The organism is Metapseudomonas cellulosilytica, from assembly GCF_049334135.1.
In the GTDB taxonomy this organism is placed as follows: Bacteria; Pseudomonadota; Gammaproteobacteria; order Pseudomonadales; family Pseudomonadaceae; genus Metapseudomonas.
The window spans coordinates 1-115,343 of the sequence record NZ_JBHZGN010000014.1; the positions used below are offsets into that span (position 1 = coordinate 1).

At 62.0% G+C, this 115,343-nt stretch carries 93 protein-coding genes, 3 tRNA genes and 2 pseudogenes (1 of these 98 running past the window's edge); 37 read left to right on the plus strand and 61 right to left on the minus strand.

Annotated features, from left to right (window positions below):
* Positions 1-594: 594 nt before the first annotated feature.
* The 3 genes from ACFW0H_RS18095 to ACFW0H_RS18105 all read right to left on the minus strand — a co-directional run bounded on the left by ACFW0H_RS18095 (position 595) and on the right by ACFW0H_RS18105 (position 842).
* A tRNA-Lys gene (locus ACFW0H_RS18095) sits at positions 595-670 on the minus strand.
* Positions 671-680: 10 nt separating this feature from the next.
* Positions 681-757 (minus strand) — tRNA-Pro (locus ACFW0H_RS18100).
* Positions 758-766: 9 nt separating this feature from the next.
* Positions 767-842 (minus strand) — tRNA-Asn (locus tag ACFW0H_RS18105).
* 208 nt (positions 843-1,050) lie between these two features.
* On the opposite strand from ACFW0H_RS18105, the gene ACFW0H_RS18110 reads away from it, so the two are divergent.
* Complete coding sequence (locus ACFW0H_RS18110) at positions 1,051-3,354, plus strand: DUF1631 domain-containing protein (RefSeq protein ID WP_422915251.1); 2,304 nt, start codon at positions 1,051-1,053, stop codon at positions 3,352-3,354.
* A gap of 19 nt (positions 3,355-3,373) precedes the next feature.
* A complete protein-coding gene (locus ACFW0H_RS18115; protein ID WP_422915252.1) occupies positions 3,374-3,715 on the plus strand; it encodes a PilZ domain-containing protein in 342 nt (113 codons plus the stop codon).
* A 191-nt stretch (positions 3,716-3,906) separates the two neighbouring features.
* Here the strand turns inward: ACFW0H_RS18115 and clpB are convergent, their stop codons facing one another.
* The 3 genes from clpB to rluD form a co-directional block, all read right to left on the minus strand.
* Entirely contained in the window at positions 3,907-6,471 is a 2,565-nt protein-coding gene (gene clpB / locus ACFW0H_RS18120; protein ID WP_422915253.1) for an ATP-dependent chaperone ClpB, read from the minus strand.
* 242 nt (positions 6,472-6,713) lie between these two features.
* Positions 6,714-7,439 (minus strand): peptidoglycan editing factor PgeF, encoded by a 726-nt coding sequence (pgeF, locus tag ACFW0H_RS18125; protein ID WP_422915254.1) that lies wholly within the window; start codon positions 7,437-7,439, stop codon positions 6,714-6,716.
* Positions 7,436-8,410, minus strand: coding sequence for a 23S rRNA pseudouridine(1911/1915/1917) synthase RluD (rluD, locus tag ACFW0H_RS18130; protein ID WP_422915255.1), 975 nt, complete (start codon positions 8,408-8,410; stop codon positions 7,436-7,438). Before rluD ends, pgeF begins: the two co-directional genes overlap by 4 nt.
* A 146-nt stretch (positions 8,411-8,556) precedes the next feature.
* Here rluD and ACFW0H_RS18135 point away from each other — a divergent pair, with 146 nt between their 5' ends.
* A complete protein-coding gene (locus tag ACFW0H_RS18135; protein WP_422915256.1) occupies positions 8,557-9,594 on the plus strand; it encodes an outer membrane protein assembly factor BamD in 1,038 nt (345 codons plus the stop codon).
* 382 nt (positions 9,595-9,976) lie between these two features.
* Here the strand turns inward: ACFW0H_RS18135 and ACFW0H_RS18140 are convergent, their stop codons facing one another.
* Positions 9,977-11,608, minus strand: coding sequence for an NAD+ synthase (locus ACFW0H_RS18140; RefSeq protein ID WP_422915257.1), 1,632 nt, complete (start codon positions 11,606-11,608; stop codon positions 9,977-9,979).
* 172 nt (positions 11,609-11,780) lie between these two features.
* On the opposite strand from ACFW0H_RS18140, the gene ACFW0H_RS18145 reads away from it, so the two are divergent.
* The 3 genes from ACFW0H_RS18145 to ACFW0H_RS18155 are packed head-to-tail and all read left to right on the plus strand — an operon-like array spanning position 11,781 to position 14,948.
* Positions 11,781-12,017 carry a PP0621 family protein gene (locus ACFW0H_RS18145; protein WP_422915379.1) on the plus strand — a complete coding sequence of 79 codons (237 nt, stop codon included), beginning with the start codon at positions 11,781-11,783 and terminating at the stop codon, positions 12,015-12,017.
* Positions 12,007-13,608 carry a sensor histidine kinase gene (locus tag ACFW0H_RS18150; RefSeq protein WP_422915258.1) on the plus strand — a complete coding sequence of 534 codons (1,602 nt, stop codon included), beginning with the start codon at positions 12,007-12,009 and terminating at the stop codon, positions 13,606-13,608. Before ACFW0H_RS18145 ends, ACFW0H_RS18150 begins: the two co-directional genes overlap by 11 nt.
* Before the next feature lie 2 nt (positions 13,609-13,610).
* Positions 13,611-14,948, plus strand: coding sequence for a sigma-54-dependent transcriptional regulator (locus tag ACFW0H_RS18155; protein WP_422915259.1), 1,338 nt, complete (start codon positions 13,611-13,613; stop codon positions 14,946-14,948).
* Positions 14,949-15,444: 496 nt separating this feature from the next.
* On the opposite strand, the gene ACFW0H_RS18160 is transcribed toward ACFW0H_RS18155, so the two are convergent.
* The 13 genes from ACFW0H_RS18160 to ACFW0H_RS18220 form a co-directional block, all read right to left on the minus strand.
* On the minus strand, positions 15,445-15,861 hold the full coding sequence (locus ACFW0H_RS18160; RefSeq protein ID WP_422915260.1) for a type IV pilin protein: 417 nt from the start codon (positions 15,859-15,861) through the stop codon (positions 15,445-15,447).
* On the minus strand, positions 15,858-19,298 hold the full coding sequence (locus ACFW0H_RS18165) for a pilus assembly protein (RefSeq protein WP_422915261.1): 3,441 nt from the start codon (positions 19,296-19,298) through the stop codon (positions 15,858-15,860). Before ACFW0H_RS18165 ends, ACFW0H_RS18160 begins: the two co-directional genes overlap by 4 nt.
* 16 nt (positions 19,299-19,314) lie before the next feature.
* Complete coding sequence (locus tag ACFW0H_RS18170) at positions 19,315-19,827, minus strand: pilus assembly PilX family protein (protein WP_422915262.1); 513 nt, start codon at positions 19,825-19,827, stop codon at positions 19,315-19,317.
* Positions 19,828-19,843: 16 nt separating this feature from the next.
* Positions 19,844-20,875, minus strand: coding sequence for a PilW family protein (locus ACFW0H_RS18175; protein WP_422915263.1), 1,032 nt, complete (start codon positions 20,873-20,875; stop codon positions 19,844-19,846).
* A 10-nt stretch (positions 20,876-20,885) separates the two neighbouring features.
* On the minus strand, positions 20,886-21,323 hold the full coding sequence (pilV, locus tag ACFW0H_RS18180; RefSeq protein WP_422915264.1) for a type IV pilus modification protein PilV: 438 nt from the start codon (positions 21,321-21,323) through the stop codon (positions 20,886-20,888).
* On the minus strand, positions 21,320-21,787 hold the full coding sequence (locus ACFW0H_RS18185) for a GspH/FimT family pseudopilin (RefSeq protein ID WP_422915265.1): 468 nt from the start codon (positions 21,785-21,787) through the stop codon (positions 21,320-21,322). The genes pilV (ACFW0H_RS18180) and ACFW0H_RS18185 overlap by 4 nt, the downstream gene beginning before the upstream one ends.
* Before the next feature lie 278 nt (positions 21,788-22,065).
* On the minus strand, positions 22,066-23,157 hold the full coding sequence (gene thiO / locus ACFW0H_RS18190; protein WP_422915266.1) for a glycine oxidase ThiO: 1,092 nt from the start codon (positions 23,155-23,157) through the stop codon (positions 22,066-22,068).
* Positions 23,158-23,356: 199 nt separating this feature from the next.
* Entirely contained in the window at positions 23,357-23,896 is a 540-nt protein-coding gene (locus ACFW0H_RS18195; protein ID WP_422915267.1) for a GspH/FimT family pseudopilin, read from the minus strand.
* 8 nt (positions 23,897-23,904) lie between these two features.
* On the minus strand, positions 23,905-27,069 hold the full coding sequence (locus ACFW0H_RS18200; protein WP_422915268.1) for a pilus assembly protein: 3,165 nt from the start codon (positions 27,067-27,069) through the stop codon (positions 23,905-23,907).
* 24 nt (positions 27,070-27,093) lie between these two features.
* The gene (locus ACFW0H_RS18205) at positions 27,094-27,576 is read right to left on the minus strand and encodes a PilX N-terminal domain-containing pilus assembly protein (RefSeq protein ID WP_422915269.1); all 483 of its coding nucleotides are present in this window, start codon (positions 27,574-27,576) and stop codon (positions 27,094-27,096) included.
* A complete protein-coding gene (locus tag ACFW0H_RS18210) occupies positions 27,573-28,703 on the minus strand; it encodes a PilW family protein (protein WP_422915270.1) in 1,131 nt (376 codons plus the stop codon). Before ACFW0H_RS18210 ends, ACFW0H_RS18205 begins: the two co-directional genes overlap by 4 nt.
* Positions 28,700-29,248: a type IV pilus modification protein PilV gene (gene pilV / locus ACFW0H_RS18215; RefSeq protein WP_422915271.1), complete on the minus strand. Its 549-nt coding sequence runs from the start codon at positions 29,246-29,248 to the stop codon at positions 28,700-28,702. The genes ACFW0H_RS18210 and pilV (ACFW0H_RS18215) overlap by 4 nt, the downstream gene beginning before the upstream one ends.
* Before the next feature lie 4 nt (positions 29,249-29,252).
* Complete coding sequence (locus tag ACFW0H_RS18220) at positions 29,253-29,594, minus strand: type IV pilin protein (protein ID WP_422915380.1); 342 nt, start codon at positions 29,592-29,594, stop codon at positions 29,253-29,255.
* 484 nt (positions 29,595-30,078) lie between these two features.
* Here ACFW0H_RS18220 and ACFW0H_RS18225 point away from each other — a divergent pair, with 484 nt between their 5' ends.
* Positions 30,079-30,594 carry a GspH/FimT family pseudopilin gene (locus tag ACFW0H_RS18225; protein WP_422915272.1) on the plus strand — a complete coding sequence of 172 codons (516 nt, stop codon included), beginning with the start codon at positions 30,079-30,081 and terminating at the stop codon, positions 30,592-30,594.
* Positions 30,595-30,611: 17 nt separating this feature from the next.
* On the opposite strand, the gene ispH is transcribed toward ACFW0H_RS18225, so the two are convergent.
* From ispH to murJ, 6 genes are all read right to left on the minus strand, one after another.
* Positions 30,612-31,559 carry a 4-hydroxy-3-methylbut-2-enyl diphosphate reductase gene (gene ispH / locus ACFW0H_RS18230; RefSeq protein WP_422915273.1) on the minus strand — a complete coding sequence of 316 codons (948 nt, stop codon included), beginning with the start codon at positions 31,557-31,559 and terminating at the stop codon, positions 30,612-30,614.
* Positions 31,560-31,602: 43 nt separating this feature from the next.
* Positions 31,603-32,040: an FKBP-type peptidyl-prolyl cis-trans isomerase gene (gene fkpB, locus ACFW0H_RS18235; protein WP_422915274.1), complete on the minus strand. Its 438-nt coding sequence runs from the start codon at positions 32,038-32,040 to the stop codon at positions 31,603-31,605.
* Positions 32,033-32,536, minus strand: a complete 504-nt coding sequence (lspA, locus tag ACFW0H_RS18240; RefSeq protein WP_422915275.1) for a signal peptidase II — start codon at positions 32,534-32,536, stop codon at positions 32,033-32,035. Before lspA ends, fkpB begins: the two co-directional genes overlap by 8 nt.
* Entirely contained in the window at positions 32,529-35,363 is a 2,835-nt protein-coding gene (gene ileS, locus ACFW0H_RS18245; protein ID WP_422915276.1) for an isoleucine--tRNA ligase, read from the minus strand. Before ileS ends, lspA begins: the two co-directional genes overlap by 8 nt.
* Positions 35,364-35,378: 15 nt before the next feature.
* Complete coding sequence (gene ribF, locus ACFW0H_RS18250) at positions 35,379-36,317, minus strand: bifunctional riboflavin kinase/FAD synthetase (protein WP_422915277.1); 939 nt, start codon at positions 36,315-36,317, stop codon at positions 35,379-35,381.
* A gap of 109 nt (positions 36,318-36,426) precedes the next feature.
* Positions 36,427-37,962: a murein biosynthesis integral membrane protein MurJ gene (gene murJ / locus ACFW0H_RS18255; protein WP_422915278.1), complete on the minus strand. Its 1,536-nt coding sequence runs from the start codon at positions 37,960-37,962 to the stop codon at positions 36,427-36,429.
* Positions 37,963-38,178: 216 nt separating this feature from the next.
* Between murJ and rpsT the strand changes: the two genes are divergently transcribed.
* On the plus strand, positions 38,179-38,454 hold the full coding sequence (gene rpsT / locus ACFW0H_RS18260; RefSeq protein WP_069082204.1) for a 30S ribosomal protein S20: 276 nt from the start codon (positions 38,179-38,181) through the stop codon (positions 38,452-38,454).
* 105 nt (positions 38,455-38,559) lie between these two features.
* On the opposite strand, the gene ACFW0H_RS18265 is transcribed toward rpsT, so the two are convergent.
* The 5 genes from ACFW0H_RS18265 to rplU form a co-directional block, all read right to left on the minus strand.
* Entirely contained in the window at positions 38,560-39,024 is a 465-nt protein-coding gene (locus ACFW0H_RS18265; RefSeq protein WP_422915279.1) for a CreA family protein, read from the minus strand.
* Between the two features lie 15 nt (positions 39,025-39,039).
* On the minus strand, positions 39,040-40,158 hold the full coding sequence (gene proB, locus ACFW0H_RS18270) for a glutamate 5-kinase (protein WP_422915280.1): 1,119 nt from the start codon (positions 40,156-40,158) through the stop codon (positions 39,040-39,042).
* An 80-nt stretch (positions 40,159-40,238) separates the two neighbouring features.
* Positions 40,239-41,456, minus strand: a complete 1,218-nt coding sequence (gene cgtA / locus ACFW0H_RS18275; RefSeq protein WP_422915281.1) for an Obg family GTPase CgtA — start codon at positions 41,454-41,456, stop codon at positions 40,239-40,241.
* 143 nt (positions 41,457-41,599) lie between these two features.
* Positions 41,600-41,857 (minus strand): 50S ribosomal protein L27, encoded by a 258-nt coding sequence (gene rpmA, locus ACFW0H_RS18280; protein ID WP_422915282.1) that lies wholly within the window; start codon positions 41,855-41,857, stop codon positions 41,600-41,602.
* 24 nt (positions 41,858-41,881) lie between these two features.
* Positions 41,882-42,193, minus strand: a complete 312-nt coding sequence (gene rplU / locus ACFW0H_RS18285; protein ID WP_016490856.1) for a 50S ribosomal protein L21 — start codon at positions 42,191-42,193, stop codon at positions 41,882-41,884.
* 245 nt (positions 42,194-42,438) lie between these two features.
* Between rplU and ACFW0H_RS18290 the strand changes: the two genes are divergently transcribed.
* Together ACFW0H_RS18290 and ACFW0H_RS18295 are read left to right on the plus strand one after the other, a co-directional pair.
* The gene (locus ACFW0H_RS18290; RefSeq protein ID WP_422915283.1) at positions 42,439-43,407 is read left to right on the plus strand and encodes a polyprenyl synthetase family protein; all 969 of its coding nucleotides are present in this window, start codon (positions 42,439-42,441) and stop codon (positions 43,405-43,407) included.
* A gap of 384 nt (positions 43,408-43,791) precedes the next feature.
* Complete coding sequence (locus ACFW0H_RS18295; RefSeq protein WP_422915284.1) at positions 43,792-44,034, plus strand: PA4570 family protein; 243 nt, start codon at positions 43,792-43,794, stop codon at positions 44,032-44,034.
* 139 nt (positions 44,035-44,173) lie between these two features.
* Here ACFW0H_RS18295 and ACFW0H_RS18300 read toward each other — a convergent pair whose 3' ends face one another.
* The 6 genes from ACFW0H_RS18300 to ACFW0H_RS18325 form a co-directional block, all read right to left on the minus strand.
* Positions 44,174-44,791 carry an FKBP-type peptidyl-prolyl cis-trans isomerase gene (locus ACFW0H_RS18300; RefSeq protein ID WP_422915285.1) on the minus strand — a complete coding sequence of 206 codons (618 nt, stop codon included), beginning with the start codon at positions 44,789-44,791 and terminating at the stop codon, positions 44,174-44,176.
* Positions 44,792-44,876: 85 nt separating this feature from the next.
* Entirely contained in the window at positions 44,877-45,182 is a 306-nt protein-coding gene (locus ACFW0H_RS18305) for a DUF6482 family protein (RefSeq protein WP_422915286.1), read from the minus strand.
* A 123-nt stretch (positions 45,183-45,305) separates the two neighbouring features.
* Complete coding sequence (locus ACFW0H_RS18310; RefSeq protein WP_422915287.1) at positions 45,306-45,800, minus strand: TIGR00645 family protein; 495 nt, start codon at positions 45,798-45,800, stop codon at positions 45,306-45,308.
* Between the two features lie 194 nt (positions 45,801-45,994).
* The gene (locus tag ACFW0H_RS18315; protein ID WP_422915288.1) at positions 45,995-46,336 is read right to left on the minus strand and encodes a PA4575 family protein; all 342 of its coding nucleotides are present in this window, start codon (positions 46,334-46,336) and stop codon (positions 45,995-45,997) included.
* A 213-nt stretch (positions 46,337-46,549) separates the two neighbouring features.
* Complete coding sequence (locus tag ACFW0H_RS18320; RefSeq protein WP_422915289.1) at positions 46,550-49,060, minus strand: Lon protease family protein; 2,511 nt, start codon at positions 49,058-49,060, stop codon at positions 46,550-46,552.
* An 89-nt stretch (positions 49,061-49,149) separates the two neighbouring features.
* The gene (locus ACFW0H_RS18325) at positions 49,150-49,473 is read right to left on the minus strand and encodes a TraR/DksA family transcriptional regulator (RefSeq protein ID WP_422915290.1); all 324 of its coding nucleotides are present in this window, start codon (positions 49,471-49,473) and stop codon (positions 49,150-49,152) included.
* A gap of 164 nt (positions 49,474-49,637) precedes the next feature.
* Here ACFW0H_RS18325 and ACFW0H_RS18330 point away from each other — a divergent pair, with 164 nt between their 5' ends.
* From ACFW0H_RS18330 to ACFW0H_RS18345, 4 genes are all read left to right on the plus strand, one after another.
* Positions 49,638-51,491, plus strand: a complete 1,854-nt coding sequence (locus tag ACFW0H_RS18330) for an Lnb N-terminal periplasmic domain-containing protein (protein WP_422915291.1) — start codon at positions 49,638-49,640, stop codon at positions 51,489-51,491.
* A 282-nt stretch (positions 51,492-51,773) separates the two neighbouring features.
* Positions 51,774-52,994: an RtcB family protein gene (locus tag ACFW0H_RS18335; protein WP_422915292.1), complete on the plus strand. Its 1,221-nt coding sequence runs from the start codon at positions 51,774-51,776 to the stop codon at positions 52,992-52,994.
* A 10-nt stretch (positions 52,995-53,004) separates the two neighbouring features.
* The gene (gene rtcA, locus ACFW0H_RS18340; protein ID WP_422915293.1) at positions 53,005-54,030 is read left to right on the plus strand and encodes an RNA 3'-terminal phosphate cyclase; all 1,026 of its coding nucleotides are present in this window, start codon (positions 53,005-53,007) and stop codon (positions 54,028-54,030) included.
* 79 nt (positions 54,031-54,109) lie between these two features.
* A complete protein-coding gene (locus ACFW0H_RS18345; RefSeq protein WP_422915294.1) occupies positions 54,110-54,475 on the plus strand; it encodes a hypothetical protein in 366 nt (121 codons plus the stop codon).
* A 132-nt stretch (positions 54,476-54,607) separates the two neighbouring features.
* Here the strand turns inward: ACFW0H_RS18345 and gdhA are convergent, their stop codons facing one another.
* The 3 genes from gdhA to ettA all read right to left on the minus strand — a co-directional run bounded on the left by gdhA (position 54,608) and on the right by ettA (position 58,554).
* Positions 54,608-55,942, minus strand: a complete 1,335-nt coding sequence (gene gdhA, locus ACFW0H_RS18350) for an NADP-specific glutamate dehydrogenase (RefSeq protein WP_422915295.1) — start codon at positions 55,940-55,942, stop codon at positions 54,608-54,610.
* Positions 55,943-56,292: 350 nt separating this feature from the next.
* Entirely contained in the window at positions 56,293-56,823 is a 531-nt protein-coding gene (locus tag ACFW0H_RS18355; protein WP_422915296.1) for a hypothetical protein, read from the minus strand.
* 63 nt (positions 56,824-56,886) lie between these two features.
* Entirely contained in the window at positions 56,887-58,554 is a 1,668-nt protein-coding gene (gene ettA / locus ACFW0H_RS18360) for an energy-dependent translational throttle protein EttA (protein WP_422915297.1), read from the minus strand.
* A gap of 122 nt (positions 58,555-58,676) precedes the next feature.
* Here ettA and ACFW0H_RS18365 point away from each other — a divergent pair, with 122 nt between their 5' ends.
* From ACFW0H_RS18365 to ACFW0H_RS18380, 4 genes are read left to right on the plus strand one after another with little or no spacing between them, the layout of a single operon-like run.
* Positions 58,677-59,963 carry a tyrosine-type recombinase/integrase gene (locus ACFW0H_RS18365; protein ID WP_422915298.1) on the plus strand — a complete coding sequence of 429 codons (1,287 nt, stop codon included), beginning with the start codon at positions 58,677-58,679 and terminating at the stop codon, positions 59,961-59,963.
* Complete coding sequence (locus tag ACFW0H_RS18370) at positions 59,960-61,504, plus strand: site-specific integrase (RefSeq protein ID WP_422915299.1); 1,545 nt, start codon at positions 59,960-59,962, stop codon at positions 61,502-61,504. The genes ACFW0H_RS18365 and ACFW0H_RS18370 overlap by 4 nt, the downstream gene beginning before the upstream one ends.
* Complete coding sequence (locus ACFW0H_RS18375; protein WP_422915300.1) at positions 61,501-63,648, plus strand: hypothetical protein; 2,148 nt, start codon at positions 61,501-61,503, stop codon at positions 63,646-63,648. Before ACFW0H_RS18370 ends, ACFW0H_RS18375 begins: the two co-directional genes overlap by 4 nt.
* Positions 63,638-64,099 carry a hypothetical protein gene (locus ACFW0H_RS18380; RefSeq protein WP_422915301.1) on the plus strand — a complete coding sequence of 154 codons (462 nt, stop codon included), beginning with the start codon at positions 63,638-63,640 and terminating at the stop codon, positions 64,097-64,099. The genes ACFW0H_RS18375 and ACFW0H_RS18380 overlap by 11 nt, the downstream gene beginning before the upstream one ends.
* Before the next feature lie 432 nt (positions 64,100-64,531).
* Here the strand turns inward: ACFW0H_RS18380 and ACFW0H_RS18385 are convergent, their stop codons facing one another.
* Positions 64,532-65,416: an ImmA/IrrE family metallo-endopeptidase gene (locus ACFW0H_RS18385; RefSeq protein WP_422915302.1), complete on the minus strand. Its 885-nt coding sequence runs from the start codon at positions 65,414-65,416 to the stop codon at positions 64,532-64,534.
* A gap of 8 nt (positions 65,417-65,424) precedes the next feature.
* Positions 65,425-65,742 carry a helix-turn-helix domain-containing protein gene (locus ACFW0H_RS18390; RefSeq protein WP_422915303.1) on the minus strand — a complete coding sequence of 106 codons (318 nt, stop codon included), beginning with the start codon at positions 65,740-65,742 and terminating at the stop codon, positions 65,425-65,427.
* Between the two features lie 145 nt (positions 65,743-65,887).
* On the opposite strand from ACFW0H_RS18390, the gene ACFW0H_RS18395 reads away from it, so the two are divergent.
* Genes ACFW0H_RS18395 through ACFW0H_RS18405 form a run of 3 tightly spaced genes read left to right on the plus strand, consistent with a single transcriptional unit; the run spans position 65,888 to position 68,741 of the window.
* Positions 65,888-66,994 (plus strand): multiubiquitin domain-containing protein, encoded by a 1,107-nt coding sequence (locus ACFW0H_RS18395; protein WP_422915304.1) that lies wholly within the window; start codon positions 65,888-65,890, stop codon positions 66,992-66,994.
* Positions 66,991-68,394: a ThiF family adenylyltransferase gene (locus ACFW0H_RS18400; RefSeq protein ID WP_422915305.1), complete on the plus strand. Its 1,404-nt coding sequence runs from the start codon at positions 66,991-66,993 to the stop codon at positions 68,392-68,394. Before ACFW0H_RS18395 ends, ACFW0H_RS18400 begins: the two co-directional genes overlap by 4 nt.
* Positions 68,391-68,741, plus strand: a complete 351-nt coding sequence (locus tag ACFW0H_RS18405) for a DUF6527 family protein (RefSeq protein ID WP_422915306.1) — start codon at positions 68,391-68,393, stop codon at positions 68,739-68,741. The genes ACFW0H_RS18400 and ACFW0H_RS18405 overlap by 4 nt, the downstream gene beginning before the upstream one ends.
* Before the next feature lie 319 nt (positions 68,742-69,060).
* On the opposite strand, the gene ACFW0H_RS18410 is transcribed toward ACFW0H_RS18405, so the two are convergent.
* From ACFW0H_RS18410 to ACFW0H_RS18430, 4 genes are all read right to left on the minus strand, one after another.
* Entirely contained in the window at positions 69,061-70,623 is a 1,563-nt protein-coding gene (locus ACFW0H_RS18410; RefSeq protein ID WP_422915307.1) for an anti-phage dCTP deaminase, read from the minus strand.
* A 360-nt stretch (positions 70,624-70,983) separates the two neighbouring features.
* The gene (locus tag ACFW0H_RS18420) at positions 70,984-71,244 is read right to left on the minus strand and encodes a BPSL0761 family protein (protein WP_422915308.1); all 261 of its coding nucleotides are present in this window, start codon (positions 71,242-71,244) and stop codon (positions 70,984-70,986) included.
* A 149-nt stretch (positions 71,245-71,393) separates the two neighbouring features.
* A complete protein-coding gene (locus tag ACFW0H_RS18425) occupies positions 71,394-72,794 on the minus strand; it encodes a DEAD/DEAH box helicase (protein WP_422915309.1) in 1,401 nt (466 codons plus the stop codon).
* Positions 72,791-73,381: a hypothetical protein gene (locus ACFW0H_RS18430; protein WP_422915310.1), complete on the minus strand. Its 591-nt coding sequence runs from the start codon at positions 73,379-73,381 to the stop codon at positions 72,791-72,793. The genes ACFW0H_RS18425 and ACFW0H_RS18430 overlap by 4 nt, the downstream gene beginning before the upstream one ends.
* 104 nt (positions 73,382-73,485) lie before the next feature.
* Between ACFW0H_RS18430 and ACFW0H_RS18435 the strand changes: the two genes are divergently transcribed.
* A complete protein-coding gene (locus ACFW0H_RS18435; protein ID WP_422915311.1) occupies positions 73,486-73,707 on the plus strand; it encodes a helix-turn-helix domain-containing protein in 222 nt (73 codons plus the stop codon).
* A gap of 710 nt (positions 73,708-74,417) precedes the next feature.
* On the opposite strand, the gene ACFW0H_RS18440 is transcribed toward ACFW0H_RS18435, so the two are convergent.
* The 8 genes and pseudogenes from ACFW0H_RS18440 to ACFW0H_RS18475 all read right to left on the minus strand — a co-directional run bounded on the left by ACFW0H_RS18440 (position 74,418) and on the right by ACFW0H_RS18475 (position 84,061).
* Positions 74,418-74,672, minus strand: a complete 255-nt coding sequence (locus tag ACFW0H_RS18440) for a 3-hydroxyacyl-CoA dehydrogenase NAD-binding domain-containing protein (protein WP_422915312.1) — start codon at positions 74,670-74,672, stop codon at positions 74,418-74,420.
* A gap of 22 nt (positions 74,673-74,694) precedes the next feature.
* Positions 74,695-75,879 (minus strand): acetyl-CoA C-acyltransferase family protein, encoded by a 1,185-nt coding sequence (locus ACFW0H_RS18445; RefSeq protein WP_422915313.1) that lies wholly within the window; start codon positions 75,877-75,879, stop codon positions 74,695-74,697.
* A gap of 7 nt (positions 75,880-75,886) precedes the next feature.
* Positions 75,887-78,319: an efflux RND transporter permease subunit gene (locus ACFW0H_RS18450; protein WP_422915314.1), complete on the minus strand. Its 2,433-nt coding sequence runs from the start codon at positions 78,317-78,319 to the stop codon at positions 75,887-75,889.
* A gap of 31 nt (positions 78,320-78,350) precedes the next feature.
* Positions 78,351-79,424, minus strand: coding sequence for a WD40/YVTN/BNR-like repeat-containing protein (locus ACFW0H_RS18455; protein ID WP_422915315.1), 1,074 nt, complete (start codon positions 79,422-79,424; stop codon positions 78,351-78,353).
* A gap of 71 nt (positions 79,425-79,495) precedes the next feature.
* Complete coding sequence (locus tag ACFW0H_RS18460) at positions 79,496-80,857, minus strand: DUF1329 domain-containing protein (protein ID WP_422915316.1); 1,362 nt, start codon at positions 80,855-80,857, stop codon at positions 79,496-79,498.
* A gap of 32 nt (positions 80,858-80,889) precedes the next feature.
* Positions 80,890-82,728, minus strand: coding sequence for a DUF1302 domain-containing protein (locus ACFW0H_RS18465; protein ID WP_422915317.1), 1,839 nt, complete (start codon positions 82,726-82,728; stop codon positions 80,890-80,892).
* Positions 82,729-83,085: 357 nt separating this feature from the next.
* Positions 83,086-83,253: pseudogene (locus ACFW0H_RS18470) on the minus strand (acetyl-CoA C-acetyltransferase); the annotation flags it as partial.
* Positions 83,254-83,383: 130 nt separating this feature from the next.
* Positions 83,384-84,061 (minus strand): TetR/AcrR family transcriptional regulator, encoded by a 678-nt coding sequence (locus ACFW0H_RS18475; protein WP_422915318.1) that lies wholly within the window; start codon positions 84,059-84,061, stop codon positions 83,384-83,386.
* Between the two features lie 279 nt (positions 84,062-84,340).
* On the opposite strand from ACFW0H_RS18475, the gene ACFW0H_RS18480 reads away from it, so the two are divergent.
* Together ACFW0H_RS18480 and ACFW0H_RS18485 are read left to right on the plus strand one after the other, a co-directional pair.
* Positions 84,341-85,396, plus strand: coding sequence for an AraC family transcriptional regulator (locus tag ACFW0H_RS18480; protein ID WP_422915319.1), 1,056 nt, complete (start codon positions 84,341-84,343; stop codon positions 85,394-85,396).
* A gap of 412 nt (positions 85,397-85,808) precedes the next feature.
* Entirely contained in the window at positions 85,809-86,933 is a 1,125-nt protein-coding gene (locus ACFW0H_RS18485; RefSeq protein ID WP_422915320.1) for a CaiB/BaiF CoA transferase family protein, read from the plus strand.
* Positions 86,934-86,975: 42 nt separating this feature from the next.
* Here the strand turns inward: ACFW0H_RS18485 and ACFW0H_RS18490 are convergent, their stop codons facing one another.
* A complete protein-coding gene (locus ACFW0H_RS18490; protein WP_422915321.1) occupies positions 86,976-87,527 on the minus strand; it encodes a DUF2889 domain-containing protein in 552 nt (183 codons plus the stop codon).
* Positions 87,528-87,879: 352 nt separating this feature from the next.
* Between ACFW0H_RS18490 and ACFW0H_RS18495 the strand changes: the two genes are divergently transcribed.
* The 7 genes from ACFW0H_RS18495 (at position 87,880) to ACFW0H_RS18525 (ending at position 96,492) form a co-directional block, all read left to right on the plus strand.
* Positions 87,880-88,665, plus strand: coding sequence for an enoyl-CoA hydratase/isomerase family protein (locus ACFW0H_RS18495; protein ID WP_422915322.1), 786 nt, complete (start codon positions 87,880-87,882; stop codon positions 88,663-88,665).
* Positions 88,666-88,710: 45 nt separating this feature from the next.
* Positions 88,711-89,952: a thiolase family protein gene (locus tag ACFW0H_RS18500; RefSeq protein ID WP_422915323.1), complete on the plus strand. Its 1,242-nt coding sequence runs from the start codon at positions 88,711-88,713 to the stop codon at positions 89,950-89,952.
* Positions 89,953-89,983: 31 nt separating this feature from the next.
* Positions 89,984-91,141, plus strand: a complete 1,158-nt coding sequence (locus tag ACFW0H_RS18505) for an acyl-CoA dehydrogenase family protein (protein ID WP_422915324.1) — start codon at positions 89,984-89,986, stop codon at positions 91,139-91,141.
* A 70-nt stretch (positions 91,142-91,211) separates the two neighbouring features.
* A complete protein-coding gene (locus tag ACFW0H_RS18510) occupies positions 91,212-91,988 on the plus strand; it encodes an SDR family NAD(P)-dependent oxidoreductase (protein ID WP_422915325.1) in 777 nt (258 codons plus the stop codon).
* 56 nt (positions 91,989-92,044) lie between these two features.
* The gene (locus ACFW0H_RS18515) at positions 92,045-93,631 is read left to right on the plus strand and encodes a class I adenylate-forming enzyme family protein (protein ID WP_422915326.1); all 1,587 of its coding nucleotides are present in this window, start codon (positions 92,045-92,047) and stop codon (positions 93,629-93,631) included.
* 105 nt (positions 93,632-93,736) lie between these two features.
* Positions 93,737-93,922 (plus strand): hypothetical protein, encoded by a 186-nt coding sequence (locus tag ACFW0H_RS18520; protein ID WP_422915327.1) that lies wholly within the window; start codon positions 93,737-93,739, stop codon positions 93,920-93,922.
* A 590-nt stretch (positions 93,923-94,512) separates the two neighbouring features.
* The gene (locus ACFW0H_RS18525; protein ID WP_422915328.1) at positions 94,513-96,492 is read left to right on the plus strand and encodes an ATP-binding protein; all 1,980 of its coding nucleotides are present in this window, start codon (positions 94,513-94,515) and stop codon (positions 96,490-96,492) included.
* A 32-nt stretch (positions 96,493-96,524) separates the two neighbouring features.
* Here the strand turns inward: ACFW0H_RS18525 and ACFW0H_RS18530 are convergent, their stop codons facing one another.
* Entirely contained in the window at positions 96,525-98,786 is a 2,262-nt protein-coding gene (locus tag ACFW0H_RS18530; RefSeq protein WP_422915329.1) for a KAP family P-loop NTPase fold protein, read from the minus strand.
* Positions 98,787-99,006: 220 nt separating this feature from the next.
* Between ACFW0H_RS18530 and ACFW0H_RS18535 the strand changes: the two are divergent.
* From ACFW0H_RS18535 to glyA, 3 genes and pseudogenes are all read left to right on the plus strand, one after another.
* Positions 99,007-99,363, plus strand: a pseudogene (locus ACFW0H_RS18535) (histone-like nucleoid-structuring protein, MvaT/MvaU family).
* 586 nt (positions 99,364-99,949) lie between these two features.
* Positions 99,950-104,197: a sensor domain-containing protein gene (locus ACFW0H_RS18540; protein WP_422915330.1), complete on the plus strand. Its 4,248-nt coding sequence runs from the start codon at positions 99,950-99,952 to the stop codon at positions 104,195-104,197.
* 261 nt (positions 104,198-104,458) lie between these two features.
* Positions 104,459-105,712: a serine hydroxymethyltransferase gene (glyA, locus tag ACFW0H_RS18545; protein WP_422915331.1), complete on the plus strand. Its 1,254-nt coding sequence runs from the start codon at positions 104,459-104,461 to the stop codon at positions 105,710-105,712.
* A 599-nt stretch (positions 105,713-106,311) separates the two neighbouring features.
* Here glyA and ACFW0H_RS18550 read toward each other — a convergent pair.
* The 4 genes from ACFW0H_RS18550 to ACFW0H_RS18565 all read right to left on the minus strand — a co-directional run bounded on the left by ACFW0H_RS18550 (position 106,312) and on the right by ACFW0H_RS18565 (position 110,526).
* Positions 106,312-107,376, minus strand: a complete 1,065-nt coding sequence (locus ACFW0H_RS18550) for an extracellular solute-binding protein (protein ID WP_422915332.1) — start codon at positions 107,374-107,376, stop codon at positions 106,312-106,314.
* 210 nt (positions 107,377-107,586) lie between these two features.
* Positions 107,587-107,790 (minus strand): YbdD/YjiX family protein, encoded by a 204-nt coding sequence (locus tag ACFW0H_RS18555; RefSeq protein WP_422915333.1) that lies wholly within the window; start codon positions 107,788-107,790, stop codon positions 107,587-107,589.
* Positions 107,791-107,800: 10 nt separating this feature from the next.
* A complete protein-coding gene (locus tag ACFW0H_RS18560; protein ID WP_422915334.1) occupies positions 107,801-109,867 on the minus strand; it encodes a carbon starvation CstA family protein in 2,067 nt (688 codons plus the stop codon).
* A 152-nt stretch (positions 109,868-110,019) separates the two neighbouring features.
* Positions 110,020-110,526 (minus strand): DUF3015 domain-containing protein, encoded by a 507-nt coding sequence (locus ACFW0H_RS18565; RefSeq protein ID WP_422915335.1) that lies wholly within the window; start codon positions 110,524-110,526, stop codon positions 110,020-110,022.
* A gap of 172 nt (positions 110,527-110,698) precedes the next feature.
* Here ACFW0H_RS18565 and ACFW0H_RS18570 point away from each other — a divergent pair, with 172 nt between their 5' ends.
* The 3 genes from ACFW0H_RS18570 to ACFW0H_RS18580 are packed head-to-tail and all read left to right on the plus strand — an operon-like array spanning position 110,699 to position 114,459.
* Positions 110,699-111,880, plus strand: a complete 1,182-nt coding sequence (locus ACFW0H_RS18570; RefSeq protein ID WP_422915336.1) for a DUF3142 domain-containing protein — start codon at positions 110,699-110,701, stop codon at positions 111,878-111,880.
* Positions 111,867-114,038: a hypothetical protein gene (locus ACFW0H_RS18575; RefSeq protein ID WP_422915337.1), complete on the plus strand. Its 2,172-nt coding sequence runs from the start codon at positions 111,867-111,869 to the stop codon at positions 114,036-114,038. The genes ACFW0H_RS18570 and ACFW0H_RS18575 overlap by 14 nt, the downstream gene beginning before the upstream one ends.
* Before the next feature lie 52 nt (positions 114,039-114,090).
* Positions 114,091-114,459 carry a PilZ domain-containing protein gene (locus tag ACFW0H_RS18580; RefSeq protein WP_422915338.1) on the plus strand — a complete coding sequence of 123 codons (369 nt, stop codon included), beginning with the start codon at positions 114,091-114,093 and terminating at the stop codon, positions 114,457-114,459.
* A gap of 198 nt (positions 114,460-114,657) precedes the next feature.
* Here ACFW0H_RS18580 and radA read toward each other — a convergent pair whose 3' ends face one another.
* A protein-coding gene (gene radA, locus ACFW0H_RS18585; RefSeq protein ID WP_422915339.1) for a DNA repair protein RadA crosses the window boundary here: on the minus strand, positions 114,658-115,343 show its 3' portion. It continues 679 nt past the right edge of the window; only the last 686 of its 1,365 coding nucleotides appear in the window; its start codon lies beyond the right edge, outside the window; it ends in the stop codon at positions 114,658-114,660.

Sequence of the window (115,343 nt, forward strand, 5' to 3'; positions counted from 1 at the left end):
GCCTGCTTGGCGAATGAATTCGCCCCTACAGGGTGGTGCCCAGAGGCAGTGCGGCGCCGGCGCGAGTCACCCCTCTCCCTCCGGGAGAGGGGCCGGGGGATGAGGGATATCGTGCCCTGCTCGAACTTCCAGGGGCAGCCCTTCGGCCTGCTTGGCGAATGAATTCGCCCCTACAGGGTGGTGCCCAGTGGCAGTGCGGCGCCGGCGCGCGTCACCCCTCTACCTCTGGGAGAGGGGCCGGGGCGGGCCGCGTTCGGATGAGGGATATCGTGCCCTGCTCGAACTTCCAGGGGCAGCCCTTCGGCCTGCTTGGCGAATGAATTCGCCCCTACAGGGTGGTGCCCAGTGGCAGTGCGGCGCCGGCGCGAGTCACCCCTCTCCCTCCGGGAGAGGGGCCGGGGCGGGCCGCGTTCGGATGAGGGATATCGTGCCCTGCTCGAACTTCCAGGGGCAGACCTTCGGCCTGCTTGGCGAATGAATTCGCCCCTACAGGGGTTAGTGCCGGAGGCAGTGCAGCGGAATGGACAGCCAAAAACAAAAAAGCGGCGAGGCTTTCGCCTTGCCGCTTCTTCGGACCTCTCGCGAGGTCTTGTATGGTGGGTCGTGTAGGATTCGAACCTACGACCAATTGGTTAAAAGCCAACTGCTCTACCGACTGAGCTAACGACCCAAATGTGAGGTGGTCGGGGTAGAGAGATTCGAACTCCCGACATCCTGCTCCCAAAGCAGGCGCGCTACCGGACTGCGCTATACCCCGTCTGGAAGTTGGCTCCGCGACCTGGACTCGAACCAGGGACCCAATGATTAACAGTCATTTGCTCTACCGACTGAGCTATCGCGGAACTTCGGTCTTCCAACTCATCAGCGCTTTCCGTTTTAGTTCGGGATCGCGTTGCTGAGGCGCGCCATTTTACGTATCGCGAACTCGCTGTCAACCCCTAAAAACACGAATTCCGACAATGACTTGCAGATGGCCGTCCAAGTGCTATACCTGAGCCGTGGCGAGAGTGTTGCAGGTCGTGGTCGCGACCTGTCTCCCTAAGGACGTCTATGAGCACACAGGATCGACCCCCACCCCCTCCCGGCCCCGTGACGACCTTGGCCAGCCGCGGTATCCAGCCGCGTTTCAGCGAATTGGTGCAAAGCTGCCGCAAGTTGGTAATGAACCGCCTTGCGGAGCATCTGACCCGTCTTTTCGGCCAGGTCGACGACACCCTCTTCGAATGCGCCGAGAAGGCCGAGAACAATCAGGTCCAGACCCTGTTCTTCGACAGCATGCGGGACATCCGCAAGCAACGTCCGCAAATCGAACGCACCTACCACCAGCGCATCGCCAAGAATTTCGAGGATTTCCTCAGCGGCAAGCTGAAACCCGAGACGAACACCGGCGACCTGAACGCCGACCATCTGCAATTGCTGGACAACGAGGAATACGAGGAGAACCTGCTGGTCACCAACATGGTCAGCCGGGTGAAGGCGCGCTGCGCGCAATCCCTGTTCGCCCTCGACCAGCGCCTCGCGGTGCTCAACGGCGGTCGCAAGCTGGGCGACGACGACAACCCCTTCGGTCCGCAGGCTGTGGCGCTGGCCTTCCGCGAGGCACTGGAGCCCTGCCCGTTTCCGCTGCGGATCAAGACCATCCTTTATATGCTCTTCGACCAGCATGTGATGCTGGGCATGGACAGCCTCTACGAGGCCCTCAACCAGCGGTTGATCCAGGCCGGTGTGCTGCCCAACCTCAAGTACAGCGTGCAGCGCTCCACCAGCGTCCCCCACCCGCAATCCGCTGCCCCCGGGCAAGCACCGCCCGGCCAGTCGCCGCAGCAACCCCAGGCCGGCGCACCGGCTGGCGGACCGCTCGATTTGTCCGCCGCACCGCCCAGTGATCCCGGCCAACTGTTCAGCGGCCTGGCCGCCCTGCTCGGTGAACGCCGCCTGCACCACGGCGACGCGCCGTTGCCCGGCGGCACACCCAGCATCGCCAGCTTCGCTCCACGCGGCGCGACCCGCACCTACAGCGCCGCGGAGCTCCTGGAAGCCCTGAATCGCCTGCAACAGCAGTCCGCCCAGGACCTGGCCAGCAAGCTGCGCCAGCCCCAGCGCGTCGAAGGTCTGAAGGCCGAACTGCAGGAGCAACTGGAAAGCCACAGCCATCTGCCCGGCCAGCAGAAGCTGCCCGACTACGAAGCCGACGTGATCGACCTGGTGGGCATGCTCTTCGACTTCATCCTCGACGATGACAACCTGGCCGACGTCTACAAGACCGCCCTCTCCCACCTGCATACGCCCTATCTGAAGGTCGCCCTGCAGGACAAGGCGCTCTTCACCCAGCACCATCACCCCGCCCGCCGGCTGCTCAACTGCATGGCCCAGTCCGGTGTCCTCTACGCCGGCGAAGGCGAGGAGCGCGGACTGCTGGCGAAGATGCACTGGGTGGTGGAGCGTGTCGTCCACGGTTTCAGCGGCGACCTGCTGCTGTTCGACAGCCTGCTGGACGAGTTCAACGAATACATCGGCACGCTGCGGCACAAGGTGGAGCTGCGCGAACAGCGCGCCGTGGAGGCCGCCAAGGGGCGCGACAAGTTGCTGGGTGCCCGCCAGCAGGCCGTGGACGTGATTGGCCAGTTGCTGGCCGGCCGCGAGCTGCCGGGCATGATCCAGCAATTCCTCGAACTCACCTGGACCGACGTGCTGGTCTTCGTCCTGCTTCGCCATGGCGACCGCAGCAATGAATGGCAGCGTACGGTGGAAGTGGCCGAGCAACTGGCCTGGAGCGGCACTCCGCTGGATGCCGACGGCCGCGCCCGCCTGCAGCAAATGCGCATCCCCATGCTCGAGGACCTGCGCAAGGGGCTGGAATTGCTGGGCGGCTACCACGAGGACGGCATCCGCCGTCTGCTCCAGGATCTGGTGGCCTGCCAGCACGCGGTGCAGTCGCAGCAGCCGCAGGTCGCCGCGCGTATCCAGAGCCCACTGCCGGAAAGCAAGCTGGGCGAGATGCTCGGTGAAGATGCCGAACTGGCGACTTCGCCTCGGCCAGCCACCTTGTCCAGCAGCGCCCAGGCCTTGATGAAGGAACTCACCCAGGTGGAGTTCGGCACCTGGTTCGAATTCATCGACGGCCCGGATGCCCGCCCGCTCAAGCTTTCCTGGTACAGCCCGACCACCCGCAACTACATGTTCGTCGACCACAGCGGCCAGCGTGTGGCGATCGTGCCCATCACCCAGCTGGCCCAGGACATGGAGCAAGGACTGGTACGACTGGTGCCGCCGGAGCGCAGTACGCCCCTGGTGGACCGCGCCATGAGTGCCATCTACCGGGTCTTGCAGCGCTTCACCGGCCGCACCGCCTGACCCTGCCTAGGAGTTCGCCATGGAAGAACGTCGCCAGCACAGCCGCCACGCAACAGAATTGCAGCTTGAGGTCTTCGACCTGCATTCAGGGCAGCGCCTCGGCCGCATCGTCGACCTGTCCATGGACGGTTTCATGCTGCTGGGCGAAACGCCACTGGTCGCCGACTCGGTGTTGGAATGCCGCCTGGTGCCCCTGACCTGGGTCGAGGGCATAGAGGAAGTGCGCCTGGGCGCCGACTGCCTGTGGACGCGAGCGGGCGAGGACGAACGCAACTGCTGGGCGGGATTCCATATCATCGATCTGGCGGAGGATCAGGCGGCAACCCTGGCCACCCTGCTGGAGTTCATTCGCGCGCCGTAAGACAAGCACGCCTATCAATCCCGCCGATGGGGGCTCGGCCGGGCACCGTTGGTGGATGTAAAGAGCGACATCCACCCTACACGAGGCCCCATGGTTTCGTGCAAAAAAGATAGCCCCGCATTGCGGGGCTTTCTTTTCGGCGTAGGAGCGAGCTCTGCTCGCGAGCAGAGCTCGCTCCTACGAGATGGTCGTCAGCTGAAGACGATGTCCTCGCCGTCCACCTTGGCGGTGATGGTCGCACCCGGCGCGAACTGGCCGGCCAGGATCTGCTGGGCCAACGGGTTCTCGATCCAGCGCTGGATCGCCCGCTTCAGCGGACGAGCGCCATAGACCGGGTCGTAACCCACGGCGATCAGCTTGTCCAGGGCATCCGCGCTCAGCTCAAGGCTCAGCTCGCGCTCGGCCAGGCGCTTGCGCAGGCGCTGCAGCTGGATCTGGGCGATGCCGCCGATCTGCTCGCGGCCCAGGGGCTCGAACACCACGACTTCGTCGATCCGGTTGATGAACTCGGGGCGGAAGTGCGCGCTCACCGCATCCATCACCGCAGCGCGCTGGGCCTCGCGGTCGCCCACCAGCTCCTGGATCTGCGAAGAGCCCAGGTTGGAGGTCATCACCACCACCGTGTTGCGGAAGTCCACGGTACGGCCATGGCTGTCGGTCAGGCGGCCGTCTTCCAGCACCTGGAGCAGTACGTTGAACACGTCCGGGTGGGCCTTTTCCACCTCGTCCATCAATACCACCGAGTAGGGTTTGCGGCGCACGGCCTCGGTCAGGTAGCCGCCCTCCTCATAACCGACGTAGCCCGGCGGGGCACCGATCAGGCGAGCCACGGAGTGCTTCTCCATGAACTCGGACATGTCGATGCGCACCAGCGCCTCCTCGGTGTCGAAGAGAAATTCGGCCAGCGCCTTGCACAGTTCGGTCTTGCCCACCCCGGTCGGGCCGAGGAACAGGAAGGACCCACTGGGCCGGTTCGGATCGGCCAGGCCCGCGCGGGAACGGCGCACGGCGTTGGCGACGGCGACCACGGCTTCGTGCTGGCCGATGACCCGCTTGTGCAGGCCTTCTTCCATATTCAGCAGCTTCTCGCGCTCGCCTTCCATCATCTTGGCCACCGGGATGCCGGTCCACTTGGAGACCACTTCGGCGATCTCTTCGTCGGTGACCTTGTTACGCAGCAACTGGTTTTCGGTCTTGCCGTGCTGGTCGACCATCTGCAGGCTGCGCTCGAGGTCCGGAATCACGCCGTACTGCAGCTCGGCCATGCGTTGCAAGTCGCCCTTGCGGCGCGCGGCCTCCATGTCCTGGCGAGCCTGCTCGATTTTCTGCTGGATCTGCGCCGAGCCCTGTACCTCGGCCTTTTCCGACTTCCAGATTTCTTCGAGGTCGGCGTACTCGCGCTCGAGCTTCTGGATGTCTTCTTCCAGCTTGGCCAGGCGCTTCTTCGCCGCCTCGTCCTCTTCCTTCTTCAGCGCCTCGCGCTCGATCTTCAGCTGGATCAGGCGGCGATCCAGGCGGTCCAGGGCCTCGGGCTTGGAGTCGATCTCCATGCGGATGCGGCTGGCGGCTTCGTCGATCAGGTCGATGGCCTTGTCCGGCAGCTGGCGGTCGGTGATGTAGCGGTGCGACAGCTTGGCGGCGGCGATGATGGCGCCGTCGGTGATGGTCACGCCGTGGTGCACCTCATAGCGTTCCTTCAGCCCGCGCAGGATGGCGATGGTGTCCTCTTCGCTCGGCTCGTCCACCAGCACCTTCTGGAAACGGCGCTCCAGCGCGGCGTCCTTCTCGATGTACTGGCGGTACTCGTCCAGGGTGGTGGCGCCGACGCAGTGCAGTTCGCCCCGGGCCAGGGCCGGCTTGAGCATGTTGCCGGCGTCCATGGCGCCTTCGGCCTTGCCGGCGCCGACCATGGTGTGCAGTTCGTCGATGAACAGGATGATCCGGCCTTCCTGCTTGGAGAGTTCGTTGAGCACGCCCTTCAGGCGCTCCTCGAACTCGCCGCGGAACTTGGCGCCGGCGATCAGCGCGCCCATGTCCAGGGCCAGCAGACGCTTGTCCTTGAGGCCGTCCGGCACTTCGCCATTGACGATGCGCTGGGCCAGGCCTTCGGCGATCGCGGTCTTGCCGACGCCGGGCTCGCCGATCAGCACGGGGTTGTTCTTGGTGCGGCGCTGCAGTACCTGGATGGTGCGGCGGATTTCGTCGTCACGGCCGATCACCGGGTCCAGCTTGCCCTCTTCGGCGCGCTTGGTCAGGTCGACGGTGAACTTGTCCAGGGCCTGGCGGGACTCCTCGACATTCGGGTCATTCACCGCCTGGCCGCCACGCAGGTTGGCAACGGCGTTCTCCAGGGCCTTGCGGGTCACGCCCTGGCCGAGCAGCAGCTTGCCGAGACGGGTGCTCTCGTCCATGGCGGCGAGCAGCACCAGCTCACTGGAGATGAACTGGTCGCCCTTCTGCTGGGACAGGCGATCCGCCTGGTTGAGCAGGCGCGCGAGGTCCTGGGACAGGTTCACGTCGCCGGTGGGGTTCTGGATCTTCGGCAGGTGGTCGAGTTCGCGGGTCAGGCCCTGGCGCAGGGCCATCACATCGAAGCCCACCTGCATCAGCAGGGGCTTGATGGAGCCGCCCTGCTGGTCGAGCAGGGCGAGGATCAGGTGTACGGGCTCGATGGCCGGGTGGTCGTGGCCAACCGCCAGGGACTGGGCATCGGAAAGTGCCAGTTGCAGCTTGCTGGTCAAACGGTCGATTCGCATGGGTTCGTCCTTCCTTCAGATAGCGGGCGGCGCGATGACGGCGCCAGATACGAAAACCCGCCGGGATGAAGCTTAGATAAGGACGATTCTGGTGGATTCAACCTTTGTGAAATTGACCGGGGTCATGGGACGGTGACCGGGCGGGATCCTGTAGGGTGGACCACGCTTCACCGGTCCACCATTCGCGGTTCACCCGGGCTCCGCTGGTGGATGTGAAAAGCGACATCCACCCTACGGGGGCGTCAGTCCGCCAGCCAGACCAGGCTGGCGAAACGGCCGGTGCGTGAGGCACGGCGATAGGAATAGAAGCGCGGGTCGCTGACGGTGCAGAGGCCCCCGCCATGGACAGCCGTTACACCACGGGCAGCCAGGCGGATGCGCGCCAGCTGGTAGATATCGGCCATGAACTTGCCGGCATTGGCGCTGGGCTGGAATGCCCGCTCCGCCTCGGCATGACAGGCAATGAAAGCTTCGCGGACCTCGGGGCCCACTTCGAAGGCGGACGGGCCGATGGCCGGCCCCAGCCAGACCAGCACGTCCTCGGGCGGCAGCGCCAGGGCGTCCAGGGTCGCTTCCAGCACGCCATTGGCCAGCCCGCGCCAGCCGGCATGGGCGGCGGCGACCCGGGTGCCGGCGCGGTCGCAGAACAGTGCCGGCAGGCAGTCGGCCGTCAGTACCGCGGCCGCGACGCCGGGCTCGGCGGTCCAGCTGGCGTCGGCTTCGTCCACCTGGACGGGGTTGGCCTGCACCACACGCACGCCGTGCACCTGGCTGAGCCAGGCGGGCCGGCAGCCCAGGGTGTCGGTCAGCGTCTGGCGATTGCGCTCGACGGCCTGCAGGTCGTCGCCGACGTGGCTGCCGAGGTTCAGGCCTTCATAGGGCGGCAGGCTGAAACCACCCTCGCGGGTGGTGACGCAGGCTTTCACCCGCTGCGGCGCGGGCCAGTCGGGCGTCAGCCAGCCGTTCATTGCTCGAAGGACTCGCGGTCCTGGCGCAGCAGGCTGAGCAGCCAGACGAAATCGTCGGGCAGCGGCGATTCCCACTTCATGCGCTCGCCGGTCACCGGGTGATCCAGCTCGAGGAAGCGCGCATGCAGGGCCTGGCGCGGGAACTCCTTGAGGGTCTGCACCAGGGTCGGGCTCGCCGCCGGAGGAATGCGGAAGCGCCCGCCATAGACCGGGTCGCCCACCAGCGGAAAGTTCACATAGGCCATGTGCACGCGGATCTGGTGGGTGCGGCCGGTTTCCAGCTTGACCCGGGTATGGGTGTGCGAGCGGAAGCGTTCCAGCACGCGATAGTGGCTGACCGCCGGCTTGCCACCGGCGACCACGGCCATGCGCTGGCGCTGCTGGCCATGACGGCCGATGGGCGCGTCGACCTTGCCGCCGGAGGTGATCACGCCGACCACTACAGCTTCATATACGCGGCTCACACTGCGGGCCTGCAGTTGCGCCACCAGGCTGGTGTGGGCTTCGAGGGTCTTGGCCACCACCATCAGGCCGGTGGTGTCCTTGTCCAGGCGGTGGACGATGCCCGCCCGCGGCACGTTCTCCAGCCCCGGCACATGGTGCAGCAAGGCGTTCAGCAGGGTGCCGTCGGCATGCCCGGCGGCCGGATGCACCACCAGGCCGGCCGGCTTGTCCAGCACCAGCAACTGTTCGTCCTCGTAGACGATGTTCAGCTCGATGTCCTGGGCCACCCACTCACCCTGGGACTCCTGCTCGGCGTTCAGCTCCAGCAACGCACCGCCATACACGATGTCGCGCGGACGCAGCACGCTGCCGTCGACGGTGAGGAGCCCGTCCTTGATCCAGCCGGAGAGGCGGGACCGGGAGTGCTCGGAAAAAAGTTGTGCAGCGACCTGGTCAAGACGTTGCCCGCCCAGTTCGGACGGCACTTCGGCGCTGAGTTGAATGACTTGCTTGGTATTGGAGGACATGTTCGGGAACGGAGGGGGCGCAGCCTTTGGTTTCGGTTACGCGCTTGTGGTTAAATACCGCGTCTTTGTCCCGGGGTTCCGGGGCGCCCATCATAACAGGACGGCTGCAGCCAAGACAGCCAGCCGTCACAGGGACGCAAGCCGCCATGCAAGTGAAACACCTGCTGCTGATCGCCACTCTCGCCCTCACCGCCGCCTGTTCTTCCAACAAGGAAGTGGTGGACGAGAACCTGAGCGAAGCCGAGCTGTATCAGCAGGCCCAGGCCGACCTGGACAACAGCAGCTACACCCCCGCGATCGCCAAGCTGAAGGCCCTGGAGTCCCGCTATCCGTTCGGCCGCTATGCCGAGCAGGCCCAGCTGGAACTGATCTACGCCTACTACAAGAACGTCGAACCGGAGGCCGCCAAGTCCGCCGCCGAGCGTTTCATCCGCCTGCACCCGCAGCACCCGAACGTCGACTACGCCTACTACCTGAAGGGCCTGGCCTCCTTCGAACAGGACCGCGGCCTGCTCGCGCGCTTCCTGCCGCTGGACATGACCAAGCGCGATCCTGGCGCTGCCCGCGACTCCTACAACGAGTTCGCCCAGCTCACCACCCGCTACCCGAACAGCCGCTATTCCCCGGACGCCAAGCAGCGCATGATCTACCTGCGCAACCTGCTGGCCGCCTATGAAATCCACGTCGCCCACTACTACCTGACCCGTCAGGCCTATGTCGCCGCCGCCAACCGGGGCCGCTATGTGGTGGAAAACTTCCAGGAGACCCCCGCCGTCGGCGACGGCCTGGCCGTGATGGTCGAGTCCTACCAGCGCCTGGGCCTGAATGAGCTGGCCGCCTCCAGCCTGGAAACCCTGAAGCTGAACTACCCGGATCACCCGACCCTGGTGGACGGCCAGTTCGTGCCGCGCGAAGAAGAGGCCGACAACCGCTCCTGGCTGGCCAAGGCCACCCTGGGCCTGATCGAGAGCGAAGCGCCGATGCCCCCGGGCGAAACCCGCGCCGCCCAGGACGTGATCAAGCAGTACGAAGACGCCAAGGAACAGATCCCGGAAGAACTGCTGCCGCAGAACCAGGGCGAAGAGCAGGAGCAGGAGAAGGAGCCGGAGCCGGAACCGCAGTCGAAAGCCAACGACAGCGACCGTTCTTGGTTCAGCTACATGACCTTCGGCCTGTTCGACTGAGCGATGCCGAGATGAAAAAGGGAGGCCCGATGGCCTCCCTTTTTTATTCCAGAACCTGGCGGACCCTTGCGGGAGCGGGCCGGAGTAAGGGAAAGCGTGCCTCGCTCGGACTCTGCAGGGCAGGCCTTCGGCCTGCTTCGCGAATGAATTCGCCCCCACAAGGCGGTACTTTGTCAGCCGTGCAGGGTGGATAGCGCTTTTCTATCCACCAGCGAGGCCACGCAAGACACCGATGGTGGACCGATGAAGCGTGGTCCACCCTACGAACTTCTGGGAGAGGGCCGGGGGAAAGGGAAATGTGCCCCGCTCGGACTCTGCAGGGCAGGCCTTCGGCCTGCTTCGCGAATGAATTCGCCCCCACAAGGCGGCACAAGCAAGCCGGTCAATCCCCCAGCCGCCATCCCGAGGTGATGGGATAACGCCGATCCCGGCCGAAGCCGCGCTGGGTCACCCTCACCCCTGCCGCCGCCTGGCGCCGCTTGTACTCGTTGCGGTCGACCATGTGCAGCACGCGGTTCACCGTGTCCTCGTCGAAGCCCTCGGCGATGATGGCGTTGGCGGACAGGTCATGCTCGATATAGAGCTTTAGAATCTCGTCCAGCAGTGGATAGGGCGGCAGGGAGTCCTCGTCCCGCTGCCCCGGCGACAGTTCGGCCGATGGAGGCCGCTCGATCACCCGGGGCGGAATCACCGGCCCCAGGCTGTTGCGATACTCGGCCAGGCGGAACACCAGGGTCTTGGGCACGTCCTTGAGCACATCGAAGCCGCCGGCCATATCGCCGTAGAGGGTCGCGTAGCCCACCGCCAGTTCGCTCTTGTTCCCGGTGGTCAGCACCAGGCTGCCCTTCTTGTTGGAAACCGCCATCAGCAAGGTGCCGCGGCAGCGCGCCTGCAGGTTCTCCTCGCTGGCGTCATGGGCATGGCCGTCGAAGACCGGCGCCAGCACCTGCTGGAACGCCTCGACCATCGGCGCAATCGGCAGCACCCGGTAGGGGACGCCGAGCAGGCGCGCTTCGGTTTCGGCATCCTCCAGGCTGATCTGTGCCGTGTAGTGGTAGGGCATCATGACGGCCTCGACCCTCTCCGCGCCCAGGGCATCGACCGCCACCGCCAGGGTCAGGGCCGAGTCGATACCGCCGGAAAGCCCCAGCACCACGCCCCTGAAACCGTTCTTCTGCACATAATCGCGTACGCCCACCACCAGCGCCTGATAGACGCTCGCCTCCAGCTCCGGCAGCTCGGCGCAATGGGTCCGCCGTGGCACCCAGCGCCCCTCCTGCAGCTGCAGGTCCACCGGGAACAGGCCTTCGACAAAGGCCGGCGCCCGCTGGGAGATCATGCCTGTGGCATCCATGACGCAACTGCCGCCATCGAACACCAGTTCGTCCTGGCCACCGACCTGGTTGACGTAAATGACCGGTATTTCCCCCTCGGCAACCCGCTCGGCCAGCACCTCCTCGCGCTCCAGTTGCTTGTCCAGGTGGAAGGGCGAGGCATTCAGACTCAGCATCAGTTGCGCGCCGGCGGCGCGGGCCTGGGCCGTGGGCTCGGGGAACCAGATGTCTTCGCAGATGGACAGGGCCACCGGCACACCCTTGATGTCCACCACGCAAGGCTGCCGGCCCGGCTCGAAATAGCGCTTCTCATCGAACACCCGGTAATTGGGCAGGCGCTGCTTGTAGTAGGTCGCCAGCAACTGGCCGTCGGCGATCACCGCGCAGGCGTTGTAGCGCAGCTCGTCTTCCAGCCAGGGATAACCCACCACGAGGTAGATGCCGCGCACCTCGTCACGCAGTCGCTGCAGCCCCCGCTCGATACGGCGCTGCATGCTGGAACGCAGCAGCAGGTCTTCCGGTGGGTAACCGCACAGGGACAGCTCGGGAAAGACAATGACATCCGCTTCCCGGGCCTCGCGGGCGGAGTTCGCTTCCTCGATGATCCGCTCGACATTGCCCTGAACGTCGCCGACGCGGAAATTGAGCTGGGCCATCACGATTCGCAGGCTTTGGCGCATGGCCACCTCCCGGGTGTTGTCCAACGCATCTAATGCGTCTCAACGCCACCATACTCCGCCCCGTCCGCAGCGGGAACCACGGAAGATGCGCCAGCGTGCGGCCCGTCTCTGTGCGCGGACAACCGGCTTGGCTAAACTGCCAGCTTTCCATCAAGAAGAGAGCACCTTCGGCATGTTTCGCCTGCTGTTCTGGATTGCCGTGATCTTCGCCGCCATCTGGCTGTGGCGTCGCTTCAAGACCCCTTCCAAGCCCCGCCCCGCCCCGCGCCAGCAGGAAGACACCCAGCCCATGGTGCGTTGCGCCCAGTGCGGCGTGCACGTCCCCCGAGCCCATGCGCTGTCCCAGGAGAACCGCTGGTACTGCAGCCGAGCCCACCTCGAACAGGACCAGCGCTCTGGTGAGCAATGACGCCCTCCCCGCCCCCAGCGCGCTGAGCGCCCAGGCGCGGCGCATCTTCCGCCTCTACAGCCTGTATCGGCTGGTGATCGGCATGGCCCTGGTGCTGCTGATCTCCAGCGAACTGGACGACCGCCTGCTCGACCTGGCGAGGCCCGAGCTGTTCCAGAACGCCAGTTGGTTCTACCTGGGCCTCAATGCGCTGATCGCCGCGCTGGTCCCGCGCCCACGGAGCATGGTGCAGGTGTTCAGCCTGGCCCTGGTGGACGTGCTGCTGCTGTCCTGCCTGTTCTTCGCGGCCGGCGGCACACCCAGTGGCATCGCCAATCTGGTGGTGGTCTCGGTGGCCATTTCCAACATCCTGCTGCGCGGACGCATCGGCCTGCTGGTGGCGGCGGTGGCAACCATCGCCCTGATCTACCTGACCTTCTACCTCAGCCTCAGCCATCCCCAGGCCAGCAGCCAGTTCGTCCAGGCCGGCGGTTTTGGCGCCCTCTGCTTCGCTGCCGCACTGGTCATCCAGGGGCTGAGCCGACGCCTGCAACTCAGCGAAACCCTCGCCGAACAGCGCGCCGCTGATGTCGCCAACCTGGAGGCGCTGAACGCGCAGATCCTGGAGCGCATGCGCACCGGCATCCTGGTCATCGATCCGCGGCACCAGGTCCTTTTGGCCAACAACGGCGCCCAGGCGCTGCTGGGCCAGAACGAACTGGTGGGGCAGATGCTCGACAGCCAGTGCGCCGAACTGCTCAAAAGCCTCGAACACTGGCTGGCCAACCCCACCTTGCGGCCACAGAGCATCCAGGCCTTCACCAACGGCCCCAAACTGCAGCCCAGCTTCGTCCATATGCAGCGGGGCAACCAGCAGAACACCCTGATCTTCCTCGAAGACATCTCGCAGATCGCCCAACAGGCCCAGCAGCTCAAGCTCGCCTCCCTCGGCCGCCTGACCGCCGGCATCGCCCACGAGATCCGCAACCCCCTGGGCGCCATCAGCCACGCCGCCCAGCTCCTGCAGGAGTCCGAAGAGCTGCAGGGCCCCGACCGGCGCCTGGCACAGATCATCCAGGACCACTCGCGACGCATGAACCTGGTGATCGAGAATGTGCTGCAGCTCTCCCGCCGCCGCCAGTCAGAGCCGCAGTTGCTTGACCTCAAGTACTGGCTGACCCGTTTCGCCAGCGAATTCCGCACCTCGGCCGCTGCCGATCAGACGCTGCACCTGAGCACCCTCGGCAGCACCCTGCAAACCCGCATGGACCCGCACCAGCTGACCCAGGTGCTGACCAACCTGGTGCAGAACGGCATGCGCTACAGCGCCAAGAAGAACAGCCGGGGCCAGGTGTGGCTCAAACTCTTCCGTGATGCCGAAAGCGACCTGCCCGTGCTGGAGGTGGAGGACGACGGCGAGGGCGTGGCGCCCGAACAGGTGCACACTATCTTCGAACCCTTCTTCACCACCGAAAGCAAGGGCACGGGCCTTGGCCTGTACATCTCCCGCGAACTCTGCGAGAGCAACCAGGCGCGCCTCGACTACAAGCCGCGCGAATACGGCGGCAGCTGCTTCCGCATCACCTTTGCCCATCCGCGCAAACTGAGCTGACCATGACCCGACAGAGAGCCCTGATCGTCGACGACGAGCCCGATATCCGCGAACTGCTGGAGATCACCCTGGGGCGGATGAAGCTCGATACCCGCAGCGCCCGCAACCTCAAGGAAGCCCGCGAGTGGCTGGCGCGCGAACCTTTCGACCTGTGCCTGACCGATATGCGCCTGCCCGATGGCAATGGCCTGGAACTGGTGCAGTACATCCAGCAGCGCCACCCCATGACCCCGGTGGCGATGATCACCGCCTATGGCAGCCTCGACACCGCCGTGAACGCGCTCAAGGCCGGCGCCTTCGATTTCGTCACCAAGCCGGTGGACCTTGGTCGCCTGCGCGAACTGGTGAACACCGCCCTGCGCCTGAGTTCACCGGAAGAAGGCGAAGCCCCCGTCGACGGCCGACTGCTGGGCGCATCGCCGCCGATGACCGCCCTGCGCAAGCAGATCCAGAAGCTCGCCCGCAGCCAGGCGCCTGTCTACATCAGCGGCGAATCCGGCAGCGGCAAGGAACTGGTGGCGCGGTTGATCCATGAGCAGGGGCCGCGAGCCGAACGCCCCTTCGTCCCGGTCAACTGCGGCGCGATTCCTTCCGAGCTGATGGAAAGCGAGTTCTTCGGCCACAAGAAAGGCAGCTTCACCGGTGCGGTGGAAGACAAGCAGGGCCTGTTCCAGGCGGCCAACGGCGGCACCCTGTTCCTTGACGAGGTGGCCGACCTGCCGCTGCCGATGCAGGTGAAGCTGTTGCGCGCCATCCAGGAAAAGGCCGTGCGTGCCGTCGGCGGTCAGCAGGAAGTGGTGGTGGACGTGCGCATCCTCAGCGCCACCCACAAGGACCTGGCCGCCGAAGTGGCCGCCGGCCGCTTCCGTCAGGACCTGTACTACCGCCTGAACGTCATCGAGCTCGGCGTGCCGCCACTGCGCGAGCGCCGCGAGGATATCCCCCTGCTGGCCGAAACCATGCTCAAGCGCCTGGCCCAGCAGAGCGGATTGCCGGCCGCCAGCCTCGCCCCTGAGGCCCTGGACAAGCTCAAGTGCTACCGTTTCCCGGGCAACGTGCGCGAGCTGGAAAACATGCTGGAGCGCGCCTACACCCTCTGCGAGGACGACCAGATCCAGGCCCGCGACCTGCGCCTGGCCGAAGCCACAGGCGCGGCCGAGGCGGGCGAGGCCAACCTGGCGCAGATCGACAACCTGGAAGACTACCTGGAGAACATCGAGCGCAAGCTGATCATGCAGGCCCTTGAGGAAACCCGCTGGAACCGCACCGCGGCGGCCCAACGCCTGGGCCTGACCTTCCGCTCCATGCGCTATCGCCTGAAGAAGCTGGGCATCGACTGATACCCGGCCGATCGGAAGGTAGATAGCCATGTGGGATGGGTCGGGCGGCGTTCCGCGAGCTTGCGAAACCCATGGATCAGGGCTGATGGGTATCGCTTCGCTCCACCACATCCTACGAGCCATGTAGGGTGGATAGCGCTTTTCTATCCACCAGCGAGGCCATGCAGGACACCGATGGTGGAAATCCCGAAAGGGATTTCCACCCTACGCGCCGATTGAGCTGGAATCTCCCTACCCTCTGCCGTCTACCAGCACTGGGCCACGGTACGCGTGGCGTTGGCCAGCGTGCGCTCGCCGGTGTGGCTGATCTGGTAGTCGCCGCACGGGTCGTCGGCCATGGTGCCGGCGCGGGTGGCACGCAGCCATGTAGGGTGGATAGCGCTTTTCTATCCACCAGCGAGGCCATGCAGGATACCGATGGTGGAAATCCCGAAAGGGATTTCCACCCTACGCGCCGATTGGGATGGAATCTCCCTGCCCTCTGCCCCTCTGCCCTCTACCAGCACTGGGCCACGGTGCGCGTGGCGTTGGCCAGGGTGCGCTCGCCGGTGTGGCTGATCTGGAAGTCGCCGCATGGGTCGTCGGCCATGGTGCCGGCGCGGGTGGCACGCAGCAGGTAGGTGGTTGCGGTCGCCGCGCCCTGGGCGGCGATGGTGTAGTTGGCCGCCCCCGAAGCCGGCGCCTGGCTGGCGAAGGCATCGGCAAAGTTGCCTTCGGCATCCAGATAGGAGCCGTGGGTGGAGTAATAGCGCTCCAGCGCTTGCGCGCCTTCCATCAAGGCGGCCTTCACCTCGGCGCGCTTGCCCTTGCGCACGTGCTCCGTATAGCTGGGGTAGGCGATCGCGGCGAGGATGCCGATCACCGCCACCACGATCATCAGTTCAATCAGGGTGAATGCCTTGCTGCTTTTCATCGAATCTGGTTCCAGGACTGACGGCCTTCGAGAACGTTGAGGGTATTGGCCGCCGGGATGCAGTCATCCACCCCGGTGCCGCGGCACAGCCAGTACTTCTGCGGATCGATCAGATCGAACGAGCCGGTGGGTATGCTGCCGGAGGAGCCGATGCCGGACGGCGGGAGCTTCTGGTCGCCGACCGTGACCATGTCCGCATCGGTGAACTTGCCGTCCTTGTTCAGGTCCAGCAGGACGTAGTTGAGCCGTCCGCCGGTGGCCAGGTCGAGCACCATGGTCCAGCCGGAACCGCCAGCCAGGCAGGGGTCGGACGACGGGATGGCGGTTTCGATGACCAGGCGATTGAGCAGGATGCGCGGCGCGAAGATGACCCGCTCGCCCTGGGCGCCTTTTACCGGCGAGGTCAGGTCGAGGTACCAGCCGCGCTTCTTGCTCCAGTCGGTGGTGGTGGCCGGTGCGTCGAGCACCCGCACATCGCGATCGAAGGCCTCGCCCTCGAACAGGATCGAGCGCTGCTCGAGCTCCGAACGGCCGCTGAAGGCGGTGGAGGAACCGCTATTCGTCAGCTTGTCCCAGATGCCATAGAAGGTCTGCTTGGACGCGTCGGTCACATCACCCGAGGTATAGAGCCGGCCGGTGCCGAAGTAGACGACGACGCCCTGCGCCACGCCGTCCGGGTGGTAGGCGATTTCCGGCTTGACGGTGATCGGCTGGCGCGTGCCCGCGGTATCGGTGGCGACGTACAGCGGCTGCGGTTTGTTGCTGGAGCCCAGGCTCACTTCGAAATCGGCGACGCCGGAGCCACTGCTCTTGAGGTTGAACTTCCACAGGTTGCCGCTGAGGTCCCCGGCATACACGTCCTTCACGTAGATGTTGCCCGAGCTGTCGGTGGCATAGACGAAGGACGGGCTCGACAGGCCGCCCGTGGCCTTGCCCGCGCGAACCTTGTTCACGACGCCGGTGGCCAGATCGACGATGAACAGCACCGAGTCATCATTGGTGCTGCCGTGGCCGTTGCCGAAGATCGCCGCCCAGCTGCCGTCCTTCATGCGCCCGACCAATGGCTCGCCGAAGTTGTAGCCCAGATCGGCGTCGTCCTTGATCTCCCACAGCACCTTGCTGGCACTGAACCCGGTGCTGCCGGAAGCGTCCGTGACGTCGAGGGCGAAGACGCTCTTGCCACCGGCCCCGAGGCTGCCGAGCAGCACCGTACGCCACGCACCGTTCAGGCGGGCATCGCGGATATGCAGTTTCCCGTCCACGAAGTAGCGGTGCTTGTAGTCAGCACTGGCCAGGAGCTTGGCGTTCCCCAACACGCCATTGGGCATGTAGGCGAACAGCTCGTTGCCATTGTTGGCGTTGAAGGCGTGCAGGAAGCCGTCGTTGGCGCCGACGAACAGCACCGGCGACTTGCTCGACTTGGCTGCGACGAACTCGGCGTAGGTCTGGCTGCCGCTCGCCACCGGCACGCGGCCATGGAAGCCCCAGTCCTGCTTGTTCGCCAGGACCAGGGTGGAGTTGACAATATCGCCGAGCAGGGTGGAGCGCTTGCGGAATTTACTGCCGGCCGGTGCCTCGTTCGTGCGGTCGCCCATCAGGTAGTTGAACAACGCCTCGTCGTTATTGAAGTGCGCCTTGAGTTCGGCGCTCAGGCTGCTCCAGCTCAACGCCTGGCCATGGTTGGCGCCCGCCGCGCCGTCGTGGGTGAACAGGCTGCGCGAGCTGCGCCCCAGCTTCTGCCCCGCTTCCCAGACTTCCTGGAAAACGATCCCGGCGCTGGTCTGCTTGGGCCTTTTCGCCAGCAACTTCCCGGACCAGTCCGCGCTGGTGTAGAAGGCCTCGTAGACCAGGGTATTGCTGTCCAGGCGGCGCGCATTGGGCACGGCCGAAGTGTTCGAGCCGGTACGATCGCTGATCGACGCCAAGGTCTCGCCCAGGGCGGCGGCGAACTGCTGCGGGTCCTGGGCGCTGAAGAAACCGCCACGGCCATTGACCGCGGCGTGCAGCAGGTCATCCAGCTTCGCCGGGTCGCTGTCGGCCGGGCTCGGCCAGGTCACCGAAGCGCCATTCTTCACCGCGGCGAAGGCGGTCTGCGGGTTGACGGTCCCGCTCATGCCCAGCCCCACCCCGAAGGTCACCATGTGCTGCCAGAACGCCGGGTCCGCCGGATCGGTCGGCACGCGGTTGGCCAGGTTGTCATGCAGGTCGCGGTTCCAGTAGTACATGGCGACGTCCGCCAGGGTGTTGTCCGCGCTGTCGCTGAACGGCGCCTTGGGCACATAGCGATAGGTCTGCCCGTCCGGCCCGCCGATGGTCGGGCCGTTGCGGTTATCCACGTTGGCGCGCGCGCCCTCAGTGGAGGCCGCGTCACCGTTCCAGTAACCGTCCGTCGTCAGGATGGTGTAGCTCTGGCGGCAGGCATACTCCTTGCCGCCCGTCTGGCCCGGCGTCGAACTCCAGGGGCCGGCCTCGTCCTTGCGCGAGTAGTATTCGCCGGCATCACCCAGCGCCTTGCGCAGTGGGGTGCCGCCTTCGGCGTTGGCCGCGAAGAGCCAGTCATAGAACTGGGAGCGACCGGTACCCTCGAATCGGCGCACACCGCGCGCCAGGGTATCGGTCTTGCTCGAGTCGACGGTGTTCCTGGTCAGGTTGATCGCACCGTAGCCAACCCGGACATCCCCGGGCAGCGCGGAGAATGCCTGGCTGACGCCGGCCTTGGCCGACATCATGCGGGTCCGATAGTAGGAGAACCAGTTGGCGAAGTTCTGTTGCTCGGCGGTGCCCACACTACGCTCGGCGTAACAGGCATCCTGGCGGGGATTGCTGGCACAGCTGCCGCCTCCGATGAACTCGTAGTAGAAGGCCGCGCCGGCGCTGCTCTTCGGGCCCACGGCAAAACCTTCGTAAAGCGTGCAGCTCCGACAGTCCCGGCTGTTGGGCGCGTAGAAGTCGTCCATGACCGCCATGTAGCCATTGCCGAGGTTGACGGTCTGGCCACCGGCGTAGCCGTCTACGGCCGCCGCGGTGAAGCTGGCGTTGGCATAGCGTTGTCCATCGCTCTTGATCGGCGGCAGGTATTGCACGGCCGGGTTGTAGTAGGACTTGTTCAGGTGGCTGGAAGCCAGATAGCGGTGGCCGGTTTTCGGGCAGAAGTGCAGGTTCTTGCCGGCGTAGCTGCCACGCACCTGACACTCCCCGCTGCGCTCCCATTCCTTCGTGCTTTCCAGATAGGCCGGCCGCAGATCGTCCGGCAGGTAGCCCCAGCGCATGGAGCCCGAGTCATCCAGGATGAACATGAGGTTGGGCTCGACCTGGCCACCCAGGTTCAACGGGACCTGTCCGGGCACGAACGCCGCCAGGGCGCTGTGACTGACCACGGCGGTCAACAGGCCGGCCAGCAATGCCCGTACCGCATTGATGTATTTCGAGCGGATCATCCGTGTCTCCCTTCGGTCAGTTCTGGCTGCGGATGGCAATGGCCACGGTGGAGCGCAGGTGCACTTCGGCATCCCCGCCGGCGTAACCGGTGGCCTCGACGTTGAACAGGTAGGTCCGGCTCAGGCAGTCGAACGCGCGGTTCTCGGCGATCGAGCCGTCGGTTTCGCAAACGAAGGTGGTCGCGCCGCCCGACGCACCATAGAAATTGCGAACCTGGCAGACCGGCTGCCGCGGTTTGTTGTTGAGTTCGGCAGGCGGAGTCCACTGCGCAGTAGTAACGGCCGGGCAATCGGTGCTGGCCAGGAACAGCTGGGTAGGATCGACACTGGCCTCCACCTGTTGCCGCACATAATCCTCGCCCACCCGCAAGGCGCTTTCGGCCGCCTGGAACGCCACGTTGTAGTCCCTCGCGCCGCCCGCCATGCGCTCCTGCAGGGTGCTGCCGGACATCGCCGAAACCCCGAGGACGGTCAATGCCAGTAGAGCGATCAGAACGACCAGAAGCACCGCTCCTTTTTGCTTTTGCATGCTTATCCTTGCCTCATCAGTCGACCCGGTTGCGCAGGGCCACTACCGTGCTGAATACCTGGCGCAGGCGCCCATCGGCCGCCACTGCCGCCCCCCCGAACTGAACAGCCTGGTCCTGGGCCCCCGCGACTCGCTCATTGCTGGCCAGCAGCAGATCGATCTTCACCGTGCGGACATCGTCCCAGCGGTTGGCCGCTTCCACCTCGGCCGGGCTCAGGTAGGTCTGCACACTGACGCTGTTGTCCGCTGCCACTCCGAAACTGGTGCGCAGCGATTCCACGCCTTCCACGATCTCGCTGCTCTGCGCCGGCACCTGCGCCGCGTCGCGGACGAACAAGGCGCGGATGGGCTGCCCGCTTGCAGTGACGCGGCCGGTGTTCGCCACGTAGAAGGTCCTGTAGGTGAATCCCACCACCCGCGCCGGGGCGTTGAACTGGATATCCGAGAACTTGAAGCCGCCGCATTTGGCGTTCTTGTCGTTGGTGCTGGCGGCATGGGTCAACGTCACCTGGCCATTGCCGGACGAACCCGGCTTGTTGGTGATCCGGATGACCACCGCCTTCTCCATGTCCAGCACCATCACCGCATGGTCCTGCTGCATGCTCGGGCAATAGGCCGTGACCTTGAGATTCGCGTTAAGCGACGGCTTGAGCAGCTCGCCGGCGGTGAGAAAGGACTCGCAACCGTCATTGGCGAAGATCGCCAGCTGGTCGGTGCCCACCGCCCCGAGCTGGCCGGTTGCCGTGATGCGCTTGCCCCAGATGGGGCGGTTCATGGCACTCCATTCCGCCGGCTCGCCCTTGGCGGCCACCACGCAGATGTCCTCCTCGTCGAGACGGGTCCCGACCCCCACTCCCGCCGGGCGCAGTTCTGCGGCCAGGTATTGCAGGGCGAAACGTCCGTTCTCCTGCAGGTTCCCTGCCGCCCCCCGGAGGAGGAAGGTGTTCTTGTTGCTGATGAAGACCTGGAGGACCGCCAGGCTGATGACCAGGCCGATCACCATGGCCACCATCAGCTCCACCAGGCTCAAGCCGCGTTGCTTGCGCATGTGCACCCCGTCAAATCTGCGTGACGAAGGAGAACTGCTGGGCGGCGCTTCCGCCCACCCGCTCCTCGTTCCATTGCACGATCACCGTGAAGCGGTCACCGTTCTGCACCACGCCGCCATTCCCCTCCGGCAGTTGCCGGGCAAGGTTGGCGCGCCATTCCGACAGGTCCCGCTGGAACGGCAGGCAGGTTTCCCTGGCCGGGTCACAAGGCAAGGCGGCGCCCACCGCCAGGTTGTAGAACCCCGCCTGCGCATCTCCCCGCGCCGCGCGCATGCGGTCGGCCATCTCATAGGCCAGGAAGGTCGCATGGGTGCGGACGGACGCGGTCTGGTTCGCCTTCAGCGCGGTGAGCTGCATGGCCGCCAGCCCCAGTACACCAATGGAGAAGAGCAACACGGCGACCAGCACCTCGATGAGGGAGGCGCCTCGCTGGGACGACGCCTTCATTGGCAGCTTCCCTTCTGCAGGAAAATCGAACCGGACAGCTCGATGGACACGCTGCGATTGAAGGTGGCGCAGCCCAGGGACGTATCCTTTGCCGCCAGGGTGAGCGCCACCCTGGCCGCGCTTACCAGGCGCCCCTGCGAATCGAAAAGAATGTTCTGCAGCTCCACCGGGGAAACCACGAAAAAGCTCAGGGCCGGGAAGCGACGCAGTTCCACGCTGTCCCGCTCGCGCAGCAGCTGCCAGCTGCCGTCAGCTGCCAGCGGCCCCTTGAGCCTGATGGTCTGGGCTCCCTGGACCGCTTCGCGGCGCGCGTAGTTGAGCATTCCGGAGAACGCGTTGAACTCTGCCGCTGCCTGGTTCTCGCGAAGCATCTGGGAAAGATTGGGTGCTGCCAAACCGATCAATACTGCGAGCACGACGAGCGTGACCATCAGTTCGATCAGCGTGAAACCTCGCTGCGACATTCCCTGCCCTCAATGAATGGTCCGGACTGGCGTGAGGCGGAGCTCACGCTTCGGAGCTTCCTGCCCCGACCTTGCCGACCTTCCATGACGAGCGGTCGAAAAAAGACGACCAGCGGCAAAATGCGGGCGAATAGTAGCCTACTGGTACGGTCGTTTTAAATTGCGATTTGTGAACTGCGAGCGAGCCCACAAGATTGCCGAGGACGGCTTAACAGAACGCCGGTGCGGGGCCTGCCATGTCCGGTCGCAAGCCCCAGCGCGTCAGCTCGCGCCCCGTTTCACCCCAGGCGCCCCTGCGGCGCATAGGGTTGCGGATCGATGATCGGCTCGCGCCCGAGCATCAGGTCCGCCAGCAACCGGCACGACGCCGGCGCCAGCACCAGCCCGTTGCGGTAATGGCCGCAGTTCAGCCACAGGCCGTCCACCCCGGGAACCGGGCCGATGAAGGGAATGCCTTCGGGAGAACCAGGACGCAGTCCAGCCCAGTGGCCGACCAACTCGGCGCCCTTCAATTGCGGCAGCAGTTCGAAGGCGGATGCCTTCAGGCTTTCCAGGGCCTCGAAGGTGGGGGTCTTGTCGAAACCGGCGTGCTCCAGGGTACTGCCCACGAGGATATGGCCGTCCCGGCGCGGGATCGCATAGCGCCCTTTCGCCAGCACCATGGCCGGCAGGAAATCCTCGGCACACTTGAAGAGAATCATCTGACCCTTCACCGGCTCCACCGGCAAGGACAGGCCCAGGCTGGCCAGCAGCTCACCGCTCCAGGCGCCCGCACAGAGCACCACCCGCTCGGCGAGGAGCTCTCCGTCAGCGGTGTTCACCCCGGTGATCCGTTGGCCATCGCGGATGAAGCCACGCACCTCGCAGTTCTCCCGCACCGACACGTTCGGCATGCGCAGCAGGGCCTCACGCAGGGCGCGCGTCAGCCGGGGATTGCGCACATTGGCCACCCCGGCCATATGGATGGCGTGCTGGAAGCCCGGCCCCAGCGGCGGTACGGCGGCATGCACCCGGTCGATCGCCACGGGCGCCAGCGGCCGCCCTTCGCGCGCGGCCCAGGCCAGGGCCTCGGCTTCGTCGTCCAGATCCAGCCAATAGAGGCCGGTCTCGTGGACCTCCGGGTCTACTCCGGTTTCAGCGAACAAGCGCTGGCCGAATGGCGGGTAGAAGTCCTGGGACCAATGCGCAAGAGCCGTCACCGCCGAGGAATAGCGCCAGGGATAGAGCGGCGAGACGATACCGCCGCCGGCCCAGGAGGACTCACGGCCGCAGGGGCCCTTGTCCAGCAGCACAACCTCGACACCTTCATTCGCCAACAGGTACGCGGAGAGCAGCCCGATGGCACCACCCCCGACCAGCAAAACGCGCATGGAACCTCCAGGACAACAGCAACATCTGGAGCGTCGCCTGAGTCAGCAGCCTGCAGAGCCCGCCTCATACAAACGGCGCATGGACAATACGATCTCAGCACCTGGGTGCGGGCAATGCCCAGCACCAGGTGGTGGATTCTAAAACAGGGAGGGGGGCTGATGCGCGCCTGACGCGCCTGAACGACGACTCAAGCGCCTGTCAGGAGCAGGCGCCCTCGGCGGTCTTTGAGACAGAGGTCCGTCCCGTGAGGCTGACGGAAACCAGTCGCTCCTGGCTACCTACAGTCGGAGAGGAACGGCAGACTTTCAACACCGTACTGACGGACGCGGTTCCCGTGGGCTGGAAGGCAATGCTGTGGGCGGAGGCAGTGATCAGGAATCCGCTCGGCGCCGCTGGATGGGTCGCGATTATCGTCCCGCTCGAACTTCGGACGATCCAGCCCTGGTGCCAACCCCCCGATGTTGCACAGGCGGCGCCGTCGGCGGACGCACATAGCGTGACCGCCTGATTACGCTTGATTGCTTCGCTCCGCGCCAGCGCAACACCGGCTGCCAGGTCGTTGGCCTGGGACCGCAGTTTGCTGCCCAAGGTCACATCGGTGAAGCTCGGAACGGCGATCCCGAGCAGGACCGCCAGTACCACCACTGTGACCATCAACTCGACCAACGTAAAACCGGATTGCCTGGACAACCCGGAATTAGTGGGTCTGGCGACTCGCTCGCTGACTTCACGACTCATATCAGGCGTCACTTCTCAATGTTCCAGAACACTCGTGCTTTGGGCTGGACCGCAATGGGCGGAGTGGGCGGTTCCCCACCCTCGAGCGAAGAACTGGAGCTACAGCCGATACAGAAAGGCACCGTGGGTCCATTGCCGTCGAGTTTGACCAGACCCGCTACCGGTGAAGGCGGCAGACCATCGCCGACCAGCTCAGCATAGCGCTCGCCATTCTTGCCTTCGGCATTCTTGAAGTTGATGTTGTAGACCCGCGCATCTCCCAGATTCGGGCTGCAGGACGCTGCATCCGTAGGTTTGGGTCTATGAGTACTGAACGTCACATTACCGAAAATGGTCAATGCGGAAGTCACCACCTGCTCAGTTGGAGACAGCGCGAGGTACCAGCCTTTCTTCAGATCGAGCGCATCTTGGGGTGGAGTGGAGGTGCTGGTAATGGCATACAACGAGGCTTTGCAAAGGATTGAAGCGCCTGCGCAGTTACCCGTTTCCGAAGCAAGCCAGGTGGATTCTGTCGGGCGATCCTTGAGCATGAAGAAATAGTTTTGTACTGCCGCGGCGTCATCGTAGAAGCTGATTGGCTTTTCCCTATCGCCTGATCCCAGCAGAAGGACGTAGGTCCCATTGTCGTTGACCACGTCTGGACCATAGATGAATTTGCGCGCATCAACTCCGGTTCCGCCCAGAGCCGCGATCTTCGTGATGGTCCAGTTACCCGGCGACGTCGTACCGATCGGTGAGTTGGCTGTACTTCCCGAAATGCGATAGACGTTACCGCTCAAGTCGGCTGCATAGGCGAACCTGGCCATGCCATTGGCATCCTTGGCGACGGTGACATCACCCACCACACCTCCATCGGTCGGGAAGGATTGCTTTATCTGGCCCGATTCAGCGTCGACAAGATAGATCACATGCCCTTTACCAGAGGACTTGCAAGTAGTCGTCGCGGGGTCGCTGTCTTCGCAGGCGTCATATCCACCGCCCATGATCAACAACGGCTTGGCGCTACCGCTACTTTGATATCCAGATGCCTTGAGAACCACAGGAGTCGCCCAGGTCTGCCCAATGCCGGAACTGTCTGACGTGCAACTGCGGTCATCGGCTGAGGTGCACCCCAGTTTCCACAGAAGCTTGGGCGTGCCTGGGGTGGACACATTGAACGCATAGACCGCGCGACCTCCCCGACGCATGGTTGCAAAAATCCACGCCTTGCTAGCGTCCTTGTAAGCGACGACCGCCCCGTCAAACCCGTAGGATTTAGGCGAACCAGTCGAACTGGTCGGAAAACTCATCTTGGGCAGGTTGTCCCTGTTGCGCAGGAACATCCCGTAGCTCTCCGGAGCTACAAACGACCAGATCTCCCCCCCTGGCGCTTTGCCAGCAATGTCCAGCCCACCGTCACGATTGCCATTCACAGCCCTGAGCATGCCGTCATTGGCGCCATAGAAGACCACGACCTGAGGAGGAGCAGTATCTGAAGCGGCATAGTTGATTGCGACAGGGCGCGAATGAACGACGTCCCCATGGGAAGACCGCCTCATTGCCACCGCTAGCTCAGCAGCCGTTTTGCCAGCAAAGGTTTCTCCCTTGGTATTCAGACCGCGCGCCCAATTGATCAAGTCCAGCCGATCGGCGTCGGTCATACTGGCATTGCCCAACGCCTCTTTTGTAATCGCGCCATTGTCAGTGTCGAACTGAGCGAGAGTTTCCACGCATGTGGTGCCGCAGGTCTTGACGTTGCGATCGGCCGGCGTAATCGCCCTGAGCTTGTAGCCCTGCCCACCCTTTTCCACCACGTTACCATCGCGGGTATTGGAGCTAGCGGGATCAGAAGGCGGGCAGTTCTGTACGTCGATATTTGTCCAGTAGCTGTCTGTCGCAGTCTTGACTGGAGTCCAATAACTACGCGCACACTCGGAGATGAAACCAGAACCACTCGCAGAAATAGCTGACGCATCATCAGCGTCAACCAACCTCAGCACTCCGCCCACATATGCCAGTTTGTATTGTTTCAGGTTACCGTACCATCTTGGAAGTGCGTCCTTGTCAGGCCGAAACATCCCAATGAAAACCTGATTCAAGTAAGTACCTTGAGTGTTCACGCTGACCGGGAGACTTACCGATGCGAATACGCTGTTGACGGACTGGATCTCGGCAAGGATAGTCCCCAGGCTGTCGGCGATCTCCACTGCGCTGTTCGCTTCGAAGTACTTACCGCCACCTACTCCCTCGGACATGCTTTTCAGGAGGGCCGTCAGCTCTGTACTTTGATGGTTCTTGAAGACATCGATTGCATAGGTAATGACGTTCTGCTTGCCCAGCGCGGAACTCACATCGGTCTGGTATAGGAAACGGGCCATTTCATCTGCGTAGCGCACATCAGCAGTTGAAGTGGCATAGATCTGGCTAGGATTCCCCCCGACATTATTCAGCAGCGTCTCACCGATATAAGTATTTCCGCTTTTTTCCGCAGGAGTCGGCCAACCATTACCGATAATAATCAGATAATTCTTTCCCGAGCAGGTAGTCGAGTCACCCGAGATTACCGGAATATAATTATTCATCGTTGCCCGATCGCTAAAAGCAGTCACATCCGTTTTAGCGTCGGGTTCCCCCGCATACCTTATCGCACCGAAATGCGTCGCATCCAGGGTCCCGCCCGCCTGATTAAGCGAGGACTTGGCAACACTCGTATAGCCGCCAAAATATTTGAAAACCTCAAACATAGCCTGATCATAACCAACCGATGCAGGCACCGTCTCTGCATTATCGTTTACATTTATTCCATTAAGAATTCTCGTTAGTTCAGCTCGATTCGCAACGGTCATCGGCTTTACTGCCGAACGTACATATCCTCCTGACTGGCTTCTGTTCCCTTGCCCCTGCGTCAGGAACATCAGCCCCAGATTGACGTTTGCATCCTTGTCCGCCGGCGCCAACGAGTTGACAACATTCCTGATGGCATCCAGTTCATAGCGCCCCTGAGTCTCCCCACTCGGCCACCCCTGGTTTTGCGCCGACCAGTTAGTCGTATTGTCTATCAATATAATGACGTTAGGATTATCCGCAGATCGAGTGGGAGTCGACCCCACGAAAAGGTCAATATCCTCAGCCAAAACGGCCATTGGCAGCGCGAACAATACTGCCATTACCCCACTCAACCATTGAGCATTCATGACTGACTCCAATCAGTGCAAAACTCACGGACAAACTGCATTTTTCTTCGCATCGGTCAGCAGCACTCGTACGCCGGATCGGACATGCACAAGAGCGCCTGTTGTCGAGTCCGAAACCGTAGCATCGAGGCTCCACACGGTATTCCAGGTGTTATTCGAAATGGCCAGGGTTTCACTACTTGGCGCGACCACTTGTGCCAGCGACTCCTGGATACAGACGGGCTTGGCTATATCGACCACGTAATCCACTTTCCCATCGTTATCAATGTCAACGTTGGAAGTTGATGCCTTTGGAACCGCGGTAAAGTCGGTACTCATCGTCAGCTCAACCGCTGTGTTGGCAGCCGCGAGGGCTTCTTCGCGGACCTGCATATTGCCAACCGATTTGAGGCTTACCGAACTCATGGTAAATGCACTGGAGACCAACATGGTCAGCAACAGCAGCATGATCAAGCCAACTACAAGAGCGGCCCCCTGCTCCCGGCCTTTGAACTGTATCTTACTCACGGAGTCTCCCTCCGCCCGGAAACATTATTCAAGCGTACCGTGGTGGAGTAGACATGACGCTTGAAACCGTCACTGAATGGCCCGACAGTGGTAGCGCCCAGTTTGTAGGTCTTACTGTCAGAGTGGCCAGACGAAGTCTCGAGAGTACGCACCAGCAAGTAGATACGGGCCGCCACCACATTGGCCAACTCGCTGACACCGCAGGCTGATGCCGTGGTGCAATGGATGAAATCCCCATCCGGAACGCCATCCCCCCGATTGGTAGGTGAGACCTTATTCATGGGATTGGCCCAGGTAACTGCCTGGGCATAATTGACTGCGGCGCCACTATCGCTAAGGTTATCCACACCCAGTTCAACGATTAGCCTTTCCACACCGTCAACAATTGGCTGCACACTCCAGCCGCTGCCTCCGCCGCCCGTGAACTCCGCGCGCATCAGCGTATTGTCATCCCGAATGAAATAGATATTCGATACGTACTTTCGCTTTTCCGCCAGCTCGGTCGACAGGCAACTTTTTTTCTGAAGAGTGAAGCCCGACTTGCTCAGCACATAGGCATAGGGAGATACACTGGAACATCTCGAAAACTGAAAATAAACCTTGTCAGCATCCTCAGCCTCACAGTTGGTGGTACCGGGTACACAATTTTCCGCATGACGAACGACCAACACATCGGTACCGTCTTTCTTGCTCTGCACCACGGCAGAGCAACCAGTTGGAACTGCATCGTATGTCTGTACCGAAATCCCCATGATCCTCGTCTTGTAAGCAGAATCCCAGGATGAATAGGCCAGGCAAGGCTCAGGCACCGCATCTGGCAAGTCGGCAGGTATCGCTGTCGCGGTCAAATCATCGAATTGCGGGACATAACCGTTCCAGAATCCGCCGTGGGAAAGGTCCCCGGCAATCATTTGGATGGCGAAACGCCCGTTCTCGATTTGCGCATTGGTTTTCTCCATTTCCGTATTGGTCCGCGCAACATCGACGAAGAGTTTGAGAATCGCTGCCATCATCAGCAAACTCACCGTAACCGCAATCATCAGCTCGATGAGGCTGAATCCTGACTGACTGCTCGGCCTTCTACCCGCTCCGATCAATATGCCCGACGTGGCTTCATTCATATTCATAGGTTCGCAATTCGCACTATAGTGGTCACAACACGACGACACATGTCGTTTGCGCAATCTGAACCGCCGTCATATTGGTTTTTCCCACAGGCAATACTTGCGGGTGGTGCGGACAGGGGCCCTAGACCTTGCCATGCCACAGTCACCAGATACTCTCCCCCGCCCAGTGCCTCAACGCACCCTCGCCCCCCAATCATTGCGCCAACTTTGCTGTTGCCTTGGCTCTCACTGGCTCCCTGCAAGGCGGTGCACCACTCAACCTTGTTGCTATTTCCAAGGGACCCGCATGTTGACGTACCGACACCTACGCTTGTCGTGCCCGTCACGAGTGCAGCAACGTTGTTACGGTTTATGGCGAGCCGGTTGGCCATGTCATCCAGCAGGAGCAGGGCCTGGGACCGCTGGTACGCCTCCATCTCGGATTGCTGCAGGCGTGCCTGCAGTGCCGCCATGCCGAGCAACCCCACCGACAGAATGAGGATGGTCACCAGCACCTCGATCAATGTCATGCCGCGCTGAAAGCGCTTGAGAGATGAAATGGTCATGGCCCTACCATTTTTCCGCTGGGGTCTTGGCCCCAGCACTATCGAGGGTCAGATTGCCGTCGCTGGCCTGCGACCCCGTAGCCGTGAAAGTGATGGTGAAGCTGGGAACGGCACCCGTTCCAAGCGTGATGGTATCGGTGTACCTGCCGACCAGATCACTCTCCAGGCTGTACCCCAGTTGCGCCTTGGTCGCATAGGTACGATTGGCCAGCAGATACTGCTGCTGGCGGTTGGCGATATCCATCATCTGCGCCTGCGCGGCGGCACGATTACCCCGCATCACATATTGCTGGTAGCTGGGGTAGGCGATTGCAGCCAGGATGCCAACGATCGCGACCGCAATCATGAGTTCTATAAGGGTGAAACCACCCTGTTTCGTTCTGCCCACGGGGTCACCTTATTGGTTGTACGACCAGAGGAATGCCGGATTTGGCTTCCTGGCCCTCGACATCAGTTGAGATCCGTTCAACTCGCACATTGTCCATCCTCCAACTGCTGCCGCAACTCCCTCACCAACAATAGCCTTGGTCGGGTCTGCCTCGTCTTGATTCTCGACAACTCGCCAGGCCCCACGCAAAAGAGCTATCCCGCAATAAGCCTTAGCACAATCGCGCATATAGGATGCGCCTTTCCTACGGGCCACAAAGTGACCTGCCGCCGATTTCCGGAGATTTCTTCGCTGCCTCAAGGATCGGGCGGCATTGAGAAAATCCTTCAATTCCAGAAGCTTATAGGTGGAATCCGACTGACGTCCTTTCATCGGCGACGGGCGGGCCAAGACCACGGACGACAGGTCGCCCACTCATTCACGCCAGGAGAGCACGGATGCCATGGCTGGAATTTCTCGCGGCTTCACGCTTATCGAGGCGCTGGTTGCGCTGACAATCATCACCCTACTCATCAGCGTAGGCGTGCCTGCGATGACGGAGCTCATACACTCCCACCAACTCAGAACGGCAAGCAACACGCTTCACGTCAGCTTCAACCAGGCGCGACAAGCCTCGGTCACCAGGAGGGTGCCCGTTCTGGTCGATAACCAGGATGAGGATTGGTCGTCAGGGTGGCGGGTCTACGCCGATCAGAACAACAACGCGCGATGGGATGAGGGCGAACCGGTGTTGGCGGAAAATGGTCCGCAGCCGCAGGGGCTGATCATAAAAGGCAACGCGCCTGTACGGCGCTATGTGCGTTACACGCCGACTGGGCGGACACACATGGCCAACGGCGCTTTCCAGGCGGGGACGCTGGTGCTCTGTCACAGCGATGGCAAGGCTGCCGTTCGCAAGCTGGTGATCAGTGCCACGGGCCGGGTGCGCAGCACCCGGGAACCACCCGGCCCTTGTTGAAGCGCTGAAAAGCCGAGTCAGTCGACGTTGACCACCCGCAATTCCTTCGGCATGGAGAAGGTCACATTCTCCGGTCGACCATCCAGTTCGACCGCGACTTCGGCGCCCCACGCCTTGAGCTGGTCGATCACGCCTTGCACCAGTACCTCAGGGGCCGAGGCGCCGGCGGTGATGCCGACGCGCTGCACCTTGTCGAACCATTCACGCTTGAGGTCTTCGGCACCGTCGATCAGGTAGGCCGGGGTGTCCAGGCGTTCGGCCAGTTCACGCAGGCGGTTGGAGTTGGAGCTGTTGGGGCTGCCGACCACCAGGACCACGTCGCTTTCGTGGGCCAGTTGCTTGACCGCGTCCTGGCGGTTCTGGGTGGCGTAGCAGATGTCGTCCTTGCGCGGACCGCCGATGCTGGGGAACTTGGCACGCAACGCGTCGATGACGCGGCTGGTGTCGTCCATGGACAGGGTGGTCTGGGTGACGAAGGACAGCGCCTCGGGATTGCGCACTTCGAGTCGGGCGACGTCCTCTTCATCTTCCACCAGGTAGATGGCGCCGCCGTTGCTGGCGTCGTACTGGCCCATGGTGCCTTCGACTTCCGGGTGCCCGGCGTGGCCGATGAGGATGCATTCGCGGCCGTCGCGGCTGTAGCGCGCGACTTCCATGTGCACCTTGGTCACCAGCGGGCAGGTGGCGTCGAATACCTTGAGGCCACGGCGTGCGGCTTCCTGGCGCACGGCCTGGGAAACGCCATGGGCGCTGAAGATGACGATGACGTTGTCCGGCACCTGGTCCAGCTCTTCGACGAACACGGCGCCGCGAGCGCGCAGGTCTTCTACCACGAACTTGTTGTGCACCACTTCATGGCGCACGTAGATCGGCGGGCCGAAGACTTCCAGGGCGCGGTTGACGATCTCGATGGCGCGATCGACGCCGGCGCAGAAGCCGCGGGGATTGGCGAGTTTGATTTGCATGGCGGTTACCTCGTCCGGCCGTGCCGGCCCCAAAGCGGGTGGATCAGGCCGGCTTGACCGACAGGATTTCCACTTCGAAGGAAAGCGGCTTGCCGGCCAGCGGGTGGTTGAAGTCGATGGTCACATGAGAGTCATCGACGAACTTGACCACCCCGGGCAGTTCGGCATTGGCCGCGTCATTGAAGATGATCAGCAGGCCTTCGGAGAGTTCCATGTCCTGGAAGTTGCCGCGAGGCATCACCTGCACGTTCTGCGGGTTGTGCTGGCCGAAGCCCTGCTCGGGCTCGATGGCGAGGGTACGCTTGTCGCCACTCTTGAGGCCGAAGAGCACGCTCTCGAAGCCCGGCAGCAGATTGCCATCGCCCACCTTGAAGGTGGCCGGATTCTTCTGGAAGGTGCTATCCACCACGTCGCCGTTGTCGAGCTTGATGGCGAAATGCAGGGTGACTTCCATGTCCGGCCCTATGCGATGTTCAGTCATGGGCAGGTTCTCCGGACTTCTTCGCTTTGAACATATCCAGCGCCAGCATTACGGCGCCGACGGTGATGGCGCTATCGGCCAGGTTGAACGCCGGGAAGTACCAGCGGTTCTGCCAATGCACCAGGATGAAATCGACCACGTGGCCGAGCACCACGCGGTCGTAGAGGTTGCCCAGGGCGCCGCCGAGGACCAGGGCCAGCGCAATGGCCAGCCAGGTTTCCTCGGGCTTGAGGCGCTTCAGCCAGACCACCAGCACGCCGCTCACCACCAGGGCGATCACGGCGAACAGCCAGCGCTGCCAGCCGGAGCTGTCGGCCAGGAAGCTGAAGGCCGCGCCGGTGTTGTAGGCCAGGGTCCAGCTGAAGTAGTCGGGAATGACCACGATCTGCTGGTAGAGGTTGAGCTCGGATTCGAAGAACCACTTGCTCGCCTGGTCCAGCACGAACACCAGGACGGTCAGCCAGAGCCAGCCGAGGCGGCCATATGCCTTAGGCATAGTGACGAACCTCGCCGGCGCCATCGATGTTGTCCACGCAACGGCCGCACAGGTCCGGGTGCTGCACGAACTGGCCGACGTCGGCGCGGTGGTGCCAGCAACGGCCGCACTTGGCATGGGCGGACTTGTGGATCTTCAGCTTGAGGCCGGCGACGTCGGTTTCCACGGCATCGGCCGGGGCGCTGGCGAGCGGCTGGACCTCGGCGACCGAGGTGATCAGCACGAAGCGCAGTTCGTTGCCCAGCTTGGCCAGGCGTGCGGCCAGGGCGTCTTCGGCGAACAGGGTCACTTCGGCCTGCAGGTTGCCGCCGATGGCCTTGCTGCTGCGCAGGTTCTCCAACTCCTTGTTGACCGAGGCCTTGACGGCCATGACCTGCTCCCAGAACTCGCGGCCCAGTTCGAAGCCTTCCGGCAGTTCGGACAGGCCCTGATACCCGGTATTGAGCATGACCGATTCATTGCGCTCGCCCGGCAGGTACTGCCAGATCTCGTCGGCGGTGAAGGCCAGGATCGGCGCGACCCAGCGCACCAGGGCCTCGGCGATGTGGAACAGCGCGGTCTGGCAGGAGCGGCGCGCCACACTGTTGGCAGCGGTGGTGTACTGGCGGTCCTTGATGATGTCCAGGTAGAAGCCGCCCAGCTCCTGCACGCAGAAGTTGTGCACGCGGGAGTAGACGTTCCAGAAGCGGTATTCGCTGTAGGCTTCTTCGAGTTCGCGCTGCAGCAGCAGGGCGCGGTCCACGGCCCAGCGGTCGAGGGCCAGCATGTCCGAGGCGGGCAGCAGGTCCTTCGCCGGGTCGAAGCCGTTCAGGTTGGCCAGCAGGAACCGCGCGGTGTTACGAATGCGGCGATAGGCATCGGCGCTGCGCTGGAGGATCTGCTGGGACACGGCCATCTCGCCGGAGTAGTCGGTAGCCGATACCCACAGGCGCAGGATATCGGCGCCCAGGCTGTCGGTGACCTGCTGCGGGGCGATCACGTTGCCCAGGGACTTGGACATCTTGCGGCCGCTCTCGTCCACGGTGAAGCCGTGGGTCAGCAGCTGGCGGTACGGCGCGTGGCCGTCGATGGCGCAGCCGGTCAGCAGGGACGAGTGGAACCAGCCGCGGTGCTGGTCGGAGCCTTCCAGGTAGAGGTCGGCGGCCGGACCGCTGGCATGGCCCAGCTCGGCATGGGAGCCGCGCAGCACGTGCCAGTGGGTGGTGCCGGAGTCGAACCAGACGTCCAGGGTGTCGCTGATCTTGTCGTACTGGCCGGCCTCGTCACCCAGCAGCTCGGCGGCGTCCAGCTTGAACCAGGCCTCGATGCCTTCCTGCTCGACGCGCTTGGCGACTTCTTCCATCAGCTCGACGGTGCGCGGATGCAGCTCGCCGCTGGCCTTGTGCAGGAAGAAGGGAATCGGTACGCCCCAGTTGCGCTGGCGGGAGATGCACCAGTCCGGACGGCCGGCGATCATGCCCTGCAGACGCGCCTGGCCCCAGGCGGGGACGAACTCGGTCTGGTCGATGGCAGTGAGAGCGCGCTCGCGCAGGGTGGCGCCCTGCTCCGGCTGCTTGTCCATGCCGACGAACCACTGGGCGGTGGCGCGGTAGATCAGCGGGGTCTTGTGGCGCCAGCAGTGCATGTAGCTGTGGCTGATGCTCTCGTGCTTGAGCAGCGCACCGACTTCTTCCAGCTTGGCGACGATGGCCGGGTTGGCCTTCCAGATGAACTGGCCGCCGAAGAAGGGCAGCGACTCGACATAGACACCGTTGCTCTGCACCGGGCTGAGGATGTCGTCGTTGCTCATGCCGTGCTGCTTGCAGGTACGGAAGTCGTCCTCGCCATAAGCCGGCGCGGAGTGGACGACGCCGGTGCCGGCGCCCAGTTCGACGTACTCGGCCAGGTAGACCGGCGACAGGCGATCGTAGAAGGGGTGACGGAAGCGGATCAGGTCCAGTGCCTCGCCCTTGGCGGTGGCGATGACCTGGCCTTCCAGGCCGTAGCGTGCAAGGCACGACTCCACCAGCTCTTCGGCCAGCAGCAGGATGCGCGCGCCGGTGTCCACCAGCGCGTAATTGAATTCGGGGTGGACGTTCAGCGCCTGGTTGGCCGGGATGGTCCAGGGGGTGGTGGTCCAGATGACGATGGCGGCGGGCTTGGCCAGGCTCGCCAGGCCGAAGGCGGCGGCCAGCTTGTCGGCGTCTTCCACGGCGAAGGCGACGTCGATGGCGTCGGACTTCTTGTCCTGGTACTCGACTTCAGCCTCGGCCAGGGCCGAGCCGCAATCGAAGCACCAGTTCACCGGCTTCAGGCCCTTGAACACGAAGCCCTGCTTGACCATCTCGGCCAGGGCGCGAATTTCGCCGGCCTCGTTGGCGAAGGCCATGGTCTTGTAGGGGTTGTCCCACTCACCCAGCACACCCAGGCGGATGAAGTCGGCCTTCTGGCCCTCGATCTGCTCGGCGGCATAGGCACGGCACAGCTCGCGGGTCTTGTCCGCCGGCAGGTTCTTGCCGTGGGTGGTCTCGACCTTGTGCTCGATGGGCAGGCCGTGGCAGTCCCAGCCCGGTACGTAGGGCGCGTCATAGCCTGCCAGGGTCTTGGAGCGGACGATGATGTCCTTGAGGATCTTGTTGACCGCGTGACCGATGTGAATGCTGCCGTTGGCATAGGGCGGGCCATCGTGCAGGACGAACTTCGGGCGCCCTTCGCCGATCTGCCGCAGCTTGCCGTACAGGTCGATGCTGTTCCAGCGCTGCAACTGCTCCGGTTCGCGCTGGGGCAGACCGGCCTTCATCGGGAATGCCGTCTCAGGCAGGTTCAGGGTCGCTTTGTAATCGGTCATTTCAGTCCAGGCTCTTCAATTTGATTGAGTACCCTGCCAATAGGCACGGGCGGCAGCGACATCCGCATCGATCGCCGACTTCAACGCCTCGAGGGAGGCAAAACGCTGCTCATCGCGCAGCTTGCGATGGAAGGTCACGCTGATCCGCTGATCGTAGAGGTCGGCGGAGTAGTCCAGCAGGTGGACTTCCAGGTGGGCACGCCCGTCACCCTTGACGCTCGGGCGCACGCCGATATTGGCCACGCCGGGGAGCTGACGGCCGTTCAGTTCCACGCTGACCAGGTACACGCCGTTGAGCGGGACCCTGCGGCGCTTGAGCTGTACGTTGGCGGTCGGGGTGCCCAGTTGCCGGCCGAGCTTCTGCCCGTGCAGAACCCGACCGGTGATGGTGAAGGGGCGACCCAGCAGGCGCTCGGCCAGCGGAAAATCGCCCTCGGCCAGGGCCTGGCGCACGCGCGTGCTGCTGACCCGCTGGCCATCCAGCTCCACGGTGGCGGCGGCTTCGACGCTGAAGCCTTCGGCCTCACCGGCCTGCTGGAGGAATTCGAAATCGCCGGCACGGTCGCAGCCGAAGCGGAAATCGTCACCGATTTCCAGGTGCCTGGCGCCCAGCCCTTCCACCAGGACCGCATGCACGAACTCGGCGGCGCTGAGCTCACGCAGACGGCGGTTGAAGGCCAGGCAGAGCACCTGGTCGACACCTTCGCGGGCCAGCAGCTCGAGCTTGTCGCGCAAGCGCGTCAGGCGCACCGGCGCAGTGTCCGGGCCGAAGTATTCGCGCGGCTGCGGCTCGAAGATCACCACGCACGTGGGCAAACCCAGCTCAGCCGCACGCTCGCGCAACCGCTTGAGAATGGCCTGGTGGCCGCGGTGCACGCCGTCGAAATTGCCGATGGTGGCGACACAGCCCCGATGTTGGGGCCGCAGGTTGTGTAGGCCTTGAACCAGCTGCATAGCACAAGTCTTGTTCACAAAGTGGTCGATTATACGCACAGCCGGCGCCGGACAACAGGCGCCGCAAGCCTGCCGGCGCGACAAGCGGTGACAGGCCGGCCCCGGACGATCAAACCGCGCGGCGGGCGAAGTCCCGCAGGCGGAAGCCCAGCACCGCCAGCATGCCGAAATAGGCGATCACGCCGGCACCCACCAGCACGCCCAGGCGCAGCAGGCGCTCAGCCATACCGCCCAGGTCCCACGCCGGCAGCAGGTGCATCACGCCCAGCAGCACGGCACTCATCACCAGCACGGCCAGCACCAGCTTGAAGAGGAACTTGCCCCACCCCGGCTGCGGCTGGAACAACTGCTGCTTGCGCAGCTGCCAGTAGAGCAGACCGGCGTTGATGCAGGCCGCCAGGCTGATGGCCAGGGCAAGGCCCGCGTGACGCAGGGGGAAGACGAAGGCGAGGTTCATCAGCTGGGTGACCACCAGGGTGAAGATGGCGATCTTCACCGGCGTGCGGATGTTCTGCCGCGCGTAGAAGCCCGGCGCCAGCACCTTGACCAGGATGATCCCGAGCAGGCCCACGGCATAGGCGATCAAGGCACGCTGGGTCATCAGGGCGTCGTTGGCGGTGAACTTGCCGTACTGGAACAGTGCCACCGTCAGCGGCTCGGCCAGCAGGGCCAGGGCCAGGGTGCAGGGCAGCACCAGCAGGAAGCACAGGCGCAGGCCCCAATCGAGGAGCTGCGAGTAGGCGTGACGGTCATCATTGGCGTAGGTCTTGGCCAGGGACGGCAGCAGGATGGTGCCCAGGGCCACGCCCAGCACGCCGGAGGGCAGCTCCATCAGGCGATCGGCGTAGTACATCCAGGACACCGAGCCTGCCGCCAGGAAGGAGGCGAAAATGGTGTTGATGATCAGCGAGATCTGCCCGACGGACACCCCGAAGATCGCCGGCCCCATCTGCTTGAGCACGCGCCAGACGCCGGTGTCGCGCAGGTTCAGGCGCGGCAGCACGAGCATGCCGATGCGCTTCAGCGAGGGCAGCTGGTAGAGCAGCTGCGCCAGGCCGCCGACCAGCACCGCCCAGCCCAGGGCCATGATCGGCGGGTCGAAGTACGGGATCAGGAACAGCGAAAACACGATCATGCTGACGTTCAGCAGGGTCGGCACGAAGGCAGGCACCGAATAGCGGTTCCAGGTATTGAGAATCGCCCCCGCCAGGGACGACAGCGAGATCAGGAAGATGTAAGGGAAGGTCACCCGCAGCAGGTCGGTAGTCAGGGCGAACTTCTCGGGGGTGTCGGCAAAGCCCGGCGCGGTCACCCAGATCACCCAGGGCGCGGCCAGGATGCCCACCAGGGTCACCAGCGCCAGCACCAGGGTCAGCAGGCCGGATATGTAGGCGATGAATGTCCGGGTCGCCTCCTCGCCCTGCTGGGTCTTGTATTCGGCCAGGATGGGGACGAAGGCCTGGGAGAACGCACCTTCGGCGAAGATGCGGCGCAGCAGGTTGGGCAGCTTGAAGGCGACGAAGAAGGCGTCGGTGGCCATGCCGGCGCCAAAGAAACGCGCGACTATGGTGTCGCGAACGAATCCCAGGACACGGGACAGCATGGTGATGGAGCTGACGGCCGCCAGCGACTTGAGCAGGTTCATTCAGGGGTCCGGACAGGGGTGGCACGGCGCACCGGTAAACTGCCGGCGGTCGGTCGAGGTTGCCGAGTGTAGAGTCCGGGCGGGATAAAATCATCCCGCGACAGGAGCTTACGCTCGTCGCCCAACCTGCCTGATCACCCTTGACAAGGCCAAGTCACGTGGGCATGATTCGCGGCCTTAATTTGATTCAATCCCCCAGTTTCGAGGAGCTTGACGGTGGCCAACACACCTTCTGCCAAAAAACGCGCCAAACAGGCTGAGAAGCGTCGTAGCCATAACGCCAGCCTGCGCTCCATGGTTCGTACCTACATCAAGAACGTGGTCAAGGCTATCGACGCCAAAGACCTGCCCAAGGCTCAAGCCGCTTTCACCGCCGCTGTACCGGTGATCGACCGCATGGCCGACAAAGGCATCATCCACAAGAACAAAGCTGCTCGTCACAAGAGCCGCCTGAACGCCCACATCAAGGCGCTCGGCCAGGCTGCTGCCTAAGCTTGAGTTCTTGTAAAAAACCGGCCTTCTGGCCGGTTTTTTATTGCCTGCGAACTACGCACGCATAAAAAAACCCGGCGCAACGCCGGGCTTTTTCTCGCCAGCTCAGGGCCTGTTCGGCCAGGGCTGGATCGGAATGGCAGTCACCGCATTCTGCGGACTCCCCTCGATCACCCGGTCGCTGTAGACCAGATAGACCAGAGTGTTGCGCTTGCGGTCGAAGAACCGCACCACCTGCATGGTCTTGAACACCAGCGAGGTGCGCTCCTTGAACACCTCCTCGCCATCCTTGAGCTCGCCCTTGAAGCGGATGGCACCGACCTGACGGCAGGCGATGGACGCCTCGGCGCGATCCTCGGCCAGGCCCAGACCGCCTTGCACACCACCGGTCTTGGCGCGCGACAGGTAGCAGGTCACGCCCTCCACCCCGGGATCGTCGAACGCCTCGACCACGATCTTGTCATTCGGCCCCACCCACTTGAATACGGTGGACACCGAACCGATTTCCTCGGCCGCCGCCAGCAGCGGCATCACCAACAGGGCTGCCGCCATTCCCCGGATCAATCGCATCCCTTCCTCCGCGCCTCACACCAGGACCAGGTTGTCCCGATGCACCAGCTCAGGTTCGTCCACGTAGCCCAGCAGCTTCTCAATGAGATCGGAAGGCTGGCCGATGATCTTCTGCGCCTCAAGGGCACTGTAGTTGGCCAGACCGCGCGCGATTTCAGCACCATCAGGCCCGACACAGACAACCATTTCGCCACGCCGGAAACTGCCCTGGATGGCTTTCACACCAACCGGCAGCAGGCTCTTGCGATCCTGGCGCAGCGCCTTGACCGCACCCGCGTCCAGCACCAGGGTGCCGCGCGTCTGCAGGTGGCCGGCCAGCCACTGCTTGCGCGCCGCCAGCAGACCACGCTCCGGCGCCAGCAGGGTACCCAGGCGCTCACCCGACTTGAGACGATCGAGCACCCGCTCGATGCGCCCACCGACGATCACCGTATGGGCGCCGGAACGGGCCGCCAGACGCGCCGCACGCAGCTTGGTCTGCATGCCGCCACGCCCCAGCGCGCCGCCAGTGCCACCGGCCACGGCATCCAGGGCCGGATCATCGGCACGAGCCTCGAAAATCAGCTGGGCATCGGGATTGTGACGCGGGTCGGCATCGAACATGCCGTCGCGGTCGGTGAGGATCACCAGCAGGTCGGCTTCCACCAGGTTCGCCACCAGGGCCGCCAGGGTGTCGTTGTCGCCGAAGCGGATTTCGTCGGTGACTACGGTGTCGTTCTCGTTGATCACCGGAATGGCACCCAGCTCGACCAGGGTCCGCAGGGTACTGCGAGCGTTCAGGTAACGCTTGCGATCAGAGAGGTCATCATGGGTCAGCAGGATCTGCGCGGTATGCCGGCCATGCTCGGCAAAACTGGATTCCCAGGCCTGCACCAGCCCCATCTGCCCCACTGCGGCCGCGGCCTGCAGCTCGTGCACGGCACTCGGACGGCTACTCCAGCCCAAGCGGCTCATCCCGGCGGCAACGGCGCCGGAAGACACCAGCACCAGCTCCACGCCCGCGCTGCGCAGGGCCACCATCTGCTCGACCCAGACCGCCATGGCCGAGCGATCCAGCCCGCGACCATCGGCCGTCAGCAAAGCACTACCGATCTTCACCACCCAGCGCTGCGCGCCAGTCACCTTGTCCCGCATATCGTCCAACCTTAGCTAGAAGGCCGCGCGGCAAGGCGCGCGGCCATGCGAACATCCCACTGCGCCGGGTGGCGCCGGGGTCAGGGTACGTAGAAGATTTCCGGCCCGTCGCCGTCATCCTCGTCGTCGAAATCATCGTCATCATCATCGGCAGCGGCACCCTTGAGGCCGGCACGACGCAGGGCACGCTGGTCGTCCATGGCCTGCAGTCGGGCACGCGCCTCGTCCTCGATGCGCTGGTCCAGCTCGGCGAGCTGCTCGGCGTAATCCGGATCCTCTTCCATGCGCAGGGTACGCTCATCGAGGTAGCGCATGATCTCCTGGGACAGCGCTTCGGTACCCTCGCGCTCCAGGGCGGAAATCACGAACACCGGGCCATCCCAGCCCAGACGCTCGAGCACGGCCTTCAGGCGCGCGTCGCGGTCCTCGTCGAGCAGCTGGTCGGCCTTGTTCAGCACCAGCCAGCGATCACGTTCGGTCAGGGCGGGACTGAAGCGACCCAGCTCCTCGATGATGGTTGCAGCAGCCTCGGCCGGGTCGCTTTCATCCAGCGGCGCCATGTCGACGATGTGCAGCAGCAGGCGGGTACGCGCCAGATGCTTGAGGAAACGGATGCCCAGGCCGGCACCGTCGGCGGCACCCTCGATCAGACCGGGAATATCGGCCACCACGAAGGACTTGAAACGACCGACGCTGACCACACCGAGGTTCGGCACCAGGGTGGTGAAGGGGTAGTCGGCCACTTTCGGCTTGGCGGCGGACACGGCACGGATGAAGGTGCTCTTGCCCGCGTTCGGCAGGCCCAGCAGACCAACGTCGGCCAGCACCTTCAGCTCCAGCTTGAGGTCGCGGGCCTCGCCCGGCTTGCCCTTGGTGGTCTGCCGCGGCGCGCGATTGGTACTGGATTTGAAGCGGGTATTGCCCAAGCCGTGCCAGCCGCCCTGGGCCACCAGCAGGCGCTGACCAGCCTTGGTCAGGTCGCCGATGATTTCCTGGGTAGCAGCATCGATGATGGTGGTACCCACGGGCACCGGCAGTACCAGGTCATCGCCCTTGTGCCCGGTGCAGTCCTTGCTGCCGCCATTCTCGCCGCGCTGGGCATCGAATCGACGGGTATAGCGATAGTCCACCAGGGTATTGAGGTTGGGATCGGCCTCCATGTACACGGAGCCGCCATCGCCCCCGTCACCACCGTTGGGGCCGCCCTTTTCAATGAATTTTTCGCGACGGAAACTCATCAGGCCATTGCCGCCGTCGCCCGCTTTTACAAAGATCGATACTTCATCGACGAATTTCATCAGGACGCCTCCCGCCACGGGGACGGGTTGAGAAAAACAAAGCACATAGAATACAGGGAACCCCGACTAATGATGCAGGGTTTCCGTGACGCAGAAACGAAAAAGCCCCGTCGCAAGACGGGGCTTTTCCAGCGAGATCGCGATCAGGCCGCGACGATGCTTACGTACTTGCGACCGAAAGCACCCTTGACCTCGAACTTGACCACGCCGTCCACTTTCGCGAACAGGGTGTGATCCTTGCCCAGGCCAACGCCGACGCCGGCGTGGAACTTGGTGCCGCGCTGACGCACGATGATGCTACCGGCCTTGATGGCCTGGCCGCCGAACAGTTTCACGCCAAGGCGTTTACTTTCTGAGTCGCGGCCGTTGCGGGTAGAACCGCCAGCTTTCTTGTGTGCCATGAGTCAAATCCTCCAAAAAGGAAATTAGGCCTGGATGCCGGTGATCTTGATTTCAGTGAACCACTGGCGGTGGCCCTGGCGCTTCATGTGGTGCTTACGACGGCGGAACTTGATGATGCGCACTTTGTCGTGACGGCCTTGAGAGACCACTTCAGCGACTACTTTGGCGCCATCGACAACCGGAGCACCGATTTTCACGTCTTCGCCATTGCCGATCAGCAGGACGCGATCGAAAGTCACGGATTCGCCGGTGGCGACTTCGAGCTTCTCGATCTTCAGGAATTCACCTTCAGCGACTTTGTATTGCTTGCCGCCGGTAACGATAACTGCGTACATGGATTTTCTCCGTTAAACCTGCTCACCCGACGCTTTATAGAAAGAGGTATGGGTCGGCATGGCTGCAGCGGGGCCGGAACTGACGCCCGTGCAATTGCGTAAGGCAGGAAAATGCCCAAGGAAGTTCAGGGGCCGCGATTGTACGCAAGCCGCGTTTGCCGTGCAAGCACCGCCGGGGCTCGCCTTGACAGTCCCCAGCGCGGTCCCTAGCATGCCGCGCAACCTAACAGGAGCACTTCTGGCTGATGCAACCCCAGGCTTTCTACCGCGTGGTGGCGGATGATTTTACCGCAGTCGACGAGATCATTCGTCGGCAACTGACCTCCCGCGTTCCCCTGGTGGAAAAGATCGGTGACTACATCGTTTCTGCCGGTGGCAAGCGCCTGCGCCCGCTGCTGGTGCTGCTCAGCGGCAACGCCCTGGGCTTCGGCGGCGACCAGTTGCGCCTGCTGGCCGCGACCATCGAGTTCCTGCACACCTCCACCCTCCTCCACGACGACGTGGTGGACGCCTCCGGCCTGCGCCGCGGCCGTTCCACCGCCAACGCGCTCTGGGGCAATGCGCCCAGCGTGCTGGTGGGCGACTTCCTCTACGCCCGCTCCTTCGAAATGATGGTGGAACTCGGCTCCATGCCGGTGATGCGCATCATCTCCCAGGCCACCCGGGTCATCGCCGAGGGCGAAGTGCTGCAGCTGTCGAAGATCCGCGACGCCAGCACCACCGAAGAAACCTACATGGAAGTCATCCGCGGCAAGACCGCGATGCTGTTCGAGGCCTCCACCCACAGCGCGGCGATGCTGGCCGGCGCCACTGCCGAACAGGCCGAGTCCCTGCGCCAGTTCGGCGACGCCCTGGGCATCGCCTTCCAGCTGGTGGACGACCTGCTCGACTACCGTGGCGACGCCGCCACCCTCGGCAAGAACGTCGGTGACGACCTGGCCGAAGGCAAGCCAACGCTGCCGCTGATCGCGGCCATGCGCGATGGCACCCCGGAACAGGCCAGCCTGGTACGCAAGGCCATCCAGCAGGGCGGCAGCCAGGATCTGGAAGGCATTCGTGCCGCCGTGGAAGCTGCCGGCGCACTGGACTACACCGCACGCCTGGCCCGCGACTACGCCGCGCGCGCCATCGGCTGTCTGGACGTACTGCCGCCCGGCCCCTATCGCGATGCCCTGATCGAACTCACCGAATTCGCCGTCGCGCGAACCCACTGAGTTCCGAAGCACCGAACGAGCCCGTCCCTGCGACGGGCTTTTTCATGAGTCCGCTGGCGGCTCAGACGCTCAGGCAGGATGGGTTGGGCGGCGCTCCGCGAGCCTGGGAACCCCATCGACACCGCGCCGACAGCATGGGGTTCGCTCCACTCTACCCACCTTACGAACTGGCGAGAGTGTCCCGGCTTGAGTCCGCGCTGCCGGACACTACCCTCACCCCCGCCCCTCTCCCGGTGGGAGAGGGGCGGGGGTGAGGCCAAAGTCATCCTGAAGGGCCTGGAAACCGGATGAACCTCTGCTGCCTCGACGAAAGGCAGCGATTGACCCTTGCTATTTTGATAATAGGAATTATTCTCATCTCACCGCTTTTCAAGGAGATGAGCCATGACCTACCTGATCGATGCCTGGCTGGATCGCCCCCACCCCTACCTGCGAATACTCCACCGGGAAACCGGTGAGGTTTGCGCCGTTCTCGAGCAGGAAGCCCTCGAGGAGCTGCGCGATCAGGGCGATCTGGACCTTGCCTGCCTGAACTCCAGCGAACCGCTGGTACTCAAGGAGCTGGTGCGCAACCTCTTCCTGTTCTGCTATGCCAGGGCATTGCGACCCCATGGCGAGGCGCACTGAGAGGAATCGGGGGAAACGGGATGCCGCAGGACGCGTCATCCGCAAGGCCGGCGCCCGGGCGCCGGTCCTGCAGAGGGGCCAAGGCGCCCCGCCGGTTCCCGGGCGGGCCAGGGATGACTCGCCCAGGGAACGACCTGGATCAGAGGATATCCAGGAGCTCCACGTCAAACACCAGCACGCTGTGCGGCGGGATGCTGCCAACGGCCTGGCCGCCATAGGCCAGCTCGCTCGGCACGTGCAGGCGCCACTTGCTGCCGGTATTCATCAGCTGCAGGGCCTCGACCCAGCCGGCGATCACGCCGCCCACCGGGAATTCGGCCGGCTGGCCGCGATCGTAGGAACTGTCGAACACCGTGCCGTCGATCAGGGTGCCGTGGTAGTGGGTGCGCACGGTGTCTTCGGCCGACGGCTTGGCGCCCTCGCCCGCGGCCAGCACTTCGTACTGCAGGCCGGACGGCAGGACGGTCACGCCGTCACGCTTGGCGTTCTCTTCCAGGTAGGCGCGACCGGCACCTGCGGCGGCTTCGGCCTTGACCTGGGCCTCGGCCTGCATGCGCTCGCGGATCACGCGGAAGCTGGCGGACAGCGCAGCGCCATCGACGCGGCTTTCCAGGCCCTGGAAGGCATCGCTGAGGCCGGCGAGCACGGCATCCAGGCTCACGCCGGGCGGAGGATTGTCACGGATCTGGTCGCCGAGCTGACGGCCAATGCCGTAGCTGACGCGGGTTTCGTCGGTGGAAAGATCGAGTTGGGACATGGCGGAACTCCGCTCAGGGGAAAAAGGCCGGCCAGACTAGCACAGCTTCCCCTCCCCGGCGTGAGCTCCGCTCAGTGACGCCGCGCTAGTGGGAAACGCGGGTCGAGATCGGGACGCGCACGGTGTCCTGGCTGTCCTTTTCCATCCCGCACATCTCGTCATGCACCACGTCGTGCACCAGGTGGAAAGGCAGTTCAGGAAAATCGTGCAGTACCTCCCGGGCGTGCTCCACCGAGCGGAAGTGGGTGGCATGACCACGACCATCATCCAGGGCGTGGGAATGACCGTCGATTCGGGCTTCCAGCAGGTAGATGCCCCCCTCGAGGGAGATCAGGTTGATTTCTTCGACGTGCCCGGCACGGGCATGGCTGGTGAGGTCGTGCAGTTTCATGGCGTCGCCCTCAAGCGCTGTACACCTCAAATCTAATGCACGACACCGGATGTGGGCGCCCGAAACACAACCGCCCGTCCGCTTTTCGGCGGGCGGGCGGTGCAGACGACGGCGAAGCGACGATCAGTGGTCGTGCTTGGTCATCTTGTCCAGGTAGCCCATGGCGAAGGCCGAGATGACGAAGGTCATGTGCAGGATCACGTACCACATGATCTTGCCGTTATCGATGTTCTGCGCGTCCATGAAGATCCGCAGCAGGTGGATGGAGGAAATCGCCACGATGGAGGCGGCCACCTTCATCTTCAGCGAGCCGGAGTCCATCTTGCCCAGCCAGCTGAGCTTCTCCTTGTCTTCGTCGATATCCAGCTGAGAAACGAAGTTCTCGTAGCCGGAGATCATCACCATCACCAGCAGGCCGCCCACCAGCGACATATCGATCAGCGAGAGCAGCACCAGGATCAGGTCCGCCTCGGTCTTCTCGAAGATATGGGGCAGGATGTGCACGATCTCCTGGAAGAACTTCAGGGTCAGCGCCAGCAGGGCCAGGGACAGCCCGAGGTAGATGGGAGCCAGCAGCCAGCGTGCGGTGTACATCGAGTTTTCTAGAAAGCGTTCCATGGCTTCTCGCAGTCAGTAAAAAAACGGCCGCGAGTATATCGATGAGTTTCCTACAGAAAAATAATGGCAACCCCCGATGAAATATCCCCAAACACTGTGGATAAGTCTGTGCATGAGCACTGGAACGTCCGGCACACCGCCCTTCCCCCGCTGCCTGGCGGCAGCTGCTCAAAAGCTGGCCGGCTAACGGCGCTTCAGCTTTCCGGACGGAACTGGTAGTCGCCCAGGTTGCGACAACGGGTGCCATTGAGTCGCCGCAACTCGCCCTGCAGGTGCAGGCGCCAGATCGGCGGGTCGTGGGCTTCGGTATAGCCCTGCTCAGCCAGGCACTCGGCAATCGCAGCGAGCACCGACTCAGCCACGAGAGGCCCATGGAACGGGCCCTGGGCTTTGATCGCCGAGGGCTGTTCCCCCGACATTCCCGCTGCGCAGAGCAAGGTCCAGAGTCCGTTCTCTCCCGCCAGTGGACGGATCACGCACTCGATCCGTGTCACCAGTCCCAGGCATTGGCGGGTAAGGCAGAGGTTGCGCGTCATGGCGGCTTTCCTCGCAGGGGCCTGTTTTTCAGCCTACACCCGAGTTTGGACCTGCGAAAGCGCGAAGCTTATCCACGCCGATTGTGGATAACCCTGTGAACAGGATGAGGGAAAGGTGGCGGGACGGCCTCTGCACGGGGATCGCATCCCACCGCTCACTGACTGACCAGCCACACCGGGAACCACTCCCGGCATGGCAGGTCGGGACGTCGATCAGGACGGGCCCTGGCTCTTGTCCACAGCCGGCACCTTGCCGGGCTCCTTCTTCGGCCCCTTGCGGGCCGGCTTGGGCGGCGCGGCGGCCTTGGACACGGCGTCGACGACCTCCTGGGCGGGTGCGGCCTTCTCCTCTTCCTCCAACCCCATCTCGGCGATTTCCCGCAGGCGCGCCACCACGCGGGCGTTGACGCTGCCCTCCGGGAACTGGCCCTTGTCGTCAGGCACGCCGGCCGGCTCGCCTACCAGCAGGCTCAGGGCCTCGTCGGCCTGGCGCACCGCGTAGACGTGGAAACGGCCCTTGCGCACCGCCTCCAGCACACGCTCGCCGAGCATCAGGTTGGTGACGTTGGCGTGGGGAATGATCACCCCCTGCTCACCGGTCAGCCCGCGGGCTTCGCAGAGGCGGAAGAAGCCTTCGATCTTCTCGTTGACCCCGCCCACCGCCTGCACCTCGCCGAACTGGTTGATCGAGCCGGTGATGGCGAAGCATTGCTTGAGCGGCGTGCGCGACAGGGCGGAAATCAGGGTGCAGGCCTCGCCGAGGGAGGCGCTGTCACCGTCCACATAGCCGTAGGACTGCTCCAGCGCGATGCTCGCGGAGATCTCCAGAGGGAACTCCTGGGCATAGCGGCTGCCGAGGTAGCCGGTGAGGATCATCACGCCCTTGGAGTGGATGGGTTGGCCAAGGTTGACCTCGCGCTCGATGTCGACGATGCCGGAACTGCCTGGGTAGACGGTGGCGGAAATCCGCGCCGGCACGCCAAAGGCCGAGTCGCCCACTTCCAGCACGGTGAGGCCGTTGCACTTGCCCACGGCGGCACCGGCGGTGTCGATCAGGATGATGCCGGCCAGCATGTCGTCGAGGATACGCGCCGAGACCCGGCCGGTGCGGGTCGCCTTGGCCTTGAGGGCTCGGTCGATATGGTCGGCGTCGGTCACCGCCTCGCCCGCCAGCTGACGAACGAAGTCGGCCTCGCTTACCAGTTGGAACAGGTCGCCGATGCGCGCCGACAAGCGTCCCTGGTGCTCGGCCAGGCGCGCGCTGTAGGTCGCCAGGCCGGCAACGGCAGCGGCGGTGAGCGGCGCCATGCCCTCTTCCGAGGTGCGGGTCTTCAGCAACTGGGCGAACTGCTCCAGGCTGTCGTCCGACAGGGCGATCTCTTCGTCGAAGTCCACCAGCACCCGGAACATCTCCTGGAAGTCCGGGTCCAGGTCCTGCAGCGTGTAGTAGAGCTGGCGAGAGCCGATGATCACCACCTTCACCTGCAGCGGGATCACCTGCGGCGTCAGGGTCACGGTGGCCAGGCGCCCCAACTCTGCGAGGGGGGACTCCATCTTCAGCTGGCGCGCATGCAGGGCGCGCTTCAGGGCGTCCCAGACGAAGGGCTCGCTCAGCAGTTTTTCCGCTTCCAGCACCAGGAAGCCGCCGTTGGCGCGGTGCAGCGCACCGGGGCGCAGCTGGCGATAGCTGGTGTAGAGGGCGCCCTGGTCGGTGCCGTATTCGATGCGTCCGAACAGGTTGTCGTAGGTCGGGTGGGTTTCGAACACCACCGGCGCGCCGCCGCTGGCGTGATGGCCCACCACCAGGCTCGGGCAGTACTGCTCTTCCAGCAGCTCGCGGCGCTGGGCGTCCGGTTTCTCATCGAGCAACTGGTCCACCACCGTCTTCAGCAGGTTGCACTGCATCGCCTGCAGATAGGCCACCACGCCGGCGTTCTCCGCATATTTCGCGGACAGCGGCGACAGCAGCGGCTGCAGGGCCTGGGTGATGGTGTCCTCGTTCAACTGGCGCAGCTGATTGCTGGACTCGCGCTTCCACTGCGGCAGGCTGGACAGCTCCTCGTTGAGGCGTTCCTCCAGGGCCGCGATATCCTCGTGGAAACGCTCGCGCTCGGCTTCCGGCAACTGGGAGAAGTCCGCTTCGTCCAGCGCCTTGCCGTCCTTCATGGGGGTGAAGGCGATGTTCGCGCTGTCGCGGTAGAGGGCGACATCCTTCTCCAGGGCCACGCGCTCGATGACGTCCAGGGCCCGGTCGTAGCGCTGGTTGAAGGCGCGATCGATGGCGCTCTTCTTCTGCTGGAAGGTCGGCGTTTCGAATACCGCCGGGAAGGTCGCCAGCAGGTTGTCTACCAAGTGCTCGATGTCACTGATGAAGTCGCTCGCCTCGCCCGCCGGAAGCTGCAGGGCACGAGGCTCGCGGGGCTCGTCGAAATTATTGACATAGACCCAGTCGGCCGGCGTCACCACGCGCTTGCCCTCGGCCTTGAGGTAGCGCTGCACGAAGGAGAAGCGGCCGGTGCCCGGTTCGCCCATCACATAGACGTTGTAGCCGGGACGCGGCATGGCCACGCCGAACTGCAGGGCCTCCACCGCACGTTCCTGGCCGAGTACGCCACGAAAGGGCTCCAGATCGTCGGTGGTCGTGAAATTGAACTGATGGGGCTCGAAGGGACGGGTCAGCGCATCGGGCGCCAGTCGCAGGCTGGCAGCGAAGGAGTCAGGCATCGAGTGTCCTTAATGGCTCGGCAAGAAAGCAATGGCCGCATTCTGGCGCTGCCCCGACATGACTGGCAAGGCATTGCGGCAGGCTCGGATCAACGCGCCAGGTCGGCGCAGCCCAGACAGTATTCGGCGGCAGGAAGCACTTTGAGGCGCGCCGGCTCTATGGGCTCGCCGCAGCGCTGGCAATAGCCGTAGCTGCCGTCGGCCAGGCGCAGCTTGGCCAGCCCCACCCGGCGCAGCGCCGCCTCGGTCTCGGCGAGGATGGCCTCCAGGACCTCGTCGTTCTCACGCTGGATCGCCTGTTCGGCGAAGTCCGGCGAATGGCTGCGCGCGAGGTCTTCGCGTATCGCGTTGGCGCGGGCGGTGTATTCCGCTATCAGGGCGTCTAAGGCGGCCCGAGGGTCGGTGGCGGTCATGCTGGAATCTCCCCAGTTCACCCCCTAAGTGTGGACGCTGTAACGCAGCCTGCATCCCGGCACGGCAAACTTGCGCGAAAACCGGCCTTGGCCTTGCTTGACACCCGCCCCGGCCTTACCCAAAGCTCCGGCCGACGAACCTCTCGCGAAGAAGAGCTGCGCCCTTGAAACGGATTTTGCCGTACCTCGCTCTGTGCACCTGGATCCCCGCCCACGCCGCCCCCCAGCTTCCCGCCGAACGCCTCCAGGCGCTGGCCGATGATCCCTACTGGATCGCCCTGGGCCACTACGAGACCGGCAAGCTGGGCGGCTGGCGCAGCTATGTGGACGATCCCGACTTCTTCCTCGCCGCGGACGGGCCGAGCAACCCGGCGGCGGAACTGCGCGCCACCCTCGACGCCCTGTATGCGCCGGCCAGCCTCGGCGACAAGCACCCGCAGTGTACCTACCCCGCGCGCACCCGCTGGCTGCGCCAGCAACTGCAGCTGGACGACCTGCCGCAACCGGCCTGCAGCGAATTCCAGGCCTGGTACGCCGACGTCAATCCGCACAGCACGGTGCTGGTGTTCCCCGCCGCCTACCTGAACAGCCCGTCCTCCATGTTCGGCCACACCCTGCTGCGTATCGACCAGCCGGACATCCACGAGAACAACACGGTGATGCTCAGCTACGCGCTGAACTTCGGCGCCTTCATCGAAGGCTCGGACAACAGCATCCTCTATGCCTGGAAGGGCCTGATGGGCGGCTACCCCGGCCTCTTCGCCCTGGTGCCCTACCGCGAGAAGCTCAAGGAATACAGCCGCCTGGAGAACCGCGACCTCTGGGAATACCGCCTGAACCTCAGCCCGGAAGAAACCGGGCGCATGGTGGAGCACGTCTGGGAGCTCAAGCAGATTCGCTTCGACTACTACTTCTTCGACGAGAACTGCTCCTACCGCCTGCTGGAGCTGCTGGAAATCGCCCGCCCCGGCATCGAGCTCACCGACCAGTTCCCCATCACTGCGATCCCCACCGACACCGTGCGCGCGGTCAAGCAGGCCGGGCTGGTGGAGTCCGTCGACTACCGCCCCTCGCGGGAGAAGGAGCTGCTGGCCCGCGCCGAGCCCCTGGACGACACCGAACAGCAGTGGGTACTGCTTCTGGCCGAAGACGAGAAGCTGCTGGACGCCCCGGACTTCCTCGCCCTGCCCGCCCCGCGTCGGGCCCTGATCCAGGACGCGGCCTTCCGCCTGGTGCGTTACCGCACCACAGGCGAGGAGCGCACCCGGGAAAACGCCACCCGCAGCTACAAGCTGCTGCAGGCCATCAACCGCAATCCGCCGCCTGAGCTCGAGGTGGCACGCCCCGACCTGCCCGAGGAAGGCCATGAATCCCGCACCTGGCAACTGGGCCTGGGCAGCCGCGAGGACCGGGCCTTCGCCGAGTACGGCCTGCGCATGGCCTACCACGACCTCAACGACAACCTGTCCGGCTTCCCCCTGGGCGCGCAGATCGAGATCCTCCAGCTCAAGCTGCGCCAGTACGAGGACAACCACTGGCAACTGCAACGCCTGGACCTGGCCACCATCCGCTCCCTGACCCCGCGCGGTGAACTGCTCAAGCCCTGGTCCTGGCAGGTGGCCGGCGGCCTGGAGCGGGTGCCCGGCGAAGACGACGACGAACGCCTGGTCAGCCAACTGAACGGTGGCGTCGGCGGCTCCTGGCAGCTCAACGACGATACCCTGGGCTTCGCCCTGGCCACCGCCCGCGTCGAGCACAACCAGGACTTCGCGCCCTTCATCGCCACCGCCGCCGGCTTCGACACCGGCCTGCTCTGGCACAACCCCCTGGGCAGCCTGAGCCTGGAAGCTTCCGGCGACTATTTCCACAACGGCGAAGTACGCCGCCGCCTGTCCCTCAACCAGCAGTGGGAAATCTCCCGCAACCTCGGCCTGCGCCTCTCTGCACAACGGGAGTTCAGCCAGCTCACCGCGCCGGTGAACGAGGTGATGCTGGAACTGAAGTGGTACCACTATTGATGGGTATCGCTTCGCTCCACCCATCCTACGGTCGATGTTCCGCCGGTAAGATGCGCGCCCGGCCTGCCCGAACAGCGCGTAGGGTGGAAATCCCCTTGAGGATTTCCACCATCGGAGTCTTGCAATAGCCCGCTGGTGGATAGAAAAGCGCTATCCACCCTACACGGCTCAGCCCATCCTACGGGGCTGTACACCCAGCCCGAACTCCGCCGGTAAGATGCGTGTCCGGCCTGCCCGAACGGGCCCAGAATGGTTATCCACCCTCCTCATCAGGCCGTGCAGATGAAACCGAACAGCCCGCAATTGCTGGAAGTGGCCGGCGGCAAGCCCATCCACCTCTGGACCCAGGGTGTGCCGGTGGAAGACGAAGCCCGCCAGCAGCTGATCAACACGGCGAAGATGCCCTTCATCTTCAAGCACCTGGCCGTGATGCCCGACGTGCACCTGGGCAAGGGCTCGACCATCGGCAGCGTGATTCCCACCGTGGGCGCGATCATTCCGGCCGCCGTGGGCGTGGACATCGGCTGCGGCATGATCGCCGCCCTCACCTCCCTGCGCGCCGCCGACCTGCCGGACAATCTACGCGGCCTGCGCAGCGCCATCGAACACGCGGTGCCCCACGGCAAGACCTTCGGCCGACGCGACCAGGGCGCCTGGGATGACGTGCCGGAAGCCGCCGACCAGGCCTGGCGTCCCCTGGCCAGGCGTTTCAACGCCATCACGGCCCGCTATCCGCGCCTGGAGAAGACCAACAACCGCCATCACCTCGGCACCCTGGGCACCGGCAACCACTTCATCGAAGTCTGCCTGGACGAGGCCGACCGCGTCTGGTTCATGCTCCACAGCGGCTCGCGCGGGGTGGGCAATGCCATCGGTACCCTGTTCATCGAACTGGCCCAGGCGGACATGCGCCAGCACCTGGCCAACCTGCCGGACCGGGACCTGGCCTACTTCGAAGAAGGCAGCAAGCACTTCGATGACTATGTGGAAGCCGTGGGCTGGGCCCAGGATTTCGCCCGGCAGAACCGCGCGCTGATGATGCAGGCGGTGATCGCCGCCGCCCGCAAGGCTATCGGCAAGCCCTTCGAGGCCAGCCTGGAAGCAGTGAACTGTCACCACAACTACGTGCAGAAGGAATGGCACTTCGGCCGCGAAGTCCTGGTGACGCGCAAGGGCGCGGTGTCGGCGCAGAAGGGCGAGCTGGGCATCATCCCCGGCTCCATGGGCGCGAAGAGCTTCATTGTTCGTGGCCTGGGCAACGAGGAGGCGTTCTGCTCCTGCAGCCACGGCGCCGGCCGCACCATGAGCCGGGGGCGGGCGAAGAAGCTGTTCACCGTGGAAGACCAGGTTCGCGCCACCGCCCATGTGGAATGCCGCAAGGACAAGGACGTGATCGACGAGATCCCCATGGCCTACAAAGACATCGATGCGGTGATGGCCGCCCAGCGCGATCTGGTGGAAGTGGTGCACACCCTGCGTCAGGTGGTCTGCGTGAAAGGCTGAGCGGAGCGCCATGCAACAGGAATTCATCCAGCTCGACGGCAATGAGGGCGGCGGACAGCTTCTGCGCAGCGCCCTCGGCCTGTCGATGGTCAGCGGCCGGCCCTTCCACATCCACAGCATCCGGGGCCAGCGCAGCCGACCGGGACTGTTGCGCCAGCACCTGACCGCCGTGCGAGCCGCCGCCGAGGTCTGCGGGGCACAGGTCGAGGGCGCGGAATTGGGTTCGGGCGAGCTCCGCTTCCGCCCCGGCCCGATCCGCGCCGGCCACTACGCCTTCGCCATCGGCACCGCCGGTAGCTGTTCGCTGGTACTGCAGACCCTGCTGCCGGCCTTGCTGATGGCCGGCGGCGACAGCCAGGTGCGGATCACCGGCGGCACCCACAACCCGCTGGCGCCGCCGGCCGACTTCCTGCAGCACAGCTGGCTGCCGCTGCTGCGGAGGATGGGGGCGGAGGTCGAACTGGAACTGCTCCGGCACGGTTTCGCCCCGGCCGGCGGCGGCGAGATCCTGGCCCGGGTGCGGCCGGCGCGCTGGCAACCGCTGCACCTGGAACGCCCCGGCGCGATCCGCCAGCGGCGCGCACGCGCCCTCCTCGCTGGCCTGCCGATGCATATCGGCGAACGCGAACTGGAACGGGTCAGGCGCCGCCTGGGCTGGAGCGACGGCGAACGAGAACTGGTCTTCCTCCCCCAGGATCAGGGGCCGGGAAACGTACTGCTGCTGGAAATCGACTGCGAACAGGTCCGCGAGACCTTCAGCGCCTTCGGCCAGCGCGGCATCAGCGCCGAGCGTGTGGCCGGCCAGGCCATCGCCCAGGCCGAAGAATGGCTGGCAAGCCACTGCGCGGTGAGCGAGCACCTGGCCGACCAATTGCTGCTACCCATGGCCCTGGCCGGTGCCGGCGGCTTCACCACGCCACGACTGAGCGACCACCTGCAGAGCAACAGTCAGGTGATCGAGCGTTTCCTCCCGGTGCGCATCCGGAGCGAGGCGCTGGCCGAAAACGGCTACCGCGTCCTCATCTCCTCGCCTTGACGTTTTCATCACGATGCCGGCGCTAGCCTGGCCGCATCCTCCTTCACCGCGTGTGCGCCCTGGCGCGCGGGAGTCCTGCATGGCGTCGCGTCACACCACCCTGCTCATCGCACTGTGCGCCGGCCTGCTCGCGGCCTGCGAAAGCACCCATGACCATCTGCTCGCCCAGGGGTATCCACCGGCCTTCGCCGACGGCTTCGCGGACGGCTGCAACAGTGGTCGTCAGGCGGCCGGGGTTATCAGTGGCGAGTTTCGCAAGGACGTGCCGCGCTACCTCAAGGACGCCAACTACGCCGAAGGCTGGGGCGACGGTTTCCGCCAGTGCCAGGCACAGGTGTGGAGCGAGGAGCGACGGGACTACGAGGACAGGGTCCGCGACCGGGACGAGGATGAGTGGGAGAGGAATCGGGGCAACGCCATGGGGAGGGCGTTGCATCCCGATTGATGGTGAAGGTCAACAGTATCTGTAGGGGCGAATTCATTCGCCAAGCAGGCCGAAGGTCTGCCCTTCGAAGCCCGCTGGGCAGCTGCGCCGCCCTTGGCGAATGAATTCGCCCCTACAAGGTCACTACCGCGCTTACACCACGCCCTGCGCCAGCATGGCATCGGCCACTTTGACGAAGCCGGCGATATTGGCGCCCTTGACGTAGTTCACCCGGCCATTCTCTTCGCCGTAGTGCACGCAGGCATGGTGGATGTTCTGCATGATGCCGTGCAGGCGCTGGTCCACCTCGCCGGCGGTCCAGTGCAGACGCATGGCGTTCTGGCTCATCTCCAGGCCGCTGGTGGCCACGCCGCCGGCGTTGGACGCCTTGCCCGGCGCGAAGAGGATGCCCGCCTCGATGAAGATATCCACAGCCGCCAGGGTGGACGGCATGTTGGCGCCCTCGGCGACGCAGACGCAGCCGTTGGCCAGCAGCGCGCGGGCGTCCTCGGCATCCAGCTCGTTCTGGGTCGCGCAGGGCAGCGCGATATCGCAGGCAAGCGCCCAGGGACGCTGGCCGGGGAGGAAGCGCAGGCCCGGGCCGGTGAGCTCGCTGATGCGGCCACGGCGGACGTTCTTCAGCTCCATCAGCTCTTCCCACTGCTCCTGGGTCAGGCCGGCTTCGGCGAAGAGGGTCCCCTCGGAGTCGGACAGGGAAATCACCTTGCCGCCCAGCTCCATGACCTTCTGCGCCGCGTACTGGGCAACGTTGCCGGAGCCGGAGATCGCCACGCGCTGGCCGTCGAAGCCGCGACCGATGCCCTTGAGCATCTCCTGGGCGAAGTAGACGCAGCCATAGCCGGTGGCTTCGGGGCGGATCAGGCTGCCGCCATAGGTCAGGCCCTTGCCGGTGAGCACCGAGGTGAACTCGTTGGACAGGCGCTTGTACTGGCCGAAGAGGAAACCGATCTCGCGGGCGCCAACGCCGATGTCACCGGCCGGGACGTCCAGGTCGGCGCCGATGTGACGGTACAGCTCGCTCATGAAGGACTGGCAGAAGCGCATGACTTCAGCGTCGCTCTTGCCCTTGGGATCGAAGTCCGCCCCCCCCTTGCCGCCGCCCATGGGCAGCGAGGTCAGGGAATTCTTGAACACCTGCTCGAAGGCGAGGAACTTCAACACGCCCAGGTTCACCGAGGGATGGAAGCGCAGGCCGCCCTTGTACGGGCCGATGGCGCTGCTCATCTGCACCCGGAAACCACGGTTGACGCGAACCCGACCCTGATCATCGACCCAGGGCACGCGGAACAGGACAGCACGTTCCGGCTCGACGATCCGCTCGATGATGCCGGCCTCCAGGTAATGCGGGTTGGCTTCCAGGAACGGCCACAGGCTGCGCAGGACCTCCTCGACGGCCTGATGGAACTCGGGCTGATCGGGGTCGCGCTGCTTCAGGCGCAGCAGGAAGGCGTCGACGGATTGCGTCATGATTTTCACCAGTTTTTTTCTTTTGTGAACAAATTGTGGCGCGTGACTCTATCAAGCCAGGACGCACCTCGGTAGGGCGCGATGACGCATTTTTGAAACTTTTTGGTGCAAACGATATAAATCAGCGCTCAACCCGACCGACACCCCAGTCCTTTCAAGCAACCCAGCCGATCGCCGCGTTTTCTTGCCGACAAGCGGACGCACCAACTGATCGCAGTCATGCACCAACAATGACCAGAAGCCCGATTCACCCTGAATCCGCGCTGCGATCGGGCGCGGTCACGCATGGCCAGGAAGGCCATCGAAGACATGATTGGATACAGTTTTCTGATCGGTTCCGCAGGGAATCGTCAGCGCCCCGCAGGCTCCCGCAGGACCTGGCCGGGATTGATGCCCAGCGCGCTGTGCCGGCCGCGCATCATCACGGTCCCGCTGTCCGGAAGGGAATGCCAGACGTCCTCCGGCACGCAGATGCCCATGCCGATGGCCGCCTCGTCCAGAACCAGTTCGACGCGATGCTGGCAACCCAGGCCGCCCTGCGCCTTGGCCAGCACCCGCGCGGTGAACGCCCGGTCCTCGCCCAGCCATTGGGTGTAGAGCGCGGCCACCGGCACCTGCAGGGCGCCCCAGACCACCAGGGCCAGGAGCGAACCCAGGGTCAGGTGCAACTGCCAGCGGGCAGCGTCGGTTTCCAGCCCGAACAGGGTACTGAAGCGCTCGCGCCGGGCCACCCAGGTGTAGAGCGCGCCGCCGAGCAACAGGGCGCAGAAGACGGAAGCGACCTTCCAGCCGGGCGACGGATAAAAAGAGAAGTACAGGCCGCAGACACCGAACAGCGCCAGGGACGAGAGCCAGAACAGGTAGTGGTTGAATCCCTTCATGGAACCTCCTGAAACGAAAACGGAGCCGCAGGGCTCCGTTTTCGCATAGCGCTTGCCCGAAGCTTACTGGGCCAGCTTCTTGTATCGCACCCGGTGCGGCTGGGAGGCCGCGTCGCCGAGGCGCTTCTTGCGGTCAGCCTCGAACTCGGTGTAGTTGCCTTCGAAGAAGGTCACCTTGCCGTCGTCCTCGTAGGACAGGATGTGGGTGGCGATACGGTCCAGGAACCAGCGATCGTGGGAGATCACGATGGCGGCGCCGGGGAAATCCAGCAGCGCCTCTTCCAGGGCGCGCAGGGTTTCCACGTCGAGGTCGTTGGACGGTTCGTCGAGCAACAGCACGTTGCCGCCCTGCTTCAGGGTCAGCGCCAGGTGCAGGCGACCACGCTCACCGCCGGAGAGGTCCTTGACGAACTTCTGCTGGTCGGCGCCCTTGAAGTTGAAGCGGCCGACGTAGCTACGCGACGGGACTTCGTAGTTACCGATCTTGATCTGCTCGAAACCGTCGGAAACCTGCTGCCAGACGGTCTTGCCGCCTTCCAGGCTGTCACGGCTCTGGTCGACACTGGCCAGTTGCACGGTTTCACCGAGCTCGATGCTGCCCGAGTCCGGTTGCTCCTTGCCCATGATCATGCGGAACAGGGTCGACTTGCCGGCACCGTTGCCACCGATCACGCCGACGATGGCGCCCTTGGGCACGCTGAAGGACAGGTCGTCGATCAGCACGCGATCGCCGTAGCCCTTGGTGACGTTGTTGAACTCGATGACCTTGTCGCCCAGGCGCGGGCCGGCCGGGATGTAGATCTCGTTGGTCTCGCTGCGCTTCTGGAATTCCTGCGATTGCATTTCCTCGAAGCGTTGCAGACGTGCCTTGGACTTGGACTGACGAGCCTTGGCGCCCTGGCGCACCCACTCCAGTTCGGCCTTCATGGCCTTGGCGTGGGAGGCTTCCTGCTTGGCTTCCTGGGCCAGGCGGTTGGCCTTGGATTCCAGCCAGCCGGAGTAGTTGCCTTCGAAGGGGATGCCGTAACCGCGGTCCAGTTCGAGGATCCAGCCGGCGACGTTGTCGAGGAAGTAACGGTCGTGGGTAATGGCCACCACTGTGCCGGGGAAGTCGTGGAGGAAGTGCTCCAGCCAGGCCACGGAGTCGGCGTCCAGGTGGTTGGTCGGCTCGTCCAGCAGCAGCATGTCGGGGGCCGACAACAGCAGGCGGCACAGGGCCACGCGGCGCTTCTCGCCACCGGAGAGGTGTTCGATCTTCGCGTCCCACGGCGGCAGGCGCAGGGCGTCGGCGGCGACTTCCAGCTGGCGCTCCAGGTTGTGGCCGTCGGCGGCCTGGAGGATGGCTTCCAGCTTGGCCTGCTCGGCGGCCAGGGCGTCGAAGTCGGCGTCCGGCTCGGCGTAGGCGGCATAGACTTCGTCAAGGCGGGCCTGGGCCTGCTTGATCTCGCCCACGGCCTCTTCGACGATGTCACGCACGTTCTTGGCCGGGTCGAGCTTGGGCTCCTGGGGCAGGTAGCCGACCTTGATGCCCGGCATCGGGCGGGCTTCACCGTCGATCTCGGTATCCACGCCGGCCATGATGCGCAGCAGGGTCGACTTGCCCGCGCCGTTCAGGCCGAGCACGCCGATCTTGGCGCCCGGGAAGAAGGACAGGGAAATGTCTTTGAGGATCTCACGCTTCGGGGGCACGACCTTGCCGACCCGGTGCATGGTGTAGACGTATTGAGCCAAAATGAGGACCTCACTCAAAACCGTAAATAGATGGCGCTAAGCCTATGATATTCATGGTAAAAAATGAAATTTACCATGATAAATGCTGATCGACAGCCGACAGCTTATTGGGTACTGGCTGGATGTGTAAACAAGGCACCGATTTCTATGTCAGGATGGTTCTGTGCATCGATGGCGAGCGGCTTCCCACTCTCGTTGACGCGGCCACAGGGCTGCCGGACTTCATCGCTACCCACTGGGTGGTCAACTCGTTAAGGGGCCAAAATCGCGCAAGTGCCACCATCGAACAGGCCTTGCGCAGTGTCGCTCTCCTTTATCTCGTTCTAAAGTCCCGAAACGTCGACCTTACCGCAAGCCTGCGCGCGGGTAGATTCCTTGAGCCAGCCGACATTGAAGCGATTGCAAAAGCAGCGAAGCAGACAACAACTTCCGTACGGAAATCATTCGTTGCCGTCACCCCTACTCTTCAAAACGGACCATCAAGCAAGATTGCCTCGTTAGAGCGCCTCCGTATGGGAATGCAAACCAACGACGAGAGTGACACCGTAGCGTCGTCAACCGCCTCTATTCGACTGCTGAATATTCGCGCGTTTCTACAGTGGCGAGCCAATCAAGAGATATATCGAGCAACAGGTGATCGACTAACCCGCCTTATTGCGCTTAGAGACTTGGTTGACAAGGAATTACGCAACAAAACCCCAAGCGAATCAGACAAGGCAACCCTGGGGGGTCGACAAGGAATTAGCAGAGAAACGCAAGTACACCTCCTAGAACTGGCAAATCCCGAAGGCGAACGAAATCCTTGGTCCGGCACGTATATACGCATCAGAAATCAGCTGATTATAAACATGATAATTGGACTTGGAATTCGCCGATCAGAATCGCTTGGCATGCGTGTGCCGGACATCAATCCTCGAACAGGTGAAGTCATGATTCTTCGTCGCCCTGATGATATCGATGACCCTCGCTCCAGTGAACCAAACACCAAAACAAGAGACAGAGTTCTACCGCTAACCCCCGAACTATACAAATTAATCAGCGAATATCTGAGGCTACGACACCAGATCGTGCGAGGCTCTCATGATTTCTTGCTGGTCGCAAACTCAGGCCGACCGCTTAGCAAATCGGAACTCAATCGCCTTTTCAGACCATTGGATACCCTTCTCGAAGGCCCAAAACTGACCCCACACGTTCTACGGCATACCTACTTTGAAAATTTAGCCGAAGACCTTCACAGTTCAGGCCACACCGAGACTCAAATCCTCTATTACTTAAGAAGACTCGGCGGATGGAGCGAAACATCGGACAGCCCTTTACGCTATACAAAGCGCTTCGTTCAAGAAATGGCCATGAAAGCAGGATTGGCCTCTCAGAAAAAACTACGCTTCCCGAAAAAGCATGAGCAATGAAGAAAAAAGACAACCCTGTCAAAAATTTCATGGACGCCCAGGCGGCGCTCCCGCTCCCCTTGTCCGCGAAGACAAGAAGTGGAACAACTTTTACCCTAGATGAACATTGCTGGCACTTTCGCGACGGAACGACACAAGTTGCTCTAAATTTCGAACGACTTCCAGAACTGCACCAACCAATTCTAATTGGGCTTAAAAAAACGCTACTTTGGTACCTAGAAAACAGAGCACCCAAGACTGCATGCGGCTACTTCAATGACTTTGTCTGGCTAATCAGAATCCTGACAGAAGACCACAACAGAAAAATAAAAGAAATATGCTTCGACGATATTCTTCTGATTAAAATTGCGACAGAAAAAAGCGAGAGCAGATTAGCACACATACGCGCGTTTCTCGTTAAATGGGGCGAATTAAACTCACCAGGAGTGGAACAAAATTTAGCAAAATTGCTGCGCAGAATCCCATTAAAGCAACACGAGGTGGGGGTCGCTGTTGCAACCCTTGACCCGTTAGAAGGTCCACTTACCGATCTTGAATTCGAAGCCATTCAAACTGCGCTTAACAAATCATACGCAGATGGCGAGATAAACTCTGAAACACTAATTCTTTGCTATCTAATGATGGCTCTCGGCGTGCGCCCTACACAATTGGCCTCTCTGAAATGTTGCGACCTAGTTATCCCGAAGACAGCAGATGGGGACTATGTCCTTTGGGTTCCACGGGCCAAACAACCTGACAGACTTGAGCGAGACGAATTTAAGCCACGAAAGCTGTCCACTCAATTGGGGCAGGCACTTGAGGCACATATCAAATCGATCCAAGCCGAGTTTGCAGATAGAATTACTTCCCCCGGGGAAATACCAGTATTTCCACAACGAAGGTTTCACCCCATATACTCGACAGGATTTGAGCACCACAGAACCGCATCCTCGCTTACTCATAAAATCATCAGGTTATTTAAAAGCTTAAAAGTAGCCTCAGAGAGATTAACGACCCCTATCCCTATGAGTCCGGTACGATTTCGGCGCACCTTTGCAACTCGTGCGGCAGAAGAAGGGTGGCCTCTTATGGTGCTCGCAGAACTCTTGGATCACGGTGACACAAGAAATGTAGAGGTGTACGCGGGTTTGACCTCACGCATACGAGCTAATTTTAGCCGCAAGATTGCCTTCGATATGGCTCCACTAGCCATGGCATTTTCTGGAACAATCATTCGCGATGAATCCGAAGCAACACGACCTAATTCTGTAAGCCGGATAGTAGATCTTAGAATAGATTCGAGTGGCGCAGGCATGGGGAACTGTGGGAGCCATGCGCATTGCGAGTTTTCTAGGCCATTTGCTTGTTACGCGGGTTGTTACTCGTTCGAACCTTGGCTGGACGGCCCACATGAAGCAGCGCTCGATTTCATGCTTGCTCGACGAGAATATCTCACTGCCAACACTGAAACTCGTATAGCTTCAATTAATGACAGAGCCATTCTGGGTTGCGCACAGATAATTCTCCGCTGCCGCCAGATTCTTGCGGACGAAAATGCATGAGCAATATCCTTCGATTCATCCCAAAGACAGCCCTAAGCGCCAAAGAAAACCTCAAAGACTTCATTGAACACACAAAAACAAATCAGATACCGCTCCTTAAATCGAACAAGTTCGAAAACAATCAATGGTGCGTTTCTGGACTGCTCGGAAGAAACAAGGGGTCCAAATACATATACTTCGCGAAGGTCGACTTCAAAGTTAGCAAACGCAGACCAAAAGACGGCACCCCCGGAAGCATACCCGTCAGAAAAGTTCTGCAAGAACCTTTTCTGAGCTTCTCCAAATCGCTAATCATATACATGCACGGTACAAAAAAGTCCGTTGCAATCAAGAGGCGCTTACTTGCACTTAGATACCTTGAAAGGGCCCTACTCGAAACAAATGCTAGCGCATGCCCTACATCTGTTTCACCTGAAATACTGAGCAAAGCATGCAACTTCGTTCTCAAAGATAGCAGCCAGCAGTCCGCTTACGATATATCCAAGCAGCTTTCCCTCGTCTACCAACACATGCTTGATCTTGGGCTAGTCACCGCCCCAAGCGAATGGCATCCACCAATATCAACTTCAGAGAGTTCTTACACACGCCTTGGAAAAGAATTTGATGAGGCCCGAGCCAAAAAGCTACCCTCACCCCATGCCTTGCTTGGGCTAGCGAAAATTTTCAACTCTGACAGCAACAACCCAACAGACATAATGGTTTCGTCCATTACCGCAATTATGCTCTGCGCCCCCGATCGTTCCACTGAAGCGCTGTACGCGCCCATGAATCTCATCACTGATGATTGGGTAGACCCGGACACCGGAGAAATAGGTATAGGGATGAGATGGTTTCCCGCAAAAGGGGGTAAACCAATGGTAAAAACAGTTATTCCTTCAATGCGAGACATTGCAAAGCGAGCGGTATCGAGGCTTCTCCATCTTAGTGGACCGGCGAGACAATTAGCGAACTGGTATGAGAATAATCCGAACAAGATCTATCTACCGCCAAATCTTGAGCACTTGCGAAAACAAGAGCTAATCAACTACCAGGAGGCACACTCAATACTATTCAGTCACATTGAAAAGCCACTCACTCGCATCCAGCTTAATCGAGTAGGGAACTGGATGAGGGTTAACAAAATCAGCAGATCAAGGATAAACCCAAAGCAAAAAGCAGTAGTTAAATTTGCCGATCTTGAAAGCGCAGTACTAAAAAAGCTACCTGTCGGCTTCCCAATCATGGACCCAACTACCGGCATGAAGTACAGTGAGGCCCTATGCATTGTGCGAGAACAAGAATTCTTAGAAAATACCGAGCCTTCCGCCTGTTCCTTCACAGAAATAAAATACTCAAGCCTACAAAAAGGGCTTAAGTCAACCGACACGAATAAATCCATTTTTGAGCGACACAACCTAACCGACGATGACGGCAAATTTTCCTTCTTGAGCACACATCAACTTCGCCACTATTTGAATACAATAGCGCGCCAGTCAGGGCTCTTATCCGAAGATGAAATTGCCGCGTGGTCAGGACGCAAAAGAATCCAGCAAAACGCGACTTACAATCATCAATCTGACCGAGATGTGATCTCAATAGTTCGAGCAGCAGTTGGCGACCCCACCAAGGGTGTCGGCCCCATTTCGAATATCGACAACAGAGTCTTCATTCGCCGAGAAGACTTTGCCGAACTCAAGATCATTACAGCCCATACTACGGAGAATGGCTACTGCATACATGACTTTGCTCAATCCCCCTGCCCTGCTGTAACAGACTGCATGAACTGCAGCGATCAAGTTTGCATAAAAGGTGACTTACGCGCAGAAAAAAACCTCAGACAATATAAAACTGAGCTTGATCGACTAAGTGGAGATGCTCGAAAGGCATTTGAGGAAGAAGTTCTAGGAGCAGCCGAATGGTTTCAGCACCATCAAAAAACTCTAGATCGTGTAAATCAGCTTATCGCAATCCTCGATGACCCCAATACTCCTGAGGGCGCGGTAATTCAACTCAATGGAGTTACCTCGCCTTGTCGCATAAGAATGGCTGAGCAAGAAAGAAAACTCTCTGCAAAACGAGTTGGCTCAACCATTACTTCACTCGCAGATGTAAGCTCCCATCTCAATTCCACAAGTAGAGGCATGGTGAATCGAGATGACCGCTAAGCCTAGAAATCGTGCAAGAAATCTCGATGATCGATCCATTGAGCGAATTGTAGAAATCATGGATGGATGGAATTCCCCAAAACTAACATGGGAGTTGCTAATTGAGCAAATCTCGCTAAGGCTGCGCGTCCGCTACACCCGCCAAGCATTACATAATCACAGCCGAATCAAAGCCGCATTTTCAGAGCGAAAGAAAACACTCTCAAGAACAAACTTCAACGACCCCAAACCTCAGACACCGGACCAACTATATATTTCCCGCCTTGAAGAAGAGATTGAGCGCCTCAAGAGAGAGAACAACAATCTCTTGGAGCAATTCAATCGCTGGATATACAACGGCGCACTTAATCAGCTAAGCGACCAAATGCTAGACCTAATGAATAGACCACTCCCTCCAGTTTACCGGCAGCGGTCGACTTTGCCACCCAAAGCTGTAAAGCTTAAAAAATAGAGGAGTAACCGCTTTAGCTGCTCAGCGCTAATTCAATCATGCAGCACTCCTTAGTAGATTGCATCATTCGCCATGAAGAATGTGAAAGGCATGCTTGCCAGCAAGGCGATCGGCGCCATTCACGGACTTCAGCTCTGGGTAGCGTGTTGCGGATACTGGCGGACACAGCATCAACCAAGTCTGTACCCAACAGGATCCCAGCGAGGATACCGGCTGCGAGGAAGATCACAATTTGGTTTAGAGCAGTAGGCGCCTTATCCGCCTAGCATCTACTGGTAATCCGACGTATCACTTCATAGATACCTACATAAACTGGTAAGCACCATGCGCGCAGTTAGGAAAGAGTGTGGAGACACTAGCTTCTCGAGGATCGAGGCACTGCGATGGAAATCAGCGAACGGCTCCACAAGCCCAAGATAGCGTCGGCAATTCCTAACGAAACGAAATTTGGCCATTCAGAGGGGACAGCAACTCATCCTCATCGTCTAAGGAGCGGTTTGCCAAATCCGGCAGGACTAGTACGCCTAGGGTATAGCTGTAGTCTTTGCCCTCGATGACAAATGCGTGCTCCTCAAGATCCACGTCTGGGTGTTCGCGAGCGAGCCAATGGCTCGCCTGAATCGTTCCAGTCTGACCATTCGGCGATCGTATCGCATTGTTCAAAAGGGATTTTGCTGGGACTTCAATGGTCTGCTTGGTCGTGGCAAAGAATGCGCCTGAACGGAAAGCCCTTTCGTTCGAGCAGGACCAGTCTAGGAATCCGTCTTTAGCGGCGACAACTATTACTCGCCCTGGCGCAATCTCGCGCCATTTTAGAGCCGCGGCCGTCAGGGATACGCCATAACGATCAGCGCAGTGTCGCAGCAGGTCGATGGATAGTTTTTGCCCATCAATCTGCTTGCGGTAGTCGTCAAATGGCATAAGCAGATAGGATGCGAAGGTATCGGCCTCGGCTTCAATGGCACGTACTTGAGAGTCCCAAGTATGCATATCCTCATGGGTGCAATTGAAATTATCTTGCCGCTGGCGGTGAAGCAGGTAGTGGCCGAACTCATGGGCGATCGTAAAGCGGATCCGCCCCAGGGAGTCCATGTTCTCATTCAACCCGATGATCCATTTGTCACCCTTTGGGCTCTTGGCCAGCATGCCCTCAAACGAGTCCAAAGGTACAGGCTTGATATCCTTGATGGGTTCGTTCGGGTACATCTGAGCTGATAGCTCGATTACTGCAGATCGAACGTCCACCGGGAAACGATCCTCCCCCAAGACGGCATACAAAACTTTAGAAATTCGTATCGCTTCTGCCTTAGGGCTCAAGGGCATGCTCAGTCCTCCCACCAAGAGTCCACGATTTTTCGGATCTTTTTCTTTTCATCCTCATCCAGTGCTTGGTACTTCCTAAAGAAAGCTTTATCCACATCCGTCTGTGGCGCTGATGCATTCGTGTCCAGAAGAGACTCTGGGGTTAGATCCAGAGCTAAAGCTATCTTGGTGACCTTGTCTAAAGAGGGGTTCGGTTTATCCCGATTTTCGAGTTCCCAAAGGTAGCTCTTACTCGACTCCGTCAGTTCTGCAAGCCTCTCTAGCGACATACCGAGCTCGCGTCTCCTGGCACTGATTTTTTGTCCGAGGGGGGATGCCACGGGTACCTCCTTCAATCCTGACCAGTCAGTGTACCACTATAACGAACAAATTAATCCCTATTGACAGGCACGCAGCAAGGAGAGCACAGTGATTTCGAGCGTTCGGTACACCGAACGAAATCAAACCATTATGGAGAACAAACCCATGAACACAGATCTCCCTCTGGATGCTGCGCCTCAGCCCGTCATGAACGCTGTTTCCCCTTCCGTGAAAATAAATGGGGTGTCCCTTCAGCTGAACGATTGGAGCCCTACCGGGCGCCAACTGTTGGCGGCAGCCAACCTTCAACCGACTACAGAATATTCCCTTTTGCTTTGGCCGGAGCATGGCCCGACCCTAGAGCTTGGCCTGGATGAAGTGATTGCCTTACCACGCCACGGCGCTCTCGCTGAGTTCCTGGCCACTCAAGCGGATGCAGTTTTCTACTTCGCGCTGAATGACGAACGCTATGCCTGGGCGGGTGACCTCACCGAAGCGCAAGTTCGCCAGATTGCCCGTATTCCCTCGCACTTCGAGCTGTGGCTGGAACGTCACCACGAACCGGACCTGTTGCTGGAACCGGGCGAAGCAGTTGATCTCAAGGCCACGGGGGTTGAGCGCCTGTACACGCGGCACCGCGTCTGGAAGCTGGATGTCCATGGTGTTCACATCGAATCGAATGAGCCGACCATCAATGTGAGAGCTGCTCTGATCCTGGCAGGAATCGATCCTGATCAGGGCTGGATCATCCGGCTGAAGGTAAAAGGCGAACCCAAACGCGCAGTAGAGCTGTCCGACAACATTGATCTTACGGCCCCGGGCATTGAACGTTTGAAGCTGATTCCCAAAACCATTAATAACGGCGAGAGCGCTCGCCCTATACGTCGGCAGTTCGCGTTGCTTCCAAAGGATGAGGCCTACCTGAGCAGCAGCGGCCTACTCTGGGAAACCGTAGACGACGGAAGACGCTGGCTATTGGTCTCCGACTACCCGGTCCCTTCGGGGTACCACCAAACGCACTGCAATCTCGCAATCGAAATCCCCCAGAACTACCCGACAGCCGAACTCGACATGTTCTATTGCGACCCGCCCCTCACTCGCGTGAGTGGCGCTCAGATAGCCCAAACCGAACACCACCAACTGATCGACGGACGCAATTTCCAGCGTTGGTCTCGCCATCGGAACCCAGGTGAATGGTCGCCTCAACGTGACTCGGTATTGTCCCATATGGGTTTGGTAGAAGAGTCCATTGCGAAGGAGATTGAGCAATGAGAACCGGCCCAACGCTTGTATTACCTGGCGCACTTCACGCGCGCCTCCAAGCGCACCTGCTTCCGAATGATGGGCTAGAGGCCGCCGCAATACTGCTCTGCACTAGGGTGAAATTCGCGGCAGGACAACTCAAGCTGTTGTGCAAAGATGTGGTGCTTGTGCCCCACGACAAGTGCAGCCGTGTCGAAGACTACATCGAGTGGCCCGGGGAGTATCTGGCAGAGGCGCTGGATCAAGCGGAGACGGATGACTTATCCCTGATTCTCATACATTCGCATCCGGGTGGCTTTTACGAGTTCTCGCATGCCGACACTAAATCGGACCAGTGCGTCATACCCGAGCTTTTTGCGAACCGCGAACCGGTACACCAGTGCGGGACCGTCCACGGAAGCGCAATTATGGTTCCAGGTGGCGCCATCAAGGCTCGTGTGTATGACGAGCGACATCAAGTACTACCGATCGAATTGGTCGCGGTCTACGGCGACGTGATCTCGCTTTTCTGGCACGACGTCGACCAGCCATCTTACCGGCCGCTAGCTTTCTCGGCGGACATGCGTCAGGAGCTTAGTAAATTGACGGCGGCTGTGGTCGGTTACTCGGGAACAGGAAGCCTAACGGCCGAGCAGCTAGCTCGTATTGGATTTGGTGGCCTAGTAGTAGTCGACTTTGATCAGGTCGAAGATCGAAACCTGAATCGAATTATCAACTCCACTGTCGCTGACGCCGAAGCGGGTGCTCTCAAGGTAGACGTATTCAGGCGCGCCGCGACGGCATTTCGTCCTGATCTAGAGGTGTGCTGTATTCCTGGATCAATTGCTACGAGGGACGCAGTTCTAGCTGTTGCGCAAGCAGATATATTGTTCTGCTGTGTGGACAGCGAGGAGGGTCGATCCATTTGTGATGCGATAGCCTGCGCCTTGCTGCTGCCGCTGTTTGACGTGGGTGTCGTCATCCCGGTCCGGACAACTGAGTTTGGTCAGTCCGTCATCTTGGACATCAACGGCCGGATCGACTACGTGCAGCCAGGAGGTTCAACCCTGTTCGAACGCAAGGTGTATACCTCTGCCTCCCTCACGGCTGAAGAACTGGCCAAACGAGATCCTGCCGCCCATGCCGAGCAAGTGAAGGCCGGTTATATGCCCGGCTCCATCGAACAGGCGCCGTCCGTCATCACCGTAAACATGCAGGCAGCGAGCATGTGTGTCCAAGAGTTCATCGCCCGCCTCTATCCGTATCGGCTGGATGGGAACCAGGGATATGCGCGCACCAAGTTCGGTCTAGCCGACAGTGAATTCGAGTACGCCTCCGAAGCCGACTTCGATCATGAGGCCACGCCTCTGCTGGCGACTGGACTCAAGGAGCCGCTGCTTGGGCTGCCTTCTCTGGGAGTGCCGAAGTGAAAGCCCTGATTGCCCGTTGGTACGCTCTCCGGCGCTTCTTTGAGGATTGGCTAGCCCCCAGGCTCCGAGCGGTCAGAATCGAAGGAGACGCATTGCCAAAACGGTTCCCACGACACCAGCTTATCCACCTCGTCGACGATGGAGAGAGCTGGTCTGCAGGCTTCCACTGCCCTTGCGGCTGTGGGGACATTCTAGAGGTCGCCCTGTTAAAAGGAGCATCGCCAAGATGGGAGTTGAGTGTTGATCGAAAGGGCCGACCGACATTGCACCCTTCCGTGTGGCGCGCTACGGGGTGCGGTTCTCACTTCTGGGTTCGGGACGGCAGAATCCACTGGTGCAAGGGATAGTGTCCACGTGAGCCTGAATGCAAAAAGGCCCGATACTACCGGGCCTTGAAATCCGTCACTTGAACAGTCGTGTACGTTGAAGGATTCGTGCGAGGAGGGTTGCTTCGACGGAGGATCTTTTCTGTGTCGGAAACGCAATCACCTTGTTGGGCCCCAAGGGTAGAACAGCCAAGGATTCGATAACGCTCGGCAGGGGTGCTCGAGGCTGCTCTCTAAGCTCAGCGGAGTCAAAGCAAAACGCCAGCTGCCTATCACTCTCAGCGACACGAGCTTCTTCTACTTCTGTCACGTGGACGCCTCCCTTGCTAGCTACCGCCGCTTAAATGCCGCGGGAGTTTAGTGCTTCGACGACAAGCGCTTCAAGGGTCGGAAGCGCCTCCATCGTGATCGAGGCGACGGGATGCGCGTCACGACTATGCATCTTTCCGTTGTCATCCTTACGCCCGCCAGGATGTGCCGAGAAAAACCTCAAAAAACGAGACGGAGCCACACCGTCGAACGGCATCACCCTAACCTTATCGGTGTCGCTTTCGTTTTCAGTTATAGCATCCTCGTGGAGCTTGGTAGCCAGGCTTTTGCGGTAAGGCTCCAGGAAATAGACCTCCCGCACACCGGCCGCGACCAAGTGCCGCGCACAGGAGTGGCAAGGGTACGTCGTGACGAACAGCTTTCCGTCGCGAATCCTCCCACCATCAGTCGCTCCTGCGTTGAGCAATGCGTGCATTTCGGCATGGACAGCTCGTGAGAACTCGATGAGGCTTTTGAGCTGGGATTTCTTTCGAATGACGGTGAAGGCAGCCTCCTTCTTGTCTTCAGCAATAAGCCCCTCCTTGACCAGGAGATCAACAATCACACCGGAGATGATCTTCTTCTCTTGGTCGTTGGAGCAAAGCCCACCGTTCAGGTTCCAGCATCGACGGTCCTCATCCGGCGAGCTCCCATACACTTCCGTCTGGTACAGGCCACCAAACGCTTTCGGCACATCGTTCCACCCCGTCGCAAGAATTTCCCCTTCCGCACTGGTGATGGCGGCGCCAACTTGGCGCGATAGACATGCCGAATTGCGAGCAGCGGAGAAGGCGGCGTACATGGCTCGCTCGTTCAAGGTTGGCGTCGCAATGGCCGTCCCCAGCATCAGGTCAAGAAAGCGCTTCACTCGCCCTTTTCGGTGAGTGTCCGTAGTTTTCTCGACGCGCAGGAAGAAGTCGGCCTGGGGAAACGTGTCTTCTACTCGCTGACCGTAATCCACCTCCTCCCCGGAGTCCCGATCAATAAGCGCATGCACCTGATCTTCCGGCCCCTTAATTCGCTCTAGACGCGCGATCCTGAGCTCGATGGGCGAGTAAACCCCAACAACGTGCAGCATGTCCCCATAAATGGAGCGCAGCAGGCGGAGTTCGTCGATGTGCTTGACCGAGTCAATGATGTGACAGTAGCGCGGAGTGACCTTTGGGACGATCGCCCCCTCAGGGGGATCAAAAAGGTCCGGCTCGTGGCGATCCTCGGCCTGTTTTTGCGCTGCTTCACGTGCAAGAGTGATTTGTCGAATGGCGAAGCGGGCAAGAATTTCATTGCCATACTGATGCCGTAACTCATTCCCCGCTTCGATCAGCTTCAGGATGGATCGCCCCTCTGGAAGCTCCGAATGCTTTCGGATTTCATCACTCAGCTTGATGATCTTGACTTCGTGGTAACCGTAATCCGCGCCAGTGAGGAGCGACTGGAAGGTTTCTGCCACCTCATGCAATGGCGTCCCCATCGGCCCGCATAACGCAATAACGATCTCTGGCGTGATCGTTCGACCGATTGCTCCTACATCATCGAAGTGCGTGCTGTCATCGGTGTTAGCCGAGGGAACTAGCCTGAAATCTGGAGCTGCCATAACGGTCCCTGTCAGTGCGTGATAGCGAAAGCCTGATAATCGCACAATGATATTAGCCTCAACAGTGCCCTCTAAGCATTGCCCGGGCATCGTCAGTCGGATATGGCAGTTCGACTGCTACGCCCTTGGCGAATGTCGGTTCGTCCGGGTTAAAAATGCCGGTGCGGATGCTGACCCGCACCTGCTTGCACATCGAGGGCAAGCAACCGATGGACAGATAGCGCGTCGAAACAAGTGCACGCGTCATGGCCGGCGTGGCCTGACTGGTCTTCCGGGAGATTGCGGTATAGGGCTGTAACGCAAGCGCAGGCTAGTGGCCGATAGAGCACAATCCGTGCGGGAGAATTCGCCTCCCTACTATCACTTGAAGTCCAATGACGAGCTAAACAACGGCTGATGGAAAGCGAGCACTCGCCGTCGGTATTCATCCTCTAACGCATCACTCACTAAGCACTCCTCCAGACGCCCCAGCGAGAATATCTCGTATGCCGACGGGTAGTGCCTGAGCAGACTTTTCGCATAGCTGCGAATATCCTGGGGCAGCTCAGAGTTACGAGAGAGCTGTCGTAAGAATTCTTCGGCCTTAATGACGCTGCGGGTTCTTTCGCGAGGAACGGTCAATGCGGTTATCTCCTGACTCAGTCATCCATGGCTTCGACACCTGAATTTTGATTTCCATACTCTCCCGGTTTTTGCTAGCCAATTAAGCAGTCGATCCCGTCCGCTTTCGAAAGCGGACACGACTCCCGTTGAGTCATGGCGCCGCAGTATTAAAAGCAAGCTAGCAACTGCTGCCTGTAATGCTGGGAAAAACTCACTTGGTAACTGGGCTCGGCTGTAACGCCCCGAAGAGAAATCATGTTGGTAGCGACTGCTGCATCCGCTTGATCAGCGTTACTTCTAGTATTCTCATGTAGGCCATCTATATTGCCGAGACAACCAATCAAATCAGGCTTGGCATCTGGAGTGAAGGCTGGTGTCTGCACCGCGTTTAGTACCGCCAGGTCATCCGGCAGGTCATCTGCAATTCTCTCTGCAAAACCCTGGAGCGTCAGTTCCGCCAGCATAAACAACCATGCCTGATCATCGGATTCGCCTGTACGCCGAAGTACGCGCCCCAGCACTTGCCGGTAATGCAACTCGGTGCGGATGCGGCTGAGATAGCAGCACACTTGCAGCCGTGGGATGTCCGTGCCTTCGCTGATCATTCCAACCGCAACAATCCACCGGCATGCGCCATGTCTGAACGCATTGATCACCTGCTGCGCATCCGGGGTTTTGTTGGTCACGATGCGGCAACCGTCACCCCTCGCGCCCAGGGCTTTAGCAATTTGTTGGGCGTGCTCTATGTCGGTGGCAACCACCAAACCAGCCGCATCAGGTTTGATCTGGCGCAGCTCATCGAGTTTGCTGCAGCTTAGGTCGAGCAGTTGCTCGATCACCTCGTCATGCCGCAGCAGTTCTTCGTAGGTGACGCGTGATTCCCCCAACAGCTTCGCAATGCTGGGAAACATCCTCACAGTGCTATCAGTTCCCACCTCCTCGGTGAGTTTCACCTTCTGATTGTCGAGCAGGACAATGCGAGGAGAACGGCACACTCCGTCAGCAATAGCTTCTTTCAGGCCGTAGCGGTAGTCGCAGATCAGGTGCCCCTCCGGCGTCGAATAGCGTGCCTGGGCAATGGCTCTGTCGTCCGAACGCCAAGGTGTGCCGGAGAGAGCCAAGGTAAAGGCAGCACGGTGTTGTATCCGGTGCAGTATCTGCTGACCCCACGCGTTGCTGAGAAGTGGGTCATGACCAGCGCAGTGGTGAATTTCATCGAAGACCACGAGCACGCGATAGTCATCAAGGAGCTGCCAGAACCCCTCATCGCGGTATTCCATGGCCTGGTAAGTGAACGCCGCTCCCACTGCGCCAATCTGGCCATCGAGACGCCTGCCGAGCACCGCTGCAAAGGTAGAGCGAAAGCCCTCAACAACCTGGCAGGATGGCGCAAAGCACAACACCAGATCGATCTTGTCCTGCTCAAGTAGTCTGCTGGCCAGCTCTGCCGCCATACGCGTCTTGCCGGCACCGGGCGTTGCCTGACAGAAGAAGTGCGGCGTGACGTTAAAGTGCTCCAACGCCCTATTGATGCAACTGAATTGCCAGTCTCGTAGCGATCTGATCATCGTGCAGCGGTAAGCGTCTTGAGTGTCTTCTCGATAGCGCGGAGATGTCCCAGCAGGCGTGAGCTGCGGTCTCTAGCCTCCAGGTACTCGGCTTCGACCTTGTCACGCAGATGTGGCATATCATCCAGGAGCAGCTTGTATCGCTCTGCCTCGCCCATCGACGACAGGAAATCCAACCGGATCTCATTGTGGAGCGCTTCCAAGTGCTGCTCCGCATCGGCTGAAGGCTCAAGCGGTGCAGCCTGATCGTCAGGCACTGAAGCTTCCTGCTTTGGCTCAGATGCAGATTTGAGACTGTTCTCGAACCCGTTATCGATCAGTTCAAGCTGCAGATGGGCCGGTGTGGGTTGCAGGCAGTAGACCTGTCCCCGCGACCGACGCTCCTCATCGAGTACTACCCAGCCGATGCGCAGCATTCGGCGGATTTGCTCATACACATAGCGGCGCACATCGCCGATACGGAAAGTCATGCCATCCAGGCGCTTGGCATAGGCATCACGCAGATCACGAGTAGTGAACCTTGCCCGCGCTTCCTCCTGAAGCAGCTCATACAGACGCCTGTCGAAGGCAAACGAGGCCGTTTTCATCGAGGGACCACAAGAGTTAACGCGAAAGAAATGCGGATTATAATCCGTGGCTCGTGCGTCCGCAAACGCATGATATTGCCGCCTCAAGTGAAATTGAGACGGTCATGGACAACTTGGCGAAAGCGTTAGGGGAACGCATCCGGGCGCAGAGGAAGGCCTGCCGGATTTCTCAAGATGCTCTAGCGCTGGCCTGCAGTATCGACCGCAGCTATATGGGGCGGATCGAGCGTGGGGAAGTAAACATCACGGTCGAAAAGCTTTACCGGATCGCATGCGAGCTCGCCTGCGAACCATCCTGTCTTCTGCCTCCGATGTCAGAGCTGTAGCCCAGCATCTGATCGAGAGCGGAGCTCAAGAAACGCTTTCTAATAGACGTTTAGATGTATGGGCCAGCCAACCGCCCGGTGGGCTCACACTCCTTACCCTTCTCCAAGCCGATCTTAAGGAAACGACGCTAATTGGCGGAAACTTGTCCGGCCAAACGGCGGGCTTCAGCTTCATACTGCTTGATTGCCGAGGGTTGAGCGTGACGATCCTTAGGTTGCATGAGCGATCTCCGCAGCAGAGAGATGTGGGGAGAATTTCATGGGCTCGAGCCGGCCGCAAGGCTCGGCACCGCCAACTGACTGCCTGGTCAGCCCCTCTAAGGCCCATCCATCGCGTTGAACTGAACATCGCTGACCAAGGACGCCCCACGCACAGGAATGACCATTACACGGTCTACAAAACCAGGTAGGGACATGCGCCGTTTTTCGACAATCAGAGCCACTGCTGCCCGGCGGACTCCTTCCTTGAAGCCAGAAGTGCACTCTTCTGCCTGGGCATGCCGAAAATAAGGGGCGACTTTCTCGCCCTGGTTGGCAGCATTTAGTGGTCGCTTGCATCCAGGGCATATGCAGCCACAGCGCAATCCGTTGTCGACCTCATGGGCTCTGTGGAGAACACCATTACGCTCGCCGAATGGGATCTTGTTCACTCGCAACCTGCCTGGACCAAATGAGCTGTGGAGTGCCCCAGATCATATCCAGAAGCAAGGCTAGGTCCACCCCGTCATTGCCGGAACCCGCCCAAGCCAAGCTTGATTGACACTAGAAATAACAAACCCCCTGGTGCGCAGTACGGGAAATCTCCCGCCCGAGGCGTGGGGGTTGCCGATACCGGCAAGGGCTTTTTCAAGGGCGATATCGGAGACGTCCACAAGCGTCACGGCAAACCCGGCGGCGGCACAGGTCTGGGCAATACCGCTACCCATGATTCCGGCACCCACGACACCAACGATTTCAGCATTCATAAACAAAGCACCTTGCGCCGGATCAGACACGTTCGAAGATGGCGGCGATGCCCTGCCCGCCGCCGATGCACATGGTCGCGAGGGCGTAGCGACCCTGGATACGGTGCAGCTCATGAATCGCCTTGGTGACAATGATCGCTCCGGTGGCTCCGACCGGATGGCCGAGGGAAATACCCGAGCCATTCGGGTTGACCTTGACCGGATCAAAGTCGAGCTCACGGGCGACGGCACAGGCCTGTGCCGCGAAGGCTTCGTTGGATTCGACCACGTCCAGGTCAGACACCTGCAGGCCGGCTCGCTGCAGTGCCAGGCGCGTGGCCGGAATCGGGCCCAGCCCCATGGTCTCGGGATCGACGCCGGCATGCGCGTAACTCACCAGGCGTGCCAGCGGGCGCAGTCCGTCGGACTTGACGGCTGCCGCCGTCGCCATGACCAGCGCCGCCGCGCCATCGTTGAGGCCGGATGCGTTGCCGGCGGTCACGGTGCCGTCCTGCTTGAACACTGTCTTCATCGCGGCCAATTGCTCGAGAGTGGAATCCGCCCGCACATGCTCATCCACCTCGAAGAGCTGCACGCCCTTCCTCGTCTTAAGTTCGACCGGCACGATCTGCCCATGGAAGTGGCCATTGGCAATTGCGCGAGCCGCACGCTTCTGGCTTTCCAGGGCCAGGCCATCCTGCGCCTCGCGACTGATACCGAGGCGCTCGGCGACGTTCTCGGCGGTGATACCCATGTGAATGCGATGGAATGGGTCGTGCAGGATACCGAGCATGTAGTCGACGGCCTGCATGTCACCCATGCGCCCACCCCAGCGGGCACCCGGCAGCAGGTAGGCACCGCGGCTCATGGACTCGACACCGCCGCCGACGACGATCTCGGTCTCGCCCAGCAGCAGGCACTGCGCCGCCGAAATGACTGCCTGCAATCCCGAACCGCAGAGCCGGTTGACGTTGAAGGCGGGAGTCTCTTTCGGAATGCCCGCGTTCATTGCCGCAACCCGGGACACGTAGGCATCGCGAGGTTCGCTCGGAATCACGTTGCCCAGCACCACATGACCAATGCGTTCGGGAGCGCAGCCGGCGCGCTGCAGAGCAGCGCTGACCGCGGTAGTGGCCAGTTGGGACGGTGCGACTTCTTTGAGCGCGCCGCCAAAGGAACCGATCGCGGTTCTGACGGCACTGACGATGAAAACTTCAGGACTGGACATGGGTAACTCAGCTCACTTTTTTCAGTAGGAAATGCGACAGCGCCGGGATCAGCACCAGGGCACCGACCATGTTCCAGATGAACATGAAGGTCAGCAGGATGCCCATGTCGGCCTGGAACTTGATTGGCGACCAGGCCCAGGTAACCACCCCGGCAGCCAGGGTGATGCCCACCAGCGCTACCACCTTGCCGGTAAAGGCCACCGCATTGCGGTACGCAACGCCCAATGGGAGGCCGGCGCGCTGATGGGCGAGCTGGACGCTGAGCAGGTACAGGGCATAGTCGACACCGATGCCCACACCCAGCGCGATGACCGGCAGGGTGGCCACCTTTACCCCCATGCCCAGCCATACCATCAGGGCTTCGCAGAGGATCGAGGTGAGCATCAGCGGCACCACCGCCACCACTACTGCGCGCCAGCTACGGAAGGTGATGAAGCAGAGCAGGATCACCGCACCGTACACATAAAACAGCATGGTGCGGCTGGCCTCACGCACGACGATGTTGGTCGCCGCCTCGATTCCGGCGCTGCCGGCGGCGAGCATGAACTGGCGATCCTGGGTGCTGTGCTCACGCGCAAAGCCTTCGGCCACCTTCACCACATGGTCCAGGGTCTCAGCCTTGTGGTCGGTCAGGTAAGCCACCACCGGCATCATCGAACAGTCGGTATTGAACAGTTCCGGGTTATTCACCGAAGCCTGCTGAGCGCCATAGTTGAGGACGTTCTGGTTGCGCGCGATGGTCAGCCACTTCGGGTTGCCCTCGTAGGAGCCGGCGGTGATCTGGCGCACGGCGTTCACCAGCGACACCGTGGTCTGCACGCCCGGCTGCTGTTGCAGCAGCCAACCGAGGCGATCGGCCTCCACCAGGCTCTCGTACTTCAGGCAACCTTCCTTGGGGGTTTTCAGCATCACCGCGAAGAGGTCGCTGGACAACGAATAGTTGGAGGTGATGTAGGCGTTATCGCGGTTGTAGCGCGAGTCTGGACGCAGCTCCGGCGCACCCGGGTCGAGGTCGCCGACCTTCAGCTGCAGGCTGACCACGAAGCCGAGCACCGCGAGCAGGCCCGCCACCACTAGGGCGGCAGTGGCCCAACGGCGCTCGGTGAAGCGGTCGAGAAAGCTCCACAGAGCTCCCAGGCCCTTGCCGCCCAACTCTTCGCTCTCGCCACGCAGGCTGCGCTCGGCGGCCTTCGAGCTGACGCCAAAGTAGGACAGCAGTACCGGCAACAACACCAGGTTGGTGAAGATCAGCACCGCCACCCCAATGCTGGCAGCGATTGCCAGATCCTGGATCACCGGAATATCGATCAGCATCAGCACAGCGAAGCCCACGGCATCGGCCAGCAGCGCCGTGAGGCCAGCGAGGAACAGCCGGCGGAAGGTGTAGCGCGCCGCCACCAGTTGGTGGGTGCCGCGCCCAACGTCCTGCATGATGCCGTTCATCTTCTGCGCGCCATGGGAGATGCCGATGGCGAAGACCAGGAACGGCACGAGGATCGAGAAGGGGTCGAGGTTGTAACCGAGCAGCGCCACCAGCCCCAGCTGCCAGACGACCGCGATCATCGAGCAGAAGACCACCAGCACAGTGCTGCACACGCAGCGGGTGTAGAAGTAGATGATGGCAGTAGCAATCAGCGCGGCGGCGCCGAAGTACATCATCACTTGCACCAGGCCATCGAGCAGGTCGCCGATAAGCTTGGCGAAGCCAATCACGCGGATCTTGATCGGGCCCTTGCCCTCCTCGCCCGCGGCCCGCGCATGGTCACCGCCGAACTCATAGGTGGTGCGCAGCTTCTCCTCCAGTGTGCGGGAGAATGCCTGGTAGTCGATGGCCTTGCCGGTGACCGGATCGGTCTCCAACAGCGGCACGAAGATCATGCTCGACTTGAAGTTGTTGCCCACCAGACTGCCAACGATGCCGGAGCGGGCAATGTTCATCCGCAACTGCTCGACGCCTTGCGCCGAGCCATCGTAGGAGTCAGGCATCACCGGGCCACCGCGGAAGCCCTCCTCGGTCACCTCGGTCCAGCGCACGGCCGGGGTCCACAGCGACTTCATCCAGGCGCGGTCCACGCCGGGGGTGACGAAGATCTGGTCATTGACCTCCTTGAGCACCTGTAGATAGCGCGGATCGAAGATATCGCCCTCGGTGTTCTCCACCACAACCCGCACCGAGTTGCCCAACCCGCGCAGGGACTGGCGATGTTCCAGGTAGTTTTTGATGAAGGGCTGGCTCTGCGGAAGCATCTTTTCGAAGCTGGCGCTGAGGGTCAGGCGCGTGGCGGCGTAGTAGCCCAGCGCCAGGGTGGCGAGCAGGCAGGCGAGTACCACCAGCATCCGATTGTTGAAAATCAGGCGTTCCAGCAAGTTGCCGGAGCGCGCGTCGAAGCCCTTCAGCTCGCGGATCACCGGCATGGTGTCGAGTTCGTAGTTACCCATGGGTTGGTGCTCTCTGAAAGTCGGTTTGGGCTCATTCGATGGGCAGCGTGCGCACGCCACGTGGCCCCGCCAGCACGAGGGAGCCACGGGTAGCGAGCGCAGCGGAGACTGGCGCAAGTTGGACCTGCGGCCGCGCGACGAAACTGGCGCCGTCGTCGGTGCTAACCAACACATGGCCGGCCTGGCTGAGCAGGATGATTCGCCCGGCTGGATCGACGGTGGCGGCGGTGATACTCACTGGCAGGCCGACATCGACCCTGTTCCAGCTGGCACCGCTGTCCGGGCTGCGATAGAGGTTGCCGCGCAGGCCGTAGACCAGCGTCACTCCGGGCTTGCCGATGACCCCGAAGTAGGAACCGTTGTAGGGCGTCACCACGGCCTTGAAACGCCCACTGGCCGCATCCAGCTTCAACACCAGGCCCTGCTCGCCGACGATGAACAGGTCATCACCTACGGCACGCAGTCCGTAGAGGTTGAGTGCGTTCGGGTTCTCCGTGCGGTCCATCCAGGGAGTCCAGCTGCGACCACCATCGTCGGTGCGGAAAATCAGGTTAAAAGCGCCGACCACATAACCGACCTGCTCGTTCCGGAACCAGACATCAAGGAAGGGTTTGTCCGCGCCCTCCTCCGTCATCCGCTGCGCTTCGGTGACCAGCGTCGCGATCGCCTCGTTCTGTGGTTCGGCGGCAGCCAAGGCTTGGTAGTATTCGCGCATCCGCGGGCCGACCTGGCGGCCATCGAGCTGCCGACTCCAACTGGCACCGGCGTCGCTGCTGTGCAGGACCACGCCATCATGACCGACCGCCCAGCCCTGGCGGGCGCTGGGGAAATGCACCGCCACCAGGTCGGAGCTGACCGGCACCTCGGCCTGCTGCCAGCGCCGCCCGGCATCGTCGGAATAAAGAATGTGCCCGCGCTGACCAACCACCACCAAGCGCTCGCCCGCGCTCGCCATGCCGGTCAGCGGGCCTTGGGCAGCAAGGTCGCTGTGCAGTGCCGGAGTGTCCAGCGTATCGGCGAACTCCGTTGCCACCACCGGCTGGGAAAACGGCAGCGCCATTGCCAGGGCCAGCGCGGCGAGCCCTATCCACTTGTTATTATTCATGGCTGTATCTCAAGAAAAAGCGTCACCGGGGGCGCGCCCCACGGTGACGAAACCACGCCCAAAAGAGCTGCTCAGCGGATACCGGCACCGGCCAGGGCTTCTGGCGACCACTGCGACTTCGATAGGGGCTCGATGTACTTCACCCCGCCGTGCGGGCCGTAGAGGCCGTTGATGTTGTAACTGCCGGAGACGAAGTCGTAGATCATGTGGTTGTCCGTATTCGGCGCCTGCACGTCATAGCTGAACGCCATGTGGGCAAAGGAACCGCGATAGAGCTTCCCGTTGGCGTCGTACTCGTCGGATGCCAGGGCGATCCAGCTGTCTTCGTCGATGTAGAAGGTGCGCTTGCTGTAGATGTGCCGCTTGCCCGGCTTCAGCGTTGCCTCAACAACCCACACACGGTGCAGCTCCCAGCGCACCAGGTCGGGGTTGAGGTGATTCGGCGTGGTGATGTCGGCAGCCTTGTCGTGATAGTTCAGCTTGTAGGTGTTGTAGGGGACAAACATCTCCTTCTTCCCCACCAGCTTGAAGTCGTACCGGTCGAGTGCACCATTGAACACCCAGGTATCGTCATAGGTGGCGGCTCCGGCGGTGCTCGGATTCGGCGTGTCGTAGGCGATATCCGGCGCCAGCTTCACCCGGCGCTGCCCGGGCAGGTACTGCCAGCCACGGCGCGGTTGCTTCAGCGGGTTGACCGCGTCCTGCAATAGGAGCGCCTCGCCAGCACGGCGGGCCGGGCCGGTGTAATAGATCTTGGTCCTCAAGAAGAGATCGTTGGCCTTCGCGGGTTCGTTGCGGCTCGGGTCATACAGCGGGTACTCGATGAAGACATTGCCGGTGGTCGCCAAGGTCGCGTGGCCGGAGGAGTCGACGTTCCAGGAGTCATACTTGAAGTTGGTGGCGAAGCCCTGGTAGCGCAGCAAGTGGTTCCACATGGCCTCATTGCCGTCATTGGGAATCGGGAACGGCACGCCCGGCAATGCGTTCTCCAGTGCTACCCCGCCCTCAAGGGACTTTGTGTTCACGGCATTCTTCGCCGTGTTGTCCAGCAGTCGCTGCGGCAGGTTCACGGTACGGTGGGTCGGGTACACGTCGACGCGGAAGGTGGGATAGCGCTTGAGCAACTCCTGTGTCGAGGCGGTCAGCTTGCCGCTGAACTCGGCGGCATTCTTGCCATCGATCACCAGCTTCGGCTTTTCGCTGGCGAAGGGATCGGGGCGGAACGCGCTGCCGGACTGGAAGCCGGTCGGTGGCGTGGTCAGCCCCCCCTGGTATTCGGGGATGCTGCCATCGGCGTTGCCGGCTTTTTCCGCGCCGACCGGCGTCAGGCTGGTGCCGAGCTTGGCGGCGATGTCCGGGGATACCGCCGCGTGGGCGATGCCAGTCATGGCCACCGAGAGGCTGGCGGCCAGAAGGGTATTGACGAGTTTCATCGGGATTCTCCTGCGATCAGGCAGTGGTTCGATCAGAAGGTCGTTTTGAAGGTCAGAGTGACCATGCCGCGATCCTTGAGCTGCGACTGTGTGCCGGCGAATGCCGTGGGCTGCCCAACCGTGCAGTTGTACATGCCGTTGGCGCCGGGGGTTGCGCCCTCACCCTGGATGCCGCCTGCGGGGGCGGTTCCGGCCGCGTCGCAGGTGTCGAAGGGCCCGAAGTTGTCCACGTACTTCAGGTCGAAGCGGTACTGGTTGCGCACATCCATGCCAACCCCGACCGAGTAGCTGCCGGTATCCTCGTTGCCGCCCATTTGCACGGCGGAATTACCCTTGAGACCGACGTTGTAGCTGACCGGCAGGTACAGATCGATGCCGGGGAAGACCTGGAACCAGGTCGGGTTGAAGTTGATGCCCAGGACGTAGTTGTCCTTGGTCACCTTGTCGACGCCGCGATACCAGCTCTCGCCCTTGAACAACTGCTCGTTCTCGGTCACGTCCAGCCAGCGGCTGTAGGCCAGCTCCACGAGGAGGGACGCAGAGTCCCAGACCGGCGTGTCGCCGAAGGTGGTCAGGCCGTTGACCACCGCGTGCAGCGTGTTGCCACGGGCCACGGCGTTGTCGCCGTCGAAGCTCGAAATGAAGCCGGGCAGCCCAGCCGCCGCGCCCGCCGGACTGACCGTGGCGGGCACGCTGGCCAGAGGCATGTTTTCGCGGTAGTTCAGGTCGAAGCCGACGCTGACCCCGGCGATGTTCTTCGACAGGCTGATGCCATAGATGTCGATGTCGTCGACATAGAACTGGTTGTAGGAGCCGATGTTGCCGGAGACCAGTTGGGCGGGCCCGATGGCAGTCGGCTGCAGAACCAGGTTCGGTAGGATGTCGGAGGTATTGCGGTAGTAAACGCCCAGCGTGCCATCAAGCCATTCCGGGCTCCACTTGGCCATCAGGCCGAAATCGCCGCGTTTGTCCGGGGTGAAAGTATGGCCATTGGTCAGGCGCAGGAACTGGTTGGCACCGATCGGACCCGGTGCGCCGAAGAACGGGTTGGCGCCGCCGATCAGCGAGAGGTCGTCACCACCGTGCTGGATGCCGTCGTTGAAGCCCAGATAAGTCCCGGACTCCGGCAGGCGCGAGGGGTCCCAGTCGAGGAAGTACTGCGCCCCTACGCTGAACTCCGGCGTCACCGTCAGGTTGGCAGATAGCTGGTTACGCGGGATGAACAGCTCCTTGGCCTCGGTGCCAGGGACCGCCAGCGCCTTGGAAATATCCAGGCCCGACTGTCCGTAGCTGTTGCCATGGGCAAAGGCGAGGATGGATTCGCCCCAGTACTGGGTATGGCTGCCGAGCTTGGCGCTGAGCTGGGATTGCTCGCCGAACTCCATGCTGCCGAAGACGAAGGCGTCGAGTATCTCCGCGGAAGGACCGTTGTAGTAACGGTCGGCATAGCCGCTCAGGCTGCGGGAATCCGGGCGGCCGTCATTGAGCTGGTTGGTCGCGGCATTGGCACTGCCGACCTTGTCATAGGCGTGGTCGTACCAGCTGTTGCTGCTGACCCGGAAGCCCATCTTCTGCTTGTAGATAACGTCCAATTCGGTGAGCAGGTCGATGCGCTGCGACACTGCACTGCCAGCCGAGAAGTTGCGGTTACCGTCGTTGTTGTTGAAGGAATTGGCCAGCTTGGAGTTGGCGCTTTCCACCCGCTGGGCGTAGTTGAGCTTGAGCGTGTTGTCGAACCGCACCGCCCAGTCGTCGCTGCCAGTATCGAACTCGAATGCCTGCACGGGTGTGCCCCCCAGCCCAGCCAGAATCGCTGAAGCCAGAAGCCCTCGACGGAGGTTGGTATGGCAGATTTTTTTATTTTTGTTCATGAGGCTTACTCACCTTCTCTGCGGGTTCACGAAAAGTCATTCAGTGCATCTGCAACACGTTGCTTCTCTCCTGAAAGTGCGCCCCGGGATGGTTACCTGTATCGAACGGCCAAGCGCAAAACGGCGGCGCACATGCTGGCCAGCAAGCGCATTCCAGAGCTGTCGAGAGATGTTTTACCGCGCACCAGGAGTGGGCACAGGTCAATAGCGCCAAATCGTCGGTCAGCGCAGCAGAGACATACGCCACCGCCTCGGATGGCATGCCTCGGCAGCGGACGTCTGCCAGCCGAAGCATTTGCGCAGGCGCCAATTGATCAGCGCGACCACGCGATTTACCGCCCAGACGGAAGCGCAGGGGAGCATGGTGACCATGACAAAGGCTTCGTTGATCGCGTAAAGAGCGACGTCTTCCTTTATCCAGCCGGTCTTCTTGAACAGGTTACTTATGGCGCCGATGGGGGCATGCGTAAACTCGCCCGGGGCCTGGCTCTGGGCGGCGTGGGCGACGACCCGGGGCTGCGGCTGACTTCAGAGCTTGGACAGCTCGAATACTGCCTTGAGGACGAAGCGCATGTCACACAGGGGAGCTCTGTAGTCAGTCATGATTGATTTACTCCGACGACACTTCACGCGTCGATCAGTTGAAGCGACAGGCTCACGAACACGCGCTGTGACCGTGCAATGGAACTATGGTTGCGCTACCCGAAAGAGGCGACTGCTGTTTGAGAACACCGGACAGAGAGCCAAAGACAATCCCAGCGATCACCCCCTTTCCCTCCGCCGCACTCAAACCGGCCTGATTCAGCCATGTCGGTAGATTGTTCAGGCACCCTACGACACCTTGAACAGTGGCTTTGAGCAGGGGCAAACGAGCCGTTGCCCCTGCATCAAGCAAGCGCTTCAACAGGATGTCCTCATAGCATCTTCGCATCTGCAGGATTTGATTCTGGTGTTGCTGTGAGAGGTAGCGAAACTCATGCTCCGCCACCAAAAAATGCAGGCTGCGACTTTCGAGCAAGTCTATATGCGCCCGCAACAAGCCTTGCAGGCGGTCATGGGCGTCACCCCCTCCAGTGGCAAGCGCGGCTTCGAGCAGATCGTCATAGACCTCTTCGATCAGTTCGAACAGCAGGCTCTCCTTGCTTCTGAAATGGTGATACAAGGACCCGGAGAGTAACCCCAGGCGGGCGGCGAGCTCGCGCATGCTGCTCCGAGCGAAGCCACGCTCAGCGAATAGCTCGAGCGCCTTATGGCGGACCTCTTCATACCGCGAGACAGGTTCTTCGCTCGGGCACGGGACAGACTCTATGGCATAGACTTCTGGGCTGGACATGGGCTACTCCGGTCGAATTCAGCACTAGCTGACGCTGCTGACTCGGTTAGCCGATGATGCGACTATCGATAATGCCGAGGCCATACAGCCGGCGTGCAGCATTGCATAGCTGCAACATGTTTATTGGTCATTGCAGCCAAATCGTTGGTCCGGCGAAACCCGTCCATGACGAGTGCCCAACTGGTGAACAGGGTGATGGTGGATTGCGTCATTCGGGGGCATTGACCCTATGCGTTACGAGGGCGAATATCCGCATTCGCATCTCGTACAGGCAGGATCATGTCAGGATTGAAAGCCGATACGCCAACCGATGGTGTCGAGCAGTCTTTGCGCGAAGACGCCCAGCAGCCCACAGCCATCGGAAGTTACACCCTGGCGATCGCCAAGGCACTGGAAGCCAGTGGGGTCGACAGTGCACGGATTTTTCAGGTCGTGGGGATCCCAATGGATTTGTCCAACGACCCAATGGTCCGCCTGCCGACAACTACCTTGACGCGGCTGTATCGAGCTTGTGTAGAGGTGACCAATAATCCGTATTTTGGCCTGACCGTCGCCAAGTTCCTCCAGCTTCCCCACCTCCACGCACTGGGTTATGCGCTGGCCGCCAGTGGCACGCTAATGGATTTCTGTCGGCGTTTGGAGCGCTATTTCCGGCTGGCCTCGCAAGTCGCCAAAGTCAGCCTCACTGAGGTCGACGGCAAGGTCTTACTACGGTTTGAGTATCTGGTTGAGCTCAGTGGCGAGACCGAGGATGCCTTTTCCGGCTTTGTGGTGCGGACTATGCGCCTGCTCTACAAGCCTGAGTTCAGCCCATTGCGGGTGGAACTTCATAGGCCGATGCCGCGCGAGGGTGCCGAACCCTATGAGGCCTTGTTCCGTGCGCCGGTCAGTTTCTCGCAGGTGGATGCTCTGTTGGTCTTTGACAAGGCGGACCTGCTGCAGCCTCTCTCAGGCTCCTGCCCGGAGCTGGCGCAGGCCAGTGACAGTATCATCATCGGTTATCTGGCCCGTCTGGATAAAAGTGATGTGATCACCGGCGTGACCCAGAAGATCATCGAGTTTCTGCCCGTTGGTGATTGCACCAGAGACAAGGTGGCGAGTGCGATGTGTATGAGCCCGACCACGCTACAGCTCAAGCTGTCGCAGCGCGGTACGAATTTCCAGCAGTTACTGGATGACACACGCAAGGAGCTCGCCTGCAGCTATCTGCGTCAGGCCGCGCGTCCAGTAACGGAAATCACTTTTCTGCTCGGCTTCAGCGATACCAGCAACTTCACCCGGGCTTTCAAACGCTGGACCGGACTGTCGCCGACGGATTTCCGCCAGCAAGCCTGAGCAAACAGTCCGTACGGACGCAGCAAGCAAAAGCCTCCCCGGACCAAGTCTGATGAGGCTTTCAAATAAGCCGCAGTGAAGCCCCGGTAAGCACACCTCACTTTCATTCTCTTGGCTCTCAGACTGCTCACACCCGGGATAGCAATGCCGCATTAAGGCGCTGTCGCGCAGATAGACCAGCGCATTTGCCATAGTCACCTGTCCACATCCGGCCACAGCCATATTCTCTCAGCCGAACCACGTCCGGCCGCGGCGCCCCCTATTCCATAGATCAACGTTTTACCCGCAATGACCTGTGCGGAGAAAACGCGCGTGCAAAATTATCCGCCATCCATATCCGCGAACCTGTTGCCGCGCGTAGCACTGCGATCGCGGATTTCGGACCCCCTATACCATTTAAAGGAGCACCCGCATGGGCGTACTTGACGGCGTTCGTATCGTTGAAATTGCCGGCATCGGGCCGGGGCCGTTTTGCGGCATGTTGTTGGCCGATATGGGCGCAGAGGTCATCCTGGTCGAACGTTCCGGCGGAAAAGACGGCGACATGCTCGACCTTGGCAAATACAGCATCGTCAATCGCGGCAAGCGCTCGATTGCCTTGGATCTCAAGGATCCTGCGGCGATCGAGGCCGTGCTGCGACTGATTGAAGGTTCTGACGCGCTGATCGAGGGCATGCGCCCTGGTGTCATGGAGCGCCTGGGCCTGGGGCCTGAAGTGTGTCTGGCACGTAATCCGCGCCTGGTTTACGGCCGCATGACCGGTTGGGGCCAAGAAGGCCCCCTGGCACGGTCTGCTGGCCACGATCTCAACTACATCGCGCTCTCCGGTGCCCTTTGGTACTCCGGAGAAGCTGGCTCGCCACCGCTGGCGCCGCCGACGCTGGTGGGGGATCTGGGCGGTGGGGCACTGTATCTGGCCATGGGCATTCTGGCCGGCATCATCAAGGCGAACAATGATGACGTAGGCCAAGTCGTGGATGCGGCCATCGTCGATGGCAGCGCCAATCTGATGAACCTGTTGCTGTCGGCACACGCGGCCGGCCAGCAGCCTATCGAGCGTGGCCGAGGCCTGCTCGACGGCCCACATTGGGCGCGCACCTATTCCTGCGCCGATGGCCACTTCATCAGCGTGCAGGCCCTTGAGCCGCAGTTCAACGCACTGTTGTTCAGCAAGCTCGGAGTGGCTGATGACCCGGACTTCAAGAACCCCTACGACCCTCGCCTGTGGGGTCCATTGCGCGAGCGCTTGGCGACGCTGTTTGCCAGCCAGCCCCGACAGCACTGGGTAGATCTGCTGGAAGGCAGCGACGCCTGCTTCGCGCCGGTATTGACGCCGATCGAAGCCATGTCCCATCCACACATGGCCGCTCGCGGCGTCTACACCAAGCGCGATGGTGTGTTGCAGGCCGCTCCGGCGCCGCGTTTTTCGGCGACACCCGCAGGCGACATCGGCGCTGTGCCCAAACGTGGCGAGCATGGCAGAGATATTCTGCGGGCAGCGGGTTTGAGTGATGCAGATATCGAGCACTTGCTCTAGATAACTGAACCAAGCAGGTCAATTGGCCTGCTTGGTTTCCGGTTATTTTTTGATTATCAGTGCAATGGGCCCTGTCGCTCGCAGGGCGTGACAGGTATTGATCAGGCCACTGCTGACACGACTGTAGGCCTCGGTGTCGTGCTCATTACGCGGCACAACCATGGCTCGGGCCATCGGAATGGTCTGAAAAGCTGTAGTGGCGATGGGTAGCAACAGCTCTGTCAGATGAACACAGCCACCTATGCCACCGAAGAGTTCTTTGATCCGCCGCGAAAAGCCCGGACCAATGCGCTCGCCGAGCAGTTTTTGGTATGCGGGCACCGCACCACGGCACTCGCTGGTGGGCACATCAGGCATTGATACCTGCACGTCGCGAACGATGAATTCATCGTCCAGCGTCAGCCGTATCAACATGCCGTGATAAGTCTGCCCCGCCGTCACAATCCCCCCCTCGGCCAGCGGAACCGGGTGAGTCTTGCTATCGGCCAGTCGCCCTTCGATATCCCACAGACCGTCTGCCCGTAGATAGCCCAGACATTCGATTTTGCGCTGGTGAATCAGCCGGCGCCCCTCTTCATCGACATCGCTGCTCAAAGCTAAAACTCCAAACGGCGGCTGCGCACAGCCTGATGACAGGAACCGAGTTGCCTGGCCAGCATGTCGATACTCGGTGTGGCGATTTCGCTGCCGAATGAACCGACATCGCTGTAGCCCCAACCCGATGATGCTGAGGACGTGCGCATTGCGCTGGTCATCTCAACCAATTCAATGGTCCGCAGGGCGCAGCGTGGGGTCAGTTGCACAGGCTCCCCTCCAACGACCTATCCGACGGACCAGCGCTTTGGCTGCAATGACCTGTAGCGGCCCGGATACATCCCCACTATCGCTCCCATCAGCTGCATCAGCGCAGCGCCGGCTGTGCCACCACAGATAAATGGGAGTCGTCATGAGTCAAGATGTCTTGCTGTTCGAAACCGTCGGGCCAGTCGCGCGCCTGACCCTCAGTCGGCCCAAGGCCATGAACTCGCTGAACCTGGCGATCCTCGCGGAGCTTGAGCTGCGCCTGAGCGAAATCGCCGGCAATGACGAACTGCGCGTGCTGATTCTCACCGGCACTGGCCCGGCCTTCTGTGCCGGTGCCGATCTGAAGGAAGTACTGGCCGGCAGCAGCCTCCCGGCAGGCGAAGCAGATTTCCTCGACCGCTGCGCGGTGGTCTTTGGCCAACTGCGTAACTTCCCCAAGCCGATTATTGCCGCGCTTAACGGCATCACCATGGCCGGGGGCCTGGAACTGGCGATGTGCGCCGACCTGGTGGTGGCCGCTGAAAGCGCCACCATCGGCGACGCCCACGCGAACTTCGGTGTGTACCCGGGGGCCGGTGGCGCGGCGGTATTGCCACGGCTGATCCCGCTGAACATGGCGATGTATCTGCTGATGACCGGCAAGTCCCTCTCCTCCACCGAGATGAAAACCCTCGGCCTGGTGTGCGAAGTCCACGCCGACAGCGAGCTGGCCGAGGCCGCGCTGAAACTGGCGCAACAGATCGCCAAAAAGAGCCCGATTGCCCTGAGTCGCATGAAGGAAGTGGCCCGTGCCTCGGCCGACAAGAGCCGCGACGACGCCCTGCAGCACGAGCAAGTGATGCTGCGCAAACACCTGCGCAGCTTCGATATCCAGGAAGGCCTGCAAGCCTTCAGCGAGAAGCGCGCACCGCAATTCCAAGGCCGTTGATTCCGGCCTCACTGGCCTTCCAGTCGATCACGTACAGGACAAGAAATGAACGATATCTACATAGTTGGCGTCGGCATGACTCCTTTTGGTCGCTTGCTCGATCGCTCGCTCTACGACCTGGTCGAAGAATCCGTCGGCCTGGCCCTGAAAGATGCCGGTGCCAGCACCAGCGATGTCGGCGCGGCCTACTACGGCACGTTGACCAATGGCATGTTGCAAGGCCAGACCGCCATCCCCGGCCCGATCGCCATGCGTCGCGTGGGTATCGAAGGGATTCCGGTGTTCAGCGTCGAGAACGCCTGCGCCACCGGCTCATCGGCTTTCAACCTGGCCACTCTGGCTTTGCGCGCCGGTCAGTGCGATATCGCCCTGGCGGTCGGCGCGGAGAAAATGAACGTTGCCGACAAGGCCAAGATGTTCGCCGTATTCGATGGCGGCTGGGATATCTCCACCCTTGAGCAGAACAAGGAAACCCTGCTGGCCATGGGCGAAGGCATAGTGCCGCCGCCGGGCACCATGTCCGAGCGCCCGTACAGCGTGTTCATGGATGTGTATGCGGCCATCTGCCGTAACCACATGAAGCGTTACGGCACCACCCAGCGGCAGATCGCCGCCGTGGCCGCCAAAAACCACCAGCACTCGGTCCACAACCCTCTGGCGCAGTTCCAGCAGCCGTTCAGCATCGAGCAGGTGCTGGCTTCGCCACCGATCGCCTATCCGCTGACCACCCTGATGTGCTCGCCAATCAGCGACGGCGCCGCCGCTGTACTGCTGTGCAACGCCGAAGGCCTCAAGCGCCTGCAGGGCGCTGGCGATCGCGCCATCCGCGTGCTCGCCAGTGTTGTGCAAACCGGGACCTCCCGCGGTCTGGACGAGCCGGAAAAAATCATTGCCTGCCTCGCGGCCAAGAAAGCCTACGAACAGGCCGGCGTGGGACCGAGCGATGTCGACGTGGCTGAAGTGCATGACGCCTCGGCCATCGGCGAAATCCTCAATGCCGAATCGCTGATGTTGGTGCCGTTCGGCGAAGGCGGCCCGGCAGCCGAGCGTGGTGACTTCACCGTCGGCGGCAAGTTGCCGATCAACCCGTCGGGCGGCCTGGAATCCAAAGGCCACCCGATCGGCGCCACCGGTCTGGGACAGATTCATGAACTGGTGACCCAGTTGCGCGGCGAGGCTGGCAAACGCCAGGTCGAGGGGGCACGTGTGGCCATCCAGGAAAACGGTGGTGGCCTGTTCGGCATCGAAGAAGCCGTAGTCGCCGTCAACATTCTGGCCAAACGCTAAGCCCAATCGCACTTAATTCGAGGAGAACATCATGGGATACGTCATCAGAACCCCGGAACAACTGGAAGCCGTGGAAAGTTTCCGGCGTTTCCTGGCTGACAAGATCGAACCGATCGTCAACAAGGAATACCGCGACAAGTTCATTCCGAAAGAAAAAATGACTGAACTCACGCGCAAACTCAGCGAGTTCGGCATGGTTTCCGGCGCCATCAGTGAAGCCAATGGCGGCCTCGGCCTCGACTGGCCGACCATGACCATGCTGTTCGAGGAAGTGGCTGCCTGTTCGGTCGACCTGTCGGTGCCGGTGGTGATCAACTCCTTCGGCGCCCAGATGCTGGAAAAACTCGCCCCCGAGCACCTGCGTGAGCGCTATCTGCCGGGCCTGATCAGCGGCGAGCAGTTCGTCAGCTGCGGCATCTCCGAGCCCGATGTCGGCTCCAACGTACTGGAAATCAAAACCCGTGCGCGCCGCGACGGTGATGACTACATCATCACGGGCGAAAAGACCTGGATCAGCAACGGCTCCTACTCGGACTTCCTGATCTGCACCTGCCGTACCGGTGAAGACCCACGCAAAGGCCTGACCCACTTCCTGCTCGACCGTAAAGAGCACCCGTACGAAGTGCAGGAGATCCACAAAATCGGCTGGAACAGCCAGTCGACCGCACAGATATTCCTTAACGACGTGCGCGTGCCGGCCAGCAACATCATCGGCAAAGAAGGCGAAGCGCTGAAAAATACCCTGTCGTTCTTCGAACGTTCACGGGTCTTCGTTGCCGCCCAAGGCCTGGGCATTGCCCGTCGTGCGCTGGAGGAAGCCCTCAATTACGCCAAGGAGCGCAAACAACACGGCAAAGTCATCGCCGGTCACCAACTGATCTCCGGGATGCTGGCGGAAATGGCCACCAACGTCGACGCCTCGCGTCTGTTGGTATATCGCGCTGCCGAAATGATCGGTGCCGGAATCCCGGCCGAAATGGAAGCGGCAATGGCCAAGTACTTCGCGTGCGAAGCGGCTGTCACCATCGCTCGCCAGGCGGTGCAAATCCACGGTGGTGCCGGCGTGACCAAGGACTTCCTGGTCGAGAAGCTGGCGCGTGACGCGATCGTCATACCGATCCCGGAAGGCACCTCGCAAATCCAACAATTGATCATCGGTCGCAGCCTGACCGGCGTGAACGCATTCTGATCAACCGCGCCTGGCCTGCCGTTTAACGGCGGTGCCCGGCGCCATTGCCCCCTTTTACTGAGAAAAGATCATGCGTATTCAAGACAAAGTTGTAGTGATCACCGGCGGCGCTTCGGGCCTGGGCCTGGCTACCGCGCACTATCTGGTGGAAGAAAAAGCCGCTCGCGTAGCGATTTTCGACCTCAACATCGAAGCCGGCGAAAAGGCTGTAGCCGCCCTCGGCGCCGACCGCGCGATGTTCGTGCAGACCGACGTCAGCAGCGAAGAATCGGTACAGAACGCCGTCAATGCGGTAATGGAAAAATTTGGCGCCATCCACGTTTGCATCAACGGCGCGGCCGTACCGACCGCCTTCAAGATCCTCGGTAAGGAAGGCAAGGCCACGCCGTTGGCCAAGTTTGCCCAGACCACCGCAATCAACCTGAATGGCGTGTTCAACGTGATGTCCAAGTGCGCGGAACAGATGGCCAAAAACGAGGCCGAAGCCGGCGAAGAGCGGGGCGTGGTGATCAACGTGTCGTCCGGTGCGGCCTACGAAGGCCAGCTCGGCCAGTGTGCCTACTCGGCAACCAAAGCTGGCGTCATCGGCCTGAACATGCCGGCTGCGCGCGAGCTGGGCAGCATTGGCGTACGCGTCAACGCCATCGCTCCTGGCCTGTTCCTGACCAGCATGGTCGCGGCGCTGGACGAGAAGGTCCTGAACTCGTTGAAAGAGCAAATGGAATCGCCCAAGCGCCTGGGCGACACGCGCGAATTCGCCCATTGCTGCGCCTTCATCATCGAGAACGCTTACATCAACGCCGAAACCATCCGCCTGGATGCCGCTTCGCGGATGCGCTCCAAGTAAGCCAGAACCGACGATTGTCCAGAGCCTCCTGACATAACTACAAGAGCAGTCAAACCATGAGAATGAATTTTTCCCGGATCATGCGCCTGATGGCCCTGCGTCATCGTGATCAGGAGGCCATCGTCAATATTGAGCGCAATCGTCGCTATACCTACGCCCAATACCACCTGCTGAGCAACCGCATTGCCGACGTTCTGCGCAACGCCTTGCAGGTCGGCAAGGGCGATCGCTTCATGCTGATATTGGACAACGACAACCTCAGCCTGATGATGTTTCCCACCACCTTCAAGCAGGAAGGCACGGTGGCGATGACTAACCGCCGTGACTCGCTGGAGGAACATGCGCGGCAAGTCGAGCTGGTCGCCCCGAAAGTGGTGTTCCTCGAAACCGCCCTGCTCGACAGCTATTACGACATGCTGCGCAGCCAAGGTTGTGCCATTGTGGTGATGGACCCACCGTCTGCCGAACAAGCGGCGCGCCCCGGAGTGCATAGCTTCTGGGCGCTGGTGGAAGCGGCGTCTGAGCTGGACAACGATGTCGAGCTGGACACCGATGAGCACATTTGCATGCTGCGCTTCACCGGTGGCACCACCGGCAAGGGCAAGTGCGCGATGTACTCGATCGACAATTGGATGGCCTGCCGCGACGCAGCCTTTATCAATACTGATCTGGCTATCTCCAGTGCGACCCGTTTGTTGCATGTTTCGCCGCTGTCCCACGGCACCATCATGCTGTTTTTCCCGACTTTCTATGGCGGCGGCACCAACCTGACCATGAACCAGCTGGACATGGAAGCCTGGCGCCAGGAAGTGGAAACCGAGCGAGTTACCCACTCCTTCCTGGTACCGACCGTGCTCTATCGCCTGCTGGAGCTGCAGCGTGCCAATCCCAAGGATTTCTCCTCCCTGACCACCTTGATTTACGGCGCGGCGCCGATGAGCCCGACCAAACTCGGCGAGTTGGTTGACTGCTTCGGGCAGATTTTTGTCCAGGGTTATGCCGCCACCGAAACGCCGATGATGATCGCCTCGCTGGACAAGCGTGCTCACCAACCCGGCGATGCCGATAGCCTGCAACACCTGTCCTCGGCTGGCCGTGCGACCCCCGGGGTGGAACTGTTTATCGCAGGCGAAGACGGCAAGCAGCTGCCTTTCGGTGAAACCGGCGAAATCCGAATCCGCTGCAAAGCCGTGATCAAGGGTTACTACAACAACCCGGAAGCCACCGCTGGCGAATTTGCAGACGGCGCCTGGAAATCCGGCGACCTGGGCTACATCGACACCGAGGGCTATCTGTACATCGTCGACCGACTCAAGGACATGATCATCACCGGCGGCTTCAACGTCTATGCGGTCGAAGTCGAAGCGGCGCTGGCCTCCCACCCCGCAGTGCTGATGGCGGCGGTGGTCGGCATCCCCCATGCCGAATGGGGCGAGGCAGTGCATGCCGAAGTGATGCTGCGCCCTGGTGCCAGCGTCACGGAGCAAGAGCTGATTGCCCAGACCAAAGCAAGACTCGGTAGCTACAAGGCGCCAAAGTCACTGGTCTTTGTCGATGAGCTGCCAACCTCGGTGGTCGGCAAGGTGTTGCGCCGGCAAGTGAAGGAAAAATACTGGCAGGGCACCGCGCGCAAAATCAGTTGAAGCCTCGTGCCCGGACTGGAAGTCTGGGCACCTATACGTCGTGCGGTGAATCGCCAGAGGCCCCCCCCCCGAAGTCGCCAAACACATGAACAGAAGGAACGGTCCATGATCGAACTTGCCTTGGCAGGGATCAGCCTGGCCATCTGGCTGCTGACGGTGGGAGTAATAATTACGACGGGAATCGTGGGCGCATTGCCATTCGGCCAGGAGATTGGGCGACGCCACCAGCTTCTCCTGGTCGCCTTGTGCACCAGCACCTGCATCTTGCTGTTCCTGGTGATGAGGCTCTGACCGAGCGGCCACGTTCTGTGACCAACACCGATTGGAAAAGCCAGCAGGGCAGCTCCGACAAGCCCTTCCAGGTCATCAGCTCCGGCTACTGCACTATCAAATGCACTGTCTGCTATCTGCTTCCAAACGCTGGCACAACCTCGCTCTTCAACCCGAACAGAATGACGGCGCTGTCACTGGCGCTGTTCTCCACCTTAACTAGCCAACGGCGAAGCGAGCGGTGGATATGAAATGAGCGAAGTTCAGTCAGAGCCTCGCCTTGCGTAAAGGTCTGCTATTGGCCGATTCTGTTGAAAACAGTCGGTGCCATCTCGACGCACTCATTCGAGGTCGGAAAAGCGCTCGACTCTGGCGTTGCTATGCGAAATATGGAGGAAGATCAGCGTTAGCGTTGTTGCTCAGATTTCAACGTCAGCCGCTCATTTTTGCCGGCAGAAAATGCGAAGGTACTTTTTCAACACAATCGACCAGAAACGGCCGCTTGCAGTTGATGGTGCGTCCCAACTGAGGGAAGACCACTACCGACTGTTGGTATTTTCAATGCGCTACCGCAAGATAGCTGGCACTGATTGATCCGTGGGAGAGGATCGATGTCTGACCAACCACTTCATTCGTCCCTCTTTGAAGAGGACTACCTGCTCCGTGAGCTAGGCCCTGTAGCGCACGTTCCCCAGGTCGCACTGACCGAGCTTGTTGCCAATGCGTGGGATGCAGGTGCGACGAAGGTCGACATTGTCCTGCCGACAGAGCGCGAAGGCACCCTTACCATTACGGATGATGGCCATGGGATGAGCCCGGAGAACTTTAAGCGCCGATGGATGACCCTCCGCTATGACCGACTCAAGCACCAGGGCCCTAACGTTGAGTTCCCAGCTGGCCGCGATCATCGTCCCAGAAAGGCGTATGGGCGCAACGGTGTGGGCCGCCACGGCTTGCTCTGCTTTGCGGACGAGTATCAGGTAGATACGTGGCGAGACGGTCAATTGAGCACCTTCGTGGTAGGAACAGAATCCGGACCTAGTCCCTTTGTGCTGCGAAGCGAAGCCTTTGGAGAGCGTGACGGATCTGGAACAAAGCTCACGGTGTCGGTAGCTCGCCATTTCCCGGACCTGGAGGAAATCCAGACGGTTCTTGCTGCGCGCTTCATTCATGATCCAGAGTTTCAGATTCGACTCAACGGTAACCTGCTCTCCTTCGCCGTGATTGATGGCCGGGTGAGCGAGCAAACGCTGGTTCTGGGCGAAGGCCGTAAGGCGACCGTGATTGTGATTGACTCGACCAAGCAGAATCACTCGTCGATCCACCAAGGTATTGCCTTCTGGGTTGGGCGAAGACTCGTCGGCAATCCATCCTGGGCCATAGGTCAAGTAGCAAACTTTGATGGCCGAACCAGGTTTGCCAGACGCTACAAGATCATCGTCGACACGGAAGGTTTTGAGCCGCACGTGCTGGCAGATTGGACGGGGTTCCACGCAACGCCAGTTGTTGGTGACTTGTATAAGGCCACAGCCGAACACATCAGCAAGGTAGCGCTAGAGCTGGCAAATGAGGTGATCGAAGCAACGTCAGAAGACGCATTACTTCAGAACCGAAGCGAGCTGAAGTCGCTGGGTCAAGGGGCTCGAATAGAAGTAGCGGAGTTCACCAAAGCGGTAGCGCAGGCCCATCCCACGATCTCTCCCGACTTCCTCGCCACGGCCGTAAAGGCTGTGATCAACCTTGAAAAGTCCAAGAGCGGCGCTGCGCTGCTTCTAAAGCTTTCTGCACTGGAAACGGATGACGTTGATGGGCTTGATCGCCTGCTCACGGAGTGGTCTATCAAGGACGCCCTACGCGTACTCGACGAGATCGATGATCGCCTCAGCGTAATCGAAACAATTCGTCGTCTGGCGAGTGATCCCAACGTCGACGAGCTTCATACACTGCATCCGCTCATCCTGCGCTCACGTTGGCTATTTGGACCAGAGTACGAATCACAGGAGTATTGCTCGAACGCCACGTTGAAGACAGTTGCCCTTCACCTGTTCCAGCGGAAGAACGCGCAATTCATCAACGAGAAGAACCGTCCTGACATCGTTGTGCTTCCCGACCGCAGCACAGTCCAGCTGACCGGTATTGAGTCGTTCGACCCCTTCGACACGGCCCTCATTCAGCTGCGGAACATCCTGCTGATCGAGCTAAAAAAGGGCGGGTTCAAGCTTACCCGAGATGAAGTTTTCCAGGCGGATGGGTATGTTCAGGACATTGCTTCTTGTGGACTCATGGAAGGTGCTCCACACATCGCGGCGTGGGTCGTCGGGCAGTCCATCGCTCCAGGCGTGGGACGAGAAAAGAAGCTCTCTGAAAACGGCCGTGACTATGGCCTCGTAAGGGCTACTACCTTCGATACCTTGGTGGACACCGCAAACATGCGATTGATACGGTTGCGTGAGGTACTCAAGGAGCGGTATGACCAGTTACCAACCGACCAGCTGGTCGCCAAGGTTTTAGCCGTTCAAGAGCAGGCGGTGTTGGATCTCTCCGCGTCGAAGCAACCATCCCACGACGAGCCCGCCAGCCTGACGGGCTAGTCTTTGCTATCGGTTGCTAGTGTACCGCCGGGTCAGTCCCACTCTGTTCTTTCCGCTCTCTGATGCCTGTCCAGCGCCTGGGCTACCAAATCGACGGCTTGCCTGGCTGGCCCCGAGAGTGCGTCTTGCTGAATCTGACTCATCCAGCCTCGGCACTCCTCGATCCCGAGAAGCTCGTCTAGCTGAGTGATACGAACGAAGTAGTGCTCAGAAACGACATCCCCTGAGTAACTCGTGCTTTTACCTACCAATGCTATGGCGAAAAGAATGAAGCGCTCTAGCGTGGCGACTTGACGCTTAATCCACTGGCTTCCCGCCCCATCGGCGAAAGCGTCCAGCCGATAGGCAAAAGATATAAAGTTCCAATGTTCAAGGAAGGCTTCAGGGTTCTTGTCCGCCTGCGTCAACAGCGCTGAGACAAACATTGATCTAAGCTGATCGAAACCCGCATCATCTAGGTCGGAGGGTTCCGACTTGCGCCGACTTGAGGACTCCCAGCTCAACAGATGCATCAGAGCATTGAACCCTTTGGCTTGCTCGAATGCGCTCACCAGTAGTCCGCTGCGTACTGCTGGCTCTTCATGACGCTGCAAAAAGAACCTCAGCAAACGCGACACAATCGTATCAGTGGACAGTGTGGTCATAGTTGATTGGCCACCAACGACAACCTCTCCAGCATTCAATAGCGTCTCTACCACCGCATCTGACTGCTCGAGAGGGAAGTCATCTACGTGAGCCTCCAACCTATCTAATATCGCTCCCTGCTGGGGCCCGTCCTGACGCTGCAATACCTCGCAAAATCTCTTGTGGTCTGTCAGCAACGATTTCAGCGAATGGAGCAGCGAGTTCGAGACACCCCCGACCGGAAGTGCCAGCTCGAAATAGCGGTCGAAGACCTCTGGACAACACACCCTGGATTCGCGCAGCCATTGCGCATGCGTGGCTCCATCGTAGGTCATGTTCCTGAATACCCAATCCAGGGTAGGGAAGAGCTTCTGAATGATCTGTTCTACCCCATCGCGGTAGTCCTTAGATGCGAGATCGACGATGCTTCCGATCTTACTTCTAATGCGCTCTTTTTCGGCTTGGTCTTGGCGCAGTATTGAGCCTCTACCGGTCAAAATCGATTTGTGTTGAGACAAGGCTTCATAGCTGGCCGGCGCGAAGGTTCTTAGACACTCCAAGGAAAACAGGTCCACGGCGTTGATCTCAGCCACGTCGACGCCACGCAGTAACCGGCAGTGGAACGCGAGCGTCGACGTATAACGGTAGACATCACGAAGATTCTTGAAAAACTGACTCAGACCCTTCCGGTACATGCTTCCCCAGTAGCCAGTGTCGAATTGAGCCGCCAGCTGTGGCTCGCTGGCCAGAATCGCGTCGAGTCGTTCAAACAGCACCGCCTGCAAGCGTTCGGCGGACAATGCCGGAACACTGAAAGGTACTTGAACGATCTTTTCCAAGTATTCAGAACCATTGAAACCGGCACGTTCAAGGCCCTGTTCGACAATGTCCCGCTGAAACAGCAGCAGGAATACAACGTTCGGAAAGTCCATATTGCCTTTCACCAATTGAAGCAATTGCTTCACCTGCTCCGCAGACAGCCGATCGATGTCATCCATCACGATCAACAGCGGGTGGTCGCGTTTCGCCAGTAAGGTACGGATTTCATGGCGGACCTCACTCAAAGTGAGCTCAGCGTCCTTCGCTGACTTGTCCATACCCTCAGCCCAATCCAACAAGTACTTACCGGCTTTCTTCAGCATTGGCGCACCAGCCGCTACAGCAGAACAGCCACTCAATACGGCCATCACTGTTGTAACCACCGGGTTTTCAGCCCATGCGCTCAGGTATGAAGTCACCAATGCTGAGCTCAGAAGCAACGGTACGTACTTGGCGACCCCTTCCATTACCGCAGCGCCTGAGTTGATCCTCTTTCCATATTGACGCAGCACCCTGGCGAGCTTTCTACCATCCTGGCTCTTGTCCTTGCGCTTTATAGCGATAGAGATTTCTTCGAAAAACTTCGCGCTCAGTTTCTCCTGCCCACCCCACTCCCAAGGATTGAACTCAATGAACTGAAGCTCTGGTGTTGCATTAAAATGCTGGAGTGACAGATTTTTGATTGAGCTCTTGCCGCTTCCCCATGCTCCCATCAGAGCAATTACAAGACTTTCCTTATTTTTCCAACTAGCAATGGCCGCTGCCAAGTTCCCTGCAAAGGCATATCGCCCAAGTAAGTCTTGTTCTTGTGTATCGATCGGCCGGTCGTCGGCGAAGCCCAGATCATCCATCGTGCATTCCTAGAGTCTTATGTTTGCATTCCTAATGCGTCTACTTGACTAAAGCGGTAAGGATCAAAAGTCGGTAGCCGCGCGCTACTAAATTCTGCTCCTTCCGGGTGAAGGAAGCACAGCTTTTCTCGCCTCCTCAAAAAAGGACTTTCGTGCGATGCTACCCAGCTGTACGGAAATCTTTCCGATTTCGCTACTCAAACCAAGAGGCCATCTTAAAATGTCAAAAATAGCGGAATTCAAAGCTCTTTAAGCTCAACTCGCAGAGCAGCTTAAGCAGCTTGATGCTCTGAAAAACGACCATGGTTTAAAGCGGGAAATTGAGTTTGAAGGCAAGCTTCGAGCGCTAATGGCCGAATATGGTATGAGTCTGCGCGGAATCATTGCCCTGCTCGACCCGCAACCTAATTCTAAAACTGAGCATAAAGCGACCAGCACTCGACGCGCGCGACAAGTGAAAACCTATAAAAACCCGCATACTGGCGAGATTGTCCAGACCAAGGGCGGGAATCACAAAGTGCTAAAGGAGTGGAAAGCTGAATTCGGTGCGGAGACTGTTGAAGGCTGGCAGCAATAGTTCGCGCTTCAATAGGTATTTCAGAAAAAGCCGCTTCTGAAGAGCGGCATTTTTCACTGCAGCAGGCAGCCACAAGCTCTTTCCGAAAGCCACTTCCGCACGTCGTAGGTGGAGCTTTCCGGACACCGGGAGGCATTTCCGCAATTGGTGCCTCCCAGAATGAATTCATTGAGCCCCGTGGGGACACCACGACAGGAATGTCAATAAAGTCCGTCATTTTTCCGTTTTATTGACAGAATCTGCAATCCAGGGACACTTGCGATTCCACTGGCTCCTCTGAAGCACCACCAAAATCGGGGCTTCACCAGCATCGGCCAATTTATGGACACTTTTAGATCCCCATAACGGTTATGACAGACCTTGGTGCTGTGACGAATGTTGGATAAGGCGGGGGGCGACGGATTGGGAACAGGCACTCCCGCGCGCGTGCGGCAAAGCTACCGGAATGCGCCGGGGAGGGCAAACGACAGTCGTCGGTGGTGCTGGCACTTTGAATGCCGCCAAGGCATGCTAGCCCGTCCGCGGGCCCCTGGGTCCGGGACGCCCCGTCAGCTGCCAGTCGAGCAGTAGCAGCAGGAACGCAGCCGTGCCAGCCAGCCCCCTCCCCCCAGCCCCGCGCGAGCCAGGACAGCCCCTGCCCGGCGCCCCCACGCGCCGCTCGGTCAAAGGCCTGCTGATGGGGCTGGTGCTGCTGATGCTGGCCCTGCTGCTCTGGCAACTGCACCAGGAATACCGGCAGCTCCAGGGCGGCGCGCGGGACCGCAATTACGCCCTGACCCACGAACTGGCCAGCCACCTCGAACTGGTCATGCAGCTGAAGGCGGACGCGGTGCTCGCCCTGCTCCGCCAACAGGCGGCCGATGCCCGGCAGGAAGACCAGCGCCTGGCGGCCCTGGACCTCTTGCACCCCCTGCTGCCATCCGTGGGCAGCCTGGCCTGGCTCAACCCCAATGGCGGGCTGCTGGCCGACACCCAGGCCGATAGCGACGATGCACTGTTCCTCGCCAGCCTGGTGCAGCGCAGCGAAGGCGAGACCTACCACTACGCGTTCAGGGCCCACGGCCGAGGCGAGGTCTACCTGGTCGTGCGCCAGTCGCCATTGCCCGAACCGAGCGGCTACTGGGTCCTGCGCATGGACGCGGAAACCATCCGCGCCTGGCTGCTCAAGCACAAAGACCGCGACTACCGCTGGCTGCTGGAAGACCACGTCCTCCAGCGCGTGCTGGCCAGGAGCAGCAAGGCCGGCCAGCCCGGCGCCATCATCATGCCGGTGACCGCCGAGCAGGAGGCGCAGACCATCCTCGTAGCAAGGCTCGCCCACAGCGACTGGCAGGTCCGTGCCCTGCACGACGAGCGCCAGGTGCGTGCCAGCCTGCTGCCCGAGCTGCTCAGCAAGCTGCTGCTGTTCCTCATCAGCGCCAGCCTGGCGCTGATCGCGCTCTATTACCTGCAACGCGAGCAACGTGGGCTGCACGCACTCAACGATGCCTCGCGGCGTTCCCTGCGCCAGGCCGCCAGCGCCCTCGGGGTGATCGAGGAGCGGGTCCTGGCGACTCGGGTGGACGGCAGCCTGAGCTACCTCAACCCCCAGGCCGAAGCCATGTTCGGCATCCGCGCCGACGGCGCCCAGGACCACCACCTGCTGGCCTTGCTGCCCGGCCTCGACCCGCTGCTGCTCAATGCCCCCGGCCTCGACCACGACCTGGGCTCAGACCTGGTGCAGTTCGAGCGTAACGGCGAGCGGCGGCTGCTGGCCGTCACCCGCAACGATCTCAACGATGGCGCCCAGTTGCTCGGCTACGTCTGGGTGCTGCGCGACGTCACCGAGGAACAGCGCGCCCTGCGTGTGCTGCAGGAAACCCGCCGCCGCTACCAGGACATCTTCGAGGGCAGTGGCATCGCCCTGTGCGTCCTCGACCTCGCCGAACTGCGCAAGTACCTGATCCAGGAGGGGGCGCGCGACAAGGAAAGCCTGTCCGCCTGGATCAGGGCCAATCCCCATCGCCACCCCGAGCTGCTGCGCCTGTTGCGCATCACCGAGGTCAACCAGGTGGCCATGCGCCTGCTGGAAGTCGGCAGCAGCGAGGAAGCCTGGCGGCAGCTGATCGGCGCCCGGCCGGTGCATGAAGGCGGCATCCGCTTCCAGCTGATGGCCGCGCTGCTGGGCGCCGGCAGGCACCTGGAGATGGAGAGCCGGATCGTCACCGGCCAGGGCCGGGAACGGCATATCTGGCTGGTGCTGCACCTGCCGGACCTGATCCAGGACCTGGAAGCCGTGACCCTCAGCATCAACGACATCACCAGCCGCAAGCAGGTAGAGCTGTCGCTGATCGAGCGCGAACGTTTCTGGTCCGACGTGGTGCTGGCGGTGCCCGACACCCTCTACGTGCACGACATCGTCGGCAAGCGGGTGATGCTCACCAACAACCGCCTCGCCCAGCAGCTGGGCTACAGCCGCCGCGACATCTACCGGATGGGCGAGCGCTTCTGGGAGGAGGTGCTGCATCCGGACGACGCCGAGCAGTACTGGCGCGTGCGCAGCCTGCAGCAAGTGGTGGGCGATGGCCTGCTGCTGCAATGCCAGTTGCGCTGGCGCCACAAGGACGGCAGCTGGCACTGGTTCGACATCCGCGAGCAGGCCCTGGCCCGCGACGACAAGGGCCGGGTAAGCCGCCTGATCGGCGTCGCCAAGGACATCACCGAACAGATCGAAGCCGCCGAATCCATGCGCGAGAGCGAGCGCCGCTACCGCATGCTGGCAGAAAGCATCAGCGACGTGATCTTCACCACCGACAACGAACTGCAGCTCAACTACGTCAGCCCATCGGTGCTGCCGGTGCTGGGCTACAGCGCCGAGTGGACCATCGCCCACGGCTTCAACGGCATGGCCGCCGACCCGCGGCAGATGGCCACGCTGTTCGAGCAGCTGGAACAGATCCGCAACGCCCTGGGCAACCCGCAGCGCCTGGCCGACCTGCGCAGCCAGATGCCTTCGCGCCTGTTCCTCTTCGACTGCATGCGCGCCGACGGCCAGAAGATCCCGGTGGAACTGCGCACCATGCTGATGTGGGACGAATACGGACGCTTCGAAGGCATGCTCGGCGTCGGCCGCGACATCAGCCAGCAGCGCCGCGCCGAGAAGGACCTGCGCATGGCGGCGACGGTATTCGAGCACTCGACCTCGGCCATTCTGGTCACCGACCCGGCCGGCTACATCGTCCAGGTCAACGAAGCCTTCTGCCGCATCACCGGGCACCAGGCCAGCGAGGTGCTGGACCAGCTGCCGTCCATGCTCACCGCCGACCGCCAGCAGGCCAACCAGCTCAACTACATACTCGGCCAGCTCAACCAGCGCGGCAGCTGGGAGGGCGAGATCTGGCTCAAGCGCCGGGTGGGCGAGAACTACCCGGCCTGGGTCGGCATCACCGCGGTGCACGATGAGGACGGCGACCTGGTCAGCTACGTCTGCTTCTTCAGCGACATCAGCGAGCGCAAGGCCAGCGAGCAGCGCATCCACCGCCTGGCCTACTACGACGGCCTGACCCACCTGCCCAACCGCACCCTGTTCCAGGACCGCCTGCACACCGCCCTGCAACACGCCGAGCGGCACCAGGAATGGGTGGTGCTGATGTTCCTCGACCTCGACCGCTTCAAGCCGATCAACGACTCCCTCGGCCACGCCGCCGGCGACCGCATGCTCAAGGACGTGGCGGTGCGCCTGGCCGCCTGTGTCGACGAGGACGACACCGTCGCGCGCATGGGCGGCGACGAATTCACCCTGCTGCTGCAGCCGCGGACCACCCGCGAGGGCGCCCTGAACCGGGCGATCCACGTCGCCGAACAGATCCTCGCCAGCCTGGCCCGCCCCTTCATCCTCGAAGGCCGCGAATTCTTCGTCACCGCCAGTATCGGCATCGCCCTCTCGCCCCAGGATGGCCGCGAACTCAGCCAACTGATGAAGAACGCCGACACCGCGATGTACCACGCCAAGGAACGCGGCAAGAACAACTTCCAGTTCTACCAGGCGGACATGAACGCCCGCGCCCTGGAGCGCCTGGAACTGGAAAGCGACCTGCGCCACGCCCTGGAGCAGGGCGAATTCCTGCTCTACTACCAGCCGCAGTTCTCCGGCGACGGCAAGCGCCTGACCGGGGTCGAGGCCCTGCTGCGCTGGCGCCATCCCAAACGTGGCCTGGTGCCGCCGGGCGAGTTCGTCCCGGTGCTCGAAGAGCTCGGGCTGGTGGTCCAGGTGGGCGACTGGGTGCTGAACGAAGCCTGCCGCCAGCTCAAGGCCTGGCACCAGGGGAAGATGCGCCTGCCGAAGATCTCGGTGAACATCTCCGCCCGCCAGTTCGCAGACGGCCAACTGGCCGAGCGCATCGCCGCCATCATCGAAGACAGCGGCCTGCCGCCGGCCTGCCTCGAACTGGAGCTGACCGAGAGCATCCTGATGCGCGACGTGGCCGAGGCCATGGACATCCTGGAGAACCTCAAGCGCCTGGGCCTGTGCATCGCGGTGGACGATTTCGGCACCGGCTACTCCTCGCTCAACTACCTCAAGCAGTTCCCCATCGACGTGCTCAAGATCGACCGCAGCTTCGTCGACGGCCTGCCCGACGGCGAGCGCGACGCCCAGATCGCCCGCGCCATCATCGCCATGGCCCACAGCCTGAACCTGGCGGTGATCGCCGAAGGCGTGGAAACCCACGCCCAGCTGGGCTTCCTTCGCGAGCACGGCTGCGACGAGGTGCAGGGTTACCTGTTCGGCCACCCGGTGCCAGCGGCCCAGTTCGAGCGCCTGTTCGGCACCAGCGCCAATTTCATCCTCAGCTGAAGGCCGCTCCGCCGCCCCGGGGAACTGCAGTTGTAGGAGATTCGTGCGTAGGGTGGAAATCCCTGTGGGGATTTCCACCATCGGTGCCTTGCACGACCTCGATGGTGGATAGAACAGCGCTATCCACCCTACAGGGCTCGTGTCGGCTTCGGCATCTTGAGCTCCATTCGTCCATCCCATGACCGACCTTCATATGCCAGCCTGCGACCGATCAGGTAGAATGCGCGACTTTCCCCTGCACCGATCCTTAAGAGGACCGCCATGTTCAGCCGTGATTTGACCCTCGCCCGCTACGATGCCGACCTGTTCGCCGCCATGGAGCAAGAAGCCAAGCGCCAGGAAGAGCACATCGAGCTCATCGCCTCCGAGAACTACACCAGCCCGGCGGTGATGGAAGCCCAGGGCTCCGTGCTGACCAACAAGTACGCCGAAGGCTACCCGCACAAGCGCTACTACGGCGGTTGCGAGTACGTCGACATCGTCGAGCAACTGGCCATCGACCGCGCCAAGGAGCTGTTCGGCGCCGACTACGCCAACGTCCAGCCGCACGCCGGTTCCCAGGCCAACGCCGCGGTCTACCTGGCCCTGCTCAATGCCGGTGACACCATCCTCGGCATGAGCCTGGCCCACGGCGGCCACCTGACCCACGGCGCCAGCGTCAGCTCCTCCGGCAAGCTGTACAACGCCGTGCAGTACGGCATCGACGCCAATGGCCTGATCGACTACGACGAAGTCGAGCGCCTGGCCGTGGAGCACAAGCCGAAGATGATCGTCGCCGGCTTCTCCGCCTACTCCCAGGTCCTGGACTTCCCGCGCTTCCGCGCCATCGCCGACAAGGTAGGCGCCTACCTGTTCGTCGACATGGCCCACGTGGCCGGCCTGGTCGCCGCTGGCGTGTACCCGAACCCGGTGCCCTTCGCCGACGTGGTCACCACCACCACCCACAAGACCCTGCGTGGTCCCCGTGGCGGCCTGATCCTCGCTCGCAAGAACGAAGAGATCGAGAAGAAGCTGAACTCCGCCGTATTCCCCGGCGCCCAGGGCGGCCCGCTGGAGCACGTCATCGCCGCCAAGGCCGTGTGCTTCAAGGAAGCCCTGCAGCCCGAGTTCAAGGCCTACCAGCAGCAGGTCCTGAAGAACGCCCAGACCATGGCCCAGGTCTTCATCGAGCGCGGCTTCGACGTGGTTTCCGGTGGCACCCAGAACCACCTGTTCCTGCTCAGCCTGATCAAGCAGGACATCACCGGTAAGGATGCCGACGCCGCCCTCGGCCGCGCCTTCATCACCGTGAACAAGAACTCGGTGCCGAACGACCCGCGTTCCCCCTTCGTCACCTCCGGCCTGCGCATCGGCACCCCGGCGGTCACCACCCGCGGCTTCAAGGAAGCCGAGTGCCGTGAACTGGCCGGCTGGATCTGCGACATCCTGGAGAACATGGGCGACGAGTCCGTGATCGACGCGGTTCGCGAGAAGGTCAAGGCCATCTGCGCCAAGCTGCCGGTTTACGGCAAGTAAGCGACAGCGCAATGAACAAGCCCGGCGAATGCCGGGCTTTTTCTTGGGCGTGTGGATTGGTAATCCGGCGTAACGCTGCTTCGTATTCGGGTGCTCGGCTCATTGCCCAGTGGGCGTCGGCTTTCTGTTTCGCCCTCCCGGGCGACTCCCTTTTGCAATCGCCCAAAAGGAAGCAAAACGCTTGCCCCGGCATCCGGCCCGGCTACGCCGGGTTCCCTCCTTCCATCACTGTTCCAGGGGCACGGCGCGAAGGGCCATCCATGGCCCTGCGCGCCTCTCGCGGCATCCATGCCGCTCATCCCCTTGACTCGCTACGCTCGCCCTTCGGGCCAGCCTGCGGCTGTTACTCCGCTGCGCTTCGTTTCACAGCGACTCCACTCGGCCTCCTGAAGGGGCGGAGTCGCCGCCCCACCGCTTTCGCACAGTTTCAGATCGCTGTTGGCTTCAGGATGGTTTGTGCCTCGCCGGCGCGCGTCACCCCTCGCCCGCTTGCGGGAGAGGGGCCGGGGGTGAGGGATACATCCGACCGCACAAGGCCAGATGATTCCAATCACACAGCGCACCACCACACTCTGTGATTACCCGCCCTCAGGCTATCCTTACAGCGCACGCACCGCCTTGATCCTCTGCCACACCTCATCAACCCGCGCCTTCTGCTCCGGCGTCAGGCGCTCCAGGAAGTACAGGCGCTTGCGCTCGGCCTGGTCGGGCACCAGCGCCGGCTGCTCCTGCGCCAGGCGAACCATCTCGGGGTGGTCGGCGGCCAGTGGCGAATAGAAGCGCGACGCCAGGGCATTGCGGCGCGCATTGCCGGGTTCGAGCAGGTAGTCGACAAAGCGGTAGGCCAGGTCCGGCCGCGCCGCATTGGCCGGAATCGCCAGGCTGTCGATGAACACCAGCGCACCCTCGTCAGGAATCCGGTAACGCAGCGCCGGGTTGCGCTCCGCCGCCGTCAGGGCATGGCCGACCCAGGCCATGGCCACGCAAAGCTTGCCGCCGGCAAGGTTGTCGACGTAGCGGTCGTTGTCCAGGTTGCGCACCTGCCCCTGCATGGCCTGCAACTGTTCACCGGCCTGGTCGATCTGGCGGGTGCCGCCCAGGCTCAGGTTGCGCCCGCGGTAGTTGAGCCAGAGCGACAGGGTTTCCTCCGGTGCATCCAGCATGCCCACACCGCACCCGGCCAGCCGCCCACGCTGCTGCTCGTCGAAGAGCACGCTCCAGCTGTTCGGCAAGGGGCCGCCGAAGGCAGGCTCGGCCAGGGACGGGTTGCTCACCAGGCCCACCGAACCCCAGAGATAGGGCACCACGTAGCGATTAGCGGAATTGAAACCGGCGAGCATGGCCAGCAGCGCAGGGTCCAGGCTGGCATGGTGGGGCAGCCGGGCGAGATCCAGGGCCTGCAGGCGCTTTTCCCCTATCAGCCGGGTGAGCTGGAAATGCGAGGGCACCACCAGGTCGTACTTCGCCGGTCCGGCCAGGGCCGCGTCCAGTTCAGCGGCGGTGCTGAAGGTGTCGTACTCGACACGGATGCCGCTCTCGTGCTGAAAGGCAGTCAGCACCTCGGGCTCGATGTAATTCGTCCAGTTGTAGACCCGCAGGACCTCTTCGGCATGCGAGAGCCCCGCCAGGGCCGATAACAGCAACAGGCACAACGTCTTCTTCATGGCTCCCTCCGCCCTGCTCCCATGAGGGCTGAAAGGGATTAGAGGCATCGCGGCCGCCGCTGTCATGGCGCTGGCTGCCAGACGCTTGTGCCTGGCTGCCGGAATGCCGCTTTCATGAACGCGTCGACAGTTTCGCTACGCCGCCGGATATGCCCTGGAAAAAGAAAGCGCCACGACAAGGCGTGGCGCTTCGATCTGGCGGTGGACAGCTCAGCAACAACGCACCGGCCTTCCCTTGCCGCCGCCATAGCGCGCCTCCTGCCGCTCACGGAAGAACGCCTCGTAGGTCATCACCGGCTGGTCCGGGTGCTTGCTGCGCATGTGCTCGACGTAGTTGTCGTAGTCGGGCATGCCCACCAGCATGCGCGCCGCCTGCCCCAGGTACTTACCCATGCGGCTGAGATCATTGAACATGCGAGCCTCCTCAGGCTTCCGGAATCGGCTGGAAGGGCGATTCCTTGTCCGTACGCTCCGGCTTCATCCAGGCGTTCCTGCCCACCTTGAAGGCGTAGAACAGGACGCTCAATACCACGAAGAGGAACAGCGCGGTCAGGGTCGCGTTGGTGTAGGCGTTGAAGATCACATTGTGCATCTGGCCGATGTCCTTGGCCGGGGCCAGGATCTGGCCGGCGTCCAGGGCGTCGCCGTACTTCTTGGCCAGGGCCAGGAAGCCCACCGCCGGGTTCGGGTCGAGCAGCTTGATCATGCCCGCGGTGGTGGTGCAGATCACCAGCCACACGGCCGGCAGCAGGGTGACCCAGACGTAGCGCTGGCGCTTCATCTTGATCAGCACCACGCAGGACAGCAGCAGGGCGATACCCGCCAGCATCTGGTTGGAGATACCGAATAGCGGCCACAGGGTGTTGATGCCGCCCAGCGGGTCGATCACGCCCTGGTACAGCAGCCAGCCCCACATACCCACACAGCCGGCGGTGGCGATCACGTTGGCGGTCCAGGATTCGGTACGGCTGAGGAACGGCACGAACTCGCCCAAGAGGTCCTGCAGCATGAAGCGCCCGGCGCGGGTGCCGGCATCCACCGCAGTGAGGATGAACAACGCCTCGAAGAGGATCGCGAAGTGGTACCAGAAGGCCATGGTGTTCTCACCCGGCAGCACCTGGTGGAGGATCTGCGCGATGCCCACAGCCAGGGTCGGCGCACCGCCGGCGCGGGCCAGGATGGTGTGTTCGCCGATGTCCTTGGCGGTGGCCTCCAGCACCTCGGGGGTGATGGCGAAGCCCCAGTTGCTGACCGCCGCGGCGACGGCGGTGACGTCACCACCCACTACAGCCGGCGGGCTGTTCATGGCGAAGTACACGCCCGGATCGATCACCGAGGCGGCGACCATGGCCATGATGCCGACGAAGGACTCCATCAGCATGCCGCCGTAACCGATGTAGCGGGCGTGGGATTCGTTCGCCAGCATTTTGGGCGTCGTACCGGAAGAAATCAGCGCATGGAAGCCGGACACGGCACCACAGGCGATGGTGATGAACAGGAAGGGGAACAGGGCGCCCTTCCACACCGGCCCGGTGCCGTCGACGAACTGGGTCAGCGCCGGCATCCTCAGCTCCGGCATGGTGATCAGGATGCCGATGGCCAGGGCGATGATGGTGCCGATCTTGAGGAAGGTCGACAGGTAGTCACGCGGTGCGAGGATCAGCCACACCGGCAGCACCGCGGCGACGAAGCCGTAGCCGATCAGCATCCAGGTGATCTGCACGCCGGTGAAGGTGAACGCCGGGCCCCAGACCGGGTCGGCAGCCACCTGGCCACCGAGCCAGATGGAGAACAGCAGCACCGCGACGCCCACCACCGAGATCTCGCCGATGCGGCCCGGGCGGATGTAACGCATGTACAGGCCCATGATCATGGCGATGGGGATGGTCGCCATCACGGTGAACATGCCCCATGGGCTTTCGGCCAGGGCCTTCACCACGATCAGCGAGAGCACCGCGAGGATGATGATCATGATCATGAAGGCGCCGAACAGCGCGATGGTGCCGGGGATCTGGCCCATTTCAGAACGCACCAGCTCGCCCAGGGAGCGGCCGTTACGCCGGGTGGAAATGAACAGCACCATGAAGTCCTGCACCGCGCCGGCCAGGACCACCCCGGAGATCAGCCAGAGGGTGCCGGGCAGGTAGCCCATCTGCGCGGCGAGCACCGGGCCCACCAGCGGGCCGGCGCCGGCGATGGCGGCGAAGTGGTGACCGAAGAGCACGTGCTTGTTGGTCGGCACGTAGTCCAGACCGTCGTTGTTCAACACCGCGGGCGTGGCGCGGGTGGGATCGAGCTGCATCACCCTGTTGGCGATGAACAGGCTGTAGTAACGGAAGGCAACCAGGTAGATGGCGACGGCGGCTACCACTATCCACAAGGCGTTGATCGCTTCGCCACGGCGCAATGCAACGACGCCGAGCGCGCAGGCGCCGACCACGGCCAGCGCAGCCCAGGGCAGGTGGCGCAGGACGCTGTTGTTATCGTTCATAGGAAGCTCCGAATGAATAAACAAACAGGCTTGCAAAAGTTTAGTCGCTCTGCGGCCCTGGGGAATCGGACCGGTATCTGGATTGGACCTTTCAGCGACCGGGGGTTAGAAAAAAGCCGGGCATGGCCCGGCTTTCTTATGCGTTGATGCGCTTAGCTCGGCTGCTTGGCATAGCGAGCCAGCTGCTGGTCGCGACTCATCACATCCAGAGTAGCGGCGAGCACCTGCTCCCCGGTCACGTCCGGTGCGGAGAAGATGGTGGAGAAATTGGCCTGGGTGACCTGGGCGAAATGGGCGCGGTCGCCCTGCTCGATGCCCAGCAGGGTGGCGTAGGCATCCAGCGCCTCACCCTTGCCCTGGGCCATGTCCTCGGCGATGTTGTCCAGCATACCGTTCATGGCCAGCCAGGAGCGGCCGCCGTAGCCGATGCGAACACTGGAATCGCAGCCGTTGGTCCCGGAGGTCAGGCCGAAGGTGGCGTTGCCGGAGGTGCCGTTGGTGGTGGTCGCCAGCAGGTGGGGAGCCAGACCGCGTTGGCCCTCGAACAGCATGTTGCCCCAGCCGCAGCCCTTGCCTCCGGCTTCATCGGCCTGCGCCGCCAAGCTGGCTGCGCCCAGCAGCCCGACGATCAACCCCTTGCTAAGCAGTCGCTTATCCATATTTGCGCTCCGCATGTATTTATAGAAAAACCGCCTAAGCAGCTTTGGCGACGGTTGAGAAACTGTCAAACCTGTCTGGATGCGCGCTTGCCGGCACAATCGAATGCGGATGTAATTCGCTGCAATCCGGGTCAGTTGCCCCAAGGAGCCCGCCCCAGAGCGCGTCGAATCCATGCCCGTCTCCTGCCGCCGCGCCTTCCTCGCCCTGTTCCTGCTCTTCGCCGCCGGCTGCCGGCCGGAAGTGCCGCCCACACTCGACCAGCAGGTGTACATCTGGCAACGGCAATGGCAGCCCACCCATGCCGACGCCCTGGCCGCCAGCCACGCCGATTTTTCCACCCTGCGCGTGCTCGCCGCCCAGGATCACCCCCGGGCCGGTTGGTCCCGCATCCGGGTAGACACCGAACTGCTCAAGGCCGACGGCCGCCCGCTGGTCGCCGTGGTACGCCTGGATGGCCAACTGCCGGAACTGGACCTGCAACGCGCACGCACGGACATCCTCGCCCTGGTCAGGCATTGGCGCGCCCAGGGGCTGGCCATGCAAGGCCTGGAGATCGACCACGACTGCGCCAGCGCGCGCCTGCCGGGCTACGCCGCTTTCCTTGCTGAACTGCGCCGGGAACTACCAGCCGGCTTGCGCCTCAGCATCACCGCCCTGCCCGCCTGGCTCGACAGCCCTGGCCTGCCCGACCTGCTGCGCCAGGTGGACAGCAGCGTGCTGCAGGTCCACGCCGTCGAGGCCCCGCGGGATGGGCTGTTCGACCCGGGCAGGGCGCTGTCCTGGGCGCGCCGCTGGAGCGATCTCGGCGAGCGTCCTTTCCAACTTGCCCTGCCCGCCTACGGCGTCGCCCTGGTCAATGGCCGGGTAGAAAGCGAAAGCCCCCTGGCGATCGCCGGGGAGCGCCGCGAGCTGCAGGCCGATCCGCAACAACTGGCCGAACTGCTCGCCGCACTGCGCCAGGACCGCCCCAGGCGCCTGAGCGGCATCGTCTGGTTTCGCCTGCCGCTTGCTGGCGACCGCCGCGCCTGGCCCCTCGCCACCCTCAAGGCGGTGGCCCGGGGCGAGGCCCTGTACGCCGACATCCAGCCGCGCATCCGCCAGCAGGGGCCGCTCCACGAACTGGCCCTGGCCAACCTGGGCACCATCGGCGGGCCGCTGCCGGAGCGAATCGAGCTGCCGGCCCAAGGCTGCGAGGCCGCCGACGCCCTGGCCGGCTACGACCTGCAGCGCGACGCCGGGCGCCTGATATTCATCCGCCACACTGACGGCCAACTGCCCGCCGGCCAGCAGCGCGCCCTGGGCTGGGCCCGCTGCCAGCACCTTGATCAAGGAGGATCCCGTGTCTACCCCTGAACGCCGCCATCGCCTGGCACTCGCTGTCGCCTTCTGCCTGCCGGTGCTCAGCGCCCAGGCCTGCGGCCCGGAATTCCCCCTCAGCCTGCTGGATGACCGCGCCCAGAGCCTGGCCGAGCTGCCCGAGGGCAACTTCGCCTTCGAGGTCGCGCGCCTCGGCAAGCCCGTGCCGGGCATCGGCCAGTCGGGCGACGCCACCCTGGCGCCGTACTGGGACGGCAGCAGCGAGCAATACGTCCAGCAGCGCGACGAAATCGAACAGAAGGAACTGGGCGATGCGCTCTACCAGCAGGTCAAGCGCCTACGCAGCCTGACCGACGCCCGCCAGGTGGAGGACCAGGGCCTGGACCTGCCCGCCGAACTGCGCCTCTATACCGCCGGCGCCGTGGCCTTCGGCCAGGCCGATTACGTCCTGGCCAGCGACTACTTCCGCCGCGTACTGGAACTGCCGCCGGAGCAACGCCGCCTGCGCAGTACCTGGGCCGCCTATTCCCTGGGCCGCGCCCAGGCCGGCCTCAGCCGCCCCGAAGGCGTGCCCGCCGAGGAGACCCAGCGCAGCGAGGAGGATCAGCGGCTGTTCGTCCAGGAAGCCGCGCGGGCCGCCACGGAAGCCTTCCGGCAGACGCGCCAGCTCGTCGCCCAGGGCTATGCCGACCCGCTGGAGCTGGGCATCGCCAGCCTCGGCGAAGAAGCGCTGCTGGCCCACCAGGCTGGCGACTGGGCCACGGCCATCCGCCTCTATGCCAGCCAGAGCGCCCACCAGTCCACCACCGGCTACAGCTCCCTGCGCCAGCTGTCCGGCGAGCTGGCACGCCTGCCGGACGAGCAACTGGTCCCGCTGCTCGCCCTGGCGCAAGTCCAGCAATTGCTCACCGCGCAACTGCTCAGCCGCATCGGCTGGTACAACGACCAGCGCCCGAACGATGAGCAGCACCTGGCCGACCTGCTGCTGGACAACGCCGGCGCCGACCTCGCCAACGCCGATCGCCTGGCCGCACTGAGCTATCAATACGGCCGCTACGACAACGCCGCGCGCTTCCTCGACAAGGCCGGCGACAGCGGCCTGGCCTGGTGGCTACGGGCCAAGCTGGCCCTGCGCGACGGCGACGCCACCCGCGCCGCCGAGGCCTACGCCAAGGCCGCCCGTGCGTTCCCCGCGGAGGAGGACTGGGGCTACCGGCGCACCGCCAACTGGGACTACGAAACCGTCAAGCCACGCTGCCGGGTGAACGGTGAGAACGCCATCCTCTCCCTCCAGCGCGGCGACTACCTGGACGCCTTCGACCTGCTGCTGCGCAGCGACGACATCTATTGGTGGGACGCCGCCACCGTCGCCGAGCGGGTACTCACCCTGGAGGAACTCAAGGGCTATGTGGATGCCAAGGTGCCGGCCGCCAAGCCGCAGACCGAAGCCGAGCGCGAGCGTTACCAGCCGCGCCCGCCGGCCGCCCGATTGCGCGACCTGCTGGCCCGGCGCCTGCTGCGCGAAGGCCAGTACGCCGAGGCGCTGCCCTACTTCGACAGCGATGCACTACGCGATGCCGCCCGCCGCTACGGCCAGGCGCGGATCGATGGGGAGAGTCGCTGGACCTCCGCCGGCCGCGCCGAAGCGCTCTACCAGGCGGCGGTGATCGCTCGGGAACAGGGGATGGAACTGCTGGGCTACGAGATGTCACCGGACTTCCAGAGCCTCGGCGGCGCCTTCGCCCTGCGCCAGGTCGGTCCGCAGGAAGCCGGCGGGCTGCTCAGTGCCGACGAGGCCAAGCGGCAGAACGCCAGCCTCGCCCAACCCAACAGCCGCTATCACTACCGCTGGGTCGCCGCCGCATTGGCCGGCCGCGCCGCCGACCAGTTGCCCCACAGCAGCCAGGCCTTCGCCGCCGTGCTGTGCAAGGCCAGCGGCTGGCTGCTCTACCGCGACCTGACGGGCGCGCGCGCCTACTACCGACGCTATGTGGAGGAAGGGCCCTATGTACCCTGGGCGGCCAATTTCGGCCAGGACTGCGAAGCGCCGGACTTCGACGCCGCCGCCAGGCGTGTCCGGGAAGAACGTGGGCAATGGCTGCGAACCCGCCTGCGTCCGTACAAATACCTGCTGGCTGGCGCCCTGACCCTCGGCATCGCGATCTGGTTGCTCAGGCGCCGCCGGGTCGCCTGATCGGGCCCGCCAGCCTTGTCTATAGTGGTTGAAACTTCGCAGGAGCATGGACATGAGTGAAACCGCCAACGAACGTCGGCGCTTCCACCGCATCAATTTCGACGCCGCCACCGAAGTCGCCCAGGGCGACAAGTGCTGGGCGGTGGAACTGCACGATGTGTCCCTCAAGGGGCTGCTGGTGATGCGTCCTGCGGATTGGGCGGGCGACCCGGCGCACCCCTTCGAGGCCTGCATCAGGCTCAGCGACGAGATTCAGGTGCGCATGGACGTCGACCTGGCCCGTGCCGAGGGCAACCAGCTCGGCTTCATCTGCCGCCATATCGACCTCGATTCCATCAGCCACCTGCGCCGGCTGGTGGAGCTCAACCTGGGCGACGAAGAACTGCTGGAGCGGGACCTGGCGGCACTGGGGGAGCAGTAGTTTCCAGCGGCCCTCACCCCAGCCCTCTCCCGCGAGCGGGAGAGGGGGCCGCAGGTGCAGCCCCGTAGGGTGGGCTTCAGCCCACCATCGGTGTCTTGCCTAGCCTCGCTGGTGGATAGAAAAGCGCTATCCACCCTACACGGCTGACGCGGCACCGCCTTGTAGGAGCGAATTCATTCGCGAAAGCGGGGTTTCCCCTTACTCGAACAAGGCGTCCAGCGCCTGCTCCAGCCGGGTCACCGCCACCACCTCAAGACCGGGCGGCGCTTCCTTGGGGGCGTTGCCCTTGGGCACGATGGCGCGTTTGAAGCCGTGCTTGGCCGCCTCCTTCAGGCGCTCCTGGCCGCTGGGAACCGGACGCACCTCGCCGGACAGGCCGACCTCGCCGAACACCAGCACATCGTGGGCCAGGGGCCGGTTGCGCAGGCTGGAGATGATGGCGGCGATCAGCGCCAGGTCGGAGGCCGTTTCCAGCACCTTGACCCCGCCCACCACGTTGAGGAACACGTCCTGGTCGTAGGTGGGGATGCCGCCGTGACGGTGCAGCACCGCCAGCAGCATGGCCAGGCGGTTCTGGTCCAGGCCCAGGGTGACGCGGCGGGGGTTGGCCAGGTGACTGGTGTCCACCAGCGCCTGCACTTCCACCAGCATGGGTCGCGAGCCTTCCCAGGTGGCCATCACCACGCTGCCGGGCACCGACTCCTGGGCCCGGGTGAGGAAAATGGCCGACGGGTTGGAAACCTCCTTCAGGCCCTTGTCGGTCATGCCGAACACGCCCAGCTCGTTGACCGCGCCGAAGCGGTTCTTCACCGCGCGCAACAGGCGCAGGCGGCCGTCGGACTCGCCCTCGAAATACAGCACGGTGTCCACCATGTGCTCCAGCA

Bases quoted from the DNA above. Each gene is read 5' to 3' on its own strand.
- ACFW0H_RS18110 (WP_422915251.1), top strand. From the start codon at position 1,051: ATGAGCACACAGGATCGACCCCCACCCCCTCCCGGCCCCGTGACGACC.
- ACFW0H_RS18115 (WP_422915252.1), top strand. From the start codon at position 3,374: ATGGAAGAACGTCGCCAGCACAGCCGCCACGCAACAGAATTGCAGCTT.
- clpB (WP_422915253.1), bottom strand. From the start codon at position 6,471: ATGCGAATCGACCGTTTGACCAGCAAGCTGCAACTGGCACTTTCCGAT.
- pgeF (WP_422915254.1), bottom strand. From the start codon at position 7,439: ATGAACGGCTGGCTGACGCCCGACTGGCCCGCGCCGCAGCGGGTGAAA.
- rluD (WP_422915255.1), bottom strand. From the start codon at position 8,410: ATGTCCTCCAATACCAAGCAAGTCATTCAACTCAGCGCCGAAGTGCCG.
- ACFW0H_RS18135 (WP_422915256.1), top strand. From the start codon at position 8,557: ATGCAAGTGAAACACCTGCTGCTGATCGCCACTCTCGCCCTCACCGCC.
- ACFW0H_RS18140 (WP_422915257.1), bottom strand. From the start codon at position 11,608: ATGCGCCAAAGCCTGCGAATCGTGATGGCCCAGCTCAATTTCCGCGTC.
- ACFW0H_RS18145 (WP_422915379.1), top strand. From the start codon at position 11,781: ATGTTTCGCCTGCTGTTCTGGATTGCCGTGATCTTCGCCGCCATCTGG.
- ACFW0H_RS18155 (WP_422915259.1), top strand. From the start codon at position 13,611: ATGACCCGACAGAGAGCCCTGATCGTCGACGACGAGCCCGATATCCGC.
- ACFW0H_RS18160 (WP_422915260.1), bottom strand. From the start codon at position 15,861: ATGAAAAGCAGCAAGGCATTCACCCTGATTGAACTGATGATCGTGGTG.
- ACFW0H_RS18165 (WP_422915261.1), bottom strand. From the start codon at position 19,298: ATGATCCGCTCGAAATACATCAATGCGGTACGGGCATTGCTGGCCGGC.
- ACFW0H_RS18170 (WP_422915262.1), bottom strand. From the start codon at position 19,827: ATGCAAAAGCAAAAAGGAGCGGTGCTTCTGGTCGTTCTGATCGCTCTA.
- ACFW0H_RS18175 (WP_422915263.1), bottom strand. From the start codon at position 20,875: ATGCGCAAGCAACGCGGCTTGAGCCTGGTGGAGCTGATGGTGGCCATG.
- pilV (WP_422915264.1), bottom strand. From the start codon at position 21,323: ATGAAGGCGTCGTCCCAGCGAGGCGCCTCCCTCATCGAGGTGCTGGTC.
- ACFW0H_RS18185 (WP_422915265.1), bottom strand. From the start codon at position 21,787: ATGTCGCAGCGAGGTTTCACGCTGATCGAACTGATGGTCACGCTCGTC.
- thiO (WP_422915266.1), bottom strand. From the start codon at position 23,157: ATGCGCGTTTTGCTGGTCGGGGGTGGTGCCATCGGGCTGCTCTCCGCG.
- ACFW0H_RS18195 (WP_422915267.1), bottom strand. From the start codon at position 23,896: ATGAGTCGTGAAGTCAGCGAGCGAGTCGCCAGACCCACTAATTCCGGG.
- ACFW0H_RS18200 (WP_422915268.1), bottom strand. From the start codon at position 27,069: ATGAATGCTCAATGGTTGAGTGGGGTAATGGCAGTATTGTTCGCGCTG.
- ACFW0H_RS18210 (WP_422915270.1), bottom strand. From the start codon at position 28,703: ATGAATATGAATGAAGCCACGTCGGGCATATTGATCGGAGCGGGTAGA.
- pilV (WP_422915271.1), bottom strand. From the start codon at position 29,248: ATGACCATTTCATCTCTCAAGCGCTTTCAGCGCGGCATGACATTGATC.
- ACFW0H_RS18220 (WP_422915380.1), bottom strand. From the start codon at position 29,594: ATGATTGCGGTCGCGATCGTTGGCATCCTGGCTGCAATCGCCTACCCC.
- ACFW0H_RS18225 (WP_422915272.1), top strand. From the start codon at position 30,079: ATGGCTGGAATTTCTCGCGGCTTCACGCTTATCGAGGCGCTGGTTGCG.
- ispH (WP_422915273.1), bottom strand. From the start codon at position 31,559: ATGCAAATCAAACTCGCCAATCCCCGCGGCTTCTGCGCCGGCGTCGAT.
- fkpB (WP_422915274.1), bottom strand. From the start codon at position 32,040: ATGACTGAACATCGCATAGGGCCGGACATGGAAGTCACCCTGCATTTC.
- lspA (WP_422915275.1), bottom strand. From the start codon at position 32,536: ATGCCTAAGGCATATGGCCGCCTCGGCTGGCTCTGGCTGACCGTCCTG.
- ileS (WP_422915276.1), bottom strand. From the start codon at position 35,363: ATGACCGATTACAAAGCGACCCTGAACCTGCCTGAGACGGCATTCCCG.
- ribF (WP_422915277.1), bottom strand. From the start codon at position 36,317: ATGCAGCTGGTTCAAGGCCTACACAACCTGCGGCCCCAACATCGGGGC.
- murJ (WP_422915278.1), bottom strand. From the start codon at position 37,962: ATGAACCTGCTCAAGTCGCTGGCGGCCGTCAGCTCCATCACCATGCTG.
- ACFW0H_RS18265 (WP_422915279.1), bottom strand. From the start codon at position 39,024: ATGCGATTGATCCGGGGAATGGCGGCAGCCCTGTTGGTGATGCCGCTG.
- proB (WP_422915280.1), bottom strand. From the start codon at position 40,158: ATGCGGGACAAGGTGACTGGCGCGCAGCGCTGGGTGGTGAAGATCGGT.
- cgtA (WP_422915281.1), bottom strand. From the start codon at position 41,456: ATGAAATTCGTCGATGAAGTATCGATCTTTGTAAAAGCGGGCGACGGC.
- rpmA (WP_422915282.1), bottom strand. From the start codon at position 41,857: ATGGCACACAAGAAAGCTGGCGGTTCTACCCGCAACGGCCGCGACTCA.
- rplU (WP_016490856.1), bottom strand. From the start codon at position 42,193: ATGTACGCAGTTATCGTTACCGGCGGCAAGCAATACAAAGTCGCTGAA.
- ACFW0H_RS18290 (WP_422915283.1), top strand. From the start codon at position 42,439: ATGCAACCCCAGGCTTTCTACCGCGTGGTGGCGGATGATTTTACCGCA.
- ACFW0H_RS18295 (WP_422915284.1), top strand. From the start codon at position 43,792: ATGACCTACCTGATCGATGCCTGGCTGGATCGCCCCCACCCCTACCTG.
- ACFW0H_RS18300 (WP_422915285.1), bottom strand. From the start codon at position 44,791: ATGTCCCAACTCGATCTTTCCACCGACGAAACCCGCGTCAGCTACGGC.
- ACFW0H_RS18305 (WP_422915286.1), bottom strand. From the start codon at position 45,182: ATGAAACTGCACGACCTCACCAGCCATGCCCGTGCCGGGCACGTCGAA.
- ACFW0H_RS18310 (WP_422915287.1), bottom strand. From the start codon at position 45,800: ATGGAACGCTTTCTAGAAAACTCGATGTACACCGCACGCTGGCTGCTG.
- ACFW0H_RS18315 (WP_422915288.1), bottom strand. From the start codon at position 46,336: ATGACGCGCAACCTCTGCCTTACCCGCCAATGCCTGGGACTGGTGACA.
- ACFW0H_RS18320 (WP_422915289.1), bottom strand. From the start codon at position 49,060: ATGCCTGACTCCTTCGCTGCCAGCCTGCGACTGGCGCCCGATGCGCTG.
- ACFW0H_RS18325 (WP_422915290.1), bottom strand. From the start codon at position 49,473: ATGACCGCCACCGACCCTCGGGCCGCCTTAGACGCCCTGATAGCGGAA.
- ACFW0H_RS18335 (WP_422915292.1), top strand. From the start codon at position 51,774: ATGAAACCGAACAGCCCGCAATTGCTGGAAGTGGCCGGCGGCAAGCCC.
- rtcA (WP_422915293.1), top strand. From the start codon at position 53,005: ATGCAACAGGAATTCATCCAGCTCGACGGCAATGAGGGCGGCGGACAG.
- ACFW0H_RS18345 (WP_422915294.1), top strand. From the start codon at position 54,110: ATGGCGTCGCGTCACACCACCCTGCTCATCGCACTGTGCGCCGGCCTG.
- gdhA (WP_422915295.1), bottom strand. From the start codon at position 55,942: ATGACGCAATCCGTCGACGCCTTCCTGCTGCGCCTGAAGCAGCGCGAC.
- ACFW0H_RS18355 (WP_422915296.1), bottom strand. From the start codon at position 56,823: ATGAAGGGATTCAACCACTACCTGTTCTGGCTCTCGTCCCTGGCGCTG.
- ACFW0H_RS18365 (WP_422915298.1), top strand. From the start codon at position 58,677: ATGTGTAAACAAGGCACCGATTTCTATGTCAGGATGGTTCTGTGCATC.
- ACFW0H_RS18370 (WP_422915299.1), top strand. From the start codon at position 59,960: ATGAAGAAAAAAGACAACCCTGTCAAAAATTTCATGGACGCCCAGGCG.
- ACFW0H_RS18375 (WP_422915300.1), top strand. From the start codon at position 61,501: ATGAGCAATATCCTTCGATTCATCCCAAAGACAGCCCTAAGCGCCAAA.
- ACFW0H_RS18380 (WP_422915301.1), top strand. From the start codon at position 63,638: ATGACCGCTAAGCCTAGAAATCGTGCAAGAAATCTCGATGATCGATCC.
- ACFW0H_RS18395 (WP_422915304.1), top strand. From the start codon at position 65,888: ATGAACACAGATCTCCCTCTGGATGCTGCGCCTCAGCCCGTCATGAAC.
- ACFW0H_RS18400 (WP_422915305.1), top strand. From the start codon at position 66,991: ATGAGAACCGGCCCAACGCTTGTATTACCTGGCGCACTTCACGCGCGC.
- ACFW0H_RS18410 (WP_422915307.1), bottom strand. From the start codon at position 70,623: ATGGCAGCTCCAGATTTCAGGCTAGTTCCCTCGGCTAACACCGATGAC.
- ACFW0H_RS18425 (WP_422915309.1), bottom strand. From the start codon at position 72,794: ATGATCAGATCGCTACGAGACTGGCAATTCAGTTGCATCAATAGGGCG.
- ACFW0H_RS18430 (WP_422915310.1), bottom strand. From the start codon at position 73,381: ATGAAAACGGCCTCGTTTGCCTTCGACAGGCGTCTGTATGAGCTGCTT.
- ACFW0H_RS18435 (WP_422915311.1), top strand. From the start codon at position 73,486: ATGGACAACTTGGCGAAAGCGTTAGGGGAACGCATCCGGGCGCAGAGG.
- ACFW0H_RS18440 (WP_422915312.1), bottom strand. From the start codon at position 74,672: ATGAATGCTGAAATCGTTGGTGTCGTGGGTGCCGGAATCATGGGTAGC.
- ACFW0H_RS18445 (WP_422915313.1), bottom strand. From the start codon at position 75,879: ATGTCCAGTCCTGAAGTTTTCATCGTCAGTGCCGTCAGAACCGCGATC.
- ACFW0H_RS18450 (WP_422915314.1), bottom strand. From the start codon at position 78,319: ATGGGTAACTACGAACTCGACACCATGCCGGTGATCCGCGAGCTGAAG.
- ACFW0H_RS18455 (WP_422915315.1), bottom strand. From the start codon at position 79,424: ATGAATAATAACAAGTGGATAGGGCTCGCCGCGCTGGCCCTGGCAATG.
- ACFW0H_RS18460 (WP_422915316.1), bottom strand. From the start codon at position 80,857: ATGAAACTCGTCAATACCCTTCTGGCCGCCAGCCTCTCGGTGGCCATG.
- ACFW0H_RS18465 (WP_422915317.1), bottom strand. From the start codon at position 82,728: ATGAACAAAAATAAAAAAATCTGCCATACCAACCTCCGTCGAGGGCTT.
- ACFW0H_RS18475 (WP_422915318.1), bottom strand. From the start codon at position 84,061: ATGTCCAGCCCAGAAGTCTATGCCATAGAGTCTGTCCCGTGCCCGAGC.
- ACFW0H_RS18480 (WP_422915319.1), top strand. From the start codon at position 84,341: ATGTCAGGATTGAAAGCCGATACGCCAACCGATGGTGTCGAGCAGTCT.
- ACFW0H_RS18485 (WP_422915320.1), top strand. From the start codon at position 85,809: ATGGGCGTACTTGACGGCGTTCGTATCGTTGAAATTGCCGGCATCGGG.
- ACFW0H_RS18495 (WP_422915322.1), top strand. From the start codon at position 87,880: ATGAGTCAAGATGTCTTGCTGTTCGAAACCGTCGGGCCAGTCGCGCGC.
- ACFW0H_RS18500 (WP_422915323.1), top strand. From the start codon at position 88,711: ATGAACGATATCTACATAGTTGGCGTCGGCATGACTCCTTTTGGTCGC.
- ACFW0H_RS18505 (WP_422915324.1), top strand. From the start codon at position 89,984: ATGGGATACGTCATCAGAACCCCGGAACAACTGGAAGCCGTGGAAAGT.
- ACFW0H_RS18510 (WP_422915325.1), top strand. From the start codon at position 91,212: ATGCGTATTCAAGACAAAGTTGTAGTGATCACCGGCGGCGCTTCGGGC.
- ACFW0H_RS18515 (WP_422915326.1), top strand. From the start codon at position 92,045: ATGAGAATGAATTTTTCCCGGATCATGCGCCTGATGGCCCTGCGTCAT.
- ACFW0H_RS18520 (WP_422915327.1), top strand. From the start codon at position 93,737: ATGATCGAACTTGCCTTGGCAGGGATCAGCCTGGCCATCTGGCTGCTG.
- ACFW0H_RS18525 (WP_422915328.1), top strand. From the start codon at position 94,513: ATGTCTGACCAACCACTTCATTCGTCCCTCTTTGAAGAGGACTACCTG.
- ACFW0H_RS18530 (WP_422915329.1), bottom strand. From the start codon at position 98,786: ATGGATGATCTGGGCTTCGCCGACGACCGGCCGATCGATACACAAGAA.
- glyA (WP_422915331.1), top strand. From the start codon at position 104,459: ATGTTCAGCCGTGATTTGACCCTCGCCCGCTACGATGCCGACCTGTTC.
- ACFW0H_RS18550 (WP_422915332.1), bottom strand. From the start codon at position 107,376: ATGAAGAAGACGTTGTGCCTGTTGCTGTTATCGGCCCTGGCGGGGCTC.
- ACFW0H_RS18555 (WP_422915333.1), bottom strand. From the start codon at position 107,790: ATGTTCAATGATCTCAGCCGCATGGGTAAGTACCTGGGGCAGGCGGCG.
- ACFW0H_RS18560 (WP_422915334.1), bottom strand. From the start codon at position 109,867: ATGAACGATAACAACAGCGTCCTGCGCCACCTGCCCTGGGCTGCGCTG.
- ACFW0H_RS18565 (WP_422915335.1), bottom strand. From the start codon at position 110,526: ATGGATAAGCGACTGCTTAGCAAGGGGTTGATCGTCGGGCTGCTGGGC.
- ACFW0H_RS18570 (WP_422915336.1), top strand. From the start codon at position 110,699: ATGCCCGTCTCCTGCCGCCGCGCCTTCCTCGCCCTGTTCCTGCTCTTC.
- ACFW0H_RS18580 (WP_422915338.1), top strand. From the start codon at position 114,091: ATGAGTGAAACCGCCAACGAACGTCGGCGCTTCCACCGCATCAATTTC.